The 113,671-nt window shown below is 72.9% G+C and carries 104 protein-coding genes (2 of these 104 only partly in view); 42 read left to right on the top strand and 62 right to left on the bottom strand.

The genetic code is table 11. The annotated features are described in order from the left end of the window. On the top strand, positions 1-555 hold the 3' portion of the coding sequence (locus ACWD6N_RS05140; RefSeq protein WP_354963488.1) for an ABC transporter ATP-binding protein. Its footprint begins 537 nt before the window's first position; 555 of the gene's 1,092 nt are visible here — the last part of the coding sequence; its start codon lies off the left edge, out of view; the stop codon is at positions 553-555. A 140-nt stretch (positions 556-695) separates the two neighbouring features. Here the strand turns inward: ACWD6N_RS05140 and rlmB are convergent, their stop codons facing one another. Both rlmB and cysS read right to left on the bottom strand, forming a co-directional pair. Continuing rightward, entirely contained in the window at positions 696-1,826 is a 1,131-nt protein-coding gene (gene rlmB / locus ACWD6N_RS05145; protein ID WP_354963487.1) for a 23S rRNA (guanosine(2251)-2'-O)-methyltransferase RlmB, read from the bottom strand. After that, positions 1,826-3,241: a cysteine--tRNA ligase gene (gene cysS, locus ACWD6N_RS05150; RefSeq protein WP_450004519.1), complete on the bottom strand. Its 1,416-nt coding sequence runs from the start codon at positions 3,239-3,241 to the stop codon at positions 1,826-1,828. Before cysS ends, rlmB begins: the two co-directional genes overlap by 1 nt. 63 nt (positions 3,242-3,304) lie before the next feature. Between cysS and ACWD6N_RS05155 the strand changes: the two genes are divergently transcribed. Then, positions 3,305-4,015, top strand: coding sequence for an IclR family transcriptional regulator (locus ACWD6N_RS05155; RefSeq protein ID WP_387324322.1), 711 nt, complete (start codon positions 3,305-3,307; stop codon positions 4,013-4,015). A 213-nt stretch (positions 4,016-4,228) separates the two neighbouring features. Continuing rightward, a complete protein-coding gene (locus ACWD6N_RS05160) occupies positions 4,229-5,368 on the top strand; it encodes a hypothetical protein (protein WP_354963485.1) in 1,140 nt (379 codons plus the stop codon). Between the two features lie 246 nt (positions 5,369-5,614). Here ACWD6N_RS05160 and ACWD6N_RS05165 read toward each other — a convergent pair whose 3' ends face one another. Further along, entirely contained in the window at positions 5,615-7,303 is a 1,689-nt protein-coding gene (locus tag ACWD6N_RS05165) for a S8 family serine peptidase (protein WP_387324319.1), read from the bottom strand. 280 nt (positions 7,304-7,583) lie between these two features. Beyond that, positions 7,584-8,549, bottom strand: a complete 966-nt coding sequence (locus ACWD6N_RS05170; protein WP_354963482.1) for an EamA family transporter — start codon at positions 8,547-8,549, stop codon at positions 7,584-7,586. Between the two features lie 86 nt (positions 8,550-8,635). On the opposite strand from ACWD6N_RS05170, the gene ACWD6N_RS05175 reads away from it, so the two are divergent. Further along, positions 8,636-9,178, top strand: coding sequence for a CGNR zinc finger domain-containing protein (locus tag ACWD6N_RS05175; RefSeq protein WP_354963481.1), 543 nt, complete (start codon positions 8,636-8,638; stop codon positions 9,176-9,178). A 51-nt stretch (positions 9,179-9,229) separates the two neighbouring features. On the opposite strand, the gene ACWD6N_RS05180 is transcribed toward ACWD6N_RS05175, so the two are convergent. The 5 genes from ACWD6N_RS05180 to ACWD6N_RS05200 form a co-directional block, all read right to left on the bottom strand. Continuing rightward, positions 9,230-10,639: a class II fumarate hydratase gene (locus ACWD6N_RS05180; RefSeq protein WP_354963480.1), complete on the bottom strand. Its 1,410-nt coding sequence runs from the start codon at positions 10,637-10,639 to the stop codon at positions 9,230-9,232. Positions 10,640-10,674: 35 nt separating this feature from the next. Then, entirely contained in the window at positions 10,675-13,656 is a 2,982-nt protein-coding gene (locus tag ACWD6N_RS05185) for an AfsR/SARP family transcriptional regulator (protein ID WP_387324314.1), read from the bottom strand. Positions 13,657-13,915: 259 nt separating this feature from the next. Then, positions 13,916-15,583: a fumarate hydratase gene (locus ACWD6N_RS05190; RefSeq protein WP_387324311.1), complete on the bottom strand. Its 1,668-nt coding sequence runs from the start codon at positions 15,581-15,583 to the stop codon at positions 13,916-13,918. Between the two features lie 150 nt (positions 15,584-15,733). Then, complete coding sequence (locus tag ACWD6N_RS05195) at positions 15,734-17,176, bottom strand: outer membrane protein assembly factor BamB family protein (RefSeq protein ID WP_387324308.1); 1,443 nt, start codon at positions 17,174-17,176, stop codon at positions 15,734-15,736. Between the two features lie 103 nt (positions 17,177-17,279). Next, positions 17,280-17,786 carry an Lrp/AsnC family transcriptional regulator gene (locus tag ACWD6N_RS05200; protein ID WP_387324305.1) on the bottom strand — a complete coding sequence of 169 codons (507 nt, stop codon included), beginning with the start codon at positions 17,784-17,786 and terminating at the stop codon, positions 17,280-17,282. A 139-nt stretch (positions 17,787-17,925) separates the two neighbouring features. Between ACWD6N_RS05200 and hppD the strand changes: the two genes are divergently transcribed. The 4 genes from hppD to hisC all read left to right on the top strand — a co-directional run bounded on the left by hppD (position 17,926) and on the right by hisC (position 21,992). After that, positions 17,926-19,131, top strand: a complete 1,206-nt coding sequence (hppD, locus tag ACWD6N_RS05205; protein ID WP_387324302.1) for a 4-hydroxyphenylpyruvate dioxygenase — start codon at positions 17,926-17,928, stop codon at positions 19,129-19,131. A gap of 11 nt (positions 19,132-19,142) precedes the next feature. Then, on the top strand, positions 19,143-19,844 hold the full coding sequence (locus ACWD6N_RS05210; protein ID WP_387324300.1) for an RDD family protein: 702 nt from the start codon (positions 19,143-19,145) through the stop codon (positions 19,842-19,844). A 76-nt stretch (positions 19,845-19,920) separates the two neighbouring features. After that, entirely contained in the window at positions 19,921-20,892 is a 972-nt protein-coding gene (locus ACWD6N_RS05215; RefSeq protein ID WP_387324297.1) for an RDD family protein, read from the top strand. Then, positions 20,889-21,992 carry a histidinol-phosphate transaminase gene (gene hisC, locus ACWD6N_RS05220; RefSeq protein ID WP_354963473.1) on the top strand — a complete coding sequence of 368 codons (1,104 nt, stop codon included), beginning with the start codon at positions 20,889-20,891 and terminating at the stop codon, positions 21,990-21,992. Before ACWD6N_RS05215 ends, hisC begins: the two co-directional genes overlap by 4 nt. Before the next feature lie 47 nt (positions 21,993-22,039). Here hisC and ACWD6N_RS05225 read toward each other — a convergent pair whose 3' ends face one another. The 5 genes from ACWD6N_RS05225 to ACWD6N_RS05245 form a co-directional block, all read right to left on the bottom strand. Beyond that, positions 22,040-23,296, bottom strand: coding sequence for an outer membrane protein assembly factor BamB family protein (locus ACWD6N_RS05225; RefSeq protein ID WP_354963472.1), 1,257 nt, complete (start codon positions 23,294-23,296; stop codon positions 22,040-22,042). Positions 23,297-23,398: 102 nt separating this feature from the next. Continuing rightward, positions 23,399-23,881 (bottom strand): SRPBCC family protein, encoded by a 483-nt coding sequence (locus ACWD6N_RS05230; protein WP_387324293.1) that lies wholly within the window; start codon positions 23,879-23,881, stop codon positions 23,399-23,401. Between the two features lie 135 nt (positions 23,882-24,016). Next, positions 24,017-24,226 carry a DUF397 domain-containing protein gene (locus ACWD6N_RS05235; protein ID WP_354963470.1) on the bottom strand — a complete coding sequence of 70 codons (210 nt, stop codon included), beginning with the start codon at positions 24,224-24,226 and terminating at the stop codon, positions 24,017-24,019. A 239-nt stretch (positions 24,227-24,465) separates the two neighbouring features. Beyond that, complete coding sequence (fahA, locus tag ACWD6N_RS05240) at positions 24,466-25,662, bottom strand: fumarylacetoacetase (protein WP_387324290.1); 1,197 nt, start codon at positions 25,660-25,662, stop codon at positions 24,466-24,468. Next, on the bottom strand, positions 25,659-26,528 hold the full coding sequence (locus ACWD6N_RS05245; RefSeq protein ID WP_354963468.1) for a hypothetical protein: 870 nt from the start codon (positions 26,526-26,528) through the stop codon (positions 25,659-25,661). The genes fahA and ACWD6N_RS05245 overlap by 4 nt, the downstream gene beginning before the upstream one ends. A 94-nt stretch (positions 26,529-26,622) precedes the next feature. Here ACWD6N_RS05245 and ACWD6N_RS05250 point away from each other — a divergent pair, with 94 nt between their 5' ends. After that, the gene (locus tag ACWD6N_RS05250; protein WP_387324287.1) at positions 26,623-27,789 is read left to right on the top strand and encodes a homogentisate 1,2-dioxygenase; all 1,167 of its coding nucleotides are present in this window, start codon (positions 26,623-26,625) and stop codon (positions 27,787-27,789) included. A gap of 1 nt (position 27,790) precedes the next feature. Here the strand turns inward: ACWD6N_RS05250 and ACWD6N_RS05255 are convergent, their stop codons facing one another. The 4 genes from ACWD6N_RS05255 to ACWD6N_RS05270 are packed head-to-tail and all read right to left on the bottom strand — an operon-like array spanning position 27,791 to position 30,569. Continuing rightward, positions 27,791-28,822, bottom strand: a complete 1,032-nt coding sequence (locus tag ACWD6N_RS05255; RefSeq protein WP_387324284.1) for a tetratricopeptide repeat protein — start codon at positions 28,820-28,822, stop codon at positions 27,791-27,793. A 10-nt stretch (positions 28,823-28,832) separates the two neighbouring features. Beyond that, positions 28,833-29,315, bottom strand: a complete 483-nt coding sequence (gene ispF, locus ACWD6N_RS05260) for a 2-C-methyl-D-erythritol 2,4-cyclodiphosphate synthase (RefSeq protein ID WP_354963465.1) — start codon at positions 29,313-29,315, stop codon at positions 28,833-28,835. Between the two features lie 16 nt (positions 29,316-29,331). Beyond that, on the bottom strand, positions 29,332-30,027 hold the full coding sequence (ispD, locus tag ACWD6N_RS05265; RefSeq protein ID WP_387324280.1) for a 2-C-methyl-D-erythritol 4-phosphate cytidylyltransferase: 696 nt from the start codon (positions 30,025-30,027) through the stop codon (positions 29,332-29,334). A 56-nt stretch (positions 30,028-30,083) separates the two neighbouring features. Beyond that, complete coding sequence (locus tag ACWD6N_RS05270) at positions 30,084-30,569, bottom strand: CarD family transcriptional regulator (RefSeq protein WP_007073334.1); 486 nt, start codon at positions 30,567-30,569, stop codon at positions 30,084-30,086. 328 nt (positions 30,570-30,897) lie between these two features. Between ACWD6N_RS05270 and ACWD6N_RS05275 the strand changes: the two genes are divergently transcribed. After that, positions 30,898-31,578 carry a hypothetical protein gene (locus ACWD6N_RS05275; RefSeq protein ID WP_354963463.1) on the top strand — a complete coding sequence of 227 codons (681 nt, stop codon included), beginning with the start codon at positions 30,898-30,900 and terminating at the stop codon, positions 31,576-31,578. A gap of 51 nt (positions 31,579-31,629) precedes the next feature. Here the strand turns inward: ACWD6N_RS05275 and ACWD6N_RS05280 are convergent, their stop codons facing one another. The 4 genes from ACWD6N_RS05280 to ACWD6N_RS05295 all read right to left on the bottom strand — a co-directional run bounded on the left by ACWD6N_RS05280 (position 31,630) and on the right by ACWD6N_RS05295 (position 35,434). Continuing rightward, positions 31,630-32,271 carry a hypothetical protein gene (locus ACWD6N_RS05280; RefSeq protein WP_354963462.1) on the bottom strand — a complete coding sequence of 214 codons (642 nt, stop codon included), beginning with the start codon at positions 32,269-32,271 and terminating at the stop codon, positions 31,630-31,632. A gap of 32 nt (positions 32,272-32,303) precedes the next feature. Beyond that, positions 32,304-33,362, bottom strand: coding sequence for a type III polyketide synthase (locus ACWD6N_RS05285; protein ID WP_354963461.1), 1,059 nt, complete (start codon positions 33,360-33,362; stop codon positions 32,304-32,306). 86 nt (positions 33,363-33,448) lie between these two features. Beyond that, the gene (locus tag ACWD6N_RS05290; protein ID WP_354963460.1) at positions 33,449-34,618 is read right to left on the bottom strand and encodes an acyl-CoA dehydrogenase family protein; all 1,170 of its coding nucleotides are present in this window, start codon (positions 34,616-34,618) and stop codon (positions 33,449-33,451) included. Positions 34,619-34,660: 42 nt separating this feature from the next. Next, positions 34,661-35,434, bottom strand: a complete 774-nt coding sequence (locus ACWD6N_RS05295; protein ID WP_354963459.1) for a methyltransferase domain-containing protein — start codon at positions 35,432-35,434, stop codon at positions 34,661-34,663. Positions 35,435-35,480: 46 nt separating this feature from the next. Here ACWD6N_RS05295 and ACWD6N_RS05300 point away from each other — a divergent pair, with 46 nt between their 5' ends. The 4 genes from ACWD6N_RS05300 (at position 35,481) to disA (ending at position 40,076) form a co-directional block, all read left to right on the top strand. Beyond that, the gene (locus tag ACWD6N_RS05300; RefSeq protein ID WP_354963458.1) at positions 35,481-36,320 is read left to right on the top strand and encodes a UbiA family prenyltransferase; all 840 of its coding nucleotides are present in this window, start codon (positions 35,481-35,483) and stop codon (positions 36,318-36,320) included. A gap of 140 nt (positions 36,321-36,460) precedes the next feature. Continuing rightward, positions 36,461-37,219: a hypothetical protein gene (locus tag ACWD6N_RS05305; protein ID WP_354963457.1), complete on the top strand. Its 759-nt coding sequence runs from the start codon at positions 36,461-36,463 to the stop codon at positions 37,217-37,219. 83 nt (positions 37,220-37,302) lie between these two features. Beyond that, positions 37,303-38,760, top strand: a complete 1,458-nt coding sequence (gene radA / locus ACWD6N_RS05310) for a DNA repair protein RadA (RefSeq protein ID WP_354963456.1) — start codon at positions 37,303-37,305, stop codon at positions 38,758-38,760. Between the two features lie 131 nt (positions 38,761-38,891). Next, the gene (disA, locus tag ACWD6N_RS05315; RefSeq protein WP_089021854.1) at positions 38,892-40,076 is read left to right on the top strand and encodes a DNA integrity scanning diadenylate cyclase DisA; all 1,185 of its coding nucleotides are present in this window, start codon (positions 38,892-38,894) and stop codon (positions 40,074-40,076) included. 6 nt (positions 40,077-40,082) lie between these two features. Here the strand turns inward: disA and ACWD6N_RS05320 are convergent, their stop codons facing one another. The 3 genes from ACWD6N_RS05320 to ACWD6N_RS05330 form a co-directional block, all read right to left on the bottom strand. Further along, positions 40,083-40,799 carry an RAD23 family protein gene (locus tag ACWD6N_RS05320; protein WP_354963455.1) on the bottom strand — a complete coding sequence of 239 codons (717 nt, stop codon included), beginning with the start codon at positions 40,797-40,799 and terminating at the stop codon, positions 40,083-40,085. Positions 40,800-40,917: 118 nt separating this feature from the next. Further along, entirely contained in the window at positions 40,918-41,514 is a 597-nt protein-coding gene (locus ACWD6N_RS05325; RefSeq protein WP_354963454.1) for a peptide deformylase, read from the bottom strand. Continuing rightward, a complete protein-coding gene (locus tag ACWD6N_RS05330; RefSeq protein WP_354963453.1) occupies positions 41,511-42,023 on the bottom strand; it encodes a glycine cleavage system protein R in 513 nt (170 codons plus the stop codon). Before ACWD6N_RS05330 ends, ACWD6N_RS05325 begins: the two co-directional genes overlap by 4 nt. Positions 42,024-42,119: 96 nt before the next feature. Here ACWD6N_RS05330 and ACWD6N_RS05335 point away from each other — a divergent pair, with 96 nt between their 5' ends. Next, positions 42,120-43,016 (top strand): A/G-specific adenine glycosylase, encoded by an 897-nt coding sequence (locus ACWD6N_RS05335; protein ID WP_450004520.1) that lies wholly within the window; start codon positions 42,120-42,122, stop codon positions 43,014-43,016. Between the two features lie 239 nt (positions 43,017-43,255). Here the strand turns inward: ACWD6N_RS05335 and ACWD6N_RS05340 are convergent, their stop codons facing one another. The 3 genes from ACWD6N_RS05340 to lysS all read right to left on the bottom strand — a co-directional run bounded on the left by ACWD6N_RS05340 (position 43,256) and on the right by lysS (position 48,266). After that, a complete protein-coding gene (locus ACWD6N_RS05340; protein WP_354963451.1) occupies positions 43,256-45,787 on the bottom strand; it encodes an ATP-dependent Clp protease ATP-binding subunit in 2,532 nt (843 codons plus the stop codon). Positions 45,788-46,301: 514 nt separating this feature from the next. Beyond that, positions 46,302-46,646 (bottom strand): histone-like nucleoid-structuring protein Lsr2, encoded by a 345-nt coding sequence (locus ACWD6N_RS05345; RefSeq protein WP_074318984.1) that lies wholly within the window; start codon positions 46,644-46,646, stop codon positions 46,302-46,304. Between the two features lie 111 nt (positions 46,647-46,757). Then, the gene (gene lysS / locus ACWD6N_RS05350; protein ID WP_387324267.1) at positions 46,758-48,266 is read right to left on the bottom strand and encodes a lysine--tRNA ligase; all 1,509 of its coding nucleotides are present in this window, start codon (positions 48,264-48,266) and stop codon (positions 46,758-46,760) included. Between the two features lie 88 nt (positions 48,267-48,354). Here lysS and ACWD6N_RS05355 point away from each other — a divergent pair, with 88 nt between their 5' ends. Next, positions 48,355-49,095 carry a class I SAM-dependent methyltransferase gene (locus ACWD6N_RS05355; RefSeq protein ID WP_387324265.1) on the top strand — a complete coding sequence of 247 codons (741 nt, stop codon included), beginning with the start codon at positions 48,355-48,357 and terminating at the stop codon, positions 49,093-49,095. 13 nt (positions 49,096-49,108) lie between these two features. On the opposite strand, the gene ACWD6N_RS05360 is transcribed toward ACWD6N_RS05355, so the two are convergent. Continuing rightward, entirely contained in the window at positions 49,109-49,867 is a 759-nt protein-coding gene (locus tag ACWD6N_RS05360; protein ID WP_354963448.1) for a type III pantothenate kinase, read from the bottom strand. A 118-nt stretch (positions 49,868-49,985) separates the two neighbouring features. Between ACWD6N_RS05360 and ACWD6N_RS05365 the strand changes: the two genes are divergently transcribed. Further along, a complete protein-coding gene (locus ACWD6N_RS05365) occupies positions 49,986-51,077 on the top strand; it encodes a DUF5919 domain-containing protein (protein ID WP_387324262.1) in 1,092 nt (363 codons plus the stop codon). A gap of 29 nt (positions 51,078-51,106) precedes the next feature. Here the strand turns inward: ACWD6N_RS05365 and nadC are convergent, their stop codons facing one another. The 7 genes from nadC to ACWD6N_RS05400 form a co-directional block, all read right to left on the bottom strand. Beyond that, a complete protein-coding gene (gene nadC / locus ACWD6N_RS05370) occupies positions 51,107-52,003 on the bottom strand; it encodes a carboxylating nicotinate-nucleotide diphosphorylase (RefSeq protein WP_450004521.1) in 897 nt (298 codons plus the stop codon). 112 nt (positions 52,004-52,115) lie between these two features. Next, positions 52,116-53,813: an L-aspartate oxidase gene (locus ACWD6N_RS05375; RefSeq protein ID WP_387324257.1), complete on the bottom strand. Its 1,698-nt coding sequence runs from the start codon at positions 53,811-53,813 to the stop codon at positions 52,116-52,118. Between the two features lie 108 nt (positions 53,814-53,921). After that, positions 53,922-54,818 (bottom strand): septum formation family protein, encoded by an 897-nt coding sequence (locus ACWD6N_RS05380; RefSeq protein ID WP_387324255.1) that lies wholly within the window; start codon positions 54,816-54,818, stop codon positions 53,922-53,924. Positions 54,819-54,911: 93 nt separating this feature from the next. After that, entirely contained in the window at positions 54,912-55,340 is a 429-nt protein-coding gene (gene panD, locus ACWD6N_RS05385; RefSeq protein WP_387324253.1) for an aspartate 1-decarboxylase, read from the bottom strand. Between the two features lie 41 nt (positions 55,341-55,381). After that, complete coding sequence (panC, locus tag ACWD6N_RS05390) at positions 55,382-56,230, bottom strand: pantoate--beta-alanine ligase (protein WP_387324250.1); 849 nt, start codon at positions 56,228-56,230, stop codon at positions 55,382-55,384. Between the two features lie 55 nt (positions 56,231-56,285). Continuing rightward, complete coding sequence (locus tag ACWD6N_RS05395; RefSeq protein WP_387324248.1) at positions 56,286-57,245, bottom strand: Rossmann-like and DUF2520 domain-containing protein; 960 nt, start codon at positions 57,243-57,245, stop codon at positions 56,286-56,288. 188 nt (positions 57,246-57,433) lie between these two features. Then, entirely contained in the window at positions 57,434-58,024 is a 591-nt protein-coding gene (locus tag ACWD6N_RS05400; protein ID WP_387324245.1) for a TetR family transcriptional regulator, read from the bottom strand. 120 nt (positions 58,025-58,144) lie between these two features. Here ACWD6N_RS05400 and ACWD6N_RS05405 point away from each other — a divergent pair, with 120 nt between their 5' ends. From ACWD6N_RS05405 to ACWD6N_RS05415, 3 genes are all read left to right on the top strand, one after another. Next, positions 58,145-59,056, top strand: coding sequence for an SDR family oxidoreductase (locus ACWD6N_RS05405; protein WP_387324243.1), 912 nt, complete (start codon positions 58,145-58,147; stop codon positions 59,054-59,056). Between the two features lie 133 nt (positions 59,057-59,189). Further along, complete coding sequence (locus ACWD6N_RS05410; protein ID WP_387324240.1) at positions 59,190-60,353, top strand: SAM-dependent methyltransferase; 1,164 nt, start codon at positions 59,190-59,192, stop codon at positions 60,351-60,353. Further along, positions 60,350-61,537 carry an NADH-quinone oxidoreductase subunit D gene (locus ACWD6N_RS05415; RefSeq protein WP_387324237.1) on the top strand — a complete coding sequence of 396 codons (1,188 nt, stop codon included), beginning with the start codon at positions 60,350-60,352 and terminating at the stop codon, positions 61,535-61,537. The genes ACWD6N_RS05410 and ACWD6N_RS05415 overlap by 4 nt, the downstream gene beginning before the upstream one ends. 4 nt (positions 61,538-61,541) lie before the next feature. Here the strand turns inward: ACWD6N_RS05415 and ACWD6N_RS05420 are convergent, their stop codons facing one another. Further along, positions 61,542-63,218 carry a hypothetical protein gene (locus ACWD6N_RS05420; RefSeq protein ID WP_387324234.1) on the bottom strand — a complete coding sequence of 559 codons (1,677 nt, stop codon included), beginning with the start codon at positions 63,216-63,218 and terminating at the stop codon, positions 61,542-61,544. A gap of 174 nt (positions 63,219-63,392) precedes the next feature. Between ACWD6N_RS05420 and ACWD6N_RS05425 the strand changes: the two genes are divergently transcribed. After that, the gene (locus tag ACWD6N_RS05425) at positions 63,393-63,734 is read left to right on the top strand and encodes a hypothetical protein (RefSeq protein ID WP_387324232.1); all 342 of its coding nucleotides are present in this window, start codon (positions 63,393-63,395) and stop codon (positions 63,732-63,734) included. 59 nt (positions 63,735-63,793) lie between these two features. Here ACWD6N_RS05425 and ACWD6N_RS05430 read toward each other — a convergent pair whose 3' ends face one another. From ACWD6N_RS05430 to ACWD6N_RS05440, 3 genes are all read right to left on the bottom strand, one after another. After that, positions 63,794-64,798 carry a glycine betaine ABC transporter substrate-binding protein gene (locus ACWD6N_RS05430; RefSeq protein ID WP_387324229.1) on the bottom strand — a complete coding sequence of 335 codons (1,005 nt, stop codon included), beginning with the start codon at positions 64,796-64,798 and terminating at the stop codon, positions 63,794-63,796. A gap of 226 nt (positions 64,799-65,024) precedes the next feature. After that, complete coding sequence (locus tag ACWD6N_RS05435; RefSeq protein ID WP_387324630.1) at positions 65,025-65,726, bottom strand: ABC transporter permease; 702 nt, start codon at positions 65,724-65,726, stop codon at positions 65,025-65,027. Positions 65,727-65,758: 32 nt separating this feature from the next. After that, complete coding sequence (locus ACWD6N_RS05440; protein WP_354963435.1) at positions 65,759-66,445, bottom strand: ABC transporter permease; 687 nt, start codon at positions 66,443-66,445, stop codon at positions 65,759-65,761. A gap of 2 nt (positions 66,446-66,447) precedes the next feature. Between ACWD6N_RS05440 and ACWD6N_RS05445 the strand changes: the two genes are divergently transcribed. Further along, the gene (locus tag ACWD6N_RS05445; protein ID WP_387324226.1) at positions 66,448-67,452 is read left to right on the top strand and encodes an ABC transporter ATP-binding protein; all 1,005 of its coding nucleotides are present in this window, start codon (positions 66,448-66,450) and stop codon (positions 67,450-67,452) included. A 23-nt stretch (positions 67,453-67,475) separates the two neighbouring features. Here ACWD6N_RS05445 and ACWD6N_RS05450 read toward each other — a convergent pair whose 3' ends face one another. The 7 genes from ACWD6N_RS05450 to folP all read right to left on the bottom strand — a co-directional run bounded on the left by ACWD6N_RS05450 (position 67,476) and on the right by folP (position 72,050). Then, positions 67,476-67,907, bottom strand: a complete 432-nt coding sequence (locus ACWD6N_RS05450; protein ID WP_387324223.1) for a hypothetical protein — start codon at positions 67,905-67,907, stop codon at positions 67,476-67,478. Between the two features lie 125 nt (positions 67,908-68,032). Further along, entirely contained in the window at positions 68,033-68,341 is a 309-nt protein-coding gene (locus ACWD6N_RS05455; RefSeq protein WP_089021851.1) for a hypothetical protein, read from the bottom strand. Positions 68,342-68,394: 53 nt separating this feature from the next. Beyond that, positions 68,395-69,609, bottom strand: a complete 1,215-nt coding sequence (locus ACWD6N_RS05460) for an ABC transporter permease (RefSeq protein ID WP_387324220.1) — start codon at positions 69,607-69,609, stop codon at positions 68,395-68,397. Positions 69,610-69,729: 120 nt separating this feature from the next. After that, entirely contained in the window at positions 69,730-70,269 is a 540-nt protein-coding gene (locus ACWD6N_RS05465; protein WP_387324218.1) for a DUF3180 domain-containing protein, read from the bottom strand. A 19-nt stretch (positions 70,270-70,288) separates the two neighbouring features. Next, entirely contained in the window at positions 70,289-70,816 is a 528-nt protein-coding gene (folK, locus tag ACWD6N_RS05470) for a 2-amino-4-hydroxy-6-hydroxymethyldihydropteridine diphosphokinase (RefSeq protein ID WP_387324215.1), read from the bottom strand. Next, entirely contained in the window at positions 70,813-71,178 is a 366-nt protein-coding gene (folB, locus tag ACWD6N_RS05475) for a dihydroneopterin aldolase (protein ID WP_387324213.1), read from the bottom strand. The genes folK and folB overlap by 4 nt, the downstream gene beginning before the upstream one ends. Beyond that, positions 71,175-72,050 carry a dihydropteroate synthase gene (folP, locus tag ACWD6N_RS05480; RefSeq protein ID WP_387324210.1) on the bottom strand — a complete coding sequence of 292 codons (876 nt, stop codon included), beginning with the start codon at positions 72,048-72,050 and terminating at the stop codon, positions 71,175-71,177. The genes folB and folP overlap by 4 nt, the downstream gene beginning before the upstream one ends. 356 nt (positions 72,051-72,406) lie before the next feature. Here folP and ACWD6N_RS05485 point away from each other — a divergent pair, with 356 nt between their 5' ends. From ACWD6N_RS05485 to ACWD6N_RS05515, 7 genes are all read left to right on the top strand, one after another. Next, a complete protein-coding gene (locus tag ACWD6N_RS05485; RefSeq protein ID WP_030327982.1) occupies positions 72,407-72,721 on the top strand; it encodes a hypothetical protein in 315 nt (104 codons plus the stop codon). Positions 72,722-72,733: 12 nt separating this feature from the next. Then, the gene (locus ACWD6N_RS05490; protein ID WP_007466101.1) at positions 72,734-73,096 is read left to right on the top strand and encodes a hypothetical protein; all 363 of its coding nucleotides are present in this window, start codon (positions 72,734-72,736) and stop codon (positions 73,094-73,096) included. 214 nt (positions 73,097-73,310) lie between these two features. Beyond that, complete coding sequence (locus ACWD6N_RS05495; protein WP_387324207.1) at positions 73,311-76,682, top strand: ATP-binding protein; 3,372 nt, start codon at positions 73,311-73,313, stop codon at positions 76,680-76,682. A gap of 187 nt (positions 76,683-76,869) precedes the next feature. Continuing rightward, positions 76,870-78,804: an MFS transporter gene (locus ACWD6N_RS05500; protein ID WP_387324627.1), complete on the top strand. Its 1,935-nt coding sequence runs from the start codon at positions 76,870-76,872 to the stop codon at positions 78,802-78,804. Then, positions 78,801-79,358: a hypothetical protein gene (locus tag ACWD6N_RS05505; protein WP_387324205.1), complete on the top strand. Its 558-nt coding sequence runs from the start codon at positions 78,801-78,803 to the stop codon at positions 79,356-79,358. The genes ACWD6N_RS05500 and ACWD6N_RS05505 overlap by 4 nt, the downstream gene beginning before the upstream one ends. Then, positions 79,355-80,524: a M23 family metallopeptidase gene (locus ACWD6N_RS05510; protein ID WP_387324203.1), complete on the top strand. Its 1,170-nt coding sequence runs from the start codon at positions 79,355-79,357 to the stop codon at positions 80,522-80,524. The genes ACWD6N_RS05505 and ACWD6N_RS05510 overlap by 4 nt, the downstream gene beginning before the upstream one ends. A 13-nt stretch (positions 80,525-80,537) precedes the next feature. Further along, a complete protein-coding gene (locus ACWD6N_RS05515) occupies positions 80,538-81,137 on the top strand; it encodes a hypothetical protein (RefSeq protein ID WP_387324201.1) in 600 nt (199 codons plus the stop codon). 3 nt (positions 81,138-81,140) lie between these two features. Here ACWD6N_RS05515 and ACWD6N_RS05520 read toward each other — a convergent pair whose 3' ends face one another. After that, positions 81,141-81,704 (bottom strand): hypothetical protein, encoded by a 564-nt coding sequence (locus tag ACWD6N_RS05520; RefSeq protein WP_387324625.1) that lies wholly within the window; start codon positions 81,702-81,704, stop codon positions 81,141-81,143. A gap of 195 nt (positions 81,705-81,899) precedes the next feature. Between ACWD6N_RS05520 and ACWD6N_RS05525 the strand changes: the two genes are divergently transcribed. Both ACWD6N_RS05525 and ACWD6N_RS05530 read left to right on the top strand, forming a co-directional pair. Further along, positions 81,900-84,461, top strand: coding sequence for an FtsK/SpoIIIE domain-containing protein (locus tag ACWD6N_RS05525; RefSeq protein ID WP_387324198.1), 2,562 nt, complete (start codon positions 81,900-81,902; stop codon positions 84,459-84,461). 28 nt (positions 84,462-84,489) lie between these two features. Next, a complete protein-coding gene (locus ACWD6N_RS05530) occupies positions 84,490-85,209 on the top strand; it encodes a hypothetical protein (protein ID WP_387324195.1) in 720 nt (239 codons plus the stop codon). A 54-nt stretch (positions 85,210-85,263) separates the two neighbouring features. Here ACWD6N_RS05530 and folE read toward each other — a convergent pair whose 3' ends face one another. The 4 genes from folE to ACWD6N_RS05550 form a co-directional block, all read right to left on the bottom strand. After that, positions 85,264-85,929 carry a GTP cyclohydrolase I FolE gene (gene folE / locus ACWD6N_RS05535; RefSeq protein ID WP_354963659.1) on the bottom strand — a complete coding sequence of 222 codons (666 nt, stop codon included), beginning with the start codon at positions 85,927-85,929 and terminating at the stop codon, positions 85,264-85,266. A gap of 35 nt (positions 85,930-85,964) precedes the next feature. Next, positions 85,965-87,983 carry an ATP-dependent zinc metalloprotease FtsH gene (ftsH, locus tag ACWD6N_RS05540; protein ID WP_354963421.1) on the bottom strand — a complete coding sequence of 673 codons (2,019 nt, stop codon included), beginning with the start codon at positions 87,981-87,983 and terminating at the stop codon, positions 85,965-85,967. Between the two features lie 473 nt (positions 87,984-88,456). After that, complete coding sequence (hpt, locus tag ACWD6N_RS05545; protein WP_354963420.1) at positions 88,457-89,032, bottom strand: hypoxanthine phosphoribosyltransferase; 576 nt, start codon at positions 89,030-89,032, stop codon at positions 88,457-88,459. Between the two features lie 100 nt (positions 89,033-89,132). Then, entirely contained in the window at positions 89,133-89,282 is a 150-nt protein-coding gene (locus ACWD6N_RS05550) for a hypothetical protein (RefSeq protein ID WP_387324653.1), read from the bottom strand. Between the two features lie 138 nt (positions 89,283-89,420). On the opposite strand from ACWD6N_RS05550, the gene ACWD6N_RS05555 reads away from it, so the two are divergent. Next, positions 89,421-90,383 (top strand): GlxA family transcriptional regulator, encoded by a 963-nt coding sequence (locus ACWD6N_RS05555; protein ID WP_387324192.1) that lies wholly within the window; start codon positions 89,421-89,423, stop codon positions 90,381-90,383. A gap of 32 nt (positions 90,384-90,415) precedes the next feature. On the opposite strand, the gene tilS is transcribed toward ACWD6N_RS05555, so the two are convergent. The 3 genes from tilS to dacB all read right to left on the bottom strand — a co-directional run bounded on the left by tilS (position 90,416) and on the right by dacB (position 93,987). Next, a complete protein-coding gene (tilS, locus tag ACWD6N_RS05560; RefSeq protein WP_387324189.1) occupies positions 90,416-91,408 on the bottom strand; it encodes a tRNA lysidine(34) synthetase TilS in 993 nt (330 codons plus the stop codon). A gap of 10 nt (positions 91,409-91,418) precedes the next feature. Next, a complete protein-coding gene (locus tag ACWD6N_RS05565; protein WP_387324186.1) occupies positions 91,419-92,489 on the bottom strand; it encodes a zinc-dependent metalloprotease in 1,071 nt (356 codons plus the stop codon). Between the two features lie 91 nt (positions 92,490-92,580). Further along, entirely contained in the window at positions 92,581-93,987 is a 1,407-nt protein-coding gene (dacB, locus tag ACWD6N_RS05570) for a D-alanyl-D-alanine carboxypeptidase/D-alanyl-D-alanine endopeptidase (protein ID WP_387324621.1), read from the bottom strand. Between the two features lie 619 nt (positions 93,988-94,606). Here dacB and ACWD6N_RS05575 point away from each other — a divergent pair. After that, positions 94,607-95,113, top strand: coding sequence for an inorganic diphosphatase (locus tag ACWD6N_RS05575; protein WP_121656698.1), 507 nt, complete (start codon positions 94,607-94,609; stop codon positions 95,111-95,113). A gap of 31 nt (positions 95,114-95,144) precedes the next feature. Here the strand turns inward: ACWD6N_RS05575 and eccD are convergent, their stop codons facing one another. Continuing rightward, positions 95,145-96,548, bottom strand: a complete 1,404-nt coding sequence (gene eccD / locus ACWD6N_RS05580) for a type VII secretion integral membrane protein EccD (RefSeq protein WP_387324183.1) — start codon at positions 96,546-96,548, stop codon at positions 95,145-95,147. A 101-nt stretch (positions 96,549-96,649) separates the two neighbouring features. On the opposite strand from eccD, the gene eccCa reads away from it, so the two are divergent. From eccCa to ACWD6N_RS05600, 4 genes are all read left to right on the top strand, one after another. Beyond that, on the top strand, positions 96,650-100,621 hold the full coding sequence (eccCa, locus tag ACWD6N_RS05585) for a type VII secretion protein EccCa (RefSeq protein WP_387324180.1): 3,972 nt from the start codon (positions 96,650-96,652) through the stop codon (positions 100,619-100,621). Between the two features lie 74 nt (positions 100,622-100,695). Next, positions 100,696-102,048 carry a type VII secretion-associated serine protease mycosin gene (gene mycP / locus ACWD6N_RS05590; protein WP_387324178.1) on the top strand — a complete coding sequence of 451 codons (1,353 nt, stop codon included), beginning with the start codon at positions 100,696-100,698 and terminating at the stop codon, positions 102,046-102,048. A gap of 54 nt (positions 102,049-102,102) precedes the next feature. Then, a complete protein-coding gene (locus ACWD6N_RS05595) occupies positions 102,103-102,894 on the top strand; it encodes a phosphatase PAP2 family protein (protein ID WP_387324175.1) in 792 nt (263 codons plus the stop codon). Positions 102,895-102,931: 37 nt separating this feature from the next. Further along, the gene (locus ACWD6N_RS05600; protein ID WP_387324172.1) at positions 102,932-103,639 is read left to right on the top strand and encodes a phosphatase PAP2 family protein; all 708 of its coding nucleotides are present in this window, start codon (positions 102,932-102,934) and stop codon (positions 103,637-103,639) included. A 12-nt stretch (positions 103,640-103,651) separates the two neighbouring features. Here the strand turns inward: ACWD6N_RS05600 and ACWD6N_RS05605 are convergent, their stop codons facing one another. The 6 genes from ACWD6N_RS05605 to ACWD6N_RS05630 all read right to left on the bottom strand — a co-directional run bounded on the left by ACWD6N_RS05605 (position 103,652) and on the right by ACWD6N_RS05630 (position 108,914). Continuing rightward, entirely contained in the window at positions 103,652-104,830 is a 1,179-nt protein-coding gene (locus ACWD6N_RS05605; protein WP_387324169.1) for a MarP family serine protease, read from the bottom strand. Positions 104,831-104,893: 63 nt separating this feature from the next. Next, positions 104,894-105,586 (bottom strand): NUDIX hydrolase, encoded by a 693-nt coding sequence (locus ACWD6N_RS05610; protein WP_387324166.1) that lies wholly within the window; start codon positions 105,584-105,586, stop codon positions 104,894-104,896. Then, complete coding sequence (locus tag ACWD6N_RS05615; protein WP_387324163.1) at positions 105,583-106,197, bottom strand: TlpA family protein disulfide reductase; 615 nt, start codon at positions 106,195-106,197, stop codon at positions 105,583-105,585. Before ACWD6N_RS05615 ends, ACWD6N_RS05610 begins: the two co-directional genes overlap by 4 nt. Continuing rightward, positions 106,194-106,982, bottom strand: coding sequence for an endonuclease III (gene nth, locus ACWD6N_RS05620; RefSeq protein ID WP_387324160.1), 789 nt, complete (start codon positions 106,980-106,982; stop codon positions 106,194-106,196). Before nth ends, ACWD6N_RS05615 begins: the two co-directional genes overlap by 4 nt. Positions 106,983-107,022: 40 nt before the next feature. Then, a complete protein-coding gene (locus tag ACWD6N_RS05625; RefSeq protein ID WP_387324158.1) occupies positions 107,023-108,195 on the bottom strand; it encodes a CapA family protein in 1,173 nt (390 codons plus the stop codon). Between the two features lie 56 nt (positions 108,196-108,251). Further along, entirely contained in the window at positions 108,252-108,914 is a 663-nt protein-coding gene (locus ACWD6N_RS05630) for an adenosylcobinamide amidohydrolase (RefSeq protein ID WP_387324155.1), read from the bottom strand. A 143-nt stretch (positions 108,915-109,057) separates the two neighbouring features. Here ACWD6N_RS05630 and ACWD6N_RS05635 point away from each other — a divergent pair, with 143 nt between their 5' ends. The 5 genes from ACWD6N_RS05635 to ACWD6N_RS05655 form a co-directional block, all read left to right on the top strand. Next, positions 109,058-109,735 carry a Crp/Fnr family transcriptional regulator gene (locus tag ACWD6N_RS05635; RefSeq protein ID WP_007073398.1) on the top strand — a complete coding sequence of 226 codons (678 nt, stop codon included), beginning with the start codon at positions 109,058-109,060 and terminating at the stop codon, positions 109,733-109,735. Positions 109,736-109,868: 133 nt separating this feature from the next. Further along, positions 109,869-110,612 carry a metallophosphoesterase family protein gene (locus ACWD6N_RS05640; protein WP_354963405.1) on the top strand — a complete coding sequence of 248 codons (744 nt, stop codon included), beginning with the start codon at positions 109,869-109,871 and terminating at the stop codon, positions 110,610-110,612. Positions 110,613-110,922: 310 nt separating this feature from the next. After that, positions 110,923-111,528 (top strand): TetR/AcrR family transcriptional regulator, encoded by a 606-nt coding sequence (locus ACWD6N_RS05645; RefSeq protein WP_387324152.1) that lies wholly within the window; start codon positions 110,923-110,925, stop codon positions 111,526-111,528. A 37-nt stretch (positions 111,529-111,565) separates the two neighbouring features. Then, positions 111,566-112,375, top strand: a complete 810-nt coding sequence (locus ACWD6N_RS05650; protein ID WP_450004522.1) for a TIGR03084 family metal-binding protein — start codon at positions 111,566-111,568, stop codon at positions 112,373-112,375. Between the two features lie 56 nt (positions 112,376-112,431). Next, positions 112,432-113,671, top strand: the 5' portion of a protein-coding gene (locus ACWD6N_RS05655; protein WP_449938068.1) for an acyclic terpene utilization AtuA family protein. 398 nt of this gene lie beyond the right edge of the window; only the first 1,240 of its 1,638 coding nucleotides appear in the window; it begins with the start codon at positions 112,432-112,434; its stop codon lies off the right edge, out of view.

A 113,671-nucleotide genomic window follows, 5' to 3' on the forward strand; every position in this document is an offset into this window, starting at 1 on the left:
TCGCTGCAGGCCAAGCTGGGCGTCACCACGGTCTACGTCACGCACGACCAGGTCGAGGCCATGACCATGGGCCACCGGGTCGCGGTGCTCTTGGATGGCGTCCTCCAGCAGGTGGACACCCCGCGGGCGCTCTACGACACCCCGGCCAACGTCTTCGTCGCCGGTTTCATGGGCTCCCCCGCCATGAACATCAAGACCGTGCCGCTGAACGAGCAGGGCGCCGAGTTCGCCGAGCTGCAGATCCCGCTGACGCGCGAGCAGGTCGAGGCGGCCCGCGCCGAGGGCGGCGACGGCAAGGTGACGGTGGGCTTCCGCCCGGAGGACTGCGACCTGGTCAGCCCGACCGAGGGTGGCATGCCGGTCGTGGTCGAACTCGTCGAGGACCTCGGCTCGGACGCCAACATCTACGGTCACGCCGCGCTGGGTGGCAACTCGGAGCGCTTCGTCGTCCGCACCGACCGACGCAGCATGCCGAACATGGGTGACACCGTGTTCGTCAAGCCGCGCACCGGCCGCAGCCACGTCTTCCACGCCACCACCGGCAGCCGGATCTGACGTAACGCCGTACCGACAGGGGCGGTCCGCTTCGGCGGGCCGCCCCTGTGGCATCTCCGGACCCGGTCGATCCCGCCGCCGGACACGATGAGGCCCCGTCCCCCGGAGTATGCGGGGAACGGGGCCTCGATGACGCTCGTCTACTGCTCGGCGGCGCGTCGGCGGGCGACCTCGGCCAGGGTGACCGCGGCGGCCACGCTGGCGTTGAGCGACTCGACCTCGGAGATCATCGGGATGCTGACGGTCAGGTCGCAGGTCTCCCCGACCAGCCGGGAAAGCCCGCGCCCCTCGGAGCCGACCACGACCACCAGCGGGCCGACGGCGGCCTCCAGGTCGTAGAGCTCGGTGTCACCGTCGGCGTCCAGACCGATGACAATGAAGCCGGCGTCGCGGCACGCCTTCAGCGATCGGGTCAGGTTGGTGACCTGCGCCACCGGCACCCGCGCGGCCGCGCCGGCACTGGTCCGCCAGGCGGTCGCCGTGATCCCGGCGGCACGACGCTCGGGTACGAAGACACCCTGCGCGCCGAACGCGGCGGCCGAGCGGATCACCGCGCCCAGGTTGCGCGGGTCGGTGACACCGTCCAGCGCGACCAGCAGCGGGGCCTGCTGCTCCAGGGCCGCGGCCACCATGTCCTCGAACGGCTGGTACGCGAACGGCGGCACCTGCAACCCGACGCCCTGGTGCAGCACCCCGCCGGTCATCCGGTCCAGCTCGGCCCGGCTGATCTCCAGGTTGGCGATGCCCCGGTCGGCGGCGGTCCGGATGATCTCGTTGATCCGGTCGTCCACGTCGATGCCCTGGGCGGTGTAGAGCGCCGTCGCCGGCACCTGGGCGCGCAGCGCCTCCAGCACCGGGTTGCGCCCGACCAGCAGCTCCGGAGTGTCCCTGGCCGGGTTGGACTTGCGCCCCGGCGTGACCCGCGGGCCGGACCGACCTGCGGGCTTGCCGCCCCGGCCGCCGGTGCCGCCCCGGTTGACCGGAACGCCCCGGCCACCGCCCTTGCCCCAGGTGGTGTCCTTGCTGCCGGGCTGGCCGATCTTCGGGGCACGCCCCTCCTCGGCCGCCGCCCGGCGCTCCTTGTCCTGCTTCCAGGCGGTGCGCTGGGGCAGCTTCTCGGTGCCCGAGTAGCCCTTGTGCCACGGCCGCTCGTCGGCGGGCAGGGTGCGCCCCCGCCCGGCCAGCGAATCCTTGTTCTTGCCGCCGGTGCCCTTGGGGGCGCCCGCCTTCGGCGTCAGTCGCCGGCCACGGCGCTGCGAGTTGCCGGCCATCAGTCCTGCTCTCCAATAGTCCAACGGGGGCCCTGGGGTGTGTCCTCGACCACCACGCCGGCCAGCTTGAGCTGGTCGCGTACCGCGTCGGCGGCAGTCCAGTCCTTGCGGCCCCGGGCCTGTGCGCGCTGCTCCAGGGCCAGCGCGATCAGGGAGTCCACCACGGCACGCAGATCATCCGAGCGGCCGCCACCGGTCCAGGCCAGGTCGAGGGGGTCGATCCCGAGGATATCCAGCATCGGCCGTACTGCGGCCAGGGTGGTGCGGACGGTCACATCGTCGCCGGTGCTCAGCGCGGTGTTTCCGTCCCGGATCTGCTGTTGCAGCACGGCGAGCGCGGCGGAGGTGTTGAGGTCGTCGTCCATTGCCGCGACGAAGCCGCTCGGCAGCTCGCCGAACTGCCCGGCGCCGACCCGCTCGGCGGCCCGCTGCACGAAACCCTCGATCCGGCGGTACGCGGTGGCCGCGTCGCGCAGCGCGTCCTCCGAGTAGTCGATCATCGAGCGGTAGTGCGCTGCGGCGTAGTAGTAGCGCAGCTCGACGGGCCGCACCCCGAGCGAGTCCACGTACGCCAGGCCCAGCGCGTTGCCGGCGGACTTGCCCATCTTGGCTCCGCCGATGCTGAGCAGCCCGTGGTGCACCCAGTGGCGGGCGAACGGCAGCCCGGCCGCCTGGGACTGGGCGATCTCGTTCTCGTGGTGCGGGAAGGTGAGGTCGAGCCCGCCGCCGTGGATGTCGAACTCCGGGCCCAGGTAGCGCCAGCACATCGCCGAGCACTCGATGTGCCAGCCCGGGCGGCCCAGCCCCCACGGCGAGGGCCAGTAGGCGTCCGCCGGCTCGTCGGGCTTGGCGCCCTTCCAGAGCGCGAAGTCGCGCGGGTCGCGCTTGCCCCGGTCCGGCGCGTCACCGGCCGACTGCATCGCGTCCGGCGACTGACCCGACAGCGACCCGTACGCCGGCCAGGAGGCCACGTCGAAGTAGACGTCGCCGGAGCCGTCGGTGGCCGGGTAGGCGTGCCCGTCGGCGATCAACTTGGTGATCAGCTCGTGCATCTCGGGGATGTGCCCGGTGGCGCGGGGCTCGTAGGTGGGCGCCAACACGTTCAACGCCCGGTACGACTCGGCGAGGATCAGCTCGTTGGCGTACGCGATGGACCAGAACGGCCGGCCCTGCTCCCCCGCCTTGACCAGGATCTTGTCGTCGATGTCGGTCACGTTGCGGATGAAGGTGACCTGGTAGCCGGCGGTCAGCAACCAGCGGCGCAGCACGTCGTAGTTGACGCCAGAGCGAAGGTGACCGATGTGTGGCGGGGCCTGGAGAGTGAGACCACACAGGTAGACCCCCACCTTGCCGGCTTCCCGCGGGACGAAGTCCCGCACCGATCGGGTGGCGGTGTCATACAGGCGTAGCGTCACCGTACAAGGGTAGCCGTCCACGCCTGTCCGGGTCCGCCGGTGCCGGGTCGTACGCTGCCAGGCGTGGATGCGACCGCACGCCCCGGTGAGCCGCCGGCCAGCCCCAGCGCCCCCGCCGGCCGAGCCGACGCGGTTGTCGGGCGGGCCGGCGAGACGGCACAGACCCTGGACCGCGGGTTACGGCTGCTGCACCTGGTCGCCGAAGCGCCGGCCGGGCTGACCGTCACCGAGGTGGCGAACCAGCTCGGCATCGGGCGAGCGGCCGTCTACCGGCTGGTCGGCCCGTTGACCGGGCACGGAATGCTGCGCCGCGACGCCGACGGCCGCCTCCGCCTCGGCGCGGGAGTGCTGCACCTGGCCCGGCGCGCCCAGCCGCTGCTGGCCGAGGGAGCGCTGCCCGCCCTGCGCCGGCTCGCCGAGCATGCCGGCGCCACGGCACACCTGACCGTGGTCGAGGGTGGCGAAGGCGTCGCCCTGGCCGTGGTCGAGCCGAGCTGGACGTCGTTCCACGTCGCGTACCGGACCGGGGCGCGGCATCCGCTGGACCTGGGGGCGGCGGGCCGGGCCATCCTGGCCGGGCGTGCCGGGGCGGCGGGACCGGTGAGCAGCAGCGGCGAGTTGCAGTCCGGCGCGTACGGGGTGGCCGCGCCGGTGCTCGGCGTACCCGGACTGGAGGCGAGTGTCGGCGTGGTCGCGCTCGCCCCGCTGGACGTCGAGACGGTCGGCACCCAGGTCCTTGCCGCCGCCACGGCCGTCGCCACCGCCCTCCGCTGACACGCTGCGGCTTGGTCGACTCGGGTTCCCGGACATCGTGGTGTCCGGGTGGCCGCGACAGCCCGACTTCCAGGAACGCGAGTCGATCACCACCTGTGCCATAGCAAGATCGGCCGGTCGATCCGCGGTTGTCCACAGGGACCGGTCGGACGTCCGGTCGGGGTTGTCCACAGGGGTTTCGGCGGCCACTCGGCGGTCGGCACGCTGCCTGGCATGCCGCCACGTCCGCACCGACCCGAGACTCTGACCTGGCAGGTCTTCCGCGGCTCCGACGCGATCCGGGATGGCCTGCTCACCGAGCACCAACTGCGCAGCGCCGCCTGGGTGCGACTGCGCCACGACGTCTACGCCGACGCGCGGCTCGACCGGGACCACACCCTGGCCTGTCGCGCTGCCCTCCTCCGGCTACCACCCGGGGTGGCGGTCGGAGGCCCGTCGGCCGCATACCTGCACGGCGTCGAACACGCCGCCGCCTTCACCGACGACGTTCACGTCCTCGTGCCCAGACCGCTGCGGATCGGCGCACAGCGCGGCCTGCGCGTGCACGCCAATGCCATCACCCCGCCCCTCGACGTCCGCCCGCGAGAGGAGGCCGCGACCCCTGCGCAGACAGGACGTCCGCGGGAATCAGGACGCCTACCGTCGGCCGGGCTTTCACCAGCGGCAGGGCTTTCACCGGCGGGAGCAGGACTGTCACCACGCCCGACACGGCAACCGCCCCGGCAGCGTGCGGCGGCGGCCAGGCCGGGCAGCACGGTGGCGGTCAGACCGGGCGACGAACGGGGGGCGGCCGCCGCGCTGGGACCGGTCTGGGACCCGGGCGGCGCGATCCCCCGTTCCGACCCCGGGCGAGCTGCCTGGGAGACCGCCGTCTGGCTCGATCCGATCCGCGCGGTCGCCATCGTCGACGCGCTGCTCGGGCTAGGGCTGACCAATCGCGACACGCTGGCCGACGTGGCCGCTCGCAACGCGAACCTGCCCGGTGGGCGACGGGCACGGTGGCTCTTCGATCTGGCTGATGGCGGGGCAGAATCTCCGCCGGAGTCGCACCTGCGCGTCCGGCTGGCGCTTGGTGGGCTGCCGCGACCGGTCGTCCAGCATCCGGTACCCCTGCCCAACGGCGTCGTCCTGCATCCCGACCTGGCCTGGCCGGAGTACCGGGTAGCCGTCGAGTACGACGGGCAGTGGCACGCCGACGCTGACCAGCTGCACCGCGATCGCCGCCGGCTGAACCTGCTCGTCGGCGCCGGGTGGCTGGTGCTGCACGTGACCAGCCGACGCCTGCACGCCGAGTTCCCGGCGGTGCTCCGCGAGGTGCGCGGCGCGCTGACCGATCGGGGATGGCGCAGGTGACGCCCCTACCCGGACCAGGGCGAGGGGCGGTACGGGCGTGGCGGCCGCCGCGACCCGAGGCGACAAGGTCCACTCGGGTTCCTGGAAATCGTGCGGTCCGCCCGCCGATGACACCCCGCCTTCAAGGAACTCGAGTCGATCAAGAGGTGCCGCCGCGCACCGCGCCAGCCGGCGCCCTGCACCGCCGGGCCCGGGAACGCGACGGGGCCCGGTCGACCTGCGTCGACCGGGCCCCACCTGATCACGTTACGGTCGGGCGTTCGGCTTGAGCGGGGTCTTCACCGCCGCGTAGGCGTCGACGATCCCGTACCCGTAGAAGCCGTTGAAGTTGACCCCGCCGGCGCAGTAGGCGTCGAAGGTCTCGTCCCGGCCCTCATTGCGGTACTGCTGCAGCCGCGGCTCTGGGCAGGCGTGCTCGGCCGCCGTCCGGTAGAGGTGCTGCTCGACCAGGTCCGGCGACATGCCGAAGCCACCCCGGCGCTCCGGCTTGCCGTACCGGCTGACGATCAGCGCGGCGACGCCGGCGGCGTGCGGGGACGCCATCGAGGTGCCCTGGAGGTAGGTGTAGTAGCCACACTCACCGTTGGCCTTGCACTGCTTGAAGACCGACTGCTCGAAGCCGGCGACGATGTTGCCGGCGGCGTCGACCGAGCCCTCCTCCTGGAGCACGTGCTTCGGGTACGACGAGAGGGTCATGTTGGCGTCCGTGCGGAACGTGTCGGTGCCGAATCCGTCCCGGAACCAACCGCCCGGCGCGGCGACCGAGATCTGCTCGGTGCCGTAGTTGGAGAAGTCCGACTTCTTGCCGGACGGGCCGATCGACGACACGCCGATCACGTGCGGGCCCTCGGTGGGCAGGTCCCAGCAGCTCTCGTTGTCGATCGGACGCGGGTACGGGTCGGCGCCGTAGTCCGGGCTGGTGACGTCGGTGCGCGGGGCGCCGAGGTCCTCGTTGTTGTTGCCGAGCGCCCCGACCAGGGTGACGCCCTTGTTGTGGGCGAAGACCAGCGCCCGCTTCATCGCCTTGATGATGGCCCGCTGCTCGGCCTGGTCCTCCGGCGAGTCGGCGGGGTTGGCGGTGCAGTTGTAGAGCCACGGGTCGACGTAGAACGACATGTTGACCACGTCGATCCCGGACCGGCCGGCGTAGACCAGGGCGTTGACCACCGGGTCGAGGAAGAAGTAGCCGGAGTCCTGGCCACCCTTCAGTTCGACCAGCGAGACGTTCGGGGCGACGCCGGAGAGGCCGAAGCCGTTCGCCGCGGCGCCGATGGTGCCGGCCACGTGGGTGCCGTGCCCGCCGTCGTCGGTGCCGACCGGGTCGAGGCAGCTCGGCACCTCGCAGGCGCCGTCCACGTCGGTCATGTCCGGCGCGAAGTTGCGCGACAGCGCCCAGTTGAAGTTCGGCGCGATGTCCGGGTTGCTGGCGTCGACGCCGGTGTCCAGCACGCCGACGGTCACCCGACGGTCACCTGGCTCGATCTTGCGCGCCTTGTCGGCCCGGATCATCTCCAGGCCCCAGAGCTTCTCGTCGAGCGGGTCCAGCCTGGCGCCCTTCTTGGCAGCGGCACCGGCGGCGGCCTTGGCGGCCATCAGCTGGTTTTCCTGCTCGACCCGATCCAGCTTCGGCTTACGGCCGATGGCCTTCTGCTCGGTGGCGCCGATCAGCGTCGGGGCGGCGGTCGCCCGTGCGGCGAAGTCCGCCCGGTCGCTGGTGACCTGGAACATGCCGACCTCGTCGGACCGGGACACCACCGTGCCGCCGGCCGCGCGGATCGCCGCGATCGCCGTGTCGGCGGCGACGCCGTCCTCGGCGACGACCGTGAAGGTGCCGGAGCTGGTCGGCGCGGCGCTGGCCGGTACACCCAACCCCGTCGCCGTAAGTGCCAGCACTGTCGCGGTCGCGACGGCACCGGCGGTGAAGCGCTTGCTCACCACATCGGATCCTCTCGTTGAGGGACGTGGCAGCCATCACACAACACCCGACGGATTTACGCCAGCTGAACGCCCGCTATGGCGGTGAATCTCTCCTTCATCCACCCGGGTCGACGCGTGCCCCACCCGGATCGACGCGCAATTCCGGCACATCGGGCGGCGTCAGTGGCCGGTCGGACGGCATGGCGGGCAGGTCAGACGGCACACCGGGCAGGTCGGCCAGCGCTGCCGGCGGGTCAGCCATCGTGGACACACCACCGTCAGCACGGTGCCCACTGTCTTAACGACCGTCGGCCACCAGCACCGGCTCGGGCGAGGCAGGCGGGGGTTCCGCTGCCGGCCCGCGCAGCTCGTCGAGCCGCACCAGGGCCACCCCGGCGACGATCAGCCCACCACCGAACAGCTGCCAGGCGGTGGGCAGTTCGTCCAGGAAGAGCCAGGCGATCAGCACCGCGAAGAGCACCTCGGTCAGCCCGACGAACGACGAGAGCCGGGGGCCGAGGATGCGGGTGCCGGCGATCCCGGCCAGGTACGCGATCACGGCGGCCACCAGGGAGAGCCCGGCGATGGGCAGCAGCCAGCTGGTGCGCTGTCCGGCGAAGGTGACCTCGCCGAAGGTGGCACGCAGCGGCAGCAGACCGGTCAGCCCGATGAGGAGCAGCACGGCGGCGCCGACGGCCATCCCGCCGCTGGCCATGGCGACCGAGGGCAGCCGGGAATCGACCCGACCGGCGAGCACGAAGTAGCCGGCGAGGCCGAACGCGGCGCCCAGCCCCCAGAGCACGCCCACCGGGTGGAAGTTGGCGGTGCCGGTGAGGTCCAGCACGAACGCCAACCCGGCCAGGGCGGCCACCGACCCGGCCACGGTGAGCCGGCGCGGCTGCTGCCCGTGCCGCAGCCACATCCACCCGACGACAAGGATGATGCCCAGGTACTCCAGCAGCAGCGCGACGCCGACCGGCAGGTAGCGCACGGCGTTGAAGAAGCAGACCTGGGCCAGCGCCACGCCGAGCAGGCCGAACATTCCGATCGCGGTGACGTTCCGCCGCAGCACGTCCCACCTGCCCCGCAGCGACAGCAGCGCCGGGATCGCCAGCACCAGGGCGGCCACGCCGACCCGGGCGATCACCGCTGACTCGGCCGACCAGCCGGCCTCGATGAGCGACCGCGCGAAGGTGCCCGAGGTGGCGAAGGTGACCGCGGACAGCAGCGCCAACGCGGCGCCGACGGCGGGTCGTGGCTGCATCCTGCGCTCCTCGGATCGGCGATGGCGTCATGAGCAAACTATCCTTGTGCCCATGACGCTATGCGGCCCCTGTGACAGGAGTCAAGTTGCTGTTCGCTCATGACACCGAGTGTTCTCTGATCGCCGCTGCCGCGCTGGTCAACACCGCGGGCCGAGACGGCGAGCTCCTGCCCGACATCGCCGCGCTGGACGCGTTCTTCACCCGGCACTCCTACAGCGGACGGCACGAGCACACCGACGCCGAGCTACGCGCTGTCCGGCAGTTGCGGCCCCAGCTGCGCCGCATCTGGCACGCCGAACCGGCCGAGATCGTCGCCGTGGTCAACGGCCTGCTGCTGGAGCACCGGGCGCTGCCACAGCTGATCGAACACGATGACGAGCCGTACCACCTGCACGCCGTGCCCCGCGACGCGCCGCTGGCCACCCGGATCGCCGTCGAGGCGGCGATGGCGATCGCCGACCTGGTCCGCGCCGACGAGTTGAGCCGGCTGCGGATCTGCGAGTACCCCGACTGCGAGAACGTGGTCGTGGACCTGTCCCGCAACCGGTCGCGGCGGTTCTGCGAGGCCGGCTGTGGCAACCGCGCCGCGGTGACCGCCTACCGCGCCCGCCGGGCCGCCGGCCGCTGATTCTGCCGGCGCGACCTCCACGATGCGGCACCCACCGCGGCAGGCCGGGAGTCAGGGGTGGGTCATCCGGAGCAGGTCGAGCACCTCGTCGAGCTGGGTCTCGCTGAGCTTGCCGGAATCGACGTGCCCCCGGGAGATCACCACCTCGCGGATCGAGGTCTGCCTGGCCAGCGCCTCCTTGGCGATCGACGCGGCCTCGTCGTACCCGAGGTAGCGGTTGAGCGGGGTGACGATCGACGGCGAGCCCTCGGCGTACGCCAGGCAGACCTCGGCGTCCGCGACCAGGCCGGCCACCAGACGGTCGGCGAACAGCCGGCTCGCCGCGGACAGCAACCGGATCGACTCCAGCAGGTTGCGGCCCATCACCGGGAGCATCACGTTCAGCTCGAAGTCACCCTGCGAGCCGGCGAAGCCGACCGTCGCGTCATTGCCGATCACCTGGGCGCACACCTGCCGCATCGCCTCGGCGACCACCGGGTTGACCTTGCCCGGCATGATCGACGAGCCGGGCTGGAGGTCGGGGATGCGCAACTCGCGCAGGCCGGCGCGCGGGCCGGAGCCCATCCACCGAATGTCATTGGCGATCTTGTAGAGGCCCACCGCGACGGTACGCAACTGGCCGGACGTCTCCACCAGCGCGTCCCGGGCACCCTGCGCCTCGAAGTGGTTGCGGGCCTCGGTCAGCGGCAACCCGGTCGACTCGCGCAACCTGCCGATGACGGCGGCGGCGAAACCTAGCGGCGTGTTGATCCCGGTGCCCACGGCGGTGCCGCCCAGCGGCAGCTCGGCCAGCCGGGGCAGCGCCCCCTCCAGCCGTTCCACGCCGTAGCGGACCTGGGCGGCGTACCCGCCGAACTCCTGCCCGAGGGTGACGGGCGTCGCGTCCATCAGATGGGTACGCCCGGCCTTCACCACCGTCTCGAACTCGGCCGCCTTGCCCTCCAGAGCCTCCGCGAGGTAATTGAGCGACGGCAGCAGGTCCTCCGCGATGAACTGGGTGGCGGCCAGGTGGATTGAGGACGGGAACACGTCGTTGCTGGACTGGGAGGCGTTGACGTCGTCGTTCGGGTGCACGTCCCGGCCCAGCTCGCGGGTGGCCAGGGTGGCGATCACCTCGTTGGCGTTCATGTTCGACGACGTCCCCGACCCGGTCTGGAACACGTCGACCGGAAACTGGTCGTCATAGCCGCCAGCGGCCACGTGCGCGGCGGCGGCGACGACGGCGGCGGCCACGTTCGCGTCGATCACGCCCAGCTCACCGTTGACCTCGGCCGCCGCCCCCTTGATCTGGGCCAGCGCCTTGATCTGGGCCGGTTCGAGGCCCCGGCCGGAGATCGGGAAGTTCTGCACCGCACGCTGCGTCTGCGCCCGCCACAACGCTTCGGCGGGCACCTCCACCTCGCCCATCGAGTCGCGTTCGATCCGGTAACCCGTCGCCTCTGGAGTCGTCACGCGTACCATCCTGCCGCGCCCGTCGCCGACTCGCAGATGAACCCTCAGTCCAACTCGGCCAGCAGCCGCTCCACCCCGTGCTGGTCCGGTGACTCGATCTGTCGGAACAGGGGCAGGGCCCGGATCAGATGCGCGCGGGCCGCGGCCGGGTCGGTGTCCCGTAGGCAGCGGGCGATGCCCTCCAGCGCGCGGGCCAGCTCGTACCGGACACTCAACCGGGTCGCGTCGCCGAGCACCCGTCGGTGCAGGTCGAGCGCGCTGGCGACGTCCCCCTGGTCCAGGATCGCCCGGGCCAACAGGTTGCGCGAGGCGCACTGCCCCACCCGGTCGCCCACCTCCATCATCGCCACCAGCGCGTCCCGGTGCAGGGCAGCGGCGCGTTCCGGCCGCCCGGCGACGCGCTCCATCACACCGATCTCGTTGAGCACCTCACCCTCGCCGAACCGGTTGCCCCACTGGCGCTTGAGGTGCAACGCGATCCGCAGGATCCGACGGGCCGGGCGCAGGTCACCCATCCGGTGCCGGATCATGCCGAGGTGCCCGATCGCGTTCACGGTCTGCCGCATGTCCTTCGTCTGACGGGCCAGGAGAAGATGCTGCCGGGCGGTGCGCAGCGCCTCGTCGTACCGGCCCCAGCCGACCAGCGCGAAGCACAGGTTGTTCTGCAGGTTGGTCAGCTCGTGTGCGTCACCGAGCCCGGTGACCAGGCTCAGTGCCTCGTCGAACTTCGCCTTGCCCTGCCGGAAGTCACCGTTCGCGGCGTACGAGATTCCGAGGTTCCACAGCGTGCTGAGCACGTCACCGCGCAGCCCGAGCCGGCGGCGCAGGTCGAGCGCCACCTCCATCGACCTGATCGCCTCCGGGAAGCGGGCCAGCCGGAAGTACGCCGAGGAGAGGTAGTTGAGCATCACGGCGACGGCCGCATCGTCACCGAGTCGCTCGGCGACCCGGAGCCCGATCGTGTGGGTCTCGATCAGCTCGTCGAGGTGCCCGCCGTCGAAGTTGAGCCGCCAGCAGGCCCGGGCCAGCTGCCAGCACTGGGTGGGGAAGTCCTCCTCCTCCGCCAGCCGGACCAGGGCAGTGAGCGCGGCAAGGTTCTCCTCGAACCACGCCCGCCCTTCGGCAGCCGGGGCGGCCACCAGATCGGGCCGGCTGGGCATGCTGATGGGGATGGTGCGGCGACTGCCCGCCGCCTCGATCGACCAGGCGATCGCCACCGTGACGGACAGGTGGTGGTCCAGCAGCCACTCCAGGGCGGCCCGGCGTTCGTGCCGCCACTCCCGGGAATCCAGCAGCAGCCGGGCGTACTCCCGAAGCAGGTCGTGCAACCGGTACCGGCCCGACTGCACCTCCTCCACCAGGTGCGCGTCGACCAGCTCGTCCAGCAGCTCCTGAGTTTCGGTGAGGGACAGCTCCGCGAGGGCGGCAGCCACCTCGCTGTCCAGGCGTCCGCCCGGGTGGAGGCCGAGCAACCGGAACAGCCGTTGCGCCGGCGGAGAGACCTGCGCGTACGACAGTGCGAACGCCTGCCCCACCGAGCGCTGCCCGGCGGCCAGCTCGGCCAGCGGGCCCGCCCCGGTGACCAGGCGCTCGGCGAGGTCGGCGACGCGCCAGTGCGGTCGGTGCGCCAGTCGGGCGCCGGCCAACCGGATGGCGAGCGGAAGGTGGCCGCAACGACGCGCCACCTCGGCGGCCGCCTCCGGTTCGGCGGCGACACGTTCCGCGCCGGCCACCCGACCCAGCAGCTCGACGGCCTCGTCGGCGTCGAGCACGGGCAGCGACGACGGTCGTCCCTCGTCCACCCCGACCAGCCGGCGGCGGCTGGTGATCAGGACCAGGCAGTGTGAGCCGTTGGGCAGCAGCGGTGCCACCTGGTCGACGCTGGCCGCGTTGTCCAGCACCACCAGGGCGCGCCGGCCGGCCAGCTCGGTCCGCCAGAGCGCCAGCCGGTCGTCCGGGTCCACCGGCATCCGCTCCGCCGCTACGCCAAGCTGGCGAAGCAGGGCGGCCATGGCCGTGGCCGGCGTCAGCGGGCTGCGCTCGCTGTGCCCGTGCAGGTCGACGAAGAGCTGGGCATCCGGGTAGCGGTCGGCGAGCGCGGTGGCGACGTGCACGGCGAGGGTGGTCTTGCCGCTGCCGGCCATCCCGTCGATCAGTTGGATCCGGCTGCCGTCCTCCTCGATCTCCTTGACCAGGCGGGCCATCGTCTCGTGCCGGCCGGTGAAGTCACCGATCGCCCGGGGTAGCGACCGGACCGGGGCGACCAGCCTGGTCTCCCGGCCGGCCAGGGCCAGGTCGCCGGCGAGCACCCGCTGGTGCAGTTCCTGCAACTCGACGCCCGGTTCGATGCCCAGCTCGTCGGCGTAGATCTGCCGGCCCTCCCGGTAGACCGCGAGCGCGTCGGCCTGCCGGCCGACCGAGGAGAGGGCGAGCATCAGTTGGCCGCGCAGGCGTTCCCGCAGCGGGTGCTGGTCGACGCTCTCGGTCAGCTCCTCCAGCAGCTCGGCGGCCTGGCCGAGGCGCAACTCGACGTCGACGCACTCCTCCAGCGCGGTGAGGCGCTGCTCGTCGAGCCCTTGGGCGCGGCGGCGGACGCTGCGGCTGGTGATGCCCCCGAGTGCCGGCCCACGCCAGAGCACCAGGGCCGCGCGGAACCGTTCCCGCGCGTCGACCAACCGACCGGCCGAGACAGCGGCCCGGGCAGTCTCCACAGTGCGGGTGAAGACCTCGGCGTCCAGGTCAGCCGGCGCGGTACGCACGCCGTACCCCGCCGGGTCGGTGACGATGGTCTCCGGTGCCAGCCCGAGCTCGGCGAACCGGCGCCGCAACCGCGACACGCAGGTCTGCAACTGTGCGCGGGCGGTGGCCGGTGGGCGCTCCTCCCAGACTGCGTCGACCAGCTCCTCGACCGGCACCAACCGGCCGGACCGCAGCAGCAGCATGGCGAGCACGATCCGGTCGCGACCGGCGGTGACGGTGGACTCGCCACCGCCGACCCGCAGAGGCCCCAGGATCCCGAACCGCATCTGCTCCCCCGCATCGATGGTGCAACTTCCAGCAGAGTAGCCCCACGGTCACGGATCGCCTCGATCCGGCGATAGTGATCTGAGAGCGGATCGACAGCGACGCGCCGGAGACTCGCTCCGGGTTGTCGGTGACGACATCCGACGGGGGCGGTGCGCCCGTTCCCACCCCAGCGGGGGCGGGCGCACCGATGTCGGTGAAGCACAGACGACAGAAGGGGGCGTCGGGCTGATCGCCCGGTGCCCCCTTCGCGTACGCGGGTCAGCGACGACCGACGGTGAGCACCGGCTTGGTGACCTCGGCGAAGAAGTCGTTGCCCTTGTCGTCGACCACGATGAAGGCGGGGAAGTCCTCCACCTCGATCTTCCAGATCGCCTCCATGCCCAGCTCCGGATACTCCAGGACCTCGACGTGCTTGATGCAGTCCTGGGCAAGGCGTGCGGCGGGGCCTCCGATCGAGCCGAGGTAGAAGCCGCCGTGCTGCTGGCAGGAGCGGGTCACCTGACCAGACCGGTTGCCCTTGGCCAGCATCACCTGCGAGCCGCCGGCGGCCTGGAACTTCTCCACATAGGCGTCCATCCGGCCGGCGGTGGTCGGCCCGAATGAGCCGGAGGCGTACCCCTCGGGGGTCTTGGCCGGGCCGGCGTAGTAGACCGCGTGGTCGCGGAGGTACTGCGGCATCGGCTCGCCAGCGTCCAGCCGCTCGGCGATCTTGGCGTGCGCGATGTCCCGGGCCACCACCAGCGGGCCGGACAGCGACAGCCGGGTCTTCACCGGGTACTTGGACAGCTCGGCGCGGATCTCGTCCATCGGCCGGTTCAGGTCGACCCGGACGACCGTCTCGGCGTCGAGCGAATCGTCGGTGACGTCGGGCAGGAAGCGCGCCGGGTCGGTCTCCAGCCGCTCCAGCCAGACACCCGACGGGGTGATCTTGGCGACCGCCTGCCGGTCCGCCGAGCAGGAGACCGCGATCGCCACCGGGCAGGAGGCACCGTGCCGGGGCAGCCGGACCACCCGCACGTCATGGCAGAAGTACCGGCCACCGAACTGCGCGCCGATGCCGAAGTTGCGGGTCAGCTCCAGCACCTCCGCCTCCAGCTCCAGGTCCCGGAAGCCGTGGGCGCTCATCGAGCCGGCGGTGGGCAGCGCGTCCAGGTACTTGGCGCTGGCGTACTTCGCGGTCTTCAGGGCGTACTCGGCGGAGGTGCCGCCGATGACGATGGCCAGGTGGTACGGCGGGCAGGCCGCGGTGCCGATCAGCCGCAGCTTCTCCTCCAGGAACTGCATCATCCGCGTCGGGTTGAGCAGCGCCTTCGTCTCCTGGTAGAGGTACGACTTGTTGGCCGAGCCGCCGCCCTTGGCCATGAACAGGAACTTGTACGCGTCGGGGTGCCCGTCCGGGTCCTCGGCGTACAGCTCGACCTGGGCCGGCAGGTTGCTGCCGGTGTTCCGCTCGTCCCACATGGTCAGCGGGGCGAGCTGCGAGTAACGCAGGTTCAGCTTGGTGTACGCCTGGTAGACACCCCGGGAGATGGCCTCGGCGTCGGCCCCGTCGGTCAGAACGTGCCGGCCCCGCTTGCCCATCACGATGGCGGTGCCGGTGTCCTGACACATCGGCAGCACCCCGCCGGCGGCGATGTTGGCGTTGCGCAGCAGATCCAGCGCCACGAACCGGTCGTTCGGCGAGGCGGCCGGGTCGTCGATGATCGCCCGGAGCTGAGCCAGGTGCGCGGGGCGCAGGAAGTGCGCGATGTCGTGCATCGCCTCGGCGGTCAGGGCGGTGAGCGCGGCCGGCTCCACGGTGAGGAACCGGCGGCCTCCCGGGCCGTGTACGACGTCCACGCCCTCGTCGGTGACCAGGCGGTAGTCGGTCTGGTCGGGGCCGGTCGGCAGCAAGGGGGCGTACGAGAATGCGGCGGCACTGCTCATGAGCGGCAAGCCTAGGGCAGGCCGGTCGATCATTCCCACCCGCCGGGCTGGTCCTGGGATGCCGCTCTCATTCGCCGGCCCCGCCGAGCTCCCGGCTCGTCCCGGTCAGCGTCCCGCCCGGCCGAGGCTGGCCGCGCCGGCACCGCCCGCTCAGCCGTCCTTGCCTCCGGCCGGGTCGCCGCAGAGTTCCCGCTTGGGCCCGCAGTTGTCGTCGCCTCCGGGGGCGGGGCCGGTGCCGCCCGGGCCGGGGATGCCGCCGCTGTCGGGCGGTGCGCCGGGGGCGCCGGCGGTCGCGCCGAAGCGGACGTACCCGATTTCCCGCCCCTCACCGACGATCATGCCCTGCGGCCCGACGGCGAGGGCGTTCGCGGGGGTCCGCAGGGCGGCAAGCTCCCGGCCGCTGCGCGGGTCCACGGCGACCAACCGGGACGGCTTCTCGTCGGCGACCACCGCCGCGTACGGCGTGAGCGCCGCGCCGGCCTTGCCGCCGGCGGGCCGGGTCCACAGAACCCGGTCGGTGCCGAGTTCGCGGGCCACCACCGAGCGCTTGTCGGCGGCCCGGAACAGGGCGTACCGGTCGTCGACCGCGATCAGCTTGGTACCCGGTTCGCCGACCCAGAGCAGCCGCCCGTCGTACCCGTCGATGACCGCCTCGCGGCCGTCCGGGCCGACCCCGACCAGGACGTTCCGCGCGCCCTGCGGGTCCTCGCGCTGGGCGCAGCCGGCGCTGTCGGCGGTCCGCAGGTTGACGCCGGCCCGCTGCCAGGCCTCCTGCCCGGTAGCCGGGTCGCGGGCGGAGATGGCGAAGTAGCAGGTGCCGTCCTGGGAGCGGGCGTCGATCCGCAGCATCCGACCGCCCACCACGGAGAGCCGCTCGTCCCGGTCCGGCTCGACGTTCTGCAGCACCCGGCCGGTCGCGGTGTCGACCACGTGCACGCGACCGTCGACCGGGAACCCGAGCAGTGGTGGCACCGGCTCCGGTCCGGCCACCCGGTCGTCGATCCGGGTGGCGGTGAGCCGGCGGGTGCCGCGCAGACCCGGGTTGTCGGCGAGCAGCCCGCTGCTCACGCCGGGCAGGAAGGCCGTCCACAGTGGTGCGGTGCCACGCGGATCCCAGGCGCTCAGGGTGCAGTCGGTGGCGTCGGTGCAGTGGGCGTCCAGCAGCAGGTTGCGGTACGTCCAGACGGCAACCGCGTCGTCGTCACGTCGCCGGGTCACCCCGGTGCTGGGGTCGAGCAGCTCGTACCCCTTGACCAGGAGCTTTCCTACCGCGACCACCGGGTCCCGGTCGCCGCCGGCCACCGCGGACCAGTCCGCCTTGCGCTCCCAGAGCTGAGCGCCGGTGGCGAGGCTGCGGGCTTCGACCCGGGTGCGCTGCTCGACCACCACCGTGTCGCCGGCGATGGTCACGCTGCGCGGGGTGCCGCCGGCCCGCACCTGCCAGACCACGTCCGGCTCGGAGATGGGTTCACTGCGGTCCACCCAGTCCCACAGGCCCGGGAAAGGGTTCCACACGCCGGTCGCGGCGAGGGCGACCACCACGGCGAGGCCAAGCAGCAGCCCGCCGCGCACGCTCCCCTTCGCCACACGCACACGGTAGCCACGATCACGGATCTTTCGTACGCCCGCGCCGCCGTGTCGCCGCGCTTTCTGCGGCCGGAGGTGTTAACAGGGGGCCCTTCCTCTACCGGAGGCGTTAAGAAGGTGCCCTTCCTTCGGTCCGTACGGCACTGCGCACCAGCGGCAGCGTGCGGTACGGGATCTGCTCGGCCAGCGCGATGATCGTCGAAGCCCGAGTGATCCCAACGGACGACACGATCTGGTCGATGACCCGCTGCAGGTCCGTGTTGGAGCGGGCCACGATCCGGCAGAGCAGGTCACTGGAACCGGTGATGGTGTGCGCCTCCAGCACCTCGGGAATGGCGGCCAGGTGGGCGGTGACCGGGTCGTGGCCGTGCCGCTGACTGATCTCCAGGGTGACGAAGCTGGTCACCCCGAACCCGATCGCGGCCGGTGAGATCTCCGGGCCGAACCCGCCGATGACTCCCCGGTCGACCAGCTTGTCCAGCCGGGCCTGCACGGTGCCTCGGGCCACCCCGAGCCGCCGGGAGCACTCCAGCACGCCGATCCGCGGCTCCTCGGCGAGCAGTTCGATCAAACGCACGTCGAGCGTGTCGAGCTGTACAGCCTGCTCACCATTCATGGGTTCAGACCATACCGAATGTGCAACCTGACCAGCTTTTACTCCGACAGTTGCCCAGTCGGGGCCGGCACAGCGATCCTCGCCACAGGAACCAACCACGGCGGCCCACGAGGCCGGCCGGTACGCGAGGGAGGCCACCATGACCCAGGCGATCGACCGACCCCAGTCGACCGAGGACGTCGACGTCGACCGGCTCGTCGGCGCCGTCGACCACGACATCAGCCACGACCCCTTCCCGGTGAAGGGCCTCGACCACGTGCACTTCCTGGTCGGCAACGCCAAGCAGGCCGCGCACTACTACTCCACCGCGTTCGGCATGACCTGCGTGGCGTACCGCGGCCCCGAGCAGGGCTACCGGGACCACGCCCAGTACGTGCTGACCAGCGGCTCCGCCCGGTTCGTGCTGACCGGCGCGGTGCGCCCGGACGCCGACGGCGCCGAGCACGTGGCCCGGCACAGCGACGGGGTGAGCGACATTGCGCTCGAGGTGCCGGACGTGGACACCGCGTACGCACACGCCATCGCCCAGGGCGCCACCAGCGTCGTGGAGCCGCACGAGGTGACCGACGAGCACGGCACGGTCCGGATGGCGGCCATCGCCGCGTACGGTGACACCCGGCACACGCTGGTCGACCGGTCCCGCTACACCGGCCCGTTCCTGCCCGGCTTCGTGGCCCGCAGCCCGATCGTGGACCGGCAGCCGATGATCGACGCCGGCATCCAGCCGAAGCGCTTCTTCCAGGCCGTCGACCACGTGGTCGGCAACGTGGAACTGGGCCGGATGGACGAGTGGGTCGAGTTCTACAAGCGGGTGATGGGCTTCACCAACATGGCGGAGTTCATCGGCGACGACATCGCCACCGACTACTCGGCGCTGATGAGCAAGGTCGTGGCGAGCGGCACCCGCAAGGTGAAGTTCCCGCTCAACGAGCCGGCGATCGCGCGCAAGAAGTCGCAGATCGACGAGTACCTCGAGTTCTACCAGGGCCCGGGCGCCCAGCACATCGCCGTCGCCACCAACGACATCCTGGCCAGCGTCGACGCGATGCGGGCCGCCGGGGTGGAGTTCCTGGACACCCCGGACTCGTACTACGAGGACCCGGAGCTGCGTGCCCGGATCGGCAACGTGCGGGTGCCGATCGAGGAGCTGAAGGCCCGCAGGATCCTGGTCGACCGGGACGAGGACGGCTACCTGCTCCAGATCTTCACCAAGCCCGTGCAGGACCGGCCGACCGTCTTCTTCGAGTTGATCGAGCGGCACGGCTCGCTCGGCTTCGGCAAGGGCAACTTCAAGGCGCTCTTCCAGGCCATCGAGCGGGAGCAGGAAGCCCGCGGCAACCTGTAACACTTGCGAGCGTGACGCAGCCTCCGTCGTACCCGACGCCGCCGGTCGGTGGGCCCCCGCCCGCCGCCGGCGGCGTCGCTCCGCCGCCCGGACCACACCCCCAGGGGTACGCGGTGCCGCCGCAGTACGCTCCGCCCGGATACGCCCCGGCGCCGTGGTACGCCGGGCCGCCCCGACCGGTGACCCCGCCACCGGCACTGAGCCCCGGCGGGCAGCCGCTGGCCAGCTTCGCCGACCGGCTGCTGGCCGCTCTGATCGACACCGCGGTCTTCCTGGTGATCGGCATGGTGCTCGCCGTACCCGCAATGATCATCTTCATGATCGTCGTCATGCCCGACCTCTTCCAGGTCGCGCCGGACGGCACCCTCCGCGAGCCTGACTTCCTCAACGATTTCCTGCTGCCGTTGCTGTGGATCGAACTCGCGGTCTTCGCGATCTCGCTGGTGATCGGGTACGTCTACTACGTCGAGATGATGTTCAAGAGCGGCCAGACGTTCGGCAAGAAGAGCATGAAGCTGCGGATCGTTCCGCTCGACCCGGCCCGCACCCTCGACCGTCGGGCCGCCGCCAAGCGGTACCTGGTGCAGCAGGGCGCCGGCCTGATTCCCGGTCTGAGCTATCTCGACGGGTTGTGGCAGCTCTGGGATAAGCCCTGGCAGCAGTGCCTCCACGACAAGGTCGCCGGAACCGTCGTCGTTAAGGTGTCCTCGTGAGCGAGCGCAGCGAGCGAACCATCAGGCTCAGTAGCGTGGCGCCTCGCGCCGGCGCGCAGCGAAGCGGAGCGGCGGCGTGAGCGTGCAACCTGGCTGGTACGTCGACCCGGCCGACCGTGAGACCCGGCGCTACTGGGACGGCGAGGGCTGGCTCGGCGCGCCCATCCCCGTCGACGAGACTCCGCCGGACGGGCCACCCCCGGTCGAGCCGCCACCCGTCCCGGTCACCCCGGCCGCGCCGGCACCGCCGGCCGCTCCCGGCCCGGTGACCGCCGCGCCGGGCTGGTCGCCACACCACGGTCCAGGTCCACAGCCAGGGCCGGGCACACAGCCGGGGCACGGCCCGGGCTGGGGACCGCAGGCGGGTCCCCCCGGCTGGGCACCGCACGGTGTTCCGCCCGGCTGGGCGCCGCACGGTGCTCCTCCCGGCTGGCCTGGACGGCCGCCCGAGCCGCGCCCGCACGGGCTGGCGTTGGCCGGCTACGGCCAGCGGTTCACCGCCCGACTGATCGACTTTGGCCTCGTCTTCGCGCTGAACGCACTGGTCAACGGCTGGTTCGTCTGGCGGTGGGTCCAGGAGTGGGCGCCGTACTGGCGGGAACTTTTCCGGCGAGCAGCGCGCGGCGACACCTCCGCCGAGGGGATGCCGGTGCCTGGCGAACAGGCCGGGCTTCTCCTGGTGGTGATCCTGGTGATCGCCACGGCGCTCTGGCTGGCGTACGAGGTGCCCGCCATGGCCGCTGGCGGGCAGACCATCGGCAAGCGGGTGATGCGGATCCGCGCCGTGCCGCTCGCCGCCGACCAGCCGCTGGGCTTCGGCTCGGCGCTGAGCCGGTGGACCACGCTCGGCATGCCCACCCTGCTCTGGTACTGCGCCGGGCTCGGCCTGCTGCTGCAATTGGTCGACGCCCTCTCCCCGCTCTTCGACCACCCGCTCCGTCAGGCGCTGCACGACAGACGTGCGCAGACGGTGGTCGTCCAGGTCCCCCGCACCACCGGTTCCGCCACCCAGAACGACAGCAACGAGCCCTCGGGAGAAACCCCATGACCGACTCCGGACGTCACCAGCCGGCGCTGCGGCTGACCCGCGCCGACCTCGACGCGCTGCCCAGCTACGTACCGGGGCGCAGCCCCGCCGACCTGGCGCGTGAGCTGGGTCTGCCGGAGGCGATCAAGCTGGCCAGCAACGAGGTGCCGTACGGGCCGCTGCCCGGTGTGGTGGAGGCGGTCACCGAGGCGCTCGCCGCTTCGCACCGCTACCCGGACATGGGCGTGGTCGCGTTGCGCGACGCGCTGGCCCAGCGGTACGGGGTGGACGCCGACCGGATCGCCACCGGCTGCGGGTCGGTGGCGCTCGCCGAGCACCTGGTGCGGGCCACCTGCCTGCCCGGCGACGAACTGCTCTACTCGTGGCGGTCGTTCGAGGCGTACCCGATCATTGCGGCGACCAGCGGCGCGACCAGCGTGCGCGTGCCCAACGACGCCGGGCACGGGCACGACCTGGCGGCGCTGGCCGCGGCGGTGACCGACCGGACCCGGATGGTCCTGGTCTGCAACCCGAACAACCCCACCGGCACTGCGGTACGCCGGGCGGAGCTGGACCGGTTCCTCGACGCGGTGCCGGACGACGTGCTGGTGGTCATCGACGAGGCATACCGGGAGTTCGTCACCGACCCGGAGGTGCCGGACGGGCTCGACTACCTGGACCGGCCGAACGTGGCGGTGCTGCGCACCCTGTCCAAGGCGTGGGGCCTGGCTGGGCTGCGGGTGGGCTGGCTGGTCGCCCAGCCGGTCGTGGCGGCGGCGATCCGCAAGGTGGTGACCCCGTTCTCCACCAGCACGGCCGCCCAGGCCGGGGCTCTTGCCGCGCTGGCCCAGGCTCCGGAGATGGAGCGCCGTTGTGCCCTGGTCGTCGCCGAGCGGGACCGGGTCACCGAGGCGGTGCGCAAGTTCGTGCCCGACGTCCCCACCAGCCAGGCCAACTTCATCTGGCTGCCGCTGGGCGACCGGGCGGTGGCGTTCGGCAAGTCGTGCGAGGCGCGCGGGGTCATCGTCCGCCCGTTCGCCGGGGACGGGGTCCGCGTCACCATCGGCACTCCGGCCGAGAACGACGCGTTCCTGGCCGCCGCGGAGGCGGCACTGGTCTGACTCGCCGGCTCACTCCGGTCGCCGACGGCGCACCACCAGCCAACCGATCAGGTGGCGGCCAGGACCACCGTCTCGGCGGTCAGGTAGTACCGCTGGTCGTCCCCGGTCGGGTCGACCGGCTCGCGGAGCCGTTCCACCGCGAGGTAGCCGTCCGCCGCCGCCACCGCCCCGGGCGCCCAGCCGGTCCCGTCCGAGCCGACGTTGAGCGTGAAGCGAGAGAGCTGCCTACCGGTCACCGGATCGAGCGTCACCAGGTCGTTCTCGTCGGTCAGCAGGTGCACCCGGCCGGGTTGGGCGGCGAGCACCCGGGCCCGTCCCAGCCCGTCGACCCGCCACAGCTCGGCACCGGAGCGGGTCGACCGACCAACGGCCACACCGTCGAGCACGGTGATCGCCTGCTCGCCGGCCAGGATGGTGCCGGACGAGTCCAGCGCGGGGGCGGCGATCGGCTCACCGGCGCCTAGCAGCCACCCCCGGCCACCCGCGTCACCCGGCCCGGCGGTCCGCAGCCCCGGGCAGTCCGACCGCCCGGTACGGCAACCGAGCGGTGTCGCCACCAGCCCGTCCGGGCCGTTCGGCGGCCGCCAGCGCTCGCGCACCATGCCGGTCACCGCGTCCCGGAACTCGACTGTGGCCGGGCCGGCGCAGTTGTCGACGCCGATCAGCTGGCCGGAGGAGGTGGTGCCGACGTCGTCGCGGCAGCCTCCGGGCAGGTCGACCCGCCACAGCTCCCGGCCGCCGCTCAGCGCCACCCCGCGCGCCTGGGTGTCTCCGGTGACCACCAGCACCGTCCGGCCGTCCTTGAGGTCGGTGAGGTAGATCCCGCGCGGATCCCAGACCGTTGCCGCCCCGGTACGCCGGACCACCGGCCCACCCCGGGCGGGCACCGGGCCGTCGGCTCGCCAGAGCACCCGCCCGGTCGACGCGTCGAGCGCGACCAGACGGCCGTCGGACCAGCGGCTGACCACGGTCCTGCCGCTGGCCACCACCCCGGTCAGCTCCGCCGGCCAGCGCCGGTACGACCAGTACGGGCTGGTCCGGCGCCGCCCGTCGACCGGCCGGTCGGCATAGACTTGGCGGTGCGCGGCGTACACCCGCAGCCGCGCGTCCACGATCAACGGGGCGACCGGCAGCCGACCGACCACACCGACGGCCGGCTGAGCCGCGGCCGGGTACGTCCCCCGTGCCACCGTGCTCACCTCGGCCGGCGCGAGCACCCGGTGGACGATGACCGCGACCGCCGCGGTGGCGAGCAGCGCCACGACCGCCATCACGAGCCGTCGTCGGCCCTTCGGGAACCCCATGCCGCACCTCCGCCCGGCACCCTACCCAGCGGAACCCGTCGGACCCTGGTCAGGTCGCGCCGACCGGCGGGGACATCGGCGGTGGAACCGGACGGATGAAGGTCAGGCTGCTTCGACGGAGCCGGTGGCGCCGGCCACGAGGGCCAGGTCGGCGAGATCACGCCGAAGCGCCACCTCCACCGCCCGGGCGGCGAGCCCACCGAGCAGCAGCGCCACCACCCGGCCGTACGGGGCGGTCGGCACCGCCTCCTGGGTGACGGTGACCGCCGTGCAGCCACGACGGCGACGCTGGACCGACCGCAGGCTCCAGGTGATCCGGTAGTCCACACCGGCACCGGAGGAACAGAGCACCAGCCGGTGTGGGGCGCGCGCCTCCACCACCAGGAACTCCTCGGTCAGCGTGCCGCCGCCCGGCTGGGTGCGCTCCTCGCGCCACGCGGTGCCGGGCCCGAACGGACCCGGGGTGAGCAGCTCGACCGGGCCGGCGGCGCTCAGCCGGGCCGCACGGCCGGGAAGGTCGGTCAGTAGACGCCAGACGTCGACGGCGTGCGCCTCGATGAACCCGGTAACCGCCACCGTCGACATGCCACCCTCCCGTGTCCTCGACGGTACGCGGGGTAAGGGCCGGACGGGGCCTCCGGGACGGAATTTCCACCGCCCGGAGGCCACGTTGTCCGTTTCGCCCGGCCGATCGGCGGCGGTCAGCGACCGGTACGGCGGTCAGCGATCGAAGCGACCGGCCCGGATCGCGCCGATGAACGCCGTCCATCCCGGCGGGCTGACGGCGAGTGTGGGACCGGCCTGGTCCTTGGAGTCGCGGACCGCGACCAGACCGACGACGTCGACCAGGTTGTCCGCCACCTCCACGCAGAGCCCCTGGTCGTTGGAACGGCTGCTGGTACGCCATACCGCGCCCGCGAAATCGTGCATCGTCCTACCTCCGTGTGCGATGGGGTGCCCCACCGCTGGCAGCCGGGCGCGGCCCGGCCCGTACCGGGCGGCGGGGCGGCGATGGAATCCGCGACGATCAACGGGGTAACCCGGATCGGTGATCGCACAGCCGGTGCGATCATCAGTCCCATCGACGAGACGGTTCCCCGGACGGGCCCACACTGGGTCCAGCACGACCCCCGAACCCGGTCCGACCGGCCGGTCAAGGGGTGCCCGGATCAGCGGGCCGGACGGACCGTCCCGGTGACCTCGCCGAGGGCGACGGTGGTGCCGTCCGGGCCGGGAGCGGTGGCGGTGATGGTCACCGTGTCGCCGTCGGCGAGGAAGGTGCGACTCTCCCCGCCGAGCTTCACCGGCTCTGCCCCGCCCCAGGTCAGCTCCAGGAACGAGCCGACCTGCCCACGGTCCGGGCCGGAGACGGTGCCCGAGGCGTACAGGTCGCCGGTGCGCAGGGACGCGCCGTTGACGGTGAGGTGCGCCAACTGCTGGGCCGGCGTCCAGTACATGGTGGCGAACGGCGGCTCGCTGACCCGCTCGCCGTTCCATTCGACGGCCAGCCGGAGGTCCAGCCCCAGGTGCGGCACGTCCCGCAGGTAGCCGACGACCGGCGGGTCCTGGTCCGGCGCCGGCACGAAGGCGTCAGCGAGCGCGTCGAGTGGCGTCACCCAGGCCGAGATCGAGGTGGCGAAGGACTTGCCCAGGAACGGCCCGAGCGGCTGGTACTCCCAGGCCTGGATGTCCCGCGCCGACCAGTCGTTGACCAGCACCACGCCGAAGACGTGGTCGGCGAAGTCGTCGACGGACACCCGGGCGCCCAGCGGGCTGGGAACGCCGACCACGAAGCCGACCTCAGCCTCGATGTCGAGGCGTACGGACGGGCCGGTGACCGGGCCCTCGGCGGAGGCGCGCTGGCCGGTCGGGCGGATAACCGGCGTCCCGGAGACCACCACCGTGCCGGCCCGCCCGTGGTAGCCGATCGGCAGGTGCTTCCAGTTGGGCAGCAACGGCGGCTGGCCCGGGCGGAAGATCTGCCCGACGTTCGACGCATGGTGCTCGGAGGAGTAGAAGTCGACGTAGTCGGCCACGTCGACCGGGAGCAGCAACTCCACCTCATCCAGCGGCACCAGCAGCGGCTCCACCTCGGCCCGGTGCGCCGGGTCGGTCAGCAGTTCGGTGATCCGCCGCCGCACGGCCGTCCACTGCGGACGGCCCAGCGCCATGAAGTCGTTGAGAGTGGGCCGGCACAGCGTCCCGGCGGCCAGCACCAGCTCGGCGGCCTCCGCCGCGGCCAGGTCGAGCACCCACGAACCGATCCGCACGCCGATCCGCGGCCGACCCCCGTCGGACCGAAACACCCCGTACGGCAGGTTCGTCACCCCGTACGGCGAACCGTCGACACCGGTCACCCAGGTCATGCGTCGTAGCCCCCGTTCACCAGCCCCAGCCGGATCAGATCGGTCAGTGGTTCCAGGATGCTGCACGAGCCGAAGCCGACCCAGAGCGGGCGGAGCGCGTCCAGCCGGCCGTTCGTGCGCTCCAGCAGCGGGCGCGGATCGGTGACGATGAGCAGCTCGGCGACCGTGCCCACGCCGTCGCCCTCGGCGGCCGCCAACGTCGCGGCCAGCACGTTGGCGTAGCCGTGGTGGGTGAACCCGGTCTCCGGGTCGAGGTGGCGGACCGCCTGGTGCAGCCCCGCGGTCAGCTTGAACGGCAGGTCCCGGTCCCGGCAGGCGCAGATAACCGCGGCCAGCTCGGCCGGCGTGGGGAATAGCTCGGCGGCCAACCCACCGGTGCGGAACTTGGCCGCGACCGGCACCCCGTCGGCCCGGGCGGCGGCGAGCGCGTCCAGCGCGCCCGTCAGCCCGAAGGTCAGCGGCAGCTCGGCGTAGACGGCCTCGACGTCGGGCAGGGAATCGGCCACCCGCAGCAGCTCGGCGATGCCGGGCAGCGGATCCTCGCCCCGCCGGGCGACCGCCACCTCGACCTGCCGGGCGGTGACGCCGTCCGGCGCCAGGAACGACAGCGCGAAGGGCAGGTTCCCGATCCCGGTGTCTCCGATCACGCCGACCACCAGGCCCTCGGCGGGGTCGACGAGACCACTCAGCTCGCCCGCGGCGACGGTCGAGGCCGGGACCAGCAGCGGGCCGACCAGGTCGGTGTACCAGGCGGCGCGGTGCCCGCGGTGGGCGGACAGGGCGTCGGGCAGCGCGGCGCTGCCCGGAGGGAAGACGGCGGCGTCATCCACCAGGCCGTCGAGGAGTGCGGGCACCTGCGTTGACACGGAACAAGAATGTACGGGACGCTACAAGGAACGGACAACAGCGTCCGATTATCGGACGCCCCCGGCCGGTTGACGGGACATATCGGGAGGCGAGATGCCGTACTACCGCAGCGTCGGCGAGGTGCCGCGCAAGCGCCACACCCAGTTCCGTCAGCCCGACGGCAGCCTCTACGCCGAGGAGCTGATGGGCCAGGAGGGCTTCTCCTCCGACTCGTCCCTTCTCTACCACCGGCGCGCGCCCACCGCGATCCTGGCTGCCGACGAGTTCACCCCGCCGGCGTTCACCCGGACGCCGAACCTGCCGCTCAAGCCTCGCCACCTGCGCACCCACAAGCTCGACGCCGGCGGTGCCGACCCGGTCCTCGGCCGGCAGTACCTGCTCGCCAACGACGACGTACGGATCGGGTACGTGCTCGCCGACCGGCCGTCGCCACTGTTCCGCGACGCCACCGGCGACCACTGCCTCTACGTCGAGTCGGGGGCGCTGCGGGTCGAGTCCCCGTTCGGCGTGCTGGACGCGGTGGCCGGCGACTACGTCGTCATCCCCACCTCGACCATCCACCGGCTCGTGCCCACCGGCGAGCAGCCCGTCCGGCTGCTCACCGTCGAGGCGTCCGGGCACATCGGCCCGCCCAAGCGCTACCTCTCGGTCCGGGGCCAGTTCCTGGAGCACTCGCCATACTGCGAGCGCGACGTCCGCGGCCCGGACGCCCCGCTGCTCGTCGACGGCGAGGAGGCGGAGGTGCTGGTCCGGCACCGGCGTGGCTGGACCCGCTACGTCTACGCGAACCACCCGTTCGACGTGGTCGGCTGGGACGGGCACCTCTACCCGTGGGCGTTCTCCATCCACGACTTCGAGCCGATCACGGGCCGGATCCACCAGCCCCCGCCCGTGCACCAGACCTTCCAGGGCCCGAACTTCGTCATCTGCTCGTTCGTTCCCCGCAAGGTCGACTACCACCCGGACTCGATCCCGGTGCCGTACAACCACCACAACGTCGACTCCGACGAGATGCTCTTCTACACCGGCGGCAACTACGAGGCCCGGCGCGGCTCCGGCATCGAGCAGGGCTCGATCTCGCTGCACCCGTCCGGCTTCACCCACGGCCCCCAGCCGGGCGCCGCCGAGCGCTCCATCGGTGCGGACTACTTCGACGAACTGGCCGTCATGGTCGACACCTTCCGCCCGCTGGACCTCTGCGACGCGGCCCCCGCCTGCGAGGACGACGGCTACGCCTGGACGTGGGCGCGTCGCGCCTAGATCACGAGCGGATGGCCGTGCGGGTGAAGATGGCGAATTCGGCGACCGCGGTGGCGGCGATGGCCAGTACGAGCGGCCACGGCGAGCCGACCACCGCGTACACCAGGAGCAGCACCGGCGCGGCCGCCACGGCGTAGATCGCCAGGGCCATCGTCCGGTCCGAGTGCAGCAGGGCGGGTAGGACGGTCCGGGTCAGCCCCGGCAGCCGAGCCGCGAGCTGCCAGACGACGATCGCCCCGGTGAGCGCGGCGAGCACCGCCAGGACGCGGGAGAAGCCGTCGTTCGCCGAGGCGGCGAAGGCCACGACCACCGCGGCCACCAGCGACCAACCAGCGCCGTAGAGCACCAGACGATGCAGGCCGTACGCGATGGTCCGCCCGGAGTCCATCCGGCGCGGGCTGATCGTGGCCGCCTCGGCGAGGTGTTCCAACGCCTCCGACCAGCGGCGCTGCTCCAGCCGGATGACACCCACGTCGTGCCGGGCGTCGGCGAGGCGCGGGTCGAGCCGCAGCGCCTCGCGGTAGGCCCGCTCGGCCAGGTCGAACAGCTCCAGCCGGGCCGCCACCAGGCCGAGCACCAGGTGCGCCTGCGGTTCGTCCGGGGTCAGCTCGACCCCGCGCCAGGCCGCGTTCAGCGCCGGCTGGCCGTTGCGCGAATCGGCCAGGAGCGCCGCCGCGCTGCGCTGGGCGTACGCGTCCGCCGGGCCGAGCGCGAGGAGCTGGTCGGCGGTGGCGGCCGACTCGGCGTAGCGCTCCAGGTCGGCCAGCGCCATGCCCCGGGCGACCAGCGGCGGGAGTGCCTCCGGTGCGGCGGCCACGGCCGCGTCGGCGGCGGTGAGCGCGTCGACCGGCCGGCCGGCCGCCAGGTGTACGCGGGCCAGCATGGTGAGCGCTTCCGGGTCGTCGGGCTTCAGCGCGAGCCCATAGGTCAGTTCCCCGGCCGCCTCGTCGTGGCGACCGAGTTCGGCGAGGAGCTGGGCGCGCTCGAGGTAGCCGTCGGCGGCGGAACGGTCGGAGGCGGGGTCGCTGGACATCGCGGCGAGCCTAGGTGGCCGGCGCGTCGTACACCAGGGCCACCGCGATGCCGGCGAGCCCTTCCTCGCGGCCGGTGAAGCCGAGCCCGTCGGTGGTCGCGGCGGAGACGGTGACCGGGGCACCGACGGCAGCGGAGAGAACCTGCTGGGCCTCCGCGCGGCGCCGGCCGATCTTGGGTCGGTTGCCGACGATCTGCACGGAGACGTTGCCGATCTCCAGGCCGGCGGCCCGCACCCGGCGTGCCGTCTCGGTCAGCAGGGCCACCCCGGACGCGCCCGCCCACTCCGGCTGGCCCACCCCGAAGGCGGAACCGAGATCACCCAGACCGGCGGCGGAGAGCAGCGCGTTGCAGGCGGCGTGCGCGGCCACGTCGGCGTCCGAGTGCCCGGCGAGGCCGTCCTGGTCGGGCCAGAGCAGGCCGGCCACCCAGCAGGGCCGGCCGGGCTCGAACGCGTGCACGTCGGTGCCGACGGCCACCCGGGGAACGATCATGAACCGAGGGTACGCGTCAATCGGCGGCCGCGAGCAGATGCTCGGCCAGCGCGAGGTCGAACGGGCGAGTGATCTTCAGCGCGTACTCCGAGCCGGGCACGCAGCTCACCGCGATGCCCTGCTTCTCGACCAGCCCGGCGTCGTCGGTGAGCGGATCGCCGGCCGCGGCGTGCGCGGCAGTGAGCACGGACCGGCGGAAGCCCTGCGGTGTCTGCACCGCGCGCAGGGCGGACCGGTCCACGGTGCCGAGCACCACCTCGTCGGCGCCGACCTCCTTGATCGTGTCGACGACCGGCAGCACCGGGATGACCGCGTCCCGCCCGTCGCGGACAGCCGCCGCGACGGACTCCACCAGCTCCGGCGGCGTCAGCGCACGGGCGGCGTCGTGCACCAGGATGATCGTCGGACCGGCGGGCACCGCGGCCAGCGCGGCGGCCACCGACGCCTGCCGCTCCGCGCCGCCAGGCACCACGGTCACCGGGGCGACCGGTGCGAGCAACTCGCGGACGGCCGTCACCTCGGCAGCCGGGGCGGCCACCACGATCGTGTGCACCGAGGGTGCGGCGGCCAGCCGGCGCACGGCGTGCACCAGCAGCGGCTCCCCGGCGAGCAGGCGCAGCGCCTTGGGTCGGCCGGGGCCGAGCCGTACGCCGGCACCCGCCGCAGGCACGAGGACCGCGACGTCACCGCGCGGATTCAGCTGCGCGGTCACGTCGCGGTCCTCGGTGGTTTCTTCGCTACGAATTGGGTACGACGATGCTGTGCGGACTAGGCCTCGGTGAGCACCTTGTCGAGCAGCGTCTCCGCCTCGTCCTTGGTGCTCTTCTCCGCCAGCGCGACCTCGCCGACGAGGATGTCACGGGCCTTGGCGAGCATCCGCTTCTCGCCCGCGGAAAGGCCCCGCTCCCGCTCCCGACGCCACAGGTCACGCACGACCTCGGCGACCTTCAGCGGGTTGCCGGAGGCCAGCTTCTCCAGGTTGGCCTTGTAACGCCGCGACCAATTGGTCGGCTCCTCGGTGTGCGGTGCCCGAAGAACGTCGAAGACCTTGCCGAGGCCCTCTTCGCCGACCACCTCACGCACGCCCACGATCTCGGCGTTCTCGGCCGGCACCCGGACCGTCAGGTCACCCTGCGCGACCCTCAGGACGAGGTACTGCTTAGGCTCGCCCTTGATGACCCGAGTCTCGATTGCCTCGATGAGTGCGGCCCCGTGGTGGGGGTAAACAACGGTCTCGCCGACACTGAAAACCATAGGTTCGAAACCCCTTTCGCTGTGTCTAGGGTAACACGGTCAGGCACCGATGTCTCACCGATGTCCTGACCGTTGGCGCAGCTCAGGGGCCCTGTGAGAGGTCTTTCTTCAGCTTGACAGGCGGTCAAACCGATGGTTCGAACACGCTCCGTAACGCACGGATGACTTCCCGGTACGGGTGAACAGAACGTCGAGATCAAGGGCTATGCGCTCACCTCATGGTATCCCGCCGGGCGGGACCGCGCCCAGGTGTAGCGGGAGGTGCCCCCGGTGCGGGACGCTGGAGGCAGCACCACACTCCGCTCTCGAGACGCTGCCAGGGGGTCCGATGGGCAAGCCGGACGCAGAGGGCCACGGGCTGCCCGACCTGCCACCCGAGTGGGGTCGGGTGGTCGTCCCCGACGACGCGTCCGCACTCGCCACCGAGGCCGCCCAGATCCGCCGTGAGCTGCGCCGGACCACCGGCCTACCGGGTGGGCACCGCGCCATGGCCCTGCCACTGCTGATCCTGCTGGTGGCCGTGCTCACCACACTGGCCGGCCTGCTGGCGGTCACCTGGCCGCGCGCCAACCGTGGCGCCGACCGCCCGACCCCGGCTCCCTACGCGCCACCCGCGCCCCTCGCCGGGCGGGCGCTGCCCGCGCTGGACCTGGTCGACGCCGGCCAGTCACCGGTACCCCTGCGCGGCCTACTGCCCGCCATGATCATCCTGGTGGACGGCTGCCCGTGCGCGGACCGGGTGGCCGAGGCCGTGGCGGCGGCGCCCGCCGGGGTGGCCGTGGTCACCGTCAGCGGAGGGCGGGCGGTTACCGCCCCACCGCCGGTCGGGCGGGACGTCCGCGCCCTGGCCGACCCCGCTGGCGGGCTGCGCTCGTTCCTGGGCGAGCCGGCGCGCAACGACACCGCGACCGCACTGCTGGTCGACCGCGCCGGCGTGGTGACCCGGGTGCTACCCGAAGTGGGGCCGGTCGACGCGTACCGGGAGGACCTGACCGCCCTCGCCCGCTGAGGTGGCCTCGCCGGACGGCCCGGCCAGCGAACGCCGGACGTACGGCTCGGGTCAGGACAGCTCGACGAATTGAGCCTCGACGTCGACCGGCTCCTCGCCGGCCGTCGACAGCGACACCCGGATCGGGCCACCGATCGCGTCGACGTCGGCCATGTTGAGCGCGCCGTCACAGTCGATCCGGGACGGTCCCGTCAGCCGCGCGCCGGTGACCACCACCAGCATGCCGCCCGGCCGGGTGCAGCGGTACTGCAGCAGATAGCGGCCGCCGTCGCCCGAGGCCTCCCGGATCACGCTCTTTCCAGGGGTGAGCGTCGCCCGCTCCCGCCAGATCGTCGCGCTGAATCCGGGCAGCCCGTCCGCCGGGTCCCCCTGGGATACGAACTCATCCGCGGGGCCGTCAAGGTCGGTGATCCTGCCCGTCTCCGGGTCGATCCACACCGACGAGGTCTCCCCCTCGCGGGCGATCACACTCGTCTCCGAATCCAGCTGCACCGTGCGCCGCACGTCGGGCACGCCGGAAGGCGTGCCACTTCCCGGCCCGATCTCGTCCGGCCGGACGGTCGGGGTGGGAGCCGGCTGGGCCGTCGCAGCGGGCGCGGCGGCACGCCACCACCAGCCGCCGACGGCCAGGGCGGCCAGGGCCACCCCGACCAGCGCCGCCGAACGCAGCCGGTCGTCCGCCGCAGCATCCATGCGGCGAGCGTACCGGCCGGGTCGCGCGGCGATCAGCCCTGTCGATCGAGCAGCACGGCGTACAGGGTGAGGCCGGGACCGAACGCCAGCATGACGATCCGCCGGGGCGCCGCCGTCGCGCGGCTCAGCCGATCGAGGATCAGCAGCACGGTCGGGGAGGAGCAGTTGCCGTGCTCGTCGAGCGTCGCCCGGGACGCCGCCAGCGCCTGCGGCGGGAGGGCCAGCTCCCGCTCGACCACGTTGAGGATGCGCGGCCCGCCCGGGTGCACCGCCCAGCCGTCCACCTCGGAGACCGTGGTGCCGTGCCGGGCCAGCAGGTCGTCGACCAGCCCACGGACGTGCCGGGAGAGCACCTGCGGCACCTTCGGCGACAACCCCATCCGGAAGCCCGCGTCGGTGACGTCCCACGTCATGTGGTCGGCGGTGGACGTGTCGGTGATCGAGGTGACCTCACGCATGACGTACCCCGGGCCGCCCGGCATCACCACGGCGGCGACCGCGGCGTCCGAGAAGAGCGCATGCGAGACGATCTGCTGGGTGTCCACCCGGGCGCTGGACGGCTGGATGTGCAGGCTCGTCAGCTCCGCGCAGAGCAGCAACGCTGGACGGCCCCGGGCGGTGACGAAGTCGCTCGCCGCGCCCAGCCCCGGCAGCGCCGCGTAACAGCCCATGTGACCGACGAACATCCGCTGGGTGTCCGGAGCCATGCCGAGATCCCGGGCGAGCAGGATGTCGAGCCCGGGGGTGGCGTACCCGGTGCAGGAACAGACGATGAACAGCCCGATGTCGCCGGCGCCCAGCCCGGCCGCGGTCAGCGCACGGCCGACCGCCTCCTTGCCCAGCGGCAGCGCCTCCACCTGGTAGCGGCGCATCCGGCGTTCGGTCGGCCAGTCCGAGACGTCCTCCAGCAGGGGATTGACCGCGGCCTGTCGGCGCGTCACCCCCGAGTTCGCGAAGATCCGCTGGGCCAACGACCGGGTGGTGCCGGAGAAGTGCCGGGAGAAGAAGCCCTCCCACAACTCGTCCTGCGAAGCGGACGGCGGCTGTGCCGTCCCGAGCCCCGCGATCACTGGTACGGCCACGATCCCCACCTCTCGTCCGACCCGATCCTCCCCCGACTCCTCCCCCCCGGCCATCCCGGCCAGCCGATCCCCCGCGCCGGTCCAGCCGCACCGGCTCACCAACGTGGGGCCGATCCGTCACGGTCCGGATCCCCGCCCAGCGCGGCAATACCGAGCCAGTCGGCGCAGACGTCCGACGTGGCCGGATGCAGCGAGCCGCAGCGGGCGTCCCGGTAGAGACGCTCCAACGGGTGGCCGCGCCGCGTCGCCGAGGTGCCCGCCGCCTCCAGCATCGACGCCGCCACCTCGGCGGCCGTGGTGCCGGCGAGCAGCTTCGCCCGCCACACCCAACGGTTGGTCTCCGCGTCACCCGGCGTCTCGTCCACCCGGCGGGCCGCCTCGGCCACCACCAGCTGGGCCGCCGCCGTGGCCGCGTCCGCCCGCCCCAACCGCGCGCGCACGGCCGGCAGACCGGCCAGGTTGCGGGCGTTGAGGTGCTCGGCCGCCGCGTCGATCGCCGCCCGGGCCACCCCCACGTAGACCGCCGCGTAGCTGGCCACCAACCAGTGCGGCATCAGCTGGGCGACCACCAGGGCGAGCCCCTCCACTCCGCCCAGCAGCCGGTCGGCCGGCACCGTGACGTCCAGGTGCAGGTCGTGCGACGAGGTGGCGCGCATGCCGAGCGCGTCCCAGGTCGGCTCGACGGTCAGGCCCTCCGGGCCGGCAGGCACCAGGAACTGGGAGACCACCGACTGGTCCGCGGTGCTGCGCGCGGCCACCAGGTAACCGTCGGCGTGCCCGGCGCCGGAGCAGAAGGTCTTGCTGCCCTTGAGGCGCCAGCCCGCATCGGTCGCCTCGTAGACCGTGCTCAGCTGGGAGAGCCGGGCCCCGGCGCCGCGCTCGCTCATCGCCACCGCGTACCAGGAGCCCTGCGCCGCGGCGGTGAGCAGCCGGTCCCGGGCGGCCAGCGCCTCGTCCGGCACGCCCAGCGCCTCGGCCAACTCCTCGGTGACCGCGCCCAACGCGCCGGTCACCGAGGCGTGCATGTTGAACACCAGGGCGGTCGCGCCGTTGCCTCGGGCAAGTTCGGTCGCCACCGCGGCGTACTCGGCGAAGCTGGCGCCCAGGCCACCCAACGACCGGGGCACCATCAACCCGAACAGGCCGGCCTCCCGCAGGTCACGGAAGTCCTCGACCGGAAAGGAGCCGTCCCGGTCGTGTTCCGCCGCCCGCGCGGCGAACCGCGGCGCCAACCGGCGGGCCGCCTCCAGCGCGTGCACCGTCATATTGCCCCCTTCTCGGCGTCCCTTACCCCCGCCACGGCCCGACTATCCGTTGCGGACCCCCCGGCCCTGGTATAGCACCGCGGTGGACCGGGTCGGCACGATGCGCGGAGCACGGCCGGTGGCCGCCGCACCGGGCCTCCGGGCGGCGCGGGCCCGCCGCAACAGCCAGGTGACCAGGCCACCGACCTGAGGTCGGATGCCGCGCAGCCGCAACACGACGCCATGCCGGGCGCACTCGGCCACCAGCGCCCGGGCATCCACGAACAACTGTGGATCGTGGATGCCGCGCGGCACGGTCGGCAGTCGCTCGGCGATGCGCACCGCGACCAGCCGGGCCAGTGCGGTGTCGTTCAGGGTGTCCAGCACCAGCAGCCCACCCGGGCGCAGCAGCCGGCACGCCTCGGCCACCGCGCGCGGCCAGGCCGGGACGTGTTCGAGCAGCTCACCTGCGGAAACCACGTCGGCGCAGCCATCGGCGAGCGGGACCGCGGTGACGTCGGCCTGGATCACGCGCACCCCGTGCCCGGCTGCCTGGACCAGCGCCGAGCGGGTCAGGTCGACCCCGACGTGCCGGTATCCCTTGCCAGCCAGGTGCGGCGCGAGCAGCCCGGCACCGCAGCCCAGGTCGACCAGGAGCGCGTCAGGGCGGGCAGCCGGTGGCACCAGTGCCGCGCGGGCCTCGGCGAGCCAGTGCAGCATCGCGAACGCGCCATCCGGCCGCCACCACTCACCGGCCAGATCGTCGTACTGGCGCGGATCGTTGCGCGGCAGCACCCGGGGGCCGGTGGACGCCGCGGCCGCAGCCACGTCTCGCATGGCTCCGAGCGTGGCACGACTGCTCGGTAACGACCAGACTTCCCTTATGTCGTCGAGGGTGTTAGGGCTGGTCAGGGCGAGCCATCCGGAACCGGCCGCGGCGGTGACCACAGTGGCGGGTCTGCTGGCCTGGGGAGTGGGGCACCGGCCGGCCGGAATCGCCTCGGTGGTGCTCGCGGTGCTGGCCAGCCAGCTCGCCGTGGGCTGGACCAACGACGCGCTGGACGCCGAACGGGACGCCACGGTGGGGCGTACCGACAAGCCGGTCGCCACCGGCGCGGTCGGCCGCCGCACCACGGCCTGGGCCGCGGCGGCGGCCGCGGTGGCCTGCCCGCTGCTGGCGCTGACCACGAACCCCACGGCGGCGTTCTGGCTCACCGTCGCCCTGGTCTCCGCGCTGCTCTACGACTGGCCGCTCAAGGCCACCGCGTTCTCGGTGCTGCCGTACGCGGTCTCCTTCGGCGCGCTGCCCGCCTTCGTGGTGCTGGGGCTGCCCGACGAGCCGACCCCGCCGGCCTGGCTGCTGGCGGCGGCCGCCTGCCTGGGTGCCGGGGCGCACTTCGCCAACGTCCTGCCTGACCTGGCCGACGACGCCCGCACCGGGGTGCGGGGCCTGCCGCACCGGTTGGGCCCAACCGGCAGCCGGGCCGCCGCGGCCGGGTTGCTCCTCGCGGCGACCGCGGCCCTGGTCCTCGGGCCGCCCGGGCCACCGTCGGTGATCGGGATGACGGCGGTGGGCGCGGCCGCCGTGGTGCCGGCGCTGGGCTGGTACGCCGGGCGCTCGGCGGTCCGGGCCGGCCGCCGGCCGGTGGCCGCCTTCCGGGCGGTGATGCTGGTGGCCCTCATCGACGTGGTCCTGCTGGTGGTGAGCGGTCGGGTGGTGTGACCGGCACCCGGGAAGGTGGCATTGCCCGGGTCCGCGTGCGGGCCTCGATCAGCTCCAACTACCCTGGAGCGCGGTCTGCGCGGGTATGGCCACCGTGCCCGGCGTACGGCCGGGTGGGGATCGTGACGAGGAGGACCGACGTGACGCGCTCGATCAGGGGATCCCGGCGGGCGGCCCTGTTGCTGTCCGGGATTGCGGTGACGACCAGCCTGCTGGCGTCCGGGTGCGGCGCCGGCCAGATCGCCGAGACCGCCAAGAAGGCGACGTCGGTCCAGGGCGTGAACCTCTCGTCCGGCAACGGCGTCTTCGCGGTGCGTGGCCTGCTGGTCGAGTACCCGGGCACCGAGGGCTACCGGGCTGGGCAGGACGCAACACTCAACGCCGTGATCTACAACGACTCGAAGGACACGGTGACGGTCACCGTCACCACCGAGAGCGCCCGCGAGGTCGTGATCAGCGGCGGCTCGGAGAGCCCGTCGCCGTCCGCCTCCGAGTCGGCCTCCGCCAGCCCGTCCGCCTCCGACTCCGGCTCGGCCAGCCCGTCGGCGACCCCGTCGGAGACCGGATCGTCCTCGGCCACCCCGTCCGCCCCGGAGTCCGCGCGGGCGTCCGGCTCGGCCAGCCCCTCCACTCCGGGTCAGCCCGCCCGGATCGAGCTGGCTCCGCTGAGCTACCTCCAGCTCAACTCCGAGGCCACCCAGCAGCTCCGGCTGATCGGCCTGACCGAGGCGCTGCGCTCCGGCCAGAACGTCGTCGTGACCTTCGACTTCGGTAACGGCAACACGCTCACCGGCCCCGCGCCGGTCGCGGTGCCGCTCACCCCGGCAGCGCCCCCCTCGCCGATCATCGAGCGCGAGGGCGGCTACGAGGGTGACGAGGGCGGCACGACCCACGGCTGACCCGAGCGACATCGACAAACGCCCCGGCGTGGTGACCACCACGCCGGGGTGTTTTCGTCGTACGCGAGGGCTAGCGTCCTGATGTGACCACCTCCCGATCGACCCCTCCGCGCGGCGGCACGGCCAGCGGCGCCCGCGGTCGGTCCACCGCCCGCGAGCCACGCCCGGCCTACGAGTGCGACGCCTGTGGCCACCAGCCGCCGAAGTGGGTGGGGCGCTGCCCGGAATGCGGCGAGTGGGGCTCGGTGGTCGAGTGCACGGTGACCGGCCCGACGGTCTCCGGTCGGGTGGTCAGCTCCCGGCTTCCCGCCGAGCCGGCCCGACCGATCGCCACCATCAGCGCCGCACCGGCCCGCGCCCGGCCCACCGGGGTGAGCGAGCTCGACCGGGTGCTCGGCGGCGGCCTGGTCCCGGGCGCGGTGGTGCTGCTCGCCGGCGAGCCGGGCGTGGGCAAGTCCACCCTGCTGCTGGACGTGGCGCAGCAGTGGGCCGTCGGCGCCGGCAGCCCGTCGCTCGTGGTCAGCGGCGAAGAGTCGGTCAGTCAGGTACGCCTCCGCGCCGAGCGGATGGGCACCCTGCACGACCAGCTCTACCTCGCGGCGGAGAGCGACCTGGCGGCGGTGCTCGGGCACCTCGACGCGGTCAAGCCGGGCCTGCTGGTGCTCGACTCGGTGCAGACCATCTCGACGACCGGCACCGAGGGGGTGCCCGGTGGGGTGACCCAGGTCCGGGCGGTCACCTCGGCGCTGGTCTCGGTCGCCAAGGAGCGGGGCATCGCCACGGTGCTGGTCGGGCACGTCACCAAGGACGGCCAGGTCGCCGGCCCCCGGGTGCTGGAGCACCTGGTCGACGTGGTGCTGCACTTCGAGGGCGACAAGCACTCGTCGCTGCGGCTCGTGCGCGGCGTCAAGAACCGGTTCGGCGCGGCCGACGAGGTCGGCTGCTTCGAGATGCACGAGGGCGGCATCAGCAGCCTCGCCGACCCGTCCGGGCTGTTCCTGACCCGTTACTCCGAGCCGGTGCCGGGCACCTGCGTGACGGTGGCGATGGAGGGGCGCCGCGCCCTGGTCACCGAGGTGCAGGCACTTATCGGCGCGACGGTCGCCGGCTCGCCCCGGCGTACGGTCTCCGGCCTCGACTCGGCCCGGCTGGCGATGGTGCTCGCGGTGCTGCAACGCCGCACCGAGCGGCTCACCCTGCACGACCGGGAGGTCTTCGCGGCCACCGTGGGCGGAATCCGCGTGGTGGAGCCGGCCGCCGACCTGGCGGTCGCGCTGGCGGTCGCGTCCGGCGGGCTCAACCTGGCCATCGCGCCGCACCTGGTGGCGATCGGCGAGGTGGGGCTGACCGGCGAGGTGCGCCGGGTCGGGGCGGTGCCGCGCCGGTTGGCCGAGGCGGCCCGGCTCGGGTTCAAGGTGGCCCTGGTCCCGCCCGGCTGCGGCCCGGCCAGCACCGGTGCCGGTCCCGAACAGATGCGGGTGACCGAGGTCACGGACGTCCGCTCGGCGTTGCACCATGCCGCTCGTGCGTCCGCCGAGTGACCCACCGTGTCGACGGGGACGGCGATACCGGACAGCACGCCGCAAGCGGGAAACGGCTGAAGGGGCGGCATCGTGACACATCACAGTAACCACGACAGCACCCACCGCACGGCAGTCCGTAGACTGTGCCCGTGCCGATCGACCGCGATACCACCAAGCCTGCCGGCGCGCCGCCCCACGCCCGCACCGGCGGCGTGGGCTCGCCCGCCCGCACGATCAGTGTCAGCGTGACCGCGGGAGCCGCCGGGAGCGCCGGGGACCCGCTGCGGGCGAACCTCGCCCTGATGGCACCCGGCACCGCGCTGCGGGACGGGTTAGAGCGCATTCTGCGCGGCCGCACCGGCGCGCTCATCGTGCTCGGCTACGACAAGGTCGTCGAGGGCCTGTGCACCGGCGGCTTCCCCCTGGACGTGGAGTTCTCCGCGACCCGGGTGCGGGAGCTCTGCAAGATGGATGGCGCGGTCGTGCTCTCCAGCGACGGCACCCGGATCGTCCGGGCGGCCGTGCACCTGATGCCCGACCCGTCCATCCCGACGGAGGAGTCCGGCACCCGGCACCGCACGGCCGAGCGGGTGGCCCGGCAGACCGGCTATCCGGTCATCTCGGTCAGCCAGTCGATGCGGATCATCAGCCTCTACGTCAACGGTCAGCGGCACGTGCTCGACGACTCGGCGGCCATCCTCTCCAGAGCCAACCAGGCGCTGGCCACCCTGGAGCGCTACAAGCTCCGGCTGGACGAGGTCTCCGGGACGCTCTCCGCTCTGGAGATCGAGGACCTGGTCACCGTGCGGGACGCGGTGGCGGTGGTGCAGCGACTGGAGATGGTCCGCCGGATCGCCGACGAGATCGCCGGCTACGTGGTCGAGCTGGGCACCGACGGCCGTCTGCTCGCCCTCCAGCTCGACGAGCTGATGGCCGGCGTGGACGCCGACCGGACGCTGGTCATCCGGGACTACCTCCCGGTCGGCCGCAAGTCCCGCACTCTGGACGAGGCGCTGGTCGAGCTGGACCTGCTCGGCGCCACCGAGCTGATCGACCTGGTGTCGGTGGCCAAGGCCATCGGTTACCCGGCCGCATCGGACGCGCTGGACGCCGCGGTCAGCCCTCGGGGCTTCCGGCTGCTGGCCAAGGTGCCCCGGCTGCCGGTGCCGGTGGTCGACCGGCTGGTGGTGCACTTCGGCAGCCTCCAGCGGCTGCTGGGCGCCACGGTGGAGGACCTGCAGGCAGTCGAGGGGGTCGGCGATGCCCGGGCCCGGGGTGTCCGCGAGGGGCTGTCCCGGCTCGCCGAGGCATCAATCCTGGAGCGGTACGTCTGACCCGGCTCAGCCGGTGACTGTGACCTTTACCGGCGCGCTGAGCTTGGTGCCGACCCGGGCGAACACCTGGTACGTCCCGACCGGCGGGAAGGGGCCGGCGGCCAGCCCACTGCCGTCGCAGCGGGTGGTGTCCCGCCCGTTCCAGCCCACCTCGTAGGAACGCTCGAAGTTCGGGGTGAAGGACTGCACGTCCGAACCCTTGACCTTGCCGCAGGTGTCCGACGACCACACCTTCTCGGCCCCGGACTTGATGAAGATCTCCTGAAGGTCGGCACCGACGTTCCGGCTGCACGTCCGGTCCGAGGTGTTCTTGATCTTGAGCTTCAGGTCGACGACCGCTCCGCGTTGAACGGAGGTGGGCCGTGCCACCGAGGTCACGCTGATCTCCGCATCGGTGCAGGTGCCGTCGTCCACCGACCCGGCAGCCGAGCCCGGTGGCGGGTCGTTGCTGGTGGTCTCCGGGCTCGGACTCCCGTTGTCAGGATCGTCGGACGCTGGCGGAGCGCCGGTCTGCGGGGTCAACACCGGCCCGCCGGGACCCGGGCTCGCGGCGGACGTCGGAGCAGACGTCGGCGTCTCCCCCGCCTGCGGCCGACCGTCGGAGCGACCCGAGCCGGTGCACGAGTAGAGCAGGACAATCAGGAAGAGAAGCCCCGCTCCGAGTACGACGGCGCGACGCCGCCAGTACACGGCGGGTGGCAGGGGGCCGACCGTCAGACGCATGATGCCTCCCACCGTAGCGGCGCTGCGCCCCCCAGCCCGCCGCGACGCGCCGGAGCGCCGCCGGCACCACCCGGTAACCGTCCACTGAGGACGACCTTGTCGATCGTCCGGCGCACCGTCAGAGGTAGACCTTGCGCTGATAGACGGCGTGTGCGCCGGCCACCCGGTCGAGGAAGAGCAGCCCGGCGCAGTGGTCGATCTCGTGCTGCAACGCGCGCGCCTCGAAGCCGTCGGTCACCAGACGGACCGGTTCCCCGCTGCCCGGCAGGTCGCCCTCCACCACCAACCGGCTGGCCCGCTTCACGTCCCCGGTCAGGTCCGGCACCGACATGCAGCCCTCCCGGCCTGGTTTCCACCGGGTCGCCTCGACCACCCGGGCGTTGCAGAGCACGAAGGTGCCGTGCACGGTGACGGCCTTCGGATGCCCGGTCACGTCGACGGCGAACACCCGGGCCGCCACCCCGATCTGCGGTGCGGCCAGGCCGACGCAACCCGGCGACACCCGCATGGTGGCGACGAGGTCGGCGGCCAACCGGACGGTGTCCCCCGCGGTTGGATCGACCTCGCCGCCGGCCCGGCTCAGCACCGGGTGCGGGGCCGACACCACCGCGCGCACCTCGCCCGGCTCGGCCAGCGACTCCGGCGTCCAGTCGCCCAGGCCGACGTACGTCCCGACGTTCCAGTCAGTGCCCGGGTCGCTCCGCTCGCCGGTCACAGCAGATCCGGATCCGCCGGCCGGAGGGTGACCTCGACCCCCAGCTCGGCAGCCGTCCGATGCAACCGGTCGGTCAGCCCGTCGGCGACGCCGGCCGGCAACTCCACCTCAGCCAGCACCACGTAGAGCGAGCCGGCCAACCGGGTACTCAGGTCGGTGACGTTCCCGCCGGCGTCCACCAGCACCCGGGTCATCGCCGCGACGATGCCCATCCGGTCCGACCCGTGCACCGCCATCACGTACGGCTCGCCCACCGGGGCCACCTCACCGTCCGGGATGACCGCGCGTACCGTCGCCAGAAGCTGACCCTCGGCGGCCAGCGGCGCCAGCGCCGCCTCGACCTCGGTGGCGGCCGGACCGGTGCAGATGAGGGTCATCGCGAAGTGCCCCCGCAACCGGGTCATCGTGCTGTCGGTGAGATTGGCGCCCAGTCGGGCCAGCACCTCGGCGACGTCGGCCACGATGCCCGGCCGGTCCCGACCGATGACGGTGATCGCGAGCTCGTTCATCCGGGCATTCTGCCCGATCCGTCGGCCGCCGCCGTGACACCCCGCCCGAGCCGCCCATCCAGCGGGAACGCGCCGCGTGACATCATCGACGGCGCGATGACTCAACCCGATTTCGCCACTCTGATCAGCCAGTGGTACCGACAGCACGCCCGTGACCTGCCGTGGCGCGAGCCCGGGGTCAGCCCGTGGGCCATTCTGGTCAGCGAGGTCATGCTCCAGCAGACGCCGGTGGTCCGGGTGGTCCCCGCCTGGCAGGCGTGGTTGGCCCGCTGGCCGGACCCGGCCGCGCTGGCGGCGGACAGCCCGGCCGAGGCGATCCGGATGTGGGGGCGCCTCGGCTACCCCCGCCGGGCGGTCCGGCTGCGGGAGTGCGCGGTCGCGATCGTGGACCGGCACGGCGGCCAGGTGCCGGACCGACTGGAGCAGCTTTTGGCGCTGCCCGGGGTCGGCACGTACACGGCGCGGGCGGTGGCCGCGTTCGCGTACGGGCAGCGGCACCCGGTGGTCGACACGAATGTGCGCCGGGTGGTCTGCCGGGCGGTGGCCGGCGAACCGGACGCGGGGGCGGCCACCCGGCCCGCCGACCTGGTCGCGACCGAGGAGCTGCTGCCCGCCGAGCCGGCCGCAGCGGCCCTGGCCAGCGCGGCGTTCATGGAGCTGGGCGCGGTGATCTGCACGGCCCGTTCACCGCGCTGCACGGCCTGCCCGGTCGAGTCGGTCTGCGCGTGGAGGGCCTCCGGGCAGGAGGCGCCGGCCGGACCCACACGCCGCCCCCAGCGGTACGCGGGCACCGACCGGCAGGTACGCGGGCTGCTGCTCGGGGTGCTCCGAGAGAACACCGGACCGGTGCCGCACCAGCGGCTGGACCAGGTCTGGACCGACGACGTGCAGCGCGCCCGGGCCCTGGCCGGCCTGGTTCAGGACGGGCTGGTGGAAGCGGTCGGGGCCGACTCCTTCCGCCTCGCCGGCGACGGCCCGTCCCTACCCGCCTGATCACCTCCGCCGACGCGGCCGGGGCGAGGTCGGCAACGAGCGCTATACCTCAGAGGCATATTCATACCTCTGAGGTATAGCGCCAAAGACAGTGACCGCCACCCGGTGGGGGCCGCATCGGACGGACACCAACCGCCGAGGGGTGGAAGCCGCGCACACGGCAAGGACACGGGGACAGCAAAAAAAGCGGGGCCCCGGTGGCTCGCGCCACCGGGGCCCCGCCCCTGATGCTGCTTGTGTTACTCGTCCGCGCCCGCGGCGGCGGTGCCACCGAGGTCGGCCGGCACGGCGTCCGGAACCTCCACCGGCTTCTCCGCGCCCCGGAACACGAGCTTGGACTTGTCGATGTCGTTCGGGTCGCCCTCGCAGTCCACCACAACGATCTGACCCGGGGTCAGCTCGTTGAACAGGATCCGCTCGGACAGGTTGTCCTCGATGTCGCGCTGGATTGTGCGACGCAGAGGACGGGCACCGAGCACCGGGTCGAAGCCCTTCAACGCCAGGTACTTCTTGGCGTTGTCGGTCAGCTCCAGACCCATGTCCTTGTTGCGCAGCTGCGTCTCGATCCGCTGGATCATGATGTCCACGATCGAGAGGATCTCGTTCTGGCGCAGCTGGTGGAAGACGATGGTGTCGTCGATCCGGTTGAGGAACTCAGGCCGGAAGTGCTGCTTGAGCTCGTCGTTGACCTTCTGCTTCATCCGGTCGTAGTTGGACTCGGAGTCCTCCGACGCCTGGAAGCCGAGCGACACCGCCTTGGCGACGTCCCTGGTGCCCAGGTTGGTGGTCAGGATGATGACCGTGTTCTTGAAGTCCACGATCCGACCCTGACCGTCGGTGAGCCGACCGTCCTCCAGGATCTGGAGCAGCGTGTTGAACACGTCCGGGTGGGCCTTCTCGATCTCGTCGAAGAGAACCACCGAGAACGGCCGACGCCGCACCTTCTCGGTCAGCTGCCCGCCCTCGTCGTAGCCGACGTAGCCGGGAGGGGCACCTACCAGCCGGGAGACCGTGTAGCGGTCGTGGAACTCGGACATGTCCAGCTGGATGAGGGCGTCCTCGCTGCCGAAGAGGAACTCGGCGAGCGCCTTGGACAGCTCGGTCTTACCGACACCGGACGGGCCGGCGAAGATGAACGAGCCCGACGGGCGCTTCGGGTCCTTCAGGCCGGCCCGGGTACGCCGGATCGCCTTCGAGACCGCCTTGACCGCGTCCTCCTGGCCGATGACGCGCTTGTGCAGCTCGTCCTCCATGCGCAGCAGGCGCGAGGTCTCCTCCTCGGTCAGCTTGTAGACCGGGATGCCGGTCCAGTTGCCCAGCACCTCGGCGATCTGCTCGTCGTCAACCTCGCTGACGACGTCCAGGTCACCGGCCTTCCACTCCTTCTCCCGCTGCGCCTTCTGGCCGAGGAGCTGCTTCTCCTTGTCGCGCAGCTGGGCGGCGCGCTCGAAGTCCTGCGCGTCGATCGCGGACTCCTTGTCGCGACGCACCTGGGCGATGCGCTCGTCGAAGTCGCGCAGGTCTGGCGGCGCGGTCATCCGGCGGATCCGCATCCGGGCACCGGCCTCGTCGATCAGGTCGATCGCCTTGTCCGGCAGGAAGCGGTCGGAGATGTATCGATCGGCCAGAGTCGCGGCCGCGACGAGGGCCGCGTCCGTGATCGAGACCCGGTGGTGCGCCTCGTAGCGGTCGCGCAGGCCCTTGAGGATCTCGATGGTGTGCGCCAGCGACGGCTCACCCACCTGGATCGGCTGGAACCGGCGCTCGAGCGCGGCGTCCTTCTCCAGGTGCTTGCGGTACTCGTCGAGCGTGGTGGCACCGATCGTCTGCAGCTCACCGCGGGCCAGCATCGGCTTGAGGATGCTCGCCGCGTCGATCGCGCCCTCGGCGGCACCCGCACCCACCAGGGTGTGGATCTCGTCGATGAACAGGATGATGTCGCCGCGGGTGCGGATCTCCTTGAGCACCTTCTTGAGGCGCTCCTCGAAGTCACCGCGGTAACGGGAACCGGCGACCAGCGCACCGAGGTCGAGCGTGTAGAGCTGCTTGTCCTTGAGCGTCTCGGGCACCTCGCCCTTGATGATCTTCTGGGACAGGCCCTCCACCACGGCGGTCTTACCGACGCCGGGCTCACCGATCAGGACCGGGTTGTTCTTGGTACGGCGGGAGAGCACCTGCATGACCCGCTCGATTTCCTTCTCGCGCCCGATGACCGGGTCGAGCTTGCCCTCACGGGCGGCCTGGGTCAGGTTGCGGCCGAACTGGTCCAGCACCAGGCTGGTCGACGGCGCGGCCTCACCCGGCGCGGCGCCCGCCGCGGCCGGCTCCTTGCCCTGGTAGCCGGAGAGCAGCTGGATCACCTGCTGGCGGACCCGGTTGAGGTCGGCGCCGAGCTTGACCAGCACCTGGGCGGCGACGCCCTCACCCTCGCGGATCAGACCGAGCAGGATGTGCTCCGTGCCGATGTAGTTGTGGCCGAGCTGCAGCGCCTCGCGCAGCGACAGCTCCAGCACCTTCTTGGCCCGCGGCGTGAACGGGATGTGCCCGCTCGGCGCCTGCTGACCCTGGCCGATGATCTCCTCGACCTGCTGGCGGACGCCCTCCAGGGAGATGCCGAGGCTCTCCAGGGCCTTTGCCGCGACGCCTTCACCTTCGTGGATCAGGCCCAGCAGGATGTGTTCCGTACCGATGTAGTTGTGGTTGAGCATCCGGGCCTCTTCTTGGGCCAGGACGACAACCCGTCGCGCTCGGTCGGTGAACCGCTCGAACATGCCCTCGTGCTCCTCACGTGCCGTGCGCCTTGATGGTCAAGATCTTGGCGGGGCCGGTGCACGAACGTCCGGGACGGGCGTCCGTGCCTCCTTACTCTATCGTCGCTGACCGACTCAGCTGAGGTCGTGTGTCTCGGGTACGGGTCGGTTCCACGTCGTTTTGCACAACCGTCCGCGCTCAGGAGGTGTTCCGGTACCCCTGTCGCTACGCGCAGAGCGAAATCCGACCGGCGCGACGGAAGCCCTCTCCCGGCTCCGGAGAGCTCCGGGGAGGGGGCCGGCGCTGGCGACGAACGCTGCGCCCGACCCTGGGGAGGGTTTTCCACAGGCTGTGGACAACTGCTCCACCGGTTGTGGACAACGTCGGTCGCGTGGGAATGCTTCCCGACCCTGGCTCGGCCTCCGGCCTCCGGCCCCGCGCCTGACGGGAATACGGCGACGCCGGCCCGGAGAATGCTCCGGCCCGGCGTCGGTGTCGCCCTGCGGCGGCCGCTGGCCACCAGACTGCTGAGGATCAGCGCTTCGCGTGGTACTCGTCGACGATCTCCTGCGGGATGCGCCCCCGGTCCGAGATGTCCTTGCCGGCCTTCTTGGCCCACTCCCGGATCGCCTTGTTCTGCTCCCGGTCGGCGGTCGCGCCGCCCCGGCCGCGGGCGGCCCGTCCTCCGATCACCACGCCGCCCCGGCCCACCTTGGTGCCGGCGCCCACGTAGGGAGCGAATACGTCGCGCAATTTCGCGGCGTTGGAACTCGACAGGTCGATCTCGTACTGAACGCCGTCGAGGGCGAACTTGACAGTCTCGTCCGCGTCCCCGCCGTCCAGGTCATCGACCAGCTTGTGAATGATCTGCTTGGCCACGTCCCACATTCCTTTCGAGCAGGGTGCTCCTGCTAACGAGAGCACAATAACCCCCGCGCCGCGCGCCCCGTCAATAGGATGCGGTATCGACGCGGCGCGAGGCGAGCCGGACTACTCCGGGCGGACCAACGGGAAGAGGATGGTTTCCCGAATTCCGAGCCCGGTCAGGGCCATCAACAGCCGGTCGATTCCCATTCCCATACCGCCGGCCGGCGGCATTCCGTACTCCATCGCCCGGAGAAAGTCCTCGTCGAGACGCATCGCCTCGTCGTCGCCACGGGCGGCGAGCTGCGCCTGGGCCACCAGCCGCTCCCGCTGCACCACCGGGTCGACCAGCTCCGAGTACGCGGTGCCCAGCTCGAACCCGAGCACGTAGAGGTCCCACTTCTCGGCCAGCCCCGGCTCGCTGCGGTGCGCACGGGTGAGCGGGCTGGTCTCCTCCGGGTAGTCCCGGATGAAGGTGGGCGCCTCCAGGCCGGGGACGACCAGCTCCTCGAACAGTTCCTCGGCCAGCTTGCCCGGGCCCCACTTCGGGTCCACGGCCAATCCCACCTTCTCCGCGTACTCCACGAGGCGGGACCGTTCGGTGCGGACCGTGACCTCCTCGCCAAGCGCCTCGGAAAGCACGCCGAACAGGGTCACCGACCGCCACTCACCGCCCAGGTCGAACTCCCGACCGTCGGCGTGGGTCACCACGGTCGAGCCGCTGACCGCGACCGCCGCCTGTTGCACGAGATTGCGGGTCAACTCGGCCATCGTGTCGTAGTCGCCGTACGCCTCGTACGTCTCCAGCATCGCGAACTCCGGTGAGTGCGAAGAGTCGACACCCTCATTACGGAAGTTGCGGTTGATCTCGAAGACACGGTCGACACCGCCGACCACCGCGCGCTTGAGAAACAGTTCCGGAGCGATTCGCAGATACAGGTCGGTGTTCAACGCATTGCTGTGGGTCACGAACGGTCGGGCCGCCGCGCCGCCGTGCAGCAGTTGCAACATCGGAGTTTCCACCTCGATGAAACCCTGCCCATGCAACGAATCGCGGATGCTGCGCACCGCCGCGGCCCGGGTACGGACCATCTGCCGGGCCTGCGGCCGGACGATCAGGTCGACGTAGCGCTGCCGGACCCGTGCCTCCTCGGAGAGGGGCTTGTGCGCCACTGGCAACGGCCGCAGCGCCTTGGCGGTCATGTCCCAACGGTCGGCCAGCACCGACAGCTCACCGCGGCGACTGGTGATCACCTCGCCGGCGACACCGACGTGGTCGCCGAGGTCGACCAGCCGCTTCCAGGCCTCCAGCCGCTCCGGCCCGACCCGGTCAAGCGAGAGCATCGCCTGCAACTCGGTGCCGTCGCCGTCGCGCAGCGTCGCGAAGCAGAGCTTGCCCGTGTTGCGTACGAAGATCACCCGTCCGGTTACCGAGACCTGGTCGCCGGTGGCGGTGTCGGTGGGCAGGTCGGCGTAGCGCCCACGGACCTCCGACAGGGTGGCGGTACGCGGGAATCCGACGGGGTAGGCCTCGATGCCGTCGGCGATCATCCGGTCCCGCTTCTCCCGGCGGACCTTCATCTGCTCGGGAAGGTCGTCGGCGGGGTCCACTGGCACGGCGTTCTGCTCGCTCACGGCACGCTTCCTCGTCACGGAGATACGGGGGGTCAGGCCCGAGCGTACTCAAGCCTCCTGGGGGTCGTTACCGGATAACCTGCGCCTCATGGTCGATCACACTCACGCCCTGTCCTTCGGTGCCGCGGCCAGCGACTATGACCGGTTTCGTCCCAGCTATCCCGTAGAGGCGGTGCGCTGGGCGCTCGACGGGCTGAGCGACGCCGCGCAGGTCGTCGACCTCGGGGCCGGCACCGGCATCCTGACCAGGGTCGTACGGGCACTCGGCCACCGGGTGCTGCCGGTGGAGCCCGACCCCGGCATGCGGGCCCAACTGGACTCCGCCACCCCCGACGTCACGGCCCTGGCCGGCAGCGCCGAGTCGATGCCGCTACCGGACGGCAGCGCCGACGCGGTGGTGGTCGGCCAGGCCTACCACTGGTTCGACAAGGAGCGCGCGCACGCCGAGGTCGCCCGCGTGCTGCGGCCGGGCGGGACGTTCGCCCCGATCTGGAACACCCGGGACGATCGCGTCGACTGGGTGGCCGAGCTGGGCCGGATCGCCCACATGGGCGACCACACCACCGACCTGACCGAGTCGGTGACCGACCTCGGCCCGGCCTTCGACGCGGTGGAGCTGGGCGTGTTCGAGCACCACACCACCCTCACCCCCGACGAAGTGGTCGGGATGAGTCACACCCGCTCCCACTACCTGACGGCGGATCGCCAGCAGCGGGCGACCGTCGACCGGGAGCTGCGGCAGCTACTCGCCGGCCATCCGGACCTGGCCGGACGGGAGAGCGTCGAGCTGCCGTACCGGACCGTGGTCTTCCGCGCCCGACGGCGCTGAACCCCCACCGGAGTCACAGGTTCCGGTCGTAGACCATCCGCAGCCCGATCAACGTGATCATCGGCTCGTGGTGGGTGATGCTGTGGCATTCGTTGATCACCAGCGCGGCGAGGCCGCCGGTGGCGATCACCGCCTTCACCTCGCCCAGCTCCTCGGTCATCCGCTCGACGATCCGGTCCACCTGCCCGGCGAAGCCGAAGTACAGGCCGGACTGGAGGCACTCCACGGTGTTCTTGCCGATCACCGAGCGGGGCTTGGTGGCCTCGACCTTGCGCAGCTGGGCGGCCCTGGCGGCCAGCGCGTCGAAGGAGATCTCGATGCCCGGGGCGAACGCCCCGCCGAGGAACTCGCCACGACCGCTGATCACGTCGAAGTTGGTGGTGGTGCCAAAGTCCACCACGATCGACGGCCCGCCGTAGAGCGTGTACGCGGCCAGCGTGTTCACCACCCGGTCGGCACCCACCTCCTTCGGGTTGTCGATCGCCAGCTGAACCCCGGTCCGCACACCGGGCTCGACGATCACGCTGGGCAGGTCGGCGTAGTAGCGGCCGAGCATGGTGCGCAGCGAGCGCAGCGCGGCCGGCACCGTGGAGCAGGCGGCCACGCCGGTGATCTCGACGTTGTCCCCGGCGAGCAGGCCCCGGAACATCAGGCCCAGCTCGTCCGCCGTCGAGCGGGCATCGGTCTTGATCCGCCAGGAATGCACCAGCTTGTCGCCGTCGAAGGTCGCCAGCACGGTGTTGGTGTTTCCGATGTCGATGCAGAGCAGCACGCACGAAGCCTAGACAACGACCGTACGGACGGGCGCGGACCGGCCGGCGGACCGTATCCTGGTCCCATCACGACATGAACATAGGTCGATCCACGGCGCGGCCGGACGGGGAGCGGACATGTCGGGGACGTGGTGGGTGCGCGGGCGCAACACCCTGCGCCGGCGCCGGCGGCACGTGCTGGTGCTGGTCGCGCTGGCCGGCGGCGCGATCTGGATGATCGTGCAGGCGTGGCAGGCGTCCCGACGGGAGACCGGCAGCTTCGCCGGGGACCTCTACCTCAACATCGGCGCCGCGCTGATCATGACGCTGCTGACCTACGTGGTGCTCAACCCGCTCTTCCGCGAACTCCAGACGGTCAGCATCATCGAGCATCCCCGGCTGGACCGGGATGCGCTGATCGAACGGGTCGCCCAGTGCCGGGAGACCGTGGCCATCCTGGAGACCTGGACCAGCATGCTCGAGGGCCCGTACGCGACCCGGTTCGTGGCCGCGCTGCGCTCCGCGCTCGCCAACGGCGCCACCGTCAAGGTGCTGCTGCTGGACCCGGACTCACCGGCGGTCCGGCTGCGCGGCGAGGAGCTGCGCCGGCGGGACGCCTCGGTGGCCATCCTCAACAACCTGTGGCACCTGGCCCGGCTCCGCGAGGAGCTGCCGGAGGCGGCCCGGGCCCGGCTCCAGGTCCGGGTCTACAGCGCCGCCCCTTCCGTGCAGATGTACCGCTGGGACGGCAAGGCGTTCATCTCGTTCTTCCCGGTGCAGGGCAGCACCTTCGACACCCAGCAGATCGAGGCGTTCGTCTCCACCCCGCTGGGCGAGTTCGTCGACGACCGGTTCGCCGAGCTGTGGGAGACCGCGCCCCTGGAGGACCTGGAGGCCTGCCTCAGCCTGCGGCTCTGCCTACGCCAGGCCGGACGGGACGTGGAGACCTGCGAGGCGCTCTACGTACGCTCCGACGGCGACTGGTACATCGCCGGCACCGACCTGGTGCGCAACGTCGCCCGACACGGGCTGGCCGGGCTGAGTGTGGTGCTGGACCGGCCCGAGGTGGCGGGCGAGGTCTTCGCCATCGGCGAGGCGGACGAGCTGGCGCCCGCGATCTACAACCGGGTGCTGGAGCTCTTCCGGGCCAAGTACGGGCTCGACGGCCGGCAGGACACCGAGAACCGGGTGATCTTCAATCTGGCCGCCACCTCACTGACCACCGTCTGAGGCCCGGCCCGCCGCCGGCCGCGTACCCGTCATTCGATCCGCAGGTCCATCGCGATGTCCAGGATGGGCGACGAGTGGGTCAGCGCGCCCACCGAGAGGAAGTCCACGCCGGTGGCCGCGTACCGGCCGGCCACCTCCAGGGTGAGCCCGCCGGTCGCCTCCAGCTCCGCCCGGTCACCCACCGCGGCCACCGCCTCGGCCAGCGTCTCCGGAGTCATGTTGTCGCAGAGCAGGAAGTCCGCGCCGGCGTCCACCGCCTCCAGCGCCTCGTCGACCGTGGTCACCTCGACCTGCACCGGCACCTCCGGGAACGCCTCCCGGACCCGCCGGTACGCCGCGGTGATGCCCCCGGCCGCGAGCTTGTGGTTGTCCTTGATCATGGCCACGTCATAGAGGCCCATCCGCTTGTTGGTGCCGCCGCCCGCCCGCACCGCGTACTTCTCCAGCGCCCGCAGGCCCGGCGTGGTCTTGCGGGTGTCCAGCACCATCGCCTTCGTGCCGGCCAGCGCGTCCGCCCAGGCACGGGTGTGGGTGGCCACCCCGGACATCCGGCAGAGCAGGTTGAGCGCCGTCCGCTCGGCGGTGAGCAGCAGCCGGGTCGGCCCGGTCACCGTCGCCAGCACATCGCCGCGGGCCACCCGCTCGCCGTCGCAGGCCACCTGCGACACCTCGACGGTACGGCCGAAGCCGGTCACCTCGCCGACCAGCTCGAACACGGCGGCGGCCACGCTCAGCCCGGCCACCACGCCGTCCGCGCGGGCCACCAGATCGGCGGTGTCGGTCTGCTCCGCCGGGATGGTGGCCACGCTGGTGACGTCGAGGAAGTCCGGCCCCAGATCCTCGACCAGCGCGGTCTCGATCACCGTCCGCACCTGCGCCGGGTCCAGGCCGCCCGCCCGCAACGCCCGCTGCGTCGACTCCGTCAATGCCATCTCCGTTCGCGACTGCGGGGCTCGCAACACCGGCTCACTCCTCGCGCTCACTGGGCCATCTCCGTTCGCGACTGCGGGGCTCGCAACACCGGCTCACTCCTCGCGCTCACTGTTGCCGTCCCTCCCACTGCTGCGTCAACCGACCCTGCGCCCCGACCGACCCGACCAGGTGGCCCAACCACCGCTCGTCGGCCGTCGGGAAGTCCTCCCGCCAGTGGCAACCCCGGGTCTCACCGCGCGCGTACGCTGCGGCCACCAACGTCGACGCCACGGTGAGCAGGTTCGTCGCCTCCCAGTCGGCCGTCCGCGGCCGACCTCGGGCGGTGCCCATCTCGGTCAGCGTCCCGGCCGTCTCGGCCAGCGTGGCAGCCGAACGGAGCACCCCGGCGCCCCGGGTCATCGCCCGTTGCAGGGCCGGCGTCGCCTCGGCCGGCAGCACCCAGCCCGCACCACCGCGCCACGCGCCGGTGTCCGCCGGTCGGACCTGCTCGGGCAGGCCCGCCGCGATGTCGTCGGCGATCCGCCGGGAGAAGACCAGACCCTCCAACAGCGAATTGCTGGCCAGGCGGTTCGCGCCGTGCACGCCCGTGCAGGCGACCTCGCCGCACGCGTACAGGCCGGGAATCGAGGTGCGGCCGAACAGATCGGTGCGGACACCGCCGGAGGCGTAGTGCGCGGCCGGGGCGACCGGGATCAGGTCCGTGGCCGGGTCGACACCGATCGCCAGGCAGGACGCCACGATGGTCGGGAACCGCCCGGCCAGGAACTCCCCGCCCAGGTGCCGGGCGTCGAGGAAGACGTGGTCCGCGCCGGTGGCGAGCAGCACCCGGTGGATGCCCTTGGCCACGACGTCCCGGGGAGCCAGCTCGGCCAGCTCGTGCTGGCCCACCATGAACCGCTTGCCGTCCCCGTCCACCAGGTACGCGCCCTCGCCGCGCAGCGCCTCGGAAACCAGCGGCTGCTGCGCGTGCCCGGCGCCGGGCACACCGGCACCGGGCGGCGTCATGAGGGCGGTCGGATGGAACTGGACGAACTCCACGTCGGTCACCGCCGCGCCCGCCCGCATCGCCAGCGCCACCCCGTCCCCGGTGGAGACCGCCGGGTTGGTGGTGGCCGCGAAGATCTGGCCCATCCCGCCGGTGGCCAGCACCACCGCCCGGGCCAGCAGCGCTCCGACGCCGTCCTCGCTGCCCTCGCCGAGCACATGCAGGGTGATCCCGCAGGCCCGGCCGAGCCCGTCCGGGCCGTCGCCGGGAGCGCGCAGCAGGTCCAGCACCAGGGCGTGCTCGACCAACCGGATCCACGGGTCCCGCTGAACCGCCGCGTGCAGCGCCCGCTGCACCTCGGCCCCGGTGGCGTCCCCGCCGGCGTGCACGATCCGGTCCGCCCGGTGCCCGCCCTCACGGGTCAGCATCAACGAGCCGTCCGGGTGGCGGTCGAACTCGGCGCCGATCCGGATCAGCTCCCGCAGTCGGACCGGGCCCTCCTCGACCAGCACCTGGACAGCCGCCGGGTCGCAGAGCCCGACGCCGGCGACCTCGGTGTCCGAGGCGTGCGCCGCCGGAGTGTCCCGCGGATCGAGGACCGCCGCGATGCCGCCCTGCGCCCACCGGGTCGAGCCGTCATCGATATTGACCTTGGTGACCACCGTGACGTGCAGGCCCGCCTCGCGCAGGTGCAGCGCCGCGGTCAACCCGGCGACCCCGGAACCCACCACGATCACGTCGGTGGTCTCCACCCAGCCTGGCGCGGGCGCGGCCAGCAACGGGGGCAGGGCCGGCAGGTCGACGGTCGGAAGGTCCATCCCCCCAGTCAACCCGAACCGTCCTCGTCCGGGGCGCCGGGGGCGGGACGAGTGGTATGGGCTACCCCGTCCCGCACCCACCGCGCCGCGCAGACCGGTGGGCCATGGTCACTTCGTCCGGACCGGCAGCCCCGCCGGGCCCGCGCTCCGCAGCGAGGCGGTCACCGTACGGTCGCTGAGCCACAGGTAGCAGCGGACCCCCCGGTCACCGACCCGCCAGCGCCCCGCACCCGGCGGGCGAACGACCACTCCGCTGCGGAACCGCAGCTCGGCGTCGTCCGGCACCCCCACATACCGGCCGAGGACGCTGCGACAACCCGTGTAGAGCGGAGCCCAGTCGGCATCCCGGGTCGGGTACGGCCGGTCCGGCGCTCGCCAGACCCCGACGAACTCGGCGTCGTGCCGAGCGCCGCACTCCACCGGGATCAGCGTCTGCACGCCCCGGCCGGCCCCGCCGCGGGTCTGCTGACAGCCCAGCCGCAGCCCGGAGGGCCCCTTCAACGCGTCCCGCAGGCTGCCCGACCGGACCACCACCGTGGCCGCCGCCTCCACCGTGGTCAGCTCGCTGAGGTCGCACCGGTACCAGCGGGATCCGGCCGCCCAGCCCGGCGCCGAGGGCAGCGCCACCGACAGCCGCAGCCGGCCCGCCCGCCAGTCGTCGCCCACATACCCGGTGGCCCGGGTGTCGCAGTCGGCGAACGCGCCACGCAGCTCCGCCGAGCCACCGGCCGGGGCGGTGGCCCGCTCGACCGGAAAAGCGCCGACGTGCACGGTCTCCAACCGGTGCGGGCCGGCGCAGTCCATCGGCTGGTAGCTGGCCAGGGTGACCACGTCGGTGAAGTCGGCGGCCTGACACACCCCGGCGACCGGGGTGAGCGCCGCCGCTGGCGGCAGGGCCGCCCAGTCATCGGTCAGATCATCGTCCAGGCCGCCGTCTCCGGCGCAGCCGACCAGCAGAACTGCCGTGGCGGCGGCGGCGAGCAGGGTCGTCATCGCACGGCGCATCGCGGCCTCCCCCAGCCACCGACCAGCTTCCGACGGCGTGACAAGGGTAACCGGAAATGACCTTCCGGTGACAGACCGGAATCGCCGCGCGGATCAGACGCTGGCCACGGCCAGCGGGCTCGGCACCGGGTCGCCGGCCGTGCCCGGAGCCGCCGCAGCCGGATCGGCGCCCAGCTCGACCACCCGGTTGTCGGCGTCCACGTGCACCACCCGCGGCCGGTACGACCGGGCCTCGGCGTCGTCCATCTGCCCGTACGAGATCAGGATGACCAGGTCACCAGGGTGCACCAGGTGCGCGGCCGCGCCGTTGATGCCGATCACGCCACTGCCCCGCTCGCCCGGGATGACGTACGTCTCCAGCCGGGCACCGTTGGTGATGTCCACGATCGCCACCTGCTCGCCGGGGAGCAGTTCGGCGGCGTCGAGCAGATCCTCGTCCACCGTCACCGAACCGACGTAGTGCAGGTCGGCCTGGGTCACCGTGGCGCGGTGGATCTTCGACTTGAGCATGGTCCGCAGCATCGGGATGGCCTTTCGCGAAAGTGGTGGAGGGTGCGGCCGGGTCAGGGGCGGGGAGCGAGGTGGATGGCCGCGTTGTCGATCAACCGCGTGGCGCCCACCCACGCGGCGATCACCAGCCGCGCCGGCCCGGACACCGGCCCCGGCTCCAGCTCCGGATCGGTGAGCACCAGGTAGTCGAGCCGGGCACCCGGCGTACCGGCGCCGAACGCGGCGTGCGCGGCGGTCAGCACCGCCCCCGCGTCCAGACCGGCATCGGCGGCCTGGGCACCGGCCCGCAGCGCGGCGGACAGGCTCAGCGCGGCGGCGCGCTCGGGCCCGCTCAGGTAGCGGTTACGGCTGGACAGCGCCAACCCGTCCGGCTCCCGGACGGTCGGCACACCGACCACCTCGACCGGCACGTCCAGATCCCGGGCCATCCGCCGGACCAGGGTGAGCTGCTGGTAGTCCTTCTCTCCGAAGAACGCCAGGTCCGGCTGGGTGAGCTGGAACAGCTTCAGCACCACGGTGAGCACCCCGTGGAAGAAGCCGGGCCGGCTCGCTCCCTCCAACTCCTCGCCGAGCGGGCCCGGGTCGAGCCGCACCCGGGGCTGGCCGTCCGGGTGCATCTCGGCCACCGACGGGACGAAGACCACGTCGGCGCCGGCCCGACGGCACACCTCGAGGTCCGCGTCCAGGGTCCGCGGATAGCGGTCGAAGTCCTCGTTCGGCCCGAACTGCAACGGGTTCACGAAGATCGTCACCAGCACGTGGTCGGCCCGGTCCCGCGCCGCGCGCAGCAGCGTCTCATGCCCGGAGTGCAGGGCACCCATGGTCATCACCACACCGACCGTGCCCTTCAGCCCGGCACGAGCCTCGGCCAGGTCGGCGCGGGTGTGCACAAGCTGCGTCATCGCGTCACCTCCGTCCAGCACTGCGAGGCTCGCAAGATCGGCTCACTCCTCGCGCTCACGCGTTCACCTGCCGGGTGGTGTCGGCGAGCACGCCGAGCAGCGACTGCGCGTCCACCGGCCGCAGCCGGCCGGCGGCGATCGCCCGGTCGGCGGTACGCCGGGCCAGCGCCAGGTACGCGGGAACGGACTCCGGGGCGGTCGCGGCCAACCGGGCCAGGTGCCGCTGGACCGTGCCCGCGTCGCCACGCGAGACCGGGCCGGTGAGCGCGTCGTCGCCGAGCCGCAGCGCGTTCTCCAGGGCCGCCCGCAGCAACGGGGCGAGCACCTTCTCCGGCCGGGCCACCCCGGCGTCGCGCAGCCGGTCGGTGGCCTCGTTCACCAGGGTCACCAGGTGGTTCGCGCCGTGGGCCAGCGCGGCGTGGTACAGCGGGCGGTCGGCCTCGCCCACCCACTCGGGCACTCCGCCGAGGTCGGCGACCAGTCGGGCGGCCAGGGGGCGCAACTCCGCCGGAGCGGTCACCCCGTACGAGATGCCGGCCAGCCGGGTCAGGTCGTCCGGCGTACCGGTGAAGGTCATCGCCGGGTGCAGGGCGAGCGGCCGGGCGCCCACCGCGACGGCCGGCGCCAGCACGGCCAGCCCGTGGGCGCCGGAGGTGTGCGCGACGATCTGGCCCGGGCGCAGTGCGCCCCGGTCGGCGAGGTCGGCCACCACACCGGCCAGCGCGTCGTCCGGCACCGCGAGCAGCAGCAGGTCGGTGGCGGCGTGGGCGACAGCGGAAACCGGGCGGCGGGGCACCTCCGGCAGCAGCAGGGCGAGCCGGGCACGGCTGGCTCCGGAGCCGCCGGTGACGGCGACCACCCGGTGGCCGGCGGCGGCGAGTGCGGCGCCCAGCACGGCACCGACCCGGCCGGCGCCAACGACACCGACGGTGAGCAGACGGGAGGTGGCGGGGGGAGCACCGAGAACGGCGGGCCCGTGAGGGGCGGCCGGACGCGGGCGCAGCGGTGCGCTCATGACGACGATCCAGTCCTCGAGAAGGGGTACCGGTCGATCGCAAGTATGCGCCCGCGTCACAGAGCCGAAACAGGATGTGTGAAAACGTTCACCACCGAAGAATGGGCCCCTTGTTAACGCCTCAAGGGCCCTTCCCAACCGGTGCGGGACCAGCGGCGGGGTGCATCACCCGGGCAGCGGGGTGGAGGTCACGGCCGACCACGGTCGGGGCATGGCCCCGGGGCCGACGTGATCGCGCGCAGCTCGGTGGCCACCTCGGCGATCAGGTCGGTGAGCGGGGCGTCGCTGTCGGGCGCGACCCAACGGGCGTACGCAACCCGGAAGACTGTGACACCCGACTCGGTGGCCAGGGTGGCCGTAGTCTCGCCGAGGCCCTTGGCACGCAGCGCGGTAATGACCGCGGCCACCATTGAGGTCCCTTTGCGCAGCTCACGCTCCTGGAGCTCGGGGCTGCTCGCAATGATGGACTGGCGCACCCGGACCAGCTCAAGGCGGTCGGCGAAGATTTCCTCCGCCACCCGACGGAAGGCGACGACGACCGCCTCGAAAGGGGCGGCGTCCGTCTCGGCCACCGCCTTGACCAGGACCTCCTCCAGGTGCCCGCCGCCGCTGAAGAGCGCCTCGCGCTTGTCGCCGAAGAGCCGGTAGAAGGTGCGTTTGTCGAGGCCGGCGCGGGCGGCGATGTCGGCGACCGTCGTCTGCTCGAACCCGCGTTCACGAAACAGCTCGAAGGCGGCCGCCTCCAGGCGGCCGCGCGCGTCCGGTTGCCAGCGGGCCATGTGGCGATGGTATCCGATGTCACACCGCGACATTATTTCGTCCGAGGGATGTCGCGCGGTGACATCGCGAGCTACGGTGATGTCGCCAAGTGACATCGGTACTCACACGAAGGAACCACCATGCGCGTATTCGTCACAGGTGCCTCCGGCCATCTCGGCTCTGCGGTCGTGCCGGAACTGCTCTCCGCCGGACACGACGTCGTCGGCCTGGCACGCTCAGACGCGTCCGCCGCCACGATCGAGAAGCTCGGCGCCCAGGCACGCCGCGGCGACCTGTCCGACCTCGACGTGCTTCGGGAAGAGGCGGCGGCCTCCGACGGGGTGATCCACCTGGCGTTCCGCCACGACCTCATGATCAACGGCGACCTGGCCGGTGCCGCCGCGGCCGATCTGGACGCCCTCAAGGCACTCGCCGACGGCTTGGATGGCTCCGGCAAACCCCTCGTCGGCACGACCGGAACGGCCATGCTCGCGATGGGCGGCATCGTCGGCCGCCCCGGCACCGAACGCGACACCTTCCCGAGCGGCGGCTACCGGATCGACGCGGAGAACTTCGTAGCCAATCTTGCCTCCCGCGGTGTGCGCTCCTCCATCGTCCGGCTCGCGCCCACCGTGCACAGCTCGCTCGACCACTACGGCTTCATCACCGCCATCATCGCGGCCGCCCGGCAGAACGGGTACGCCGCATATGTCGGCGAGGGCGCCAACCGGTGGCCGGCCGTGCACACGCTCGACGCGGCCGAGCTCTACCGGCTCGCCCTCGAAAGGGCCCCGGCCGGTGCGCGCCTGCACGGAGCCGCCGACGAGGGAGTCCCCTTCCAGCAGATCGCCGCTGCCATCGGCCGCAACCTCGACATCCCGGTCCGAAGCATCAGCGCCGATGAGGCGAACGACCACTTCGGCTTCCTCGGCTCGTTCGTGCAGCTGGACAATCCGACGTCGTCCGCGATCACGCGCGAACTGCTGGACTGGACCCCCTCCCACCCCCGCCTGATCGCCGACCTGAACGAAGGGCACTACTTCCAGGCATGAGCCGCGAACGGCGGCCCTGACTCCTGCCGGGACACCGGCAGTTCCTGTCCGGCACTCGGCCGGGTGCGCGGGTCGATCCGCCAGGTGACCGTAGGGTCGGCACGGTGACGCACCCCGAACCCGGACTGAGCTGATGTCGATGCTGTGGCGGGACGCGATGAGCCAGGCCCTCTACGGGCCGGACGGCTTCTTCGTCGCTGGCACCGGGCCGGCCGATCACTTCCGAACCAGCGTGCACGCCTCCCCGGCGTTCGCCAGCGCACTGCTACGCCTGATCGCAGAGGTGGACACAGCCCTGGGCCACCCTTCCCGCCTCTCCGTGGTCGACGTGGGCGCCGGGCGGGGCGAACTGCTTCTTACCCTGCTCAGGCTCGTCTCAGCCGGGGACGCCGTCGGGCTCGCGGTGGGGGTTTCCGGGGAGCCCACCCGCTCCGGGCGGTCAGGCTTGATCCCTCCGCAGGCGGGCTCCCCGGAAACCCTGACTCCCACGGCCGCCGTCCGTCCCTCTGGGGACGAGCCGTCGGCGGTCGCCGTTCGTCCGTCGCTCGCGGAACGCGTGCGGTTCACGGCAGTCGAGTTGGCGCCCCGTCCCGAGCACCTACCGGAGGAGATCGGGTGGGTGTCTGAGATTCCTGCTGGGATCAATGGGTTGCTGCTGGCAACCGAGTGGTTGGACAACGTTCCGCTGGACGTGGCGGTGCACACGACAGATGGCTGGCGATATGTGTTGGTCGATCCCGAGAGCGGTTCGGAAACTGTTGGCGAACTGGTCAGCCTCGATGATCTTGATTGGCTCACGACCTGGACGGACGCGACCAGCGCGAGCGAGTCGGGTTTCCGGGCAGAAATCGGAAGGACGCGGGACGAGGCGTGGGCGGACGCGGTGAGCAGGATCGAGCGGGGGATGGCGCTGGCCGTGGACTACGGACATCTGCGGGAGAGCCGGCCGGTCGACGGGACGTTGACCGGGTACCGGGCCGGGCGGCAGGTGCCTCCGGTGCCGGACGGTTCGAGTGATGTGACCGCGCACGTGGCCATGGACTCGGTCGCCTCCGCCGGTGCGGCGGTCGCTCGGTGTGCGTACTCCCTGGTCTCGCAGCGGGAGGCGCTGCGGGCGCTCGGGGCCGACGGCGGCCGACCGCCGCTGAGCCTGGCCGGCACCGACCCGGCGGGGTACGTGCGGGCGCTGGCCGCCGCGTCGGCGGTGGCCGAGCTGACTGACCCGGCCGGGCTCGGCGGGCACTGGTGGCTGCGCCAACCGGTCGGCATCCCGCTCGGTCCGGCCGTGGCACGATGACGGGCATGACCACCGACGCCGGGGACCTCCGTGAACTGACCGTCGGCACCGGGGCCGGCCTGGTCGCCGGCACCGGCGATCAGCAGCTCGGCACCGACATGGTGCTGAACATCGGCCCGCAGCACCCCTCCACCCACGGCGTGCTGCGGCTGAAGCTGGTACTCGACGGCGAGCGGGTGATCGCCTGCGAACCGATCATCGGCTACATGCACCGGGGGGCGGAAAAGCTCTTCGAGGTACGCGACTACCGGCAAATCATCGTGCTGGCCAACCGGCACGACTGGCTCTCGGCGTTCTCCAACGAGCTGGGTGTCGTGCTCGCGGTGGAGCGGCTGATGGGCATGGAGGTGCCCGAGCGGGCCACCTGGCTGCGGATGGCACTGGCCGAGCTGAACCGGGTGCTCAACCACCTGATGTTCCTCGGCTCCTACCCGCTGGAGATCGGCGCGATCACGCCGGTCTTCTACGCCTTCCGGGAGCGGGAGACCATCCAGGCGGTGATGGAGGAGGTCTCCGGCGGGCGGATCCACTACATGTTCAACCGGGTGGGCGGCCTCAAGGAGGAGGTGCCGTACGGCTGGACCGGCCGGGCCCGCGCGGCGATCGGCGAGGTACGCCGGCGGCTCCCCGACCTGGACCACCTGATCCGGCGCAACGAGATCTTCCTGGCCCGGACGGTGGGCGTGGGCGTGCTCTCCGCCGCGGACGCCGCCGCGTTCGGCGCGTCCGGGCCGGTGGCCCGGGCGTCCGGGCTCGACCTGGACCTACGCCGTGACGATCCCTACCTGGCCTACGACCAGCTGGACGTGCCGGTGGTCACCCGCACCGCCGGTGACTGCCACGCCCGTTTCGAGGTGCTGCTCGACCAGGTGTACGCCTCGCTGGACCTCGCCGAGCAGTGCCTGGACCGGGTGGACCGGCTGACCGGGCCGATCAACACCCGCCTCCCGAAGGTGCTCAAGGCGCCGGAGGGGCACACCTACGCCTGGACCGAGAACCCGCTCGGCATCAACGGCTACTACCTGGTGTCCCGGGGTGAGAAGACGCCCTGGCGGTTGAAGCTGCGCACCGCGTCGTACGCCAACGTGCAGGCACTGTCCACCCTGCTGCCCGGTTGCCTGGTGCCGGACCTGATCGCCATCCTCGGCTCGATGTTCTTCGTGGTCGGCGACATCGACAAGTGACCGGTCAGCGCCAGCGGTCGGTGGCCGGGGCGCCCCCGGCGCGCGGCACGTCGTCCTGCGGCGGGTAGCCGTACCGCTCGTCGACCCGGCGTCGGCCGGCCCGCTCCGGCGCGGGCTCCGCCTGGTGGCCCCGCTGGCGCGGCGGGCGCCACTCGTCCGGCACCGGCACGCCGCCCACCGGCAGCGCCGGCCGGTCCGCCGGCTCGTCCCGCCAACCGCCGTCGCGGTCGTGCTGGCGCGCCGGCTCGTCCCGCTGGTACGGCTCGCGCTCGTCGTACCGGCGCGGCTCGTCGTAGTGGCGCGCGTCCTCGTGCCGGCGGGACTCCTCGTGGCGGCGGGGCTCCTCGTGCCGGACGGAGGCCCAGCTGTCGGCCACCCGGTACTCGGCGCCCGTGGCGTCGGCGTGCACCTCGGCCCGGCGCTCCCCGACCCGCAACTCACGGCCGTTCTCGTCGTCCCGAACGGCGGCCCACCGGTCACCGGCCCGCAGCTGCGACCAGTACTCACCGGTGTCGTCGGCCCGCAGAGCCGGTCCGGGCTGCGCCGCGGCCGTCGCCCGGTCGGGTTCCCGCTGCTCCGACCAGCCGCGGTCGTCGGGGCCCGCCCACGAATCCGGCTGCGACCGGTCCGCGACGGGCTGCGGCCGGGCCCCCCAGCCGGACTCGTCGGGCTGGGGGTACGCGTCGCGCGGATCGGTCCACTCCGGCTCGTCGCGGCGGGCCGTCCAGCCGGGCTCACCCCGGGTCGCGGGCTGCGCGCCCCGGGAACGCTCCTCCGCGCCGCCGCCCCGGGTCCACTCCTGCGCCGGCGGGGTCCACTGCCCGGCGTACCCGCCGCCGTACCGCGCACCCGGCTCGGCCGGGCCGCCGTCCACCACGGTGTGCCGGGTGGTGACGTGCACGGTCTCGGTGTGCCGCACCACCCCGACCGGACGGCGCCCCGACTCGGGGCGGTCGTGCTCACGAGGGCGGGGCACGGAGCCGTACCCGGCGGCGGCCGGCCGTTCCGGGCCGTACCCGGCGGCCGGTCGTTCCGCGCCGTACAGCCCGGCGGCCGGCGGCTCGGCACCGGCGTCGGGGGCCTCCCGGTGGTACGCCGGCTCATCATCGTCCGCGTGCTCGGGGCGACCCCACCGGGCACCGGCGTCCTCCGGGGGCGACACCCGACCCCGGCCCGCCGGGACGCCGCCGGGCACCGGCACGCGGCTGCGGGCGACCGGGACATCGTCGACCGGCTCGCCGGCCGATACCCGGGCCCGGCCGGCGCCCGCCGGTTCGGCGGCGGCGGGGACGCCGCCGGCGAGCGCAGCGCCGCTGGCGTCGAGGCGGCGGCGGACGGCGACGACACCCTCCTGGGCCCGGTGTGCCTGGTCGAGCGCCTGGTTACCGCGCTGCGCGGCGGCGACGATCTCGGCGCGCAGCTCCCGGCGGAGTTCCTCGATTTCGTCCAGCAGCTCATCGGCTCGCGCCGAGGCGTCCTCACCGTCGGGCCGCAGCGCGATGGACAGGCCGATCAGCACCACCGCCAGGATGGCGAGCACCGCCGCGAAGCGCAGCGGGCCGTTGCCGTCGGCGACCAGCAGGATCAGCGCCGCCACCGGAGCTAGGCCCACACCGGCCCAGAAGAGCAGGGTGAGCAGCGGCGGTTGACGCCGGGCATCGGGGGCGACCGGGGCTGGCATGGCTGTGCAGCCTACCGAGGATCCCCGCTCAGGGGAACGGACCTGAACACCCCTCGGGGAACTTGACCTGGCCATCCATCGCCGCATCTACATAACCCACTCCGTGACGATGCATGCACGTGGTTCAATCGGCGCAGGGCAATCATGGAGGTGGATATGAGAGCGTCGAGAACGGTGAAGCGCGTGTCCGTGGTGGCGGCAGCCGCCGTGGTGGGGGTCCTGGTGGCCGGCCAGCCGGCCTGGGCGGTGGAGCAGACCCTCAAGATGGGCGACATCAAATTCGCCCACGGGGGCGTCATCAGCAGCGGCTACACGCTGTACGCCTGCGACGACCGGGCCAACGGTATCGGCGCGGTGACCGAAGTCCGGCTCAACACCGGTTACACCGACAACGTCCGGGACCCCAACGGTTCCGCCACGGGGTGCGGCCAGAAGAACACCTCCGGTTCGTCGTACGCGCTGCAGTACCGGGTGTGCTCTGGTGAGGCGTGCACCGGCTGGGCGCGGGCGTACTGACCTGACGACGCCCCCGACCCGGTGAGGTCGGGGGCGTCGTCAACGCCTCAGGAGGCGGCTCAGCTGGTGGCGAACGCGCCGTCCGACGAGAAGATCAGGCCCACGCTGATGGTGCCGGTGCGCAGCCCGTTCTTGGTCAGCGGCCCGCCCTGGTCCAGCGAGGAGAACGAGCCCACCGACAGCCCGTACGTCTTCTCCAGGCCCGGCTTGCAGAACGGACGCTGCTGGCACTCCGGCGGACCACCCAGCACGGTCGCGTTGCCCGAGCACTTCGCGGCCAGCTCGGACAGGGTCCGCACGCCGTGCTTGTCGGCGAAGGCCTGCGTGACCGCGAAGGCGTTCTGGTCCTGTGCGGCGGCCGGGGCGCCGAAGGTGATGCCCACCTTGTCACCTTCGGCCTTCAGCGCGGTCACCGTGTTGTTGATGTCGGGCGAGGAGACCGGCTGGGCGTTCTGGCCGTTGGCCTTGGTGTTGAGGAACTCCGCCATGGTCGCCGCGTACTCCGGGACGACCTGCACCTCGCCCTTCTCCAGCGCCGGCTCGTAGAGCTCCCGGTTGCCGATCTGCTGAACCTTGACCTGGTAGCCGGCGGCGGTGAGCGCGATCCGGTACAGCTCGCCCAGGGTCTGGCTCTCGGCGAAGTTGCCGGCTCCCACCACGATCTCGCCACCCGGACCCTTGGCTACACCCGCGGTGACGTTGTTGGCGGAAGCGAACTCCTCGGCCGCCACCTTGGGGGTCTTACGGTCGTCGTTGACGGCCTTGTTGAGCTGGATCAGCTTCGGCGTGTCGAGCACGGCGGAGACCTTGTCCAGCGCGGCGATCAACTGCGGGTTGGCCGCCTTGCTGTTGACCGCCGGAATGATGTTGTCGGAGTTCTGGAGTTTCTTGTCGTCCTGCAGTGCGATGAGCTGCTGCCCGGCGACCGGGGCGCACCCGGCCCCGGAGGCGCCCTGCTTGGGCGCGTCGGTGCCGGACGAACCGGCGTCACCGCACCCGGTCAGAAGCCCTGCCGCGGCGACGGCGCCGACCGCGCCGATCGCCAGACGTGTACGTGCGCGCATGTGCCCGCCTTCCGTGTCCCGGCGCGACCCGTCCCGGGCCGGCCGCGTGTCCGACGGGCGATCCTGACTGTCGGCCGCCCGCGAATGTCCACCCAACATCCTCCGGGACCGACCGACAACCTGAGGTGGAGTTCGTCACCGCATCGTCACCGACAACTCGCTGCCGGTCGCCGGCTCGTCGACCGATCACCCGAACGGGTCGTCCCACGGACGAAACGGGCTCAGATCAGGCGCGGCCGGTGGCGTCGGCGGGGCGGGGTCGTCCCGCGCGTTGCCGGTCGCGCCGCAGCGGACGGGGGGTGACCAGCCGTTCGACACCGCCCAGGACCAGCTCGGCCAGCAACGCGAGCCCGGCCACAAGCACACCGCCGGCCAGGATCTGACCCCCGCCGGCCGCGATACTCAGGCCGAAGCCGGTACGGATGATCTCCCCGAGGCCGCCGCCGTTGACGAACGAGGCCAGCGCGGCGGTGGCGATCACCTGCACTGCGGCCGTCCGGAACCCCGCGGCCAGGTAGGGGATCGCGAGCGGCAGCTCCACCCGGCGCAGCACCTGCCCGCCGGACAGGCCCATCCCGCGGGCCGCGTCGAGCGCCTCCACGTCCGCCTGGCGTACGCCGGTGTACGCGTTGGCCAGCAGCGGCGGAACGGCGAAGACGGCCAGCGCCACCACCACCGGCGTACGGCCGAAGCCGAGGAACGTCAACGGCAGGATGGTCAGCAGCGCGAGGGTCGGGATGGCCAGCGTGGCGTTGGACACCAGCACCACCAGGCCACCACCCCGCCCGGTGTGCCCCAGCCAGAGTCCGAGCGGCCAGGCCACCAGGCAGCCGAGCGCCACCGCCGCGGCGGAGATCTCCAGATGCTCACCGAGCCGGTCCAGGATGCCGCCGGGATTGGTCCAGTTCAGCGGGTCGTTGAGCCACATCACCGCCTGGCGCACCGGGCTCGCCGCGACACTCACCGCACGCCCCGGGCGGACCAGGGGGTGACCAGCCGGCCGATGAGGACCAGCAGCAGGTCCAGGAGCACCGCGAGCGCCACGCTGAGCACCGTGCCGGTCATGATCTCGGCCTTGTAGAGGTTGTTCTGGAAACCCGCGAAGATCAGCTGCCCGAGCCCGCCGTGCCCGACCAGCACCCCCACGGTGACCAGCGCGACCGTCGACACGGTGGCCAGCCGCAGCCCGGTCATGATGCCCGGGATCGCCAGCGGCAGGTCGATCCGGAACAGCCGGCCCCACCGGCCGTAGCCCATACCCTCGGCGGCCTCGCGGACCTCGGGCGGCACCTGGTTGAGCCCCGCCACCACGTTGCGGACGATCAGCAGCAGTGCGTACAGGACCAGGCCGACCAGCACGGTGGTGGCGCCGGTGCCAAGGTAGGGCGCGATGAACGCGAACAGAGCCAGCGACGGAATGGTGTAGATCACGCCCGTGACGCCGAGGATGGGCCCGGCCAGCGGGCGGAACCAGTACGCGAGCACGGACAACGGCAGGGCGATCAGCACCGCGATCAGCACCGCGCGCCCGGTGAGGGAGGCGTGTTCACCCACCGCCGCGACGATCGTGTCAGAGTTGTCCCGCACGTACTGCCAGGAGAACCAGGGGTTACCCGGGTCAGCCAGGTAGCTCAGGCGGAAGGACATACGTGGACGTTACCCCGGAGGCCGCCGGCGGGACCGACTCCCCTCGCGCGGCGTCGATCTCCCTTCAGGGCATCCAGAAGCGCTACCCGAACGGCACCGAGGCCGTCCGGGACCTCACCCTGGAGGTCAGGGCCGGCGAGCTGGTGGTGCTGATCGGCCCGTCCGGCTGCGGCAAGTCGACGGTGCTCCGCATGGTCAATCGGCTGATCGAGCCCACCGCCGGGCGGATCCTGCTCGGTGACGAGGACGTCACCGACGTCGACCCGGTGCGGCTGCGCCGCCGGATCGGCTACGTGATCCAGAACGTCGGGCTGTTTCCACACCAGACGGTCCGGGCGAACGTGGCCACCGTGCCCGGGCTGCTCGGCTGGTCCCGTGACCAGACCCGGGTCCGGGTCGACGAGCTGCTCGACCTGGTCGGCTTGGACCCGGCCCAGTTCGGCCGCCGCTACCCGCACGAACTCTCGGGTGGGCAGCGGCAGCGGGTCGGGGTGGCCCGTGCGCTCGCCGCCGACCCCGTGGTGCTCCTGATGGACGAGCCGTTCTCGGCCGTCGACCCGATCGTCCGGGCCCGTCTCCAGGAGGAGTTCCTCCGACTCCAGGCCGAGGTCCGCAAGACGATCCTGCTGGTCACCCACGACCTCGACGAGGCGGTCCGGCTCGGCGACCGGATCGCGGTGCTCTCCCAGGGCGGGCACCTGGAGCAGTACGACACGCCGGCCGCCCTGCTCGGCGCGCCCGCCACCCCGTTCGTGCGCGAGTTCGTCGGGGCCGACCGGGGCATCCGCCGGCTCGCGGTCACCCAGCTCGACCGGGACGCGCTGGAGCCGGTGCCCGGCGACGCCGAGGCGGACCTGCCCACCGTGCCGCTGGACGGCTCCGCGTACGACGCGCTGGCGGTGCTGCTCACGTCCGGACGGGACCGGCTCGTGGTGACCGACGGCGGCCGACCCGTGGGCGCGCTCAGCCGGCAGCGCCTGCTCGACCTCGGTCGCGTGACGGGCTGACCCGCCCGGCTCGACCGGTCGGGTCAGGCCCGGCCGCCGAGGCTGGCGGCGCCGATGATCCAACCGCAGAGGAAGCCGTAGCCGGCGCCGCTGCTGGCATCCTGCAACGCGCCGAGCAGCGACGGGTCCTGGCCGAACGGCGCCGCCAGCACGGCGGCGAGCCCACCGGCCAGCACGTACGCGGCCCAGCCGGAGAAGAACTGGCTCACCGGGCCCGGCACCCGGGCCACCTGGGCGGTGGGCAGCAGGTAGAGCAGAGCCACCGCGAGGACCACCAGCAGGACGGCCCGCAGGTCGGCGGCGAGCAACCCGCCGGGCTGCCCGTCCGCGTCCAGCCGCCAGGCGGGCCAGGCGAGCAGACGCAGGTAGTAAGCGCCGGCCGACGCCGGGTCGGTCTGCGTGCCGACCCATCCGGTGTACGCCGGGCTGCCGCAGATCCCGACCAGCAGCAGCACGGCGAGCGCGCCGGTGCCGGCGGCCGTACCGTACCGGCTGGCCGGGCCGGTGCGGGTGAACCGCGCGATGATCCGCCCAGACCCCGAGCCGACCGACCGGGTGGACCTGGGCCGCCCCGGCCGGCTCAGTGCTTCAACAGGTAGTCGATGAAGGCGGCCCGCAGCAGCGGGGCCGACTCCTCGTAACCGTGGCCGGTCAGCTCCCGCCACAGAGCATTCGCCTCGTCGATGGTCGGGCCGATCGAATTCGGCGCGCCGTCCAGCACCGTCGCCTCGTCCGCGTTCGGCAGGTGCCGCAGCACCGACCAGTAGAAACCCACGTCACGGTGCTCCCGGGCCCGGGCGAACGCCCGCTCCCGCAGCTCCTCGGTAGACAGCGCGTCGAGCTCCTCGAACGAGGATCCGCCGGGGGTGGCGGCAGGTGTGTCGGTCATGCCGCCGAGCCTAACGGTCGAGATCAGCTCCGGCTCAGCGGACGCGACACGGCTCACCGCTCGCCGTCGTCCCACCGGCGCGGGCTGTCCTCCCAGCGCGGATCCCGCCACGGGTCGACCGGTTGCGGCGCGGCCGGCGTCGGCAGGGTGGGAGGCCAGGTGTCGACCGGCTGCGACCGCGGCATCGTCCAGCCCGTGCTGATCGTGCCGTCGCCGACCGGCTCGGGCGTGTCGGTGCTGCCCGTCCGGGGCCGCCCGAACGTCTCGACCAGGCGGGTGACCAGCAGTCCGACGCCGAGCGCGACGCCGCCGACCGTCCAGTGGTCGAACGTCCAGCCGCGCGCCAGCGCGTACGCCTGAAAGACCGTGACCAGGCCCACCGCCAGCAGAGTGCCGAGCAGGCCACCCCGACGGCCGTACGCGCTGGTGCCGCCGAGCAGGGCCACCCCGATCGCCAGCACGGTCCAGTCCAGCCCGGGATCGGGTGTGACCGGCCCGGGGCCGTTGGCGGCGAGCAGCACGCCGGCGAGGGCGGCAAGCACGGTGGAGCCGACCAGTGCGAACGCGGTGACCACGGCAGCCATCACTCCCCGGCGACGGGCCGGGTCGGTGACCGGCCGGTACCGGCCGACCAGCCGGCGGATCGCCCGGATGGCGCCGAACAGCCCGCCGAGGACCGCCACCGCGGCGAAACCGGCGAAGAGGTAGCCGGCGCTCCGCCCGGGGTCGTAGTCGCCCTGCACCAGCACGGGCGCCGACCGGCGTTCGATGTACACCACCACCCCGGCGGCGCCGGCGAGACTGGCCGCCCAGCCCGGCACGTGCAGCACCACCACCGCCAGCGCCAGCGCCAGCCCGGCCAGCGCGGCGACCCCGACCGCCGGACCGACCGACGCCACCAGACCCTGGTCACCCTGCTCCGCGTAGTGCAGCGCGGCGGCGACCGCGACCGGCCCGACGGCCAGGTTCGGAGCGGCGGTACGCAGGCTCAGCCCGGCCGCGAGGGTGAGCAGCCCGAGCCCGACCAGGCCGACCAGCAGGGTGCGCAGGCTGTCGCCACGCAGCACGTCCGAGTCGGCCCGCCAGAGCAGCCAGCCCAGAGTGGCGACACCGGCCAGCAGCAGGACCTCCCACCCCAGGTGCACGCCGACCCGGTCCCGACCGGGCTCACCTTGGCTGGGGTCGTCGAAGACGTTCTCCAGAACGGCGGCGGGCACCCCGGACGAGGGCTCTACCGACCCTTCCCGGCCCGCTTCTTCGTACCCCATGACGCCGCCTCCCCAGTGGCCGGCCGTCCCCGGTCCGGTACACGCGGACGGACCGGGGCGGCCGTTGCTCTCCGATCGCAGGCACCGTACCCGCGCCCGGAGCCGGGCGTAACCCCCTGGTCAGCGCTGGCCGGGGCGGCTCTCCCGCTGGTCGGGCTCACGCTCGTCGTCCGGGCGCTCCGGCACCCGGCAGGAACGCTCAAGCCAGAGCGCGGCGCCCACCAGCGCCAGCGAGGCGAGCAGACCACCCCCGGCGGCCGGCCGATCCTCCGTGGCGGCCCGCGTGGTCTCGACGAAGAGCCAGCCGGTCAGCCCGGCGTAGAAGCCGGCGAAAATGGCCGCGGCCAGCGCCGACGCCTTGGCCAGCACCACGAACCGGGCGACCATCAGCGGGTTGACCGGATCACGGCCGGGCTTGCGTTCGATGCGGCCCCGGGTGTTGACGGCGGCGTACGCCTCGAGCACCGCGAGCGCGGCCAGCGTCACCACCGGCAGCCAGGGCAGCCGGGGAATGCCGCTGTAGTAGAGGGTGCTGATCAGCAGCCAGGCCACCGCCGCCGCGGCCAGGGCGGCCACGACCAGGCTGGAGATCCGGGTGGGGCCCATCCGCGACCGGTCCGGGCCCGGCCCGCCCGGTGGTGGGGACTTCGCCTGCGTCATGCCGGCCGGCTCCGCTCGGTCATGCCGTCGACTCTAACGCCAGTTCCGGTCGGGGGCGCAGATCCAGCGCGTCGTCGGCGACCGGACCAGCGGTGAGCAGGTCGGTCAGCCAGCCGTGACCGGGCAGCTGCCCGTACGGCTGGATGTCGATCCACGGTCGCAGCACGAAGGCGCGCAGGTGCGCCCGGGGGTGCGGCAGGGTCAGCTCGGGGTCGTCACTGAGCACCGGCTCGTCGTCGTCGCCCCAGACCGCGATCACGTCCACGTCGAGGGTGCGCGGCCCGAACCGCCGCCGCGGGTCACGGACCCGACCGGCCGCGCGCTCCGCGGCCCGCGCCCGCTCCAGCCAGTCGCGTGGGGTCGCGGCGTCATCCTGGGCCAGCAGCGCCGCGTTGAGGTACGCGGGCTGATCGGCGTCACCCCACGGTGGAGTCTCGTACACGCCGGAGAGCACCAGCACGCTGTCCCCGAGCGTGGCGACGGCCGTACGCAGGTGGCCCAGCCGGTCGCCCAGGTTGCTACCGAGCGAGAGCACGGCCCGGGTCACCGGGCACGCGCCCGGCTCATGGTGACGGCCACGTCGGTGAAGGTGTGCGGCACCGGCGCCTCCGGCTTGTGCACGGTGACGGTGGCGCTGGTGACCCGCTCGTCGGCCAGGCAGACCGCGAGCAGCCGGTCGGCGAGGGTCTCGATCAGGTTGACCGGCTCGCCGGTCACCACCGCGACCAGGCGTTCGGCCAGCTCGCCGTAGTGGACGGTGAAGTTGACATCGTCGGTGGCGGCGGCCGGGGCGAGGTCCATCTCCAGTACGGCGTCGACGACGAAATCCTGTCCCTGGACCCGTTCGAAGTCGTACACCCCGTGCCGGCCCCGGGCCCGCAGGCCGGTCAGCTCGATCCGGTCGGTCATCGCTTTCCCTCTCGCTCGTGACCGGCATGGGCGGGGGCCACACGCGGTCTGCCAGTGGCGACCCAGACGGCGAGCGCGTCGGCGGTGGCCTGGACGTCGTGCACGCGTACCCCCCAGGCACCCGTCGCGACCGCGAGCACGCTGGTGGCGACGGTGGCCGCCTCCCGCTGCGCGGTGGGTCGCGGCGTTCCGTCCGGGCCGGCGAGCAGTCGGCCGAGGTAGGACTTGCGACTGGCGCCGAAGAGCAGCGGGTACCCGAGGTCGAGCAGCTCCGGCAGGCGGGCGCTCAACTCCCAGTTGTGCGCGGCCGTCTTCGCGAAGCCGAGGCCGGGGTCGACGACGATGCGGTCGGCGGCCACTCCGGCTGCCAGCGCCGCGTCGATCCGCTGGGCCAGCTCGGCCCGGACGTCCGCCACCACGTCGGTGTAGCTGGCCAGCTCACGCATCTCCCGTGAGTGGCCACGCCAGTGCATCAGCACCCAGGGACAGCCGGCGTCGCGGACCACCCGGGCCATGTCCGGGTCGGCCAGCCCGCCGGAGACGTCGTTGACGACGACCGCGCCAGCGCCCAGGGCCGCCTCGGCCACCCGGGCGCGGCTGGTGTCGATGCTGACCGGCACCCCGGCGGCGGTCAGCTCGCGGATGACCGGCAGCACTCGCTCGGCCTCGGTCACCGCGTCGATCCTTTCGGCACCCGGGCGGGTCGACTCACCGCCGACGTCGACCAGGTGCGCCCCCGCAGCACGCAGACGGACGCCGTGTCCGACGGCCGCGCCCAGGTCGGCGTACCGTCCGCCGTCGGAGAAGGAGTCCGGCGTGACGTTGAGGACGCCCATCACCACCGGGCCCGGGGCCCGCACCAGATCGGTCACGACTAGACGGTACCGGTCGTGGAGGTCGGCCCGGCCGACCCGGGTCCACCCCCGAGCCACCATCCCTGACGTGCGCATTGGAACAGGTGTACGATCGGTCGTCCGGGCAGCAACGGGCAGTCCCTTCGCGGCTTGTCGCAATCCGGGGCGGCCCGTACGCTTTGGAATTGGCCAGCATCGAGATGGCGAAGCCTGGAGGGAGGGCCGAAGCGGGGAAAAACCGCCCAAAGCTCGCCACTCTCTGTGGTGAGTAACGAACGCAGGGTCGAGAACGCTGCGCCCTGTGAGCACATTTCCCGCCAGGCTTGCCTACTGCACCGCCGCGGCACCGCCGGCCGCGATATGGGGAGGTTCCAGTGATCGCCTTCGAGCTCATGGAGACGGCGTCGTCCGGCGTCGCCCACGCGCTCTCCACCCTGGCGTCCGCTCCGCTCGCCGAGCCGGCACCGAAGGGGATCGACACCAACAGTGTGGTCACCTTCTTCGCCAGCAAGATCGCGCCGATCCTGCTCGCCGTGCTGGGCGTCATCTTCATCGGGCGGGCCAGCCGGGGCGAGATCTCCAAGGTGCTGACCAGCTCCGCGATCGCGATCGTCGGGCTGGCGTTCATCGCCGGCGCGGCCACACTCTTCTTCGTCGGCGATTACCTGATCGACCTGATCTTCGAATAGGCGCGTTCCCAGATGCGGCTGCGCACCGACGACGACATCTACCGGGCCCGCCTGGTCTACCTCGGGCCGCCCGGCTACACCCTTCCGGTCCACCTGCCGTACGCCCAGTACGGGCTCTTCATGCTGCTCGTCCCCCTCTACATGTTCATCCACTGGCTGTTCACGCTGACGGTCGAGCTCTTCCCGGCCTGGGAGATCGCGCTCGCCATCGTGACCACGTCGTTCATCTTCCGGCACGTCGACCCGGACCGGCCGGCGCGGGTGGTCATCCGCACCGCGCTGACCGACTGGCGACGCACCCGGGAGCCGGCGATCGAGCAGCGCGACCCGCGCCTGGTCGGCAGCCGGATCAGGATCCGGGAGGAGCTGGCATGACCGGGCGTACGCCGATCGGTCCGTCGCACGACGCGGGTAAGAGGCTGTCGGTAGACCTCGGGGCGAGCGAGGCGGAGTCCAGGCGGCGATCCGGCAAGGCGGGGATTGGTCCGGATACCGGTGTTGTATCCGGACCAATCCCCAACGCCGCCGGTCGTCGGCTGGGCCCGCCGCAGCCGCTGCGGGGTCTCCCGACAGTCTCTAAGGCGGTCGCATGAGTCGCTCTTCCACGCCGGGTTCCCCGGCCGGCCGTCCGGCCGCGCCGGCAGGTCACGGTGCGCAGTCATTCGACTACACCGAATCCGAGGACGAGGTCGCGCTCGATCCCGCGCTGGTGACGTCGCCCGGCCACGGTGCGGTCGGGGTCTTCCAGGCCCCCCGTCCAGTGCCCCGCCGGACGCCGCCCGCCGAGCCGAGCGCGGTGTCGGCCGGCGAGAACGCCGACATCGACTCCCCGTTCCTGGATCTCTTCGACGCGTCCCGGCCGGGCGCGACGCGTGCCGCCCCGGCGCCCCGGGAGCTGCCGGCGATCCCGCAGCAGCAGCCGCCCGCCGCCGAGCCGTCCCGACCGGCCCACCGGGTGCCGGACCGGGCACCCGACCTGGAACCGCCCTGGGCCCACGGCGACGCCCCCACCAGCAGCGGGCGGCCGGTCGAGCCGCGCCGCCGCGGCGGCAGTCCCGCGGGCGAGTCCCGGGTGCCACACCAGGCCGGCGACCGGCTTCCGATGCTCCGGCCATCGGACGAGGCCGACGCGACCGCCGCGGGTGCGCCCACGTCGTCGACCACCGATGCGACGACCCGACCGCCCAGCGCCGCGCCGGTCGGCCGCCCGACGGCCGGGCCGTCCAGCGCCGCCCCGACGGACCGGCCGGCCCTGGAACGCGCGCCACGCCGCGGCCCGGCGCGGCCGGGACCGGGCGGCGCGGAGCCGACCGGGCGGGAAATAGCCGCGCCCCGGCAAAAGGCCGTGAGCCGACAGGACCGGCCGACCCGGCCGGTCCGCGTCCGCGCCCCGAAGATCAAATTTGGGGACCGGGACCCGTCAGTCGAACTGGCCATCACCGAGATCGCCGGCCACCTGACCTTCACCCCGAACACGGTCACCGCCTGGTACTGGCTGCCCGAGGTGCGCTGGGCCTTCCGGCCCGACGCCGAACGCGAGGCGTTGCTCTCGGCGATCTCCGAGCAGTACGCCGGCCTGGCCGGCTTCCGGCTGCACCTGCGCCGCACCACCCGGCCGTTCCCCGCCGACGAGTGGGCCCGCACCATCGACGCGCACACCCCGGCGCCGCTGCCCGACGTGCCCGGCACCACCGGCTGGGCCGACCACCTGGTCGCCGCCCAGCGGCACCTGATGGCGGTCAACCACGCCGAGGGGCAGACCTACCTGGGGGTCACCTTCGCCCGCCGGTCGCTCGGTGACTCGCTCACCGAGCGGTTGCTGCGCACCTTCGGGCGCGGCACCGCCGAGGGGGAACGCCGCAAGCTGGGCCGCACCGTGGAGCAGTTCGACGAGGTGCTCGGCGCGTTCGGCATGCGCGGTCGGCGGGTCACCGCCCAAGAGCTGGAGTGGTTGCTCTACCGCTCGGTGGCGCTGTGCATGGCGCCTCCGGGCACGCTCTCCCCGGTGACCAACGGTCGCTGGGAGCGGGGTGACCTGCTCGCCCTGACCGAGCAGGTCGAGCGCTACCGCACCCCGTACGGCTCGACCGTGAAGCTGGTCAACCGCATGACCGGCGAGGAACGGCACGTCGCCGTGCTCGCCGTCGGCCGGATGGAGCCGCTGGAGATCCCGGAACGGCACGAGCCGTGGCTGCACTTCCACGAGCGCCTGCCCTGGCCGATGGAGATCTCCACCCGGGTCGACATCCTCGGCTCCGGCGACTCGTTCCGCAATCTCGAACACCGGCTGCGGATGATCCGCTCGCAGCAGCTCGACTACGCCGAACACGGCATCGACGCGCCGCCCGAGTTGGAGCGGCTGGCCAAGCGCGCGCTGGTGATCGGCGACGAGATGACCACCGGGCTGCCGGTCGACTCGGCCCGCGCTCACGGCTGGCACCGGATCGCGGTCGGCGGCCGGACCCGGGAGGAGTGCCTGGAACGGGCCCGCCGGCTCATCCAGCTCTACTCCCGGGAGCTGCGCATCTCGCTCCAGCACCCGAAGAACCAGGACTGGCTGGCCCGCGAGTTCATCCCCGGCGAGCCGATCGCCAACACCGGCTACGTCCGTCGGATGCCGGTCCCGCTGCTCGCCGCCGCGCTCCCCCAGGCCGCCTCCAACGTGGGCGACCGGCGGGGCGACCTGATCGGCCGGACCGCCGGCACCTGCCGCCGCCCGGTCTTCCTCGACCTGCACTTCCCCATGGAGGTCCGGGAACGCTCCGGGCTCGCGGTCTTCGTGGCGGAGCCGGGCGGTGGCAAGTCGACCCTGCTCGGCGCGCTGGGCTACCTGGCCGCACGGCGAGGGGTCCAGGTGACCCTGCTCGACCCGTCCGGGCCGCTGGCCCGGCTCTGCGCCATGCCGGAGCTGCGGCCGTACTCCCGGGTGCTGAACCTGACCGGCTCCGAGCAAGGCACCCTGGCGCCCTACTCGCTGATCCCGACGCCGCTGCGCAGTGAGTTCGGCGTTGGCGCCTCCGGCGACCGTGAGTTCGAGATCGCGGTCTCCAACGCCCGGGCCGAGCGCCGGATGCTGGTCCAGGACATCTGCATGATGCTGGTGCCGCCGCAGGTGGCCCGCGAGGCGTCCACCGCCACCCTGTTCCGGCACGCGGTCCGTCAGGTTCCCGCCGAGGAGACCTCCACCCTGGACGACGTGGTGAGCTGCCTCGGGCAACTCGACGACGATGCCGGGAAGGAACTGGCCAACCTCCTGCTCGACACCGCCGAGATGCCACTGGCCATGCTCTTCTTCGGCCGACCGCCGGAGGGGCTGCTCGGCGCCGACGCGGCGCTCACGGTGATCACCATGGCCGGGCTGCGGCTGCCCGACCTCAAGATCGAACGGGAGTACTGGTCCGCCGAGGAGGCACTCGCCCTGCCGATGCTGCACACCGCGCACCGGCTCGCCGTCCGCCGCTGCTACGGCGGATCCATGTCGTCGCGCAAGCTCGTCGGCCTGGACGAGGCGCACTTCATGGAGGGCTGGCGGTCCGGGCGGTCGTTCCTCGTCCGGCTCGCCCGGGACTCCCGCAAGTGGAACCTTGCCGCACTCGTCGCCTCTCAGAACCCGCGCGACATCCTCGGCCTCGACGTGCAGAACCTCGTCTCCACCGTCTTCGTCGGCCGGATCGCCGAAGACGCCGAGATCGCCTCCGAAGCGCTGCGATTGCTCCGGGTGCCCGTCAACGACGGGTACGAGGCCACCCTGGCGTCGCTCTCCGCCGCCGACACCAGCTCGGCCAACCGCCTCGGCTTCCGCGAGTTCGTGATGCGCGACGTCGACGGGCGGGTGCAGAAGGTTCGCGTCGACGTCTCGTACGTCGAAGGGCTGCTGGACCACCTCGATACGACGCCCGCCGCGATCGCCGCAGCGGCCGGAGTACTCCCGAGCATCCCCCTGCCGGATCTGGAGGCGTGACATGGCTAGGGGCCGCGTCGAGGTCCTCAGTCGAGCCGAGGCGGAGCCCAGACGACGTCCGGCAAGGCGGAGGTTCGGCCGGACACCGGCGTTGCATCCCGACGGACCTCCAACGCAGCCGGTCGTCGCTTGGCCCCGCCGCAGGCCGACCAGGGACCTCGACAGGGGCCCCAGGACCCGGGCACGGATCGCGGCGTTCCTGCTCGCCCTCGGCGTACTGGCCGGGGCCTCCCTCACCTGGCCGCTGATCGGCGCGGAGGCGGCCGCCGCCGCCCCGCCCGCCGCCCAGGCACGCGCCGACCTCTGCACGACACCGGAGTGGCAGGCCGACTTCCGGGCCTGCGTGGCGAAACTCAAGGAGGTCAGCGAGGACGAGGTCACCTGCCGAAACGCACCGACCCCCGGCACCCCCGACTCCGGCCTCGCCGGCTGGTTCGCCGGCCGGCCGGACTCCGCCAAGCAGTTGGGGCCGAAGGGCCTCTACAGCGACTACGGCTACGCCGGTTACAGCTATCCGACGTACGACATCCCAGGCGGATGCGCGTCGTCGGTCCTCCATCCGGACTACAAGTTCACCACCACCGTGGCGAACGGCGAGTTCATGATCGCGACCGCGATCGTCGGCGCCTCGAACGCACTGCGTGAGCGGGCCTGGGACCCCCGTTCGATGTGGGGTTGGGCCGATCCGCTGGTCGAGCAGGCGACCAAGGCCGTCTATCAGAAGGTGTTCAGTGTCTTCGGCATCGTCACGCTCTGCGTGGTGGGGCTGTACCTGCTCTGGCGCTCCCGCCAGTCAGACATGAGCAACGCCATGACCACTGCGGGCTGGGCGCTGTTGGTGATGGTGGCGGTCACCGCGCTTGCCGCCTGGCCGGTCAAATCGGCGAACATCGCGGACGGCACGTTGGTCACCACACTGGGTGTGGTGCACGACGCCGTGGGTCCCGCAGCCCGGGACACCCCGCCGGACCAGTGCGACGATCCGAATCCCGCGGCTTGCAAGGACAATCGCCCGCCCGCCGTGCGGGCCAGTGACACCGCCACCGAGGCGATGCTCTACCGGAACTGGCTACGGGGTGTGCTCGGCTCGGCCGACAGTGAAACCGCTCGCAAGTACGGTCCGGCGCTCTACGACGCCAAGTCGCTCTCCTGGGACGAGGCCGAGAAGCTGCGCGCCAACCCGGCCACCCGAGAAGCGACGATCAAGGCCAAGCAGCAGCAGTGGGCCCGGGTTGCTCAGCAGATCCAGACCGAGGACCCAGAGGCGTACGAGTACCTCCAGGGTGTCCGCGACATGGACCGGGTGGGTGCCGGCTTCATCGCGGTGCTGGCGTCGGTGCTGTTCGCCATGTTCGATCTGACCGCGTCGCTGCTGGTCCTGCTGGGCTTCCTCATCTTCCGGTGGGCAGTGATCGCGGCACCGATCCTGGGCACCGTCGGTCTGCTCCGACCAGCCAGCGCTGGGCTGCGGCGGCTCGCGAACGCCGTGGTGGCCGCGGTCTTCAATATCGCCATCTTCGGTACCGGGGCAGCGATCTACCTGTTCGCGGTTGACCTGATCATGAGCACACCAACCCTGCCCGGCTGGCTCCAGGTGGTGCTGGTCTGGCTCTGCGGGGTGGTCGGTTGGCTGCTGCTGCGGCCCTACCGTCGGATCACCCAGCTCGGCGGCAAGGACAGCAGCGAGGCGGTCAGTTCGGCCGGGTCCTGGCACCGCCGGTTCTTCCGGGACATGCGGACCGCGGCACGGCTGGACGTGGCAGAGCCGGGCGGCACGGCGGAGCCGGTGGGCGGCCGCCGTCGCTCACCCGTGGCGGAGCAGACCACGCTGCGCCCGGAGGCGCGGCGGGAAGACCCGGTCCTGGCGCCGACGGCCCAGGTCGACGGCCGGCGTCCCGGCGCCGAGCGCCCGGATGGTCAGGAACGCGCGGACGACGTGCCGAAGGAGGCGACCGGCGGCCGGGGCCGACCGGTGGCGCCCCAACCCCGTCGCCGGCAGCCGGCGACCTGGACCGAGCCGGACGTGCCAGCGGAGAATCCGTCGTTCGTGGTCTACCGACCGGGCTCCACAGAGCGTGCGCCGGACCGCACCGGACCGCGGGTGCGCTCAGAGGCGCGGTGATGGCGATGCGACGCGCAATGGAGTTCCTGTTCACGCGGGTTCTGCGGTCCCGGCTGGGGGTGGCGCTGGTGATCGCGGTGCTCGTCTTCGGGGTGCTCGGGGCGGCCCGGCTGGTCTCCGATCCGTCCGACCCGGCGGACGGGTTGAGCAGCCGGCCGGACCGGCCGATCACCACCGTGGACCCGACAGCCGGCGACGATGGCGCGATCTCCACCGAAGCTCCACCGTCACCGGTGACCCGACCGGGCGACCGCACGCCCGAACAGACCGCCGACCGGTTCACCACGGCCTGGCTCGGCCGCCCCGGCATGACTGCCGAACAGTGGCAGGCCGGCCTGCGCCCGCTGTCCACAGCGGCGCTGACCGAGAAGCTGGTCGGCGTCGATTCCGGCGGGGTCCCGGCCGAGGAGGTGACCGGCCCACCGGCGGTGCGGTCGCGCACCGAGACGTTCGTCGAGGTGGTGCTGCCCCTCGACACCGGCCGGCTCCGGCTGGAGTTGCTCGCTGCGGATGGCGGCTGGCTGGTCGACGTGGTGGATTGGGAGCGGCAATGAACGCCGGCAGCCGCGCCCTCCGTCGACCGGTGCGGGTCGGTGTGCTCGCCACAATGCTCACTGGCGTGCTGCTCCTGCTCTGCTGCACCGGGGGGACGGCGGCGTTCTTCCTCAGTGGCCTCGGCGGCGACGCGGAGAACGGGGACGCCCTCGCCGGCTGGGGCTGTGGCCCAATCCGTCCGGTGGACATCGCCGGCGAGCTGCCGCGGTTCACCGAGTACGGCGATGCGCAAATCCGCAACGCCGCCATCATCATCAAGGTCGGCCAGGACCTGGGGGTGCCGTCACGGGGCTGGGTGATCGCCCTGGCTACCGCGATGCAGGAATCCGCACTGCGCAACCTGGCGAACAGTGGCGTTCCCGCGTCACTGGCACTACCGCATGAGGGCGTCGGCGCCGACCATGACTCGCTGGGGCTGTTCCAGCAGCGGCCGGGGTGGGGCAGCGTCACCGAGCGGATGACCCCCGCGTACACGGCCCGCAAGTTCTACGAAAAGCTGGTCAAGGTGCAGAGCTGGCAGCGCCGGCCGCTGACGGTGGTGGCGCAGCAGGTCCAGATCAGCGCCTACCCGGACGCCTACGCCAAGCACGAGGAGTTGGCCAGCCGGATCGTCGACGCGCTGGCCGGCGGCGCGGCGCGCACGATCGAGATCAACGGCAAGGCGGTGTGCAACGCGGCCGAGCGCGGTCAGATCGCCGCCTCCGGCTGGACCGCTCCGATCCCGGGCGAGGTCGGCTCCGGCTTCCGCACCAGCAGCCGACCCAGCCACAACGGGGTCGACATCGGCGCGGCCAAGGGCACCGAGATCCGCGCCGCCGCCGCCGGCCGGGTCCTGGTCGCCCGATGCGACCCGGACGACCGTGGCCGAAAGGACTGCGACGTGGACGGGCACCCTGGCAAGGGCGGCTGCGGCTGGTTCGTCGACCTGCTGCACGCCGGGGGGTACATCTCCCGGTACTGCCACATGGTGGTCCGCCCCCGGGTGTCGCCCGATCAGATCGTGCCGGCCGGTGAGGTGATCGGGCAGGTCGGCAGCAGCGGCAACTCGTCCGGCCCGCACCTGCACTTCGAGGTGCACCTGCGCAACGACCGCACCAGCCGCGGCGCCATCGATCCGATACCGTTCATGCGCGAGCGGGGCGCCCCGCTGCGTAGCGCGGAGTGAGGCCACCACGGGCATGACCGGACCCCTGCCGGACCCGTTCGCCGACCAGCCCGACTGGGCGCCTCGGCCACCCCGACCACTGGCGATCGTGCCGGCCACCGAGCGCGTGGAGCTGCGCGGGCGACGGGTGCTGGTCGGGCTGCCGGGGCTGGGCTGGCGGGGCGACCTGCGGGCGGACGACCGGGTGGTACAGGGCGCCCGGACCTATGTGCCAGTGATCCCCGAGCACGAGTGGTACCGGGCCGAGGCCGACCAGGTCGAGGTGTTCGCGCCGCTGGTGCCGGTCGATCGGGTCTGGGTGGAGACGGTCGGCGACCGGCCCGAGCCGGCCGACACCCGGGCCAGCGGGATCCGGCTGGTCTCACTGGACGGCCCGGCCCATCGGCCCCCCACGCCGGTCTTCGAGGCGGATGCCGTCACCGGGCGCCGCGTGGTGCACATCGAAGGCGGCCTGGAGCACCGGGACCTGCGGGCGGTGACCGAAACCTACTCGGGTGCCGAGGGAGACATCTGCGTCCGGATCGCGCCTGAGGTGGAGTGGTATCGCTGGGCCTGGCGAGGCCAGTCCCCCACCACTCTGGAGGTTCCCGTCCACCTGTTGTGGATCGAGTGACGATCAACCGGCTCGTGTGCCGCCGCAGACCCGCCAACCATCATCGTCCTCGACGACATTGAACAACCAGTCCTCTCGTCGGCTGCTCCGAGGGACGCCATCGGCAGACCCGGCGATGATGAGCGTCGTGCCAACGGATTCACCGTCACGAGACGGAGTCCTGGTCAACGGGCCCCAGCTGACTCGCACAGTGACGTGGAATTTGGACTCACGCTGCTCCACCTCAAGGCGGAGGTCCCGCACGGCCTGAAGGTCCGCACCGCCCTTACAGGTGAAGAGGTCTGCCCTCGTATCGTTGCGATCCACGAGGAACGCGCGCAGGTAGTTGTCCACGACCACGTCGGGCGCGCTGCGGTCCGGGGCGGCAGCTCGGTTGTAAAGCACCACACCTGCAATGATCCCGCTCAACATCAGCACAGCGAGCACCCCGGCGACCACGGTGAGCACGGTGCGTACCCGGCGGCGTGGCTGCTGCGGCGCTGGCGTGGCCGGGGCGGGCGGCAGCTGCTCGGACGGCGTCCGCTGGGCCGGTACGCGGGAGACCTGGGAACCGGCGGGGGGCTGCACTGATTCCACCCCCTGAAGCTAACGGCTGGACGCCCCGGAGCCAATGCCTCAGATCCAGCGGATCGTGACGGACCCCTCCCCACCGGTGACATCCACGACAACACCGGCGCACCGCCGCGACACCTCCCGGAGGAGGGGCCCTGGCTGGGATACCGTCTCTGCTCAGGGAGGGGTTGCCAACCTCGGGCAGAGGGGGTGGACGCGGTGGCCGGTCCGAAGGCACGCACGAACCGCGCCGCAGCTCTGCACCGGCGGGCTGCGGCTGTCGCGACCGCCGCGGCCGGCATCCTGGACGAGACCCGACCGGCCCCCGCCGATCAGCGCCGCCAGTACGAGGTGGCCGACCGGCTGCGGGCGGTGGCCGCGCGGCTGGCTCCGGGATGGTCGGGGGCCGCCCTGGACTCGCTGACCGTGGATTCGCCGGCCGGCGACGGCCCGCCGTCCTTCGTGCGGGTGGGCACCGCGGCACCGCTGGACGACGCCCGTTTTCCCGCGCTGGTGCCGCTGGTCGGCACCGGGCATCTGAGCGTGGACACCGACGCCCGGGAACCGCGGGTGGCGGGGTTGATTCGGGCTGTGCTGCTGCGGTCGCTGGCGGCGGCACCGGCGGGCGCCCTGCTGGTGCGCGCGGTGGACGCCACGGGGGGTGTGCTCACCCCGTTCGGGGCGCTGGCGGATGCCGGCCTGTTGCCGCCGCCGGCGGTGGATGTGGCGGGTTTGCGCGCGGTGTTGACCGAGGCGGAGCAGTGGGTCGCGCCGGGGGCGAGTGGGCGACGCCGGCATGACCGGACGCTGCTGCTGGTGGTGGCCGCGCTGCCGGAGCTGACCGGCCCGACCGACCTGGCACGGGTCGAGGCGTTGGCTGAGCAGGGGCCGGCGGCCGGGCTGCATCTAGTGGTGGCCGGTTGGCCGCCCGCCGGCCCGTACGCGGCTCGGGGGCCACTGCCGCGCGCCACACCGCTGGTGCTGCGCAACGCGTACGCGCTGCTCGGTGACCCGCCGGGGGCGTCCTTCGCCAGCCCCGGCGCCGATTCGCCGGGCGGGCTGAACTCGCCGGTCTTCGTCGAGGCGGACCCGCCGGCCGACCTGGTCGACGCGGTCTGTCGGCGGCTCGCCGCGCAGGTGGAGGCGGGTTCCCGGTTGGCGCTGGCGGATCTGCTGCCGGCGACGGGTGAGGGGCTGTGGCAGTCGGATTCGGTGGACGGGTTGACCACCACGGTTGGTGACGCCGGGGGCCGCCCGGTGCCGCTGGGCTTCACCGAGCTGACCCCGCACTGGCTGGTCAGTGGCCGGTCCGGTGCGGGTCGCGCGGCGTTCCTGACCACGGCGCTGCTCGGGCTCGCCGCCCGGTACGGCCCGGACGACCTGGCGCTCTACCTGGTGGATCTGGGCGACGGCGAGTCCTTCGTGGAGTTCCTCCAGACCGAGCGGGACCGGTCCTGGATCCCGCAGGTGCGCGCGGCGGCGATGGCCGCGGATCGGGAGTACGTCCGGGACCTGCTGGATCAGTTGACGGTCGAGGTGCAGCGCCGGGCCGAGGCCGGCGGGCGCGCCGGTGGGCAGCGCTTCGCGGAGCTGCGCCAGCACCGGCCGTTGCCCCGGATCGTGTGCGTGCTGGACAATCTGCCGCTGATCTTCGCCGAGCGGGACCGGCTGGCCGCCGAGGTTGCCGCCCAGCTGGACGGGCTGGCCCGCGCCGGCCGGGCGTACGGCGTACACCTGGTGCTGGCCGGCGCGGGTGAGCTGGGGCTCAGCGGCCGGGCGGACACCGGGCACCGGGATTCGGTGCTCGGCCAGTTCCCGGTGCGGGTGGCGCTGCCGGGGGGCAGCCCGGTGCTGGAACCGACCAACGACTCGGCCGCCGGCCTGCCGGTGGGCAGCGCGGTGGTGAACACCGCGGGCGGGCTCGGCGGCCCCCGGGGCGCGATCCGCGGTCATGAACGGTTGATCCGCCACCCCGATCCGCAGGACCACCCGGGGGTGGTGGATCGGCTGCGGCACGAGCTGTGGACGGCACGGCCGGCCGGGTCGGTGCCGCCGGTGGTGTTCGCTGGGTACGCCCGTCCGTCGCTGGGCAACGATCCGCGACACCGTGCGGCGTTGGCCGGCCAGGCGCACGGGCCGGCGGCTCTGCTCGGCCGGGCGGTGGACGTGGCCCGCTCGACGGTCGCCGTACCGCTGGGGTCGGCGGCGGGGCGCAACCTGGCGGTGCTGGGATCCGGCCCGGCGGCGGGTGGGCTGCTGGCGACGGCGGCGCGGAGCACGGCGGACCACCATTCGCCGGGCACCGCCCGGTTCCTGGTGGCGGCTCCCGACCCGGGTTCCCGGCCGCTGGCGGAGGCGTTGACGGCGGAGCTGGCCGTCCGCCATTCGGCGGCCATGGTGGACCTGCCGACGCTGCTCGCGGACGCGGACGGGGAGCTGCCGACCTACCTGGTCGTCTTCGGTCTGGACCGGCCGGGGCCCCGCGAGCTGCCGGTGGACCGGCTGCGCGCGCTGCTGCGGGACGGGCCGCCGTCGGGTCGGCACCTGCTGGGCTGGTGGCGGGCGGTGCCACCGTTCGCCGCGTTGCTGGAGCCCGAGGGCGAGGTGGACAAGCTCGCGGCCGTGGCCGTGCTGGATGTGCCGGCGGCCCAGCTCGCCGCGGTCTTCGGCCGGCCGGTGGAGTGGCGGGCCCGTCCCGACCGGGCGGTGCTCTGGGACGGGCCGGACGAGCGGGGCACGGTCCTGGTGCCGTTCGCCGACGAGGCCAGGTGATCCGGCGGTGCGCGCGGGGGGTGTCGGGATGGGTCCGAACGCGACGGTGACCGGGCCGGGACGGCAGCGGACCGCCGAGCCGGACGGGGACGTCGCGCCAGCGCGCGCGGAGCCCACCACGGCCTGGTCGGAGTATCTCGCCGCGGCCCGCCAGCTGGACGGGGTACGCCGCAGCGCGGCAGCCGCCGCCGGTGAGCAGGCCCGCTCGGCGGAGGCCGCCCGGGAGGAGCTGACGGTGGTCCGCACCGGGCTCGCGAACCAGCAGGAACGGCTTTGTGAGCTGGGCGTACCGGCGATCTCGTTGGTGCCGTCCCCGCCGGAGGTGACCGAGGCGGCGCGGTCGATGGTGGGCGGCCCGGCGGCCGTGCTGGCGGCGCTGCGGGCCGCGCGGGGTGGGGCCGAGGCGGCGGACGCGGCGCTGGCCGCGCGCAGCCGGTTCCGCCCGGGGTCCTGGCCGACCCGGGGGCGCAACCTCCTGGTGTACGGGCCGTTGGCGCTGCTGGTGCCGCTGATCCAGGTCGTGGTGTTCGTGGCGACCGGGGCGGGCCCGGCGAGTGTGGCGGCGTTGATCTGCGGGCTGCCGATGCCGGCGGTCGCCTTCGTCGCCGGCTGGGTGGGCATCGGGCGGGTGTTCCGCGCCGCCCCCGGCGAGCGGCTGGACCGCACGGTTCGCTTCGGTGCGCTGGTCTGCCTGGTGCCGGCGGTGCTGGTCACGGCCGGCCTGTTGCTCGCCCTGCTGGCCGGCTGACGCAACGACCGGCCGTCCCAGGGTGGGGCGGCCGGCCGGTGACGCGTCCGGGTGTCAGCGGGGGATGATCAGCGCCATCGCCTCGGCCCGCGACTTGGAGTCCGTCTGCAATATGCCGCGCACGGCCGACGTGATGGTCTTCGCACCGGACTTCTGGATGCCGCGCATCGCCATGCACATGTGCTCGCACTCCAGCACGACGACGACGCCGCGTGGGGCGAGTTTGGTCATCAGCAGGTCGGCGACCTGCGAGGTGAGCCGTTCCTGCACCTGCGGGCGGCGGGCGAAGACCTCGACCAGACGGGCCAGCTTGGACAGGCCGGTGATCCGTCCGTCCGGGCCGGGGATGTAGCCGATGTGCGCACTGCCGCGGAACGGCAGCAGGTGGTGCTCGCAGAGGCTCATGACGTCGATGTCCCGGACGATCACCAGCTCTTCGTGGTTGGCCTCGAAGGTGGTGCTGAGCACCTGGGCCGGGTCGACCCGCAGGCCGGCGAAGAGCTCGGCGTACGCCCGGGCGACCCGGGCCGGGGTCTGCTGGAGCCCGTCGCGGTCCGGGTCCTCCCCGACCGCGATCAGGATCTCCCGGACCGCCTTCTCGATGCGACGCAGGTCGACCGCGTCCTCGACCGGGCGGCCGGTCAGCTTTCCGCTGATCAGCCGTGCGGCCACGTAGTCCAGCGCGTCGTCGCCGTCGGGCTCGGTCGCGGAGACGGCCAGCTCCCGGTGGGGGGAGCTGGCCGTCGGGTCGCTGCTCAGTGCGTGCCGTCCGAGTTGTTGGACGAGGTGCCGCCGCCGACCGACGCCTGCGCGCCGTCGGCCTGCGCCTGTGCCTTGAGCGCGTCCTTCTCCGCAGGGGTGAGCACGGGCGGCTCGGTGGAGGGCTGGCGCTTGCCGAAGCCGTTGTACGGCGCCAGCGGCGGGCGCTTGACCACCCGCGCGCAGATCCGGGCCATGTCGGCGGTGGAGAGGGTCTCCTTCTCCATCAGCTCGAGCACGATGCTGTCCAGGACGTCCCGGTATTCGACCAGGATCTCCCAGGCCTCATCGTGCGCCAGCTCGACCAGCGCCCGCATCTCGCCGTCGATCTCGGCGGCCACCGAGTCCGAGTAGTCCCGCTCGTGGCCCATGTTGCGGCCAAGGAACGGCTCGTCCCCGCTGGTGCCGTACTTGATCGCACCGAGCTTGGAGCTCATGCCGTACTGGGTGATCATCGCGCGGGCCAGTTGGGTGGCCTTCTCGATGTCGTTCCCGGCGCCGGTGGTCGGCTCGTGGAAGACCAGCTCCTCGGCGGCCCGACCGCCCAGCGCGTACGCCAGGGTGTCGATCATCTCGGCGCGGGTCTGGGTGTACTTGTCCTCGGTGGGCAGCACCAGGGTGTGGCCCAGCGAGCGGCCGCGGGACAGGATCGTCACCTTGTGCACCGGCGCGGCGTGCGGCAGCGCCCAGGCGACCAGCGCGTGCCCACCCTCGTGGTACGCGGTGATCTTCTTTTCCTGGTCGCTCATGACCCGGGTCCGTCGCTGCGGACCGGCGATCACCCGATCGATCGACTCTTCCAGCGAGTCGTTGGTGATTGCCCGCTGGTCCTTGCGAGCGGTGAGCAGTGCCGACTCGTTGATCACGTTGGCCAGGTCGGCACCGCTGAAGCCCGGGGTACGCCGTGCCACCGCGTCGAGGTCGACGTCCGGAGTGAACGGCTTGCCCTTGGCGTGCACCCGCAGGATGGCCTTGCGGCCCTCCATGTCGGGGGCGTCCACCGGGATCTGCCGGTCGAACCGGCCCGGGCGCAACAGCGCCGGGTCGAGGATGTCCGGTCGGTTGGTGGCCGCGATCAGGATGACCCCGCCCTTGGTGTCGAAGCCGTCCATCTCGACGAGCAGCTGGTTGAGCGTCTGCTCCCGCTCGTCGTGGCCGCCGCCCATGCCGGCGCCACGGTGCCGGCCGACGGCGTCGATCTCGTCGACGAAGACGATCGCCGGGGCGTTCGTCTTGGCCTGCTCGAAGAGGTCACGGACCCGGCTGGCGCCGACACCGACGAACATCTCCACGAAGTCGGAGCCGGAGATCGAGTAGAACGGCACCCCGGCCTCGCCGGCGACCGCGCGGGCCAGCAGCGTCTTGCCGGTGCCGGGCGGGCCGAACAGCAGCACGCCCTTCGGGATCTTGGCGCCCAGGGCCTGGTACTTCGCAGGGTTCTGCAGGAAGTCCTTGATCTCGTACAGCTCCTCGACGGCCTCCTCGGCACCCGCGACGTCCGCGAAGGTCGTCTTCGGAGTGTCCTTGGTGATCATCTTCGCCTTGGACTTACCGAAGTTGAGCACCCGGGAGCCGCCGCCCTGCATCTGCGACATGAAGAACAGCAGCAGGAGCACGAGCAGCGCGATCGGCAGCAGGTTGACCAGCAGGCTCACCCAGATGCTGTCCGACGAGACCTTGGCGTCGGCCGGGCCGGTGACCCGGTTGGCCGACTTGGCGTCCAGCACCTCGTTCCAGACCTCGTCACCAACCTGGTACGGGAACTGGGCCTCGATCTTGTTGGTGGTGGTGTCGCCGAACTTCGTCTTCTGGGCCAGGTCCAGCTGGAGCGTCTGCTCCTTGTCCTGGAAGACGACCTTATTGATCTTGGCGGTGTGGAGCTGGTCGAGCGCAACGGAAGTGTCCACGCGGTGGTAGCTGGGACCAGCGGTGAACAGCTGACTGAGCACAACGGCGCCGAGGATGACCAGGATGATCCAGACCACCGGTCGGCGGAAGAAACGCGTACGTTCCATACTGTTGTCGAGCGCCGGAGCGCCCGCATCCTCCTGATCGACGTCCTGACCGTCTGATGGTGTCGCCGCGGTTGAGCGGCGGCCGGAGCCGCCGTGCGGGCCGGCCTCGACCCCGAAGCGCGAAAACTGCCGCGCCGCGGTCATTCGACGGTACACCGTGTACGCGAGGAGTGAGCTTGCGAGCCCCGCACTCGGCACACCTTCGCCATCGACGGCGCGCACCGTGGGCAGGCTCGCCAGCCCTCACCGAAACGTACGGCGGGTCCGGGCAGAAGCCGGCGTGGCGGAGAGTCCGGCCCGACCACCCGAACGCCCGGTCACGCGATCGAGGGGGTCGGGCGCGGAGTAACCTCCGCGCCACCGGGCTCTACGGTAACCGGAAGAGCTGAGAGTGCGCTGAACGTCGGCTTGATGGGTGCCGATGCAAGTCGGCCTCACACCGGCGTCCGAGCGGGGTGTGCGCCAGGCCGGCGTCACTTCCGGGCGTAGACCTCCGGCTTGAGCACTCCGACGTACGGCAGCTCCCGGTAGCGCTCGTCGAAGTCGAGGCCGTACCCGACGACGAACTCGGTCGGGATGTCGAAGCCGACGTACTTCACCGGGACCGGCACCTTGACGGCGTCCGGCTTGCGGAACAGCGCGACCACCTCGACGCTCGCCGCCGAGCGGGACTCCAGGTAGCGCAGCAGCCAGGAGAGCGTGAGCCCGGAGTCGACGATGTCCTCGACGACCACCACGTGCCGGCCGGCGATGTCCCGGTCCAGGTCCTTGAGGATGCGGACCACTCCGGAGGAGGTGGTGCCCTGGCCGTAGGAGGAGATGGCCATGAAGTCGAGCTCGGCCGGGGGGCCGTTGCGGCCCAGCGCCCGGGCGAAGTCCGCCATGAACATCACCGCGCCCTTGAGCACGCAGACCAGCAGCAGCCCGTCGCCCACGTGGGCGTAGTCGGCGGAGACCTGCTTGGCCAGTTCCGCCGTCTTCTCGCGGATCTGGGCCTCGGAGATGATCACGTGGTCGATGTCGGCGTCGTACCAGGAGCCATCAGCCATGACTCCTAGCCTGCCGTACGTCGGATGGCCCCCGTCGGCGGGGCCGCACCTTTTGGCGCGGTCCCGCGCGGGATTTTCGTCGCAAAAACCATCAAACACATCAGCTGGTACGGGACTGCCAGCGACGGCCGTCGTCGCTAGGCTTCCAGTCGGCCGAATCGTGACTGTCGACGGTGAGGTTGGCCGCCGAGGCGGCGGCGAGCAGGACAAGGAACAGGAGGAAGAGCAGGAACTCCATGGCGGCGCTCACTTTCGCATGGTTGCTGTCGGTTTCGCCGCCGGTGCGCACCGGACTGAGACCAGTCTGCGACGAGTCGCGCCGACCGAACAGTGGCAGGAATGCCGCTGAGCATCGATTTACTGCCACCTCTGGGGTTACCCTCGTCACATGCTTCGCTCCGTGGCCGTCCTCGCCCTCGACCAGGTCGCCCCCTTCGAGCTCGGCGTGCTCGCCGAGGTGTTCGGCACCGACCGGACAGCGGACGGTTTCCCCGGTTACCGCTTCCATGTGTGCAGCCCCGACGGCGCGCCGGTACGCACCTCGTCCGGCTTCCACCTCACCCCGCACGCCGATCTCGGCCCGGTGGAGGACGCCGACCTGGTGGCCGTGCCCGCGCACACCCAGGGCACCACCGTTCCCGGCCCCGTGCTCGACGCGCTGCGCCGGGCCGACGCCCGCGGCGCGTACCTGTTCAGCGTCTGCTCCGGCGCCTTCGTGCTCGGCGCGGCCGGGCTGCTCGACGACCGGGAGTGCACCACCCACTGGCGGTACGTCGACGAGCTGCAACGCCAACATCCGCGCGCCCAGGTGCGCTGCAACTCGCTCTACGTCCAGGACGGCCGGCTGCTCACCAGCGCCGGCACCGCGGCCGGCATCGACGCCTGCCTGCACCTGATCCGCCAGGAGCACGGCTCGGCCACCGCGACCCGACTGGCCCGACGGATGGTGGTCCCGCCGCACCGCGACGGCGGCCAGTCGCAGTACATCGAGGCGCCCATCCCGAAGGCGCCCGAGGCCCCCACCCTGGAGCCGGTGCTGGAGTGGCTGATGGGGCACCTGGACCGGACGATCACGGTGGAGGAGTTGGCCGCCCGGGCCGGCATGGCACCGCGTACGTTCGCCCGCCGGTTCCGCGCCGAGACCGGCACCACCCCGCACGACTGGCTCACCAACCAGCGGGTGCTGCTCGCCCGGCGCTTGTTGGAGGAGACCCCGTTGAGCGTGGAGGCCGTCGCCGACCAGGCCGGCTTCAGCGACGCGGCGGCGCTGCGCCACCACTTCAGTCGCCGGGTGGGCGCCACCCCGCACGGCTACCGGACCACCTTCCGCGACCGCGCGCACACCGGCTGAGATCGGCCCGACACCAGCTCCGCAAAGGGCGTTCAGCTGACAGCGACGGGTGCCAGTCGGTCGGCGCGGCGGAGCACCCGGATGCCGCCGGGCAGGTCGGCGGGGCCCTGACCGTGCCACTTGGTGATCAGGGCGTCCAGCGCGTTGACGTGCCGATACGACAGCGCACCCGGCAGGGCACCCAGCTCCCGCGCCCAGGTGTGCAGCACCCGGCCGCGCACGGCGGGGACCAGGCCGGCCAGCGCCCGCACGGAGAGCCCTCCGTCGGAACACCGGGCCGCCGCCAGCGCCGTCTCCGCCAACTCGTCGAGGGCGGCGTTGTCGGCCGCCACCAGCCGGGCGGTACGCGCCAGATTGTCCAGCACGCCCGGCCCGAGCGCCCGCACCAGCGCCGGCAGCGCGTCGGCCCGCACCCGGGACCGGGCGTACGACGGGTCGATGTTGTGCGGGTCCTGCCACGGGCTCAACCCGAGCACCTCACACGCGGCGCGGGTCTGCTCCCGACTGATCTCCAGCAGCGGGCGCAGCAGCGGCACCCCGGCCAGGTCCCGGCGGACGGGCATCCCGGCCAGCCCGCGCGGGCCGGCACCCCGGGCGAGCGCGAGCAGCACGGTCTCCGCCTGGTCGTCGCGGGTGTGCCCGGCGAGCACCGCGACCGCGCCGTGCTGGCCGGCGACCTCGGTCAACGCCTGGTAGCGGGCCTCCCGGGCAGCCGCCTCGGGTCCACCCGGCCGCCCGGCCACCTCCACCCGGACCACCGTCGCCGGCGTGAATCCGGCCTCCCTGGCCCAGCTGGCCACCGCCTCGGCGCGCTGCGCCGAGCCGGCCTGCAGGCCGTGGTCGACGGTCACCAGGCCGGCGGCCCGACCCAGCCGGGGCGCCACGAACGCGGTGGCCGCGGCCAGGGCGAGCGAGTCGGCGCCACCGGAGCAGGCGACCAGCACCGGACCAGCGGACGGCAGCCCGGTCAGCGCGCGGCGGACCGCCACCCGGATCGCGGCCACCGGCGGGGCGAGTGCGGCCACCGGCGGACGATCAGCCGGCGGCCGGGAAGGTGCCGGCCGGGCCGTGCACCCGGGCCACCCAGGCGTCCGGATCGCCCAGCTCGGCGAGGCGGGGCAGAGTTAGCGGCGAGTTGAAGATCGAGTTGAACCCGTCCATGCCGACCCGCTCGACCACGCCGTGCACGAACTTGCGCCCCTCGGCGTACTGGCGCATCTTGACGTCCACCCCGAGCAGCCGGCGGATCGCCTTCTCCAGCGGGTTGCCCGCCTCGCGGCGCCGGTTGAACGACGCCCGGATCCGCTCGACGCTCGGGATCACCTGCGGGCCGACGCCGTCCATGACGAACTCGGCGTGCCCCTCCAGGAGGGTCATCAGCGCGGTGAGCCGGTCCAGCACAGCCCGCTGCGCCGGGGTCTGCACGATGTCCAGCACGCTGGTCCGGCTCTCCGGGTCGCGGACCGCCTCGGACAGGGTGGCCACCCCGCGCCGCAGCCGCTCGATCAGATGCTCGCCGCCGCTGGACGAGGCGTCCACGAACGCCTGCACCTCGCTCAGGAAGTAGGCCCGCATCCACGGCACCGCGGTGAACTGGGTGCGGTGGGTGACCTCGTGCAGGCACACCCAGAGCCGGAAGTCCCGCGGGTCGGCGTTGAGCTTGCGCTCCACCTCGACGATGTTCGGCGCGACCAGCAGCAGCTGGCCCGGGTCGGCGGAGAAGACCTCGTACTGGCCGAGCACCCGGCCGGACAGGTAGGCCAGCACGGTGCCGGCCTGCACCCCGGTCAGCCGGGACCCGATCGCCTCGGTCAGCGCGCCGGGCTGCTTGTCGCCGGAGAGCCTGCTGACCAACGGAGTGATCACCTCGCGTAGCCCGGCGATGTTGGCGGCGGCCCAGTCCCGGCGGTCGACCACCCGCACCGGCGGGTGCGCCACCTGCGCCCGCAGCCCCGTGTAGTCGGCCACGTGCCCGGCTGCCTCGTCGGTCAGCCGCCGCAGGTCGCCGACCACGTCGGTGGCCTCGGTGTACGACACCCGGGGGCCCGACTTGCTCAACGCCCCCGCGGTGGCGGCGGCCAGATCCCAGTCCACGAACTGCGCCATGGCCCCACCGTACCCGCGCCGCAACACCCCGGCCCGGGCTCGCGACGGCGGTCCCGGCCCACGGCCGACCGCGGAGCCGGGCCGGCGACGGTCAGCGGCAGCCGCAGCTGGCGAGCGCGGCGGCGATCCGGTCCAGCGCCGGCTGGGCGGTCTCCTTCCCGCCGGGCACCTTGTCGGTGAGCACCGCGAAGGTGAGCAGCCGGCCGTCGGCCGTGGTGACCAGGCCCGCGATGGCGTGCACACCGGTCAGCGTGCCGGTCTTCGCCCGCACGGTGCCCGCCCCGGCGTCGGTGCCGGGGGCGTTGCGGTAGCGGTCGCCCAGGGTGCCGGACCAGCCGCCCACCGGCAGGCCACCGAAGATCCCCGCCAGCTCCGGATGGTCGGGACTGGCGGCCAGCCGGACCAGGTCGGTCAGCAGGGACGGGCTGATCCGGTTGCGGCGGGACAGCCCGCTGCCGTCGGAGAGGGTGATCTCGTCGGCGGGCAGGCCCAGCTCGGCCACCTGGGCGTCCATCGCGGCGGCGGCCCCGTCGAACGAGGCCGGCTGCTTGCGGGCCAGCGCGACCTGCCGTGCCAGTGCCTCGGCCAGCAGATTGTCACTCTCGGCGATCATGACGTCGACCAGGCGGATCAGCGGCGGCGACTGCACCACGCCCAGCTCGACGCCGGGTGCCGGGGCAGCGCCACCGGCGGCCGCGGCCGGGGCTGTGCCGCGCTTGACGGCGTCGGCCGGTACGCCGAGCAGCCGCGCGAACGACCGGCCCGCGGCCAGGTCCGGCTCGGCGACCCGCTCGGCGGCACCCTGCCCGACGCCCGGGTCCCTGCGTGCCCCGTCGGCCATCAAGGCGGTCACCGCCCCGCCGGACCCGCCGGTGGGGATGTCGTCGTCCCAACCCGGGCCGTAGACCGGGCCGAAGTAGATCGAGCCGTCGACGATGACCCTGGTCGGGGCGACGCCATTGAGCGCGGTGCGCACCTGGGCGGCCAGATCGTCGAGGCGTGCCGCGCCCGGGTAGTAGCCCTTCTTGTCGACCGCGAGGGTGGGGTCGCCCCCACCGACGATCACCACCTCGCCGGGCTGGGCGCCGGCCACCGCCCGGGTGGGGATCCGGTACGCGGGGCCACGGGCGGCCAGCACGGTCACCGCCGTCGCCAGCTTGGTCACCGAGGCGGGCACCGTCCCGTCGTCCTCCCCCTTGGCGAACAGCGTGCGGCCGGAGGTCACGTCGGCCACCGAGACGTTCACCCGGTCACCCAGGTCGGCCACCCCGACCAGCGGGTCCAGCGCGGCCCGTACCCCGTCGGGGCTGGGCAGGGGGGCGTTCGGGTCCGGTCCGGCGAGCACGTCCGACGGGCCGGGCTCCGGGGTCGCCCCGGCGGAGTTCCGGGCGGGCTCGGCGTCGTCGCCCAGCCAGCCGGCGACCGGACCCGGCCGGGTCAGGCCGACCCCGACGCCGGCGAGCACCAGCAGCAGCACCAGGCCCAGCACCACCGGCAGTCGCCGGCGCGGCGCGGCGGGCGTGGGGAGCGGTGCGGCGCCGGTGGACGCGGGAGGCGACACGGCGCCGGCGGACGCGGGCAGCGCGGAGATCGGCGGGCCGAGCGGTGGGACGCCGGTCGGGATCGGGATGGTCGACTCGTTGCCGGACGGCGGGCGGCCCGGGGCCGGGCTGGTCGGGATCGCAGCCCTCCCGCTCGGCGGGGCGCTCGTCGGCCGGTTGCCGTCGAGGGTCGGGAAGCGACCGGCGTTCGGGCCTACGGGGGCCGGCCCGGCGGGCGGGCGCCAGGGCAACGGCGGGGGACGCTCGGGAACCGCCTCCGGCGTCGGAGGCGACGGCTCTGCCGCCCGAGGGAGGTGGGCGTCGGGCACCGGGACCCTGCCGGTGGCACCACCGGAGCCGGATCGCCCGGTACCGCGCGCGGCGCCCCCGTCCGGGCGGTAGTGTGAATCTTCCCTCCCCACGACCCCCTCCTCCCCCAGCGAAAATCGGCTTGGGTGACACTACTTCGGTTCGAAGACTATGCGGCGGCCGGAGTCGGCGGGTGGGCATTCACCTGTCCGGGGGTGCCGTCAGTGGTTTCCGTTAGCCAGCGTGGGCAGACGAGGGAGCGTGCAGATGGATTTCGACGTGACGGTTGAGATCCCCAAGGGTCACCGGAACAAGTACGAGGTGGACCACGCGACCGGCCGGATCCGGCTGGACCGCACCCTCTTCACGTCCACCCAGTACCCGGCGGACTACGGGTTCATTGAGGGCACCCTGGGCGAGGACGGCGACCCGCTGGACGCCCTGGTGCTGGTCCCCGAGCCGACCTTCCCGGGCTGCCTGATCCGCTGCCGCACCATCGGCATGTTCCGGATGACGGACGAGAAGGGCGGCGACGACAAGGTCCTCTGCGTGCCCTACGAGGACCCCCGCCAGGAGCACCTGCGCGACATCCACCACCTGGGTGAGTTCGACCGGCTGGAGATCCAGCACTTCTTCGAGGTGTACAAGGACCTGGAGCCCGGCAAGTCGGTGGAGGGCGCGACCTGGGTCGGCCGCACCGAGGCCGAGGCCGAGATCCACGCCTCCTACCAGCGGGCCCGGGACGCCGAGGCGCGCGGCGAATCCACCCACTGACGAACGCTGACGTGCCGGGCCCGGGGGCCGCTCAACCGAGCAGCCCCCGGGTCCGGTCGTACAGGTCGAGCACCGCACAGGCGACCGGCACCACGGCGACCACCAGCGCCGTGTCGGTCAGGTCCGCGATCCTGCCGAGGTACGGCGAGACCGGTCGGCGGGCGTACCCGGTGCCGGCCGCGACGGCCACCAGAGCCAGCGCCGCCCCGCCGACGACCAGCGCCAGCCGCCCGGCGTCGTCGGCCCGGCCGACGAGCACCGTGCCCAGCACCGCGTAGCCGGCCAGACCGGCGAGCACCGCCGGCACCCGGTGCCGCAGCGCGACGAAGAGCCGCGACCGCAGCAGCAGCACGGCCGAGGTCACCGCCACCAGCACCCGGCCGGCGGTGCCGCCGGCCACCCCCAGCACCGCCGCCGCGGCCACCGCCAGCAGGGCGTGCCCGAGCAGCATCCCGGTGAGCATCTCCTCGGTGCGGGACACCGCCGCGTGCACCCGGCCCCGGTCCGGCAGGTCCCGGGCCCGCTCCGGCTCCACGGCGGGAGTGGCGGCCGGCAGGGTGATCGGCGGCAACGGCAGCTTGCCCAGCCGGATGGCCAGCAGCGGGATCGCCCCGACGGCGAAGACCAACGCGCTGAGCAGCACCGCCGCCGTGCCCGCCGGGGTCAGCAGCAGCCCGCCGAGCGCCGCCCCAGCGCCGACCAGCCCCACCGTTACGCCGGCCACGAAGACCCGCAGCCGGCTGGCCACCCCGAGCAGCCCGAGCAGCGCGACCAGCAGGAGCGCCACCGAACCGGCCAGCAGTTCGGGCGCGCCGACCCAGCGCAGCGGCCCGAAGAGGCCGACCGGGTCGCCCGAGCCGACCGCTAGGGCGCCGGCCACGAACGCGTACGGCAGGGCGTAGCCACCGAGGGTCGCCCCGGCGGCGCCGTCGCCATTGGCACGGCTGGCGACCGTGCCGGCCACCGTGAGCAGAACCGCCACCACCGCCGCCGCGAGCCAGCCGCCGCGGTACGCCGGGCCACCGGCGAGCAGGGCGATCAGCCCGACGGCGAGCGGCACCGCGGCGCCCGCCAGGCCGGCCGCGCGGGTAGCGGTGGGCGACCAGGCGCCGCCGCGGCGACGGGCGCCGTCGGCGATCGCCTCCACCACGTCGTCGTACTCCAGCTCGGGCCAGTGGGCGCGGGCCGGCACCAGGTGCAGCACCTCACCGTCGCGGACCCCCTGTGGCAGCAGCGCCTGAGCGGTCGCCAACAGGGCGCCGTCGGTGCGGCGCAGCACCCAGCCGCCGTGCCGTTCGCCGTCGTCGGCCAGCCCCTCACCGGCGTGCCGGAGCACGTCGGGCAGCAGCTCGGCCAGGGGCACCTGCTCCGGCAGGGCGACGTCCACCCTCCGTTGCGGCGCGCTGATGGTGACGCGGGCCAGCCCGGTTGTCATCGACTGGTCTCCATATCGAGGGGGATCGGAGGCTGCGCGGACGACAGGACTTTACCTACCATGAGCCAGGCTCGGGTTACCCAGCGCAGTCAGGAGGCCGAGTGTCCACCGTTGTCATCAAGCGTCCGCCCCGCCGGCCGGCGCCGGAGATCCCGGCCGGTGAGCTACCGGTCGAGGCACCGCCGGAGATCCCCGCGGTGACCGGTGGACGGTGGCAGCAGATGCTCATGCTCGGCGGCACGGTGGCGATGGCGATGATGTTCGGCCGGGGCGGCGGCGCCTACTCGTACGTGGTGGGCGGGATGTTCGGGCTCTCCTCGTTGGCGATGCTGGTGACCTCCTGGGGCAGCGCCTCGGGCACCCCCAAGAAGTCCGAGATGATGGCTGCCCGCCGCGAGTACCTGCGCCACCTGGCCACGCTGCGCCGCCGGGTCCGGCAGACCGTCGGGCAGCAGCGGGCCGGGCTCTACTACCGACACCCGGACCCGGGCCGGCTGTGGTCGACGGTGGACAGCCACCGGGTCTGGGAGCGGCGTCCCGCCGACCCGGACTTCGCGGTGGTCCGGGTCGCCGTCGGGCCGCAGACGCTGGCCACCCCGCTCGTCCCACCGGTCACCCGACCACTGGAGGAGCTGGAGCCGATGACCGCCGGCGCGCTGCGCCGCTTCCTGGACGCGTACTCCGTGGTGCCGGACCTGCCGGTGGCGCTGTCGCTGCGCAGCTTCGCCCGGGTGTACGTGCGGACCGGCGGTCGCTCCGGCGGCGGACCGGCCACCGGCGGGCCGCCCACCGGCGACCCGGCCGCACAGGCGCTGGTCCGGGCCGTGCTGACCCAGCTGGCCGTCTTCCACGCGCCCGACGAGCTGCTGGTCGCGATCTGCGCCGGGCCTGAACGCCGGGCCGTCTGGGAGTGGGTGAAGTGGCTGCCGCACGTCCACCATCCCGGCCGCACCGACGCGCTCGGTCCGGTCCGGCTGGTCACCAGCTCCGCCGCCGAGCTGGAACGGCTGCTCGGAGACGTGCTGACCAGCCGGTCCCGGTTCAGCCCGGCCGGCCCGGCCACCGACGGCCCGCACGTGGTGGTGGTCCTCGACGGCGGCGACCTGACCGGTGCCACCGACCTGACCGGCGACGGCGGCATCGACGCGGTCACCGTCCTGGACCTGGACACACCGCCGCCGCGCCTGCTCGACCGGTACGCGCTGCTGCTGGAGTTGCGCGGCCGACGGCTGCACTCCTGGTCGATAGAGGGGCACGCCGAGGTGGGCACCGCCGACCAGCTCGACCCCGCCGACGCCGAGGCGGTCGCCCGACGGCTCGCGCCACTGCGCCTGGCCGGGGCGGCACGTGGCCCGGACGCCCCGCTCCAGGCCGAGCTGGGCCTGCCCGAGCTGCTCGGCCTCGGCGACCCGGAGAGCTTCACCGCCGAGCAGGGCTGGGCGCCGCGCTCGTCCCGGGACCGGTTGCGGGTGCCGATCGGGGTCGGCGTCGACGGCGGCGCCATCGAGCTGGACCTCAAGGAGTCCGCCCAGGACGGGATGGGCCCGCACGGCCTGCTCATCGGAGCCACCGGCTCCGGCAAGTCCGAGCTGCTGCGCACGCTGGTGCTGGGGTTGGCCGTCACGCACAGCTCCGAACAGCTCAACTTCGTGCTGGTCGACTTCAAGGGCGGCGCCACCTTCGCCTCGTTCGACCGGCTGCCGCACACCGCCGCCGTGATCACCAACCTGGCCGACGCGCTGCCCCTGGTCGACCGGATGGTGGACGCGATCAACGGGGAGCTGATCCGCCGCCAGGAGCTGCTGCGGCGGGCCGGGAACTTCGCCGGCGTGCGCGACTACGAGCGGGCCCGCGCGGCCGGCAGCCCGCTGGCGCCGCTGCCATCCCTGCTGCTGATCTGCGACGAGTTCTCCGAGCTGCTCTCCGCGAAACCCGACTTCATCGACCTGTTCGTGCAGATCGGCCGGCTGGGCCGGTCACTCGGCGTGCACCTGCTGCTCGCCAGCCAGCGCCTGGAGGAGGGCCGCCTACGCGGGCTCGACACCCACCTGTCGTACCGGATCGGGCTGCGGACCTTCTCCGCCCTGGAATCCAGGACCGTGCTCGGGGTGCCGGACGCACACGAGCTGCCCCGCTCACCGGGCCACGGCTACCTGCGCGCTGGCACGGACCCGCTGGCCCGGTTCCGGGCCGCGTACGTCTCCGGCTCGGTCCGCCGCCGGGCCGCGCCGACCGGCGCCACCGGCGGGGGCGGTGCCCGCCTGCTCACGTTCACCACCCACGCCGTGCCCGCGCCCGAGCCGGTCAGCCCGGCCGCGCCCGTCCTGGCCGAGGAGGAGAGCGGCCGGGAGACCCTGCTCGACCTGCTGGTCGACCGACTCGTCGGGCAGGGCCCGCCCGCGCACCAGGTCTGGCTCCCGCCGCTCGGCCAGCCACCGACCCTGGACGACTTGCTCGGCCCGGTCGAGGTGGACCCGGCGCGCGGGCTCACCGTGGGCAACCCGGAGCTGCACGGCGCGCTCGGGGTGCCGGTGGCCGTGGTGGACCGGCCGCTGGAGCAGCGCCGGGACCTCCTCTGGCTGGCGCTGGACGGCGCGGCAGGGCACGTCGCGGTGGTCGGCGCGCCGCAGAGCGGCAAGTCCACCGCGCTGCGCACGCTGATCTGCGCACTGGCACTCACCCACACCCCGGCCGAGGTGCAGGTCTACTGCCTCGACTTCGGCGGCGGAGGGCTGGCCGCGCTGCGCGAGCTGCCGCACGTGGGCGGGGTGACCGGCCGCGCCGACCCGACGGCGGTACGGCGCACCGTCGGCGAGATGACCACCCTGCTGGCCGAGCGGGAACGCCGCTTCGCCGAGCTGGGTGTGGAGTCGATGGCCGCGTACCGGCAGCGCCGGGCCGCGGCGGGAACGGCCAGCCAGCCGGGCGCCGACCCGTTCGGCGACGTGTTCCTGGTGGTCGACGGCTGGAGCACGGTGCGCGGCGAGTACGACGACCTGGAGCCACTGGTCACCGAGCTGGCCACCCGGGGCCTGTCGTACGGGCTGCACGTGGTGGCCACGGCGCTGCGCTGGCTGGACTTCCGGCCGGCGATCCGGGACCTGTTCGGCTCCCGGCTGGAGCTGCGCCTCGGCGACCCGGCCGACTCGCTGGTGGCCCGGCGGGCGGCCGCGAACGTGCCGGAGCGGCCCGGACGGGGAGTCACCGCGGAGAGCCTGCACTTCCTCACCGCGCTACCCCAGCTCGCCGCCTCGAGCGGGGACACCGCCGACCTCGTCAAGCGGGTCGCCGGCAGTTGGGCGGGCCCTCCGGCGCCCCGGGTGCGGCTGCTGCCGCCGGTGCTGCCGTACGCCGAGCTGGATCTCGCCGCGACGACCGGGTTGCGGCTGCCGATCGGCATCGCCGAGGCGGACCTGCGCCCGGTGGTGCTCGACTTCGCCACCGAGCCGCACTTCGTGGTCTTCGGCGACGCGGAGTGCGGCAAGTCGTCGTTCCTGCGCGCGCTGGCCACCTCGATCATCACCCGGTTCACCCCGGAGCAGGCCCGGGTGATCCTGGTCGACTACCGGCGCAGCCTGCTCGGCGCCATCGAGACACCGCACCTGATCGGCTACGGAACCGCGGCGGCGCACACCGCCGACCTGGTCGAGTCGGCGGCCGGCTACCTGGAGCGGCGGGCCCCAGGGCCGGAGGTCACCCCGCAGCAGCTGCGCGACCGGTCGTGGTGGTCCGGGCCGGAGCTCTTCGTGCTGGTCGACGACTACGACCTGGTGGCGGCCGGGCCGGCGAACCCGTTGCGGGCGCTGGAGGAGCACCTGCCGCACGCCCGCGATGTCGGCCTGCACCTGGTGCTGGCCCGCCGCTCCGGCGGCGCGGGCCGGGCCCAGTACGAGTCGATCGTGCAGCGACTGCGGGAGCTGTCCACGGCCGGCCTGGTGATGGCGGGCAGCCCGGAGGAGGGCGCACTGGTCGGGCCGGTCCGGCCCGGGCCGCTGCCAGCGGGCCGTGGTCGGTTGGTCACCCGGCGGGAGGGCGTACGCCTCGTCCAGCTCGCTCAGCTGCCACCGCCGTGACGTGTCTCCGCGGTTCCTCCCGTGACAGGTGGGGAAACCGGTAATCTCCGATCGTCATGGTTCCGTCGGGATGAATGGCAGAGGATGTGACTGGGGTTCGGCACAGCTGTCCGGCAGCGGCCCGACGGGCAACCGGCCGGGTGCTGCTCGGTGTGGTGGCGGTGCTCGCCGTCGTGGCCCCGGCCGCGGCCGCCGCGCCCGTCGCCGCGCCCGTCGCCGCGCCCGCCACCGGCGGACAGCTCGCCGGCGCGCCGGTGGTGTTCGCCCCTGGTGACAGCGTGAGCCGCACCGACCAGGTCCGCGACGAGCAGTGGCAGCTCGACGAGCTGCGCGCCGAGACGGCCTGGCGCAGCTCGACCGGGCGGGGGGTGACCGTCGCGGTGATCGACTCCGGGGTGGACGCCAGCCATCCCGATCTGGTGGGCCAGGTGCTGTCCGGTGTCGATCTGGTCGGCCCGGACGGCGGCGCCGGACCGGATCCGGTGGGGCACGGCACCACCGTCGCGGGCCTGATCGCCGGTCGGAAGGACGACAAGCGGGGCGTTGTCGGCCTGGCGCCGGACGCCCGGATTCTGCCGGTGCGCGTGCTCGACGACGAGAACCGCTACGACGACGCGCTGATCGTCGCTCAGGGTGTGCGTTGGGCGGTCGACCATGGCGCCGGCGTGATCAACCTGTCGCTGGGCGGCAGCGGCGACAGCCCCGCCCTGGCCGCGGCGTTGGACTACGCCTTCGCCCGGGACGTGGTCGTGGTCGCCTGCACCGGCAACCTGGCCACCTCCAGCAACTCCAAGGTCTGGTATCCGGCCCGTGAGCCGGGCGTGATCGCGGTCGCCGGCCTGGAACGCAGCAGCGACAATCTCTGGTCCGGTTCGATCACCGGGCGGGCGACGGTGCTGAGCGCACCCGCCACCGGGCTGGTCGGCGCCAAATCCCCGGACGGGTACTGGCGGGTGCAGGGCACCAGCTTCGCCGCGCCGCTGGTGACCGCCACGGCCGCGCTGGTGCGGTCCCGTTACCCGGGGATGCCCGCTGGCGAGGTGGTCAACCGGCTGCTGGCCACCGCGCGCGACCTCGGCCCGACCGGGCGGGACGACCGATTCGGGTACGGGGCGGTGGACCCGGTGGCCGCGCTGACCGCACAGGTCCCCCCGGTGACCGCCAACCCGTTGGACGATCAGACGTCACCGGGGGTGGTCGGCTTCGGCCCGGCCCCCGGTTCCGCCGACAACGACCCGGTGACCGGCGCCGGCAGCGACCCGCTCGGTCTCACCGCCCCCCGGCAGCAGACCCGGTGGACGGCCCGGGCGGCGGGCGGGCCGTCCGATTCGGCGCCGGAGCAGCTGTGGACCGCGGCCGTGCTCCTCGTCGCCCTGATCACCGGCGCGGCGTTGATGGTGCGGCGGTTCCGCCAGCGGGCCCGCTGATCGCTTCCGCCGCCGCAGGGCTGAGCGCACCGGCGGTGGGGTAGAACCGTGTCCATGAGCACGCCCGGCCCGCGCACCCTGGCCCACGCCTCCCACCCGTCCTGGTGGCGCCGCCGCCTCGACCCGGATCATTCGCTGGGCCTGCGGCTGACGCTGGCCGCGACGGCGACGTTCCTGGTGCTGGTGCCGTTCACGCTGCTCGCCCTGCTGGTGCTCGGGGGCTGGGCGCCGCTGCACCGGCTGGACGCGACGGTCACCGACGCGCTGCACGGCTACGCGCTCGACCATCCGGCCTGGGTCGCGCTGATGCGGGTCTGGACCGAGGTGTTCGCGCCGATGCCGCTGCGGGCCGGCGCACTGCTCCTGGTGATCTGGCTGCTACGCCGGGGAGCCCGCCGGCTGGCCCTGTGGGTGACCACCACCATGGTGGTGGGCGGGTTGATCGGCCCGCTGCTCAAGCTGCTCGTCGGCCGGGACCGGCCGGACCTGCTCGACCCGGTCGCCCGAGCCGTCGGCTACGCGTTCCCCTCCGGGCACGCGCTGAACGCCACCCTGGCGGCCGGTGTGCTGCTGCTGGTGCTCCTGCCGTACGCGGGGCGAGGGGCGTGGCGGGTCACGCTCTGGGTCGCCGCGGTGCTGGTCGCCGTGCTGACCGGCCTGAGCCGGGTGGCACTCGGCGTGCACTGGGCCAGCGACGTGCTGGGCGGGTGGCTGCTGGGTGCGGCGGTGGTCGCGGCGACCACGGCCGCGTTCACCAGTTGGCGGGCGCACACCGGCCTGCGGCCCGTCCGGGCGACCCGGGACGGCCTCGCGCCGGAGGTGAAGCGGGACCCTGGAGCCGCCTGAGGCGTGCCGACGACCACGACAGGGTACTGGCCGGCCCATGTCCGACACCGCGGTCCAGATCGTCCGGCGGGTGCTGCTGCCGGTGTCCCTGCTGCTCGGCGTCATGGTGCTGCTCGGGGTGCTGATCACCCGGGTGTTCGCCCGGACCTGGCCGTTCACCGTTGAGGACGCGGTGAACCGCGAGCTCGCCGCTGATCGCACCGCCGGCTGGAACGACGTGTCGCTGGTGTTCAGCACGCTGGCCAGCACCCAGATGATCGTGGTGGTCACCGTGCTGGTGGCGCTGACGCTGCGGCTCTGGCTGAACCGCTGGCGGGAGCCGGTGTTCCTGTGCGCGGCGGTGACCGCCCAGGCGCTGGTGTTCCTGCTGACCACGCTCGCAATCGACCGGCGGCGGCCGGCGGTGGAGCACATGGACGTCTCGCCGCCCACCTCCAGCTTCCCGTCCGGGCACACCTCGGCGGCGATGGCGCTCTACGTCGGCATCGCGGTCCTGCTGGCGCTGCGAACCCGTAGCACGGGGGCGAAGGTGGCCTGGTGGACGCTGCTGCTGGTGGTGCCGTTGAGCGTGGCGCTGACCCGGATGTACCGGGGGATGCACCACCCGAGCGACGTGGTGGCTTCCTTCCTCAACGGCGGCACCTGCGTGGCGATCATGGCGCGCAGCGTGCTCGATCGAGGGGTGCGGTGGGGACGGGCGAAGCTGCCCAGCGGCCGCAGGCCCGCCGCGCCAGCCCGGAGTTGACCAGGGTGCCGCTCAGGTGCACTCGCCGGTGCCGACGCGCCGGTTGCGTTCCGCGCCGGCCAGCGCCACCGGACGCGCCTCGGCGGCGGTCACCGCGAAGCCGGTGTTCGGGTCGTCGGCCGCCGCCGCGAAGATGACGCCGAGCACCAGGCCGTTGGCGGAGACCAGTGGGCCGCCGGAGTTTCCGCTGCGGACCAACGCTCGGATCGTGTAGATCTCCCGGGTGACGTCTCCGGAGGCGTAGATGTCCGGCCCCGTGATCCGGTCGACGTCGCGCACACGTGCCGACTGCGCGTTGTACGGGCCGTCGAGCGGGAAGCCGAGCACGATGGCGTCCGTACCGCTGCCCGCGTTGCCGGCCGCGAACCGCAGCGACGGGCCGGGCAGCCCGGGTACGAGCAGCACGGCCAGGTCCCGGTCCGGGTCGTAGACCACCACCTCGCCGTCGTACCGGTCGCCACCCAGCTCCACGGACACCGTGCGGGTGCCGGCCACCACGTGCGCGTTGGTCATGACCCGGTCGTCGGCGTACACGAAGCCGGAACCCTCGATCCGGCGCGAGCAGCCGGGCGCGGAGCCGAGCACCTTGACCACCGACCGCTGGCCGTTGACCACCACCTGGGAGCCGGCCAACGCCGGGTCGGGAGGTTCGACCTGTCGGGCACGGGTTGGTGCGAGGTCACCGAAGACGTCCGGGAAACCGTCGGTGTCGACGGTGTCCCGCAGCGCGGTGGAGAGCTCGTGGGCCTGCTCCGGCAGGACCTGGTTCACCACGGTGATCAGCGCGCTGTTGCGCACCGAGGCGGCGAGCCAGGGCACCGAGGACGAGCCGAGCGGCACGGCGACCAGCCAGGCGAGCAGGAGCACCGCGAAGAGCGAGACGAACGCCCCGCCGACGTCGTCGACCTGCTTGCCGACCTCACTGGTGATCGTCTTGCGCAGGTGCGAGCCGAGCCAGCCGGCGAGCGCCTGCCCGACCACGGCCAGCCCGAAGACCGCCACGAGCGAGATCAGCACCCGGATGCCGGGGTCCACGAACTGCCGGGCGAACAGCGGCCCGAGCTGGAGGCCCAGCAGCAGCCCGAGGAAGAAGCCGGAGAGCGACAGGATTCCGATGACGAAGCCCTGGCGGTATCCGCTGATCGCGAACACGAGCATGAGCAGCAGTAGGACGAGATCCACGACGGACACGGGTCCAGCGTACGGGCAGGGCGCCCGGCAGATGACCATCGCTTGCGGAAGGTGACCGCGGGGTCAGCGCAGGGCGGTCTCGTCGGCGTCGTCGGTGCCGGCCGAGGGTGCCGGCGTCGCCCCGGTGGGCGGCAGCTCGACAACCCGGCCATGCGGCCACGGGCGGGCCCAGCCGCCCATCTCCAGCAGGGTGGCCAGCACCCCGGCGGTGAACCCCCAGACCAGCATGCCGCGCGCCGAGAACGCCGGCCCGATCCAGCCGCTGGGGTGGCGGACCCGCAGCCGGTTGGCCGGGTCGACCAGCTCGCTGACCGGCAGCCGGGCCACGTGCGCCACCTCGGCGGGCTCCCGGGGGTGCACCGGGTGCGGGTCGTGCCACCAGGCCAGGACCGGGGTGACCACGAAGTCGCTGACCGGGATCCACAGCTTCGGCAGCTCGGCCAGCACGGTCACGCTCGCCGGGTCGAGGCCGACCTCCTCGTTCGCCTCGCGCAGCGCGGTGGCGCGGACGTCGATGTCCTCGGGGTCGGCCGCGCCGCCGGGAAAGGCCGGCTGACCAGCGTGGTTGCGCAGGTTGGCGGCGCGCTGCAGGACGAGCACGTCGGGGCCGGCGCCGGGCTGCTCGCCGAGCAGCACCAGCACGGCGCTCTGCCTGCCGCCCTGGGCCGGGGTGATCAGTCGGGTGAAGTCCTCCGCGCGGGCGGTGCCCAGCCGGCTCAGCAACGGCTCGATCCACTCGGGTGGTCGACGGGTCACGCCGGCACCGCCAGGCCGAGGTGCTGGCGGACCAGCTTGTCGAGCTGGGCGTCGTCGAGCGCGCCGGTGGCGTCGATGTGCCGGATCCGACCCTGGCCGTCGACGAAGAGGGTCAGCGGGATGGCGTTGCGGTTCAGCGCCCGTTGCAGCGCCTCGCCCTGGTCCACCAGGATCGGGAACCGGACGCCGAAATCGTCGCCGATGGACTGGGCGCCGTCGCGGCTGTCCCGACTGTTCACCCCGACCACCTGGAGCCGGCCGGCGGCCCGCTCGCTGAGCCGCTGGAAGGCGGGCAGTTCCTTGCGGCACGGCGGGCACCAGGACGCCCACACGTTGATCACCGCCGGCCCCGCCACATCCCGCAACGTGACCGGGGCTCCGCCGGTGAAGCAGGCCAGGGTCAGCTCCGGCAGTTCCTCCCCGCCGGTGGTGGGTGCCGCCGTGCCCGCGCCGGCCGTCGGTGCCGTGCTCAGCGCGGCGCAGTCCCGGAACGGCGACGGGCGCTGGGCGGCGGTCGCCCGGGGCGCGGGGGCGTCGTCCGCGCCGGCGGTGCACCCGGTGACGACGAGCAGCAGCAGCGGCAGGACCAGCAGGGCGAGGCGCCGGTTCACGGCACCTCCGCGGCAACCGCCTGGGCGGGCACCAACTCCGGGTCGACGCCGGCGGCCGCCGCGAGGTCGCGCGCCCGGGGCCCCTTGAGCAGCCTGGCGGCGGCGGCCGGCTCAGTCGGGCCGGTGCCGTACGAGGGGCAGAGCTTGGCCAGCGTGCAGGCGCCGCAGGCCGGCTTGCGGGCGTGGCAGACCCGTCGCCCGTGGAAGATGATCCGGTGCGACAGCATCGTCCAGTCGCGCTTGTCGTACAGCGCGCCGACCGCGTGCTCGATCTTGACCGGGTCGGTCTCGGTGGTCAGCCGCCACCGGTGGACCAGCCGCTGGAAGTGCGTGTCGACGGTGATGCCGGGGACGTCGAAGGCGTTACCCAGGATGACGTTGGCGGTCTTGCGGCCGATCCCGGGCAGCGTCACCAGGTCGACGAGCCGGCCGGGGACCTGGCCGTCGTACCGGTCGAGGAGGGCCTGTCCGAGCTTGAGCAGCGAGTCGGTCTTGTTGCGGTAGAAGCCGGTGGGCCGGATCAGCTCCTCCATCTCGCCCCGGTCGGCGCCGGCGTACGCCGCGGCGGTCGGGTATCGGGCGAAGAGCTTCGGGGTGACCTCGTTGACCTTCTTGTCCGTGCACTGCGCGGAGAGGATGGTGGCGACGGCCAGCTCCAGCGGAGTCGAATGATCCAGCTCACAGTGCGCGTCAGGGTGTGTCTCGGCCAGCACCCGGCCGATCTTGCGGGCACGGCGTTTGCGCCCGAGGTCGGTCTCGCTGGCACCGGGAGGGCTACTGGTCACGACGGTCAGCCTACGTCGCGCCCCGGACGTTCCCGCCGGGTCAACCGCCCGTCGGTGCGGAGATCTTGCCCTGCCCGTCCAACCGGGCGCCACCCTTCGGGAAGTCGCTGCGGCTCAACTCGGTGACCAGGCCCAGGCCCCGGTCGTCCGGGTCCATCGTCGGCTTGCCGGCGGAGTTCATGTACGTCGAGGTGAACGAGCCACCGGCCCACGTGCCGTCCGGCTTCAGCGACACCTTCAGCACACCGCCCCAGCCGAGCCGGCCGTCGTTGCTCAGCGAGTTGCCCCCACCGGCGAAGTTGCCCAGGCTGTACGCGATCAGCCGACCCCGGTAGAACTCCATGCCGCGCAGCACGTGCGGTCCGTGTCCGACGATCAGATCCGCGCCAGCGTCGATCATGGCGTGCGAGAACTTGACCGGGTCGCCCCGGTTCTCGCCCAGGAACATCTCGGTGCCCGGCTTCACCCGGGTCTTCTCCACGCCCTCGCCACCCATGTGCACCTGCACCACGACCAGGTCCGCCATCGTGGCGGCCTTGGCGACCACCGCCTTCGCCTTGGTGATGTCGACGAGGCTGTTGGACCAGACGTACGACGAGAAGCCCGCCACGGCGACCTTGACGCCCTTGACGTCGACCACGGTGATCTGGTCGGGGGCACCGGTGTGCTCCAGGTCGTGCTTCTTCAGCGCCTGCTGGGTGTTCCGGTAGCCCTTCGGCCCGTAGTCGTAGCCGTGGTTGTTGGCCTGGTTGAGCACGTCGAAGCCGGCGTCCCGCAGGTGCGCGGCGTACTCCGGTGGGGCCCGGAACTGGAAGCAGCGGGTGGAGTTGGCCCCGCACTTGCCGGTGCCGGTGTCCACCGTCAACGGCTCCTCCAGGTTGCCCATCACCAGGTCGGCCTTGAGCGCCTCGGTGACCGAGTTGAAGAAGCCCTTTCCGCCGGCGGCGGGCAGCCGGTTCGGCGCGTTGCCCATGATGATGTCGCCGGTGGCGGAGAGCGAGATGGCGCGGCCGGACGTCGTCGGGCCGTCGCTGCCCTTCGGCCCGGCCGTCGCGACCGGCGCGCCGGTGCCACCGCCGCCGGCGCCCGGCTGCCAGACGGGCGCCTCCGCGGAGTCGGCACAGCCGGCGACGAGCAGGGCGGCCAGCAGCGCGGCGAGCCCGAGGGCGACGCGGCGGCGCGGGCGGGGGGTGAGGGGCGCGGGAGCATACATCGCTGGCGACCCTACCGGTCGTCAAACGCGCCGACGAGGGCCGATCGGCCGGAAGTTCAGCCGGTCAGGCGTTCTGACCAGGGCACGACCGGCCGGTCGCCGCCGGCGAACACCGCGGCGTGCACCGCTCGGGCCAGCGGGGCACCCCAGGCGGAGCGCGGCCCGCCGTACGCGGCCTCCGGCCCGTCCACCGGGCAGAGCACGGTGACCGAGTCGGTCGGCGTGCCGGTTCCCGGCAACCCCAGCTCCCTGATCGCCTGGGTCTTGGCCTCGGTCGCGGTGGCCACCGCGTTGACCAGAGCTGAATCGGCGAGCCGCGCCGGCACGTACACCACGATGTTGACCGTGCCGACCCGTTGGGTGAGCGCGGCCGGAGCCGGCGCGGCGGCCGGCACGGGGATGCCGAGCCCGACCGTCGCCCAGGCCCGAACGCCGGTGTCGGTCCGGGTCACCACCTCGCCCACATCGACGCCGGTCAGCAGGCCCACCCCGGGCCCGTCGAGGGCCAGGTCGGTGGCGAGCGAGGCCAGGTGCGCGCCCGGGTCGTCCCGGTCGTACGACATGGGCACGGTGGCGTTGAGCACCCAGCGCCGGACGCCGATCCCACCGCCCAGCGGGCCGCTGCTGACGGCACGCAGGGGTCCGTCCGCGCGCCAGACGAGCAGTGGGATGTCCCGCCCGTCCTCGGTGCGGCTGGTCAGAGTCGGCTCGCTCAGCACGTCGGGCAGGTTACGCCCACCGATCAAGATTCCAGGGGCGACCTCTGATTCATGCTCACGTGCGCCTAGACTTGGCGGCGCGCGAGGGGATCAGCGGACGGCGGACCCGGCCGACGGACGGCACGCGCAACCGGAGGTGGGCGATGGACGAGGTACTGGCCCGCAGCGGGATCTTCCAGGGTGTAGACCCGGAGGCTGCCGAGGCGCTCGCCAAGGAGATGGAGACGATCGAGGTCCGCAAGGGCGAGGTCGTCTTCAATGAGGGCGAGCCCGGTGACAGCCTCTATATCCTGCTGTCTGGAAAGATCAAGGTTGGCCGCCGCGCGGCGGACGGCCGGCAGAACCTGATCGCGGTGATGGGCCCGTCGGACATGGTCGGTGAGCTGTCGCTCTTCGACCCCGGTCCGCGTACGGCGACCGCCACCGCGGTGACCGACACCCGGCTGGTGCGGCTGCGCAAGCAGGCGCTGCGACCGTGGCTGAACAACCGTCCGGAGATCGCCGAGCAGCTGCTCCGGGTGCTCGCCCGGCGGCTGCGCCGGACCAACGACTCGCTCGCCGACCTGATCTTCACGGACGTGCCGGGCCGGGTCGCCAAGAACCTGCTCCAGATGGCCGGCCGGTTCGGCACCCGCGACGGTGGCGTGCTGCGGGTGACCCACGACCTCACCCAGGAGGAGATCGCCCAGCTCGTCGGCGCCTCCCGGGAGACGGTCAACAAGGCGCTGGCCGACTTCGCCTCCCGCGGCTGGCTGCGGCTGGACGGCAAGAGCATCATCATCCTGGACCCGGAGCGTCTGGCCCGCCGCGCCCGCGTCTGAGCAGCACGTCTGTCCCCGCCCGCCGTCGATGACGGCAGGCGGGGACTTTCGTTGCGCCTGATGCTCACCGCTTCCTCGTCTGCCCGGCGCAGAATCGCTGGACGGGACGCCGGTCCGGCCGGAGGGTGGAGCGATGCTGAGCCGAGTCGCTGTCCTGTCCGACATCCACGGGGTGCTGCCCGCACTGGAGGCGGTGCTGGCCGAGCCGGACGTCGCCGCCGCCGACCTGATCGTGCTCACCGGCGACATCGCCGCCGGCCCGCAACCGGTCGAGGTGCTCGACCTGCTCGCCGGCCTCGGCGACCGGATCTGCTGGGTCGGGGGCAACGCCGACCGCGAGCTGGTCGAGGCCCGCGCCGGCCGGCCCGCCTCGATCGAGGTGTCGAACTGGGCCGCCGGGGAGTTGCGTGAGGACCAGGTCGCTCGGCTCGCCGCGTTGCCGACGACGGTGACCCTGGAGATCGACGGCCTCGGCCCGACGCTGTTCTGCCACGCGACGCCCCGCGACGACGAGGAGGTCGTGCTCGTCGACTCCCGGATGGCACGCTGGTCGGAGGTGTTCGCCGGCCTCCCGCCGGAGATCGGAACGGTGGTCTGCGGCCACACCCACATGCCTTTCACCCGCCTGGTCGACCGCCGCCTGGTGGTCAACGCGGGCAGCGTCGGCATGCCGTACGGCGGAGCGGGCGCGTGGTGGGCACTGCTCGGGCCGGGGGCGCAACTGCGCCGCACCGCGTTCGACGTGGACGCGGCCTGCGCTCGGGTGGCCGCTGAATCCACCTTCCCCGATGCCGTCGCCTGGGTCGACGAGTACCTGCGCTCCCAGTACAGCGACGCCGAGGCGCTGGCGGTCTTCGCTCCCCGCGACGGTCGCTGACACCGGTCCCGCCTACCGTGGCCGGGGCGAAGCCGCAGCCGGCTCGGGCTTGGAGGTCGCCTCTGCGCCTGTAGAGCTGCCCCAGATCTGGGACGGCCGCGCGTGTCTCCCGGCCAGCCCGGCACACCGACCTGGCAGGCGCCACGACCCGCCGCGGGTGACCTGGAGGGCGTCCCATTCCTGGGGCAGCTCTACAGGCTCACGGAGCACCGTCACCGACCGGCCTCCTCCAGAGGCAGCATCCGTCGTCGCGGAAGCCTAGGAAAAAGTCAGTCTTGACTGTTTGTTTCCGAGGCCGCAGGCTATGCCCGTGTCCACCGCATCGACGCGTGTCCCTCAGCAGGAGCGCAGTCGGGCCACCCAGGCCCGGCTGCTGGAGGCGACCGTCGACTGTCTGGTCGAGCACGGCTGGTCCGGCACCACCACGACCGTCGTCGCAGCCCGGGCCGGTGTCTCCCGAGGCGCTCAGCTGCACCACTACCCCACCAGGGCTGCGCTGGTCACGGCCGCCGTCGCCCACCTGGCCGAGCGTCGAGCCGACGAGCTGCGCACCGAGGCGGAGGCGTTGCCGGCCGGGCCGCAGCGGCTGGACCGGGTCATCGACCTGCTCGGCGTGGCCTTCACCGGGCCGCTCTTCGTGGCCGCGCTCGAACTCTGGGTCGCCGCCCGCACCGACCGGGAGCTTCGGGACGCCCTCGTCCCCCTGGAGGCGACGGTAGGCCGGGAGATGCACCGACTCACCGTCGCCCTGCTCGGCGTCGACGAGCGCCGCCCCGGCGTCCGGGAAGCGGTGCAGGCCACCCTCGACCTGCTTCGTGGGCTGGGCGTGGCGAACCTGCTCAACGACGACTCGGCTCGGCGCACCGCCCTGTTGACCACCTGGAAGCGCCAGCTCGCCACTCTGCTCACGCCCTGACCGCCGGCCGCACCGGCCCGCACCAACCGGAGGCACTATGGTCGACCTCAGCGACCTGCTCACGGACCTGGCCGACGAGTCCGCCCAGCTGGACGCCCTGGTGGCTCCGCTACCGGCGGCCGACTGGGCTCGGCCGACCCTCGCGCCGGGCTGGAGCATCGGGCACCAGGTCGCCCACCTCGCCTGGACCGACCACGTGGCGCTGCTGGCCGCCACCGATGCGGCGGCCTTCTTCGCGACGGTGAGCGCCGCACCCGACCCGGCCCGCATGGTCGACCACGGCGCCGAGCAGTTCCTCGCCCCGCCGGCGGAGCTGCTGACCCGCTGGCGCGCCGGCCGGACGGCGCTCGCCGCCGCGCTGGCCGCCGTCCCGGCCGGCGAGAAACTGCCCTGGTACGGCACCTGGATGTCGGCCACCTCCATGGCGACCGCCCGGATCATGGAAACCTGGGCGCACGGCGAGGACGTGGCCGACGCGCTCGGCGTCGCCCGCCCCGCCAGCGACCGGCTCCGACACGTGGCGCACCTCGGCGTGCGTACCCTCGGGCACGGCTTCGCCGCGCACGGCCGACCGGCACCGACGGCGCCGGTCCGGGTCGAGTTGACCGGGCCCGGCGGCGACACCTGGAGTTGGGGTCCGGCGGACGCCGCCGACCGGCTGACCGGCCCGGCCCGGGACTTCTGCCTGCTGGTCACCCAGCGCCGGCACCGCGCGGACCTCGCCCTGCTGGCCATCGGGCCGGTCGCCGACGAGTGGCTCGACGTGGCGCAGGCCTTCGCCGGCCCGCCGGGCGCCGGCCGGGAGCCGTCCGCGACGCCGGCCGGTGGGCAGGGAGTACGAGCGTGATCCGCATCGGCAACGCCTCCGGCTTCTACGGTGACCGGTTCACCGCCTGGCGGGAGATGCTCGACGGCGGCGAGCTGGACGTGCTGACCGGCGACTACCTGGCCGAGCTGACCATGCTGATCCTCGGCCGGGACCGGCTGCGCGACCCCGATCTGGGCTACGCGAAGACGTTCCTGCGCCAGTTGGAAAGCTGCCTCGGCACCGCCCTCGACCGGGGGACGCGGATCGTGACGAACGCCGGTGGATTGAACCCGGCCGGCCTGGCCGCCGCCATCGACCGGCTCGCCGGTCGGCTGGACCTGCCGGTGCGGGTCGGGTACGTCGAGGGCGACGCCATCCAACGGCCCGACGCGCTGACGGCGAACGCCTACCTGGGCGCGTTCGGGATCGCCGCCTGCCTCGACGGCGGGGCGGACGTGGTGGTCACCGGGCGGGTGACCGACGCGTCGCTGGTGGTCGGCCCGGCCATCGCCCACTACGGGTGGGGTCGCGACGACCTGGACGAGCTCGCCGGGGCGACCGTGGCGGGGCACCTCGTCGAGTGCGGCGCGCAGGTCACCGGCGGCAACTTCAGCTTCTTCACCGAGCTGCCCGACGGCGGGCACCGGCCTGGCTTCCCGATCGCCGAGGTGCACCCGGACGGCTCCACGGTGATCACCAAGCATCCGGGCACCGGCGGTGCGGTCACGGTGGAGACGGTCACCGCCCAGCTGCTCTACGAGGTCGGTGGGCCGGCGTACCTGGGGCCGGACGTGGTGACCCGGTTGGACAGCGTGACGCTGCGCCCGGACGGGCCGGACCGGGTCCGGGTCTCCGGCGTCCGGGGCACGCCGCCGCCGGCCACCCTCAAGGTGGGCGTCAACAACCTCGGTGGCTTCCGCAACTCGATGACGTTCGTGCTCTGCGGGCTGGACATCGAGGCGAAGGCAGCACTGGTCCGGGGGCAGGTCGAGGAGGCGGTGGGCAAGGACGGGCTGGAGTTCGTGCTGGCCCGGACCGACCATCCGGACGCCGTCGACACCGAGGCGGCCAGCGCGCTGCTCCACGTCCACCTGCGCGACAGCGACCGGACGCGAGCCGGCCGGGCCTTCTCGGCCGCCGCGGTGGAGTTGGCGCTCGCCTCGTACCCGGGTTGCACGCTGACCACCCTGCCGGGCGACGCCACCCCGTACGGCGTCTTCACCGCCGACACGGTGCCGCAGGACGCGGTTGCGCACGTCGCGGTGCTGCCCTCCGGCGAGCGGGTGCCGATCGCGCCACCGCCGAACACGTGTTTGCAGGGGCCCCCTGTACAAC

Source organism: Micromonospora sp. NPDC005163, assembly GCF_053599835.1.

What these genes read in the sequence shown, in the direction of transcription:
- rlmB (WP_354963487.1), bottom strand. Translation starts at nt 1,826, where the DNA reads ATGGCCGGCAACTCGCAGCGCCGTGGCCGGCGACTGACGCCGAAGGCG.
- ACWD6N_RS05160 (WP_354963485.1), top strand. Translation starts at nt 4,229, where the DNA reads ATGCCGCCACGTCCGCACCGACCCGAGACTCTGACCTGGCAGGTCTTC.
- ACWD6N_RS05170 (WP_354963482.1), bottom strand. Translation starts at nt 8,549, where the DNA reads ATGCAGCCACGACCCGCCGTCGGCGCCGCGTTGGCGCTGCTGTCCGCG.
- ACWD6N_RS05180 (WP_354963480.1), bottom strand. Translation starts at nt 10,639, where the DNA reads ATGGTACGCGTGACGACTCCAGAGGCGACGGGTTACCGGATCGAACGC.
- ACWD6N_RS05185 (WP_387324314.1), bottom strand. Translation starts at nt 13,656, where the DNA reads ATGCGGTTCGGGATCCTGGGGCCTCTGCGGGTCGGCGGTGGCGAGTCC.
- ACWD6N_RS05190 (WP_387324311.1), bottom strand. Translation starts at nt 15,583, where the DNA reads ATGAGCAGTGCCGCCGCATTCTCGTACGCCCCCTTGCTGCCGACCGGC.
- ACWD6N_RS05200 (WP_387324305.1), bottom strand. Translation starts at nt 17,786, where the DNA reads ATGAATGGTGAGCAGGCTGTACAGCTCGACACGCTCGACGTGCGTTTG.
- hppD (WP_387324302.1), top strand. Translation starts at nt 17,926, where the DNA reads ATGACCCAGGCGATCGACCGACCCCAGTCGACCGAGGACGTCGACGTC.
- hisC (WP_354963473.1), top strand. Translation starts at nt 20,889, where the DNA reads ATGACCGACTCCGGACGTCACCAGCCGGCGCTGCGGCTGACCCGCGCC.
- ACWD6N_RS05225 (WP_354963472.1), bottom strand. Translation starts at nt 23,296, where the DNA reads ATGGGGTTCCCGAAGGGCCGACGACGGCTCGTGATGGCGGTCGTGGCG.
- ACWD6N_RS05230 (WP_387324293.1), bottom strand. Translation starts at nt 23,881, where the DNA reads ATGTCGACGGTGGCGGTTACCGGGTTCATCGAGGCGCACGCCGTCGAC.
- ACWD6N_RS05235 (WP_354963470.1), bottom strand. Translation starts at nt 24,226, where the DNA reads ATGCACGATTTCGCGGGCGCGGTATGGCGTACCAGCAGCCGTTCCAAC.
- fahA (WP_387324290.1), bottom strand. Translation starts at nt 25,662, where the DNA reads ATGACCTGGGTGACCGGTGTCGACGGTTCGCCGTACGGGGTGACGAAC.
- ACWD6N_RS05250 (WP_387324287.1), top strand. Translation starts at nt 26,623, where the DNA reads ATGCCGTACTACCGCAGCGTCGGCGAGGTGCCGCGCAAGCGCCACACC.
- ACWD6N_RS05255 (WP_387324284.1), bottom strand. Translation starts at nt 28,822, where the DNA reads ATGTCCAGCGACCCCGCCTCCGACCGTTCCGCCGCCGACGGCTACCTC.
- ispF (WP_354963465.1), bottom strand. Translation starts at nt 29,315, where the DNA reads ATGATCGTTCCCCGGGTGGCCGTCGGCACCGACGTGCACGCGTTCGAG.
- ACWD6N_RS05270 (WP_007073334.1), bottom strand. Translation starts at nt 30,569, where the DNA reads ATGGTTTTCAGTGTCGGCGAGACCGTTGTTTACCCCCACCACGGGGCC.
- ACWD6N_RS05275 (WP_354963463.1), top strand. Translation starts at nt 30,898, where the DNA reads ATGGGCAAGCCGGACGCAGAGGGCCACGGGCTGCCCGACCTGCCACCC.
- ACWD6N_RS05280 (WP_354963462.1), bottom strand. Translation starts at nt 32,271, where the DNA reads ATGGATGCTGCGGCGGACGACCGGCTGCGTTCGGCGGCGCTGGTCGGG.
- ACWD6N_RS05290 (WP_354963460.1), bottom strand. Translation starts at nt 34,618, where the DNA reads ATGACGGTGCACGCGCTGGAGGCGGCCCGCCGGTTGGCGCCGCGGTTC.
- ACWD6N_RS05295 (WP_354963459.1), bottom strand. Translation starts at nt 35,434, where the DNA reads ATGCGAGACGTGGCTGCGGCCGCGGCGTCCACCGGCCCCCGGGTGCTG.
- ACWD6N_RS05300 (WP_354963458.1), top strand. Translation starts at nt 35,481, where the DNA reads ATGTCGTCGAGGGTGTTAGGGCTGGTCAGGGCGAGCCATCCGGAACCG.
- ACWD6N_RS05320 (WP_354963455.1), bottom strand. Translation starts at nt 40,799, where the DNA reads ATGCGTCTGACGGTCGGCCCCCTGCCACCCGCCGTGTACTGGCGGCGT.
- ACWD6N_RS05330 (WP_354963453.1), bottom strand. Translation starts at nt 42,023, where the DNA reads ATGAACGAGCTCGCGATCACCGTCATCGGTCGGGACCGGCCGGGCATC.
- ACWD6N_RS05335 (WP_450004520.1), top strand. Translation starts at nt 42,120, where the DNA reads ATGACTCAACCCGATTTCGCCACTCTGATCAGCCAGTGGTACCGACAG.
- ACWD6N_RS05340 (WP_354963451.1), bottom strand. Translation starts at nt 45,787, where the DNA reads ATGTTCGAGCGGTTCACCGACCGAGCGCGACGGGTTGTCGTCCTGGCC.
- ACWD6N_RS05355 (WP_387324265.1), top strand. Translation starts at nt 48,355, where the DNA reads ATGGTCGATCACACTCACGCCCTGTCCTTCGGTGCCGCGGCCAGCGAC.
- ACWD6N_RS05365 (WP_387324262.1), top strand. Translation starts at nt 49,986, where the DNA reads ATGTCGGGGACGTGGTGGGTGCGCGGGCGCAACACCCTGCGCCGGCGC.
- ACWD6N_RS05375 (WP_387324257.1), bottom strand. Translation starts at nt 53,813, where the DNA reads ATGGACCTTCCGACCGTCGACCTGCCGGCCCTGCCCCCGTTGCTGGCC.
- ACWD6N_RS05380 (WP_387324255.1), bottom strand. Translation starts at nt 54,818, where the DNA reads ATGCGCCGTGCGATGACGACCCTGCTCGCCGCCGCCGCCACGGCAGTT.
- panD (WP_387324253.1), bottom strand. Translation starts at nt 55,340, where the DNA reads ATGCTGCGGACCATGCTCAAGTCGAAGATCCACCGCGCCACGGTGACC.
- panC (WP_387324250.1), bottom strand. Translation starts at nt 56,230, where the DNA reads ATGACGCAGCTTGTGCACACCCGCGCCGACCTGGCCGAGGCTCGTGCC.
- ACWD6N_RS05395 (WP_387324248.1), bottom strand. Translation starts at nt 57,245, where the DNA reads ATGAGCGCACCGCTGCGCCCGCGTCCGGCCGCCCCTCACGGGCCCGCC.
- ACWD6N_RS05400 (WP_387324245.1), bottom strand. Translation starts at nt 58,024, where the DNA reads ATGGCCCGCTGGCAACCGGACGCGCGCGGCCGCCTGGAGGCGGCCGCC.
- ACWD6N_RS05405 (WP_387324243.1), top strand. Translation starts at nt 58,145, where the DNA reads ATGCGCGTATTCGTCACAGGTGCCTCCGGCCATCTCGGCTCTGCGGTC.
- ACWD6N_RS05410 (WP_387324240.1), top strand. Translation starts at nt 59,190, where the DNA reads ATGTCGATGCTGTGGCGGGACGCGATGAGCCAGGCCCTCTACGGGCCG.
- ACWD6N_RS05415 (WP_387324237.1), top strand. Translation starts at nt 60,350, where the DNA reads ATGACGGGCATGACCACCGACGCCGGGGACCTCCGTGAACTGACCGTC.
- ACWD6N_RS05420 (WP_387324234.1), bottom strand. Translation starts at nt 63,218, where the DNA reads ATGCCAGCCCCGGTCGCCCCCGATGCCCGGCGTCAACCGCCGCTGCTC.
- ACWD6N_RS05430 (WP_387324229.1), bottom strand. Translation starts at nt 64,798, where the DNA reads ATGCGCGCACGTACACGTCTGGCGATCGGCGCGGTCGGCGCCGTCGCC.
- ACWD6N_RS05435 (WP_387324630.1), bottom strand. Translation starts at nt 65,726, where the DNA reads ATGTGGCTCAACGACCCGCTGAACTGGACCAATCCCGGCGGCATCCTG.
- ACWD6N_RS05440 (WP_354963435.1), bottom strand. Translation starts at nt 66,445, where the DNA reads ATGTCCTTCCGCCTGAGCTACCTGGCTGACCCGGGTAACCCCTGGTTC.
- ACWD6N_RS05455 (WP_089021851.1), bottom strand. Translation starts at nt 68,341, where the DNA reads ATGACCGACACACCTGCCGCCACCCCCGGCGGATCCTCGTTCGAGGAG.
- ACWD6N_RS05460 (WP_387324220.1), bottom strand. Translation starts at nt 69,609, where the DNA reads ATGGGGTACGAAGAAGCGGGCCGGGAAGGGTCGGTAGAGCCCTCGTCC.
- ACWD6N_RS05465 (WP_387324218.1), bottom strand. Translation starts at nt 70,269, where the DNA reads ATGACGCAGGCGAAGTCCCCACCACCGGGCGGGCCGGGCCCGGACCGG.
- folB (WP_387324213.1), bottom strand. Translation starts at nt 71,178, where the DNA reads ATGACCGACCGGATCGAGCTGACCGGCCTGCGGGCCCGGGGCCGGCAC.
- ACWD6N_RS05490 (WP_007466101.1), top strand. Translation starts at nt 72,734, where the DNA reads ATGCGGCTGCGCACCGACGACGACATCTACCGGGCCCGCCTGGTCTAC.
- ACWD6N_RS05495 (WP_387324207.1), top strand. Translation starts at nt 73,311, where the DNA reads ATGAGTCGCTCTTCCACGCCGGGTTCCCCGGCCGGCCGTCCGGCCGCG.
- ACWD6N_RS05510 (WP_387324203.1), top strand. Translation starts at nt 79,355, where the DNA reads ATGAACGCCGGCAGCCGCGCCCTCCGTCGACCGGTGCGGGTCGGTGTG.
- ACWD6N_RS05515 (WP_387324201.1), top strand. Translation starts at nt 80,538, where the DNA reads ATGACCGGACCCCTGCCGGACCCGTTCGCCGACCAGCCCGACTGGGCG.
- ACWD6N_RS05530 (WP_387324195.1), top strand. Translation starts at nt 84,490, where the DNA reads ATGGGTCCGAACGCGACGGTGACCGGGCCGGGACGGCAGCGGACCGCC.
- ftsH (WP_354963421.1), bottom strand. Translation starts at nt 87,983, where the DNA reads ATGGAACGTACGCGTTTCTTCCGCCGACCGGTGGTCTGGATCATCCTG.
- hpt (WP_354963420.1), bottom strand. Translation starts at nt 89,032, where the DNA reads ATGGCTGATGGCTCCTGGTACGACGCCGACATCGACCACGTGATCATC.
- ACWD6N_RS05555 (WP_387324192.1), top strand. Translation starts at nt 89,421, where the DNA reads ATGCTTCGCTCCGTGGCCGTCCTCGCCCTCGACCAGGTCGCCCCCTTC.
- ACWD6N_RS05565 (WP_387324186.1), bottom strand. Translation starts at nt 92,489, where the DNA reads ATGGCGCAGTTCGTGGACTGGGATCTGGCCGCCGCCACCGCGGGGGCG.
- ACWD6N_RS05575 (WP_121656698.1), top strand. Translation starts at nt 94,607, where the DNA reads ATGGATTTCGACGTGACGGTTGAGATCCCCAAGGGTCACCGGAACAAG.
- eccD (WP_387324183.1), bottom strand. Translation starts at nt 96,548, where the DNA reads ATGACAACCGGGCTGGCCCGCGTCACCATCAGCGCGCCGCAACGGAGG.
- mycP (WP_387324178.1), top strand. Translation starts at nt 100,696, where the DNA reads ATGGCAGAGGATGTGACTGGGGTTCGGCACAGCTGTCCGGCAGCGGCC.
- ACWD6N_RS05595 (WP_387324175.1), top strand. Translation starts at nt 102,103, where the DNA reads ATGAGCACGCCCGGCCCGCGCACCCTGGCCCACGCCTCCCACCCGTCC.
- ACWD6N_RS05600 (WP_387324172.1), top strand. Translation starts at nt 102,932, where the DNA reads ATGTCCGACACCGCGGTCCAGATCGTCCGGCGGGTGCTGCTGCCGGTG.
- ACWD6N_RS05625 (WP_387324158.1), bottom strand. Translation starts at nt 108,195, where the DNA reads ATGTATGCTCCCGCGCCCCTCACCCCCCGCCCGCGCCGCCGCGTCGCC.
- ACWD6N_RS05635 (WP_007073398.1), top strand. Translation starts at nt 109,058, where the DNA reads ATGGACGAGGTACTGGCCCGCAGCGGGATCTTCCAGGGTGTAGACCCG.
- ACWD6N_RS05640 (WP_354963405.1), top strand. Translation starts at nt 109,869, where the DNA reads ATGCTGAGCCGAGTCGCTGTCCTGTCCGACATCCACGGGGTGCTGCCC.
- ACWD6N_RS05650 (WP_450004522.1), top strand. Translation starts at nt 111,566, where the DNA reads ATGGTCGACCTCAGCGACCTGCTCACGGACCTGGCCGACGAGTCCGCC.